Origin of the sequence: Streptomyces tibetensis (genome assembly GCF_007655005.1) — a bacterium.
GTDB lineage: Bacteria > Actinomycetota > Actinomycetes > Streptomycetales > Streptomycetaceae > Streptomyces > Streptomyces tibetensis.
This window is the reverse complement of record NZ_SZVW01000008.1, coordinates 226,367-341,709: the sequence shown is the minus strand read 5'-3', so window position 1 is coordinate 341,709 and position 115,343 is coordinate 226,367. Positions and strand designations below refer to the sequence as shown.

At 70.6% G+C, this 115,343-nt stretch carries 85 protein-coding genes and 4 pseudogenes (2 of these 89 running past the window's edge); 37 read left to right on the top strand and 52 right to left on the bottom strand.

The window, feature by feature from the left end; translation table 11 throughout:
- Positions 1-717, bottom strand: partial view of a DUF11 domain-containing protein gene (locus FDO69_RS16430; RefSeq protein ID WP_159030620.1) — the 5' portion only. The gene continues 102 nt to the left of window position 1, outside the view; only the first 717 of its 819 coding nucleotides appear in the window; its start codon is at positions 715-717; its stop codon lies beyond the left edge, outside the window.
- Between FDO69_RS16430 and ltrA the strand changes: the two genes are divergently transcribed.
- On the top strand, positions 707-1,840 hold the full coding sequence (gene ltrA, locus FDO69_RS16425; RefSeq protein ID WP_104780554.1) for a group II intron reverse transcriptase/maturase: 1,134 nt from the start codon (positions 707-709) through the stop codon (positions 1,838-1,840). The two genes, FDO69_RS16430 and ltrA, sit on opposite strands and share 11 nt — an antisense overlap.
- A 20-nt stretch (positions 1,841-1,860) precedes the next feature.
- A complete protein-coding gene (locus FDO69_RS16420) occupies positions 1,861-2,979 on the top strand; it encodes an IS701 family transposase (RefSeq protein WP_420878510.1) in 1,119 nt (372 codons plus the stop codon).
- A 192-nt stretch (positions 2,980-3,171) separates the two neighbouring features.
- Here FDO69_RS16420 and FDO69_RS16410 read toward each other — a convergent pair.
- The 4 genes and pseudogenes from FDO69_RS16410 to FDO69_RS16395 all read right to left on the bottom strand — a co-directional run.
- Positions 3,172-3,959, bottom strand: a pseudogene (locus FDO69_RS16410) (IS5 family transposase); the annotation flags it as partial.
- A gap of 12 nt (positions 3,960-3,971) precedes the next feature.
- On the bottom strand, positions 3,972-4,499 hold the full coding sequence (locus tag FDO69_RS16405) for a hypothetical protein (protein WP_234387962.1): 528 nt from the start codon (positions 4,497-4,499) through the stop codon (positions 3,972-3,974).
- Between the two features lie 17 nt (positions 4,500-4,516).
- Positions 4,517-9,289, bottom strand: coding sequence for a DEAD/DEAH box helicase (locus tag FDO69_RS16400; protein WP_138430110.1), 4,773 nt, complete (start codon positions 9,287-9,289; stop codon positions 4,517-4,519).
- Positions 9,290-9,395: 106 nt separating this feature from the next.
- The gene (locus FDO69_RS16395; RefSeq protein ID WP_138430108.1) at positions 9,396-12,434 is read right to left on the bottom strand and encodes a hypothetical protein; all 3,039 of its coding nucleotides are present in this window, start codon (positions 12,432-12,434) and stop codon (positions 9,396-9,398) included.
- 205 nt (positions 12,435-12,639) lie between these two features.
- Between FDO69_RS16395 and FDO69_RS16390 the strand changes: the two genes are divergently transcribed.
- The gene (locus FDO69_RS16390) at positions 12,640-14,274 is read left to right on the top strand and encodes a sigma-70 family RNA polymerase sigma factor (protein ID WP_104780552.1); all 1,635 of its coding nucleotides are present in this window, start codon (positions 12,640-12,642) and stop codon (positions 14,272-14,274) included.
- A gap of 14 nt (positions 14,275-14,288) precedes the next feature.
- Here the strand turns inward: FDO69_RS16390 and FDO69_RS16385 are convergent.
- From FDO69_RS16385 to FDO69_RS16320, 14 genes and pseudogenes are all read right to left on the bottom strand, one after another.
- Positions 14,289-14,663: pseudogene (locus tag FDO69_RS16385) on the bottom strand (3'-5' exonuclease); the annotation flags it as partial.
- A 383-nt stretch (positions 14,664-15,046) separates the two neighbouring features.
- Positions 15,047-15,394, bottom strand: a complete 348-nt coding sequence (locus FDO69_RS16380) for a hypothetical protein (RefSeq protein ID WP_104780551.1) — start codon at positions 15,392-15,394, stop codon at positions 15,047-15,049.
- Between the two features lie 275 nt (positions 15,395-15,669).
- Positions 15,670-16,329: a nucleotidyl transferase AbiEii/AbiGii toxin family protein gene (locus FDO69_RS16375; RefSeq protein WP_104780550.1), complete on the bottom strand. Its 660-nt coding sequence runs from the start codon at positions 16,327-16,329 to the stop codon at positions 15,670-15,672.
- Positions 16,326-16,688, bottom strand: a complete 363-nt coding sequence (locus FDO69_RS16370) for a hypothetical protein (RefSeq protein ID WP_104780549.1) — start codon at positions 16,686-16,688, stop codon at positions 16,326-16,328. Before FDO69_RS16370 ends, FDO69_RS16375 begins: the two co-directional genes overlap by 4 nt.
- A 98-nt stretch (positions 16,689-16,786) precedes the next feature.
- Complete coding sequence (locus FDO69_RS16365) at positions 16,787-16,996, bottom strand: hypothetical protein (protein ID WP_104780548.1); 210 nt, start codon at positions 16,994-16,996, stop codon at positions 16,787-16,789.
- A gap of 799 nt (positions 16,997-17,795) precedes the next feature.
- Positions 17,796-18,839 carry an RICIN domain-containing protein gene (locus FDO69_RS16360; RefSeq protein ID WP_324826459.1) on the bottom strand — a complete coding sequence of 348 codons (1,044 nt, stop codon included), beginning with the start codon at positions 18,837-18,839 and terminating at the stop codon, positions 17,796-17,798.
- A gap of 272 nt (positions 18,840-19,111) precedes the next feature.
- Complete coding sequence (locus tag FDO69_RS16355) at positions 19,112-22,033, bottom strand: glycosyl hydrolase family 95 catalytic domain-containing protein (protein ID WP_104780546.1); 2,922 nt, start codon at positions 22,031-22,033, stop codon at positions 19,112-19,114.
- A 131-nt stretch (positions 22,034-22,164) separates the two neighbouring features.
- The gene (locus tag FDO69_RS16350) at positions 22,165-23,664 is read right to left on the bottom strand and encodes a ricin-type beta-trefoil lectin domain protein (RefSeq protein ID WP_104780545.1); all 1,500 of its coding nucleotides are present in this window, start codon (positions 23,662-23,664) and stop codon (positions 22,165-22,167) included.
- Between the two features lie 691 nt (positions 23,665-24,355).
- Positions 24,356-25,201: an RNA polymerase sigma factor gene (locus FDO69_RS16345; protein WP_234387959.1), complete on the bottom strand. Its 846-nt coding sequence runs from the start codon at positions 25,199-25,201 to the stop codon at positions 24,356-24,358.
- A 104-nt stretch (positions 25,202-25,305) separates the two neighbouring features.
- On the bottom strand, positions 25,306-25,623 hold the full coding sequence (locus FDO69_RS16340) for an SDR family oxidoreductase (RefSeq protein WP_104780543.1): 318 nt from the start codon (positions 25,621-25,623) through the stop codon (positions 25,306-25,308).
- Positions 25,620-26,822, bottom strand: coding sequence for a mandelate racemase/muconate lactonizing enzyme family protein (locus tag FDO69_RS16335; RefSeq protein ID WP_104780542.1), 1,203 nt, complete (start codon positions 26,820-26,822; stop codon positions 25,620-25,622). Before FDO69_RS16335 ends, FDO69_RS16340 begins: the two co-directional genes overlap by 4 nt.
- Before the next feature lie 3 nt (positions 26,823-26,825).
- On the bottom strand, positions 26,826-27,653 hold the full coding sequence (locus FDO69_RS16330) for a carbohydrate ABC transporter permease (protein WP_104780541.1): 828 nt from the start codon (positions 27,651-27,653) through the stop codon (positions 26,826-26,828).
- Positions 27,653-28,453 (bottom strand): carbohydrate ABC transporter permease, encoded by an 801-nt coding sequence (locus FDO69_RS16325; protein ID WP_234387966.1) that lies wholly within the window; start codon positions 28,451-28,453, stop codon positions 27,653-27,655. The genes FDO69_RS16330 and FDO69_RS16325 overlap by 1 nt, the downstream gene beginning before the upstream one ends.
- A 184-nt stretch (positions 28,454-28,637) precedes the next feature.
- Positions 28,638-29,909, bottom strand: a complete 1,272-nt coding sequence (locus FDO69_RS16320; RefSeq protein ID WP_104780539.1) for an ABC transporter substrate-binding protein — start codon at positions 29,907-29,909, stop codon at positions 28,638-28,640.
- A gap of 158 nt (positions 29,910-30,067) precedes the next feature.
- On the opposite strand from FDO69_RS16320, the gene FDO69_RS16315 reads away from it, so the two are divergent.
- Positions 30,068-30,838 carry a FadR/GntR family transcriptional regulator gene (locus FDO69_RS16315; protein ID WP_104780538.1) on the top strand — a complete coding sequence of 257 codons (771 nt, stop codon included), beginning with the start codon at positions 30,068-30,070 and terminating at the stop codon, positions 30,836-30,838.
- Between the two features lie 57 nt (positions 30,839-30,895).
- Here the strand turns inward: FDO69_RS16315 and FDO69_RS16310 are convergent, their stop codons facing one another.
- The 6 genes from FDO69_RS16310 to FDO69_RS16285 all read right to left on the bottom strand — a co-directional run bounded on the left by FDO69_RS16310 (position 30,896) and on the right by FDO69_RS16285 (position 38,858).
- Positions 30,896-33,190 carry a ricin-type beta-trefoil lectin domain protein gene (locus FDO69_RS16310; protein ID WP_104780581.1) on the bottom strand — a complete coding sequence of 765 codons (2,295 nt, stop codon included), beginning with the start codon at positions 33,188-33,190 and terminating at the stop codon, positions 30,896-30,898.
- A gap of 137 nt (positions 33,191-33,327) precedes the next feature.
- Positions 33,328-34,206, bottom strand: a complete 879-nt coding sequence (locus FDO69_RS16305; protein WP_104780537.1) for a sugar phosphate isomerase/epimerase family protein — start codon at positions 34,204-34,206, stop codon at positions 33,328-33,330.
- Positions 34,207-34,210: 4 nt separating this feature from the next.
- Entirely contained in the window at positions 34,211-35,383 is a 1,173-nt protein-coding gene (locus tag FDO69_RS16300) for a substrate-binding domain-containing protein (RefSeq protein WP_104780536.1), read from the bottom strand.
- Between the two features lie 22 nt (positions 35,384-35,405).
- A complete protein-coding gene (locus FDO69_RS16295; protein ID WP_104780535.1) occupies positions 35,406-36,377 on the bottom strand; it encodes an ABC transporter permease in 972 nt (323 codons plus the stop codon).
- 1 nt (position 36,378) lies between these two features.
- Complete coding sequence (locus FDO69_RS16290; RefSeq protein WP_104780534.1) at positions 36,379-37,350, bottom strand: ABC transporter permease; 972 nt, start codon at positions 37,348-37,350, stop codon at positions 36,379-36,381.
- The gene (locus FDO69_RS16285; protein ID WP_104780533.1) at positions 37,347-38,858 is read right to left on the bottom strand and encodes a sugar ABC transporter ATP-binding protein; all 1,512 of its coding nucleotides are present in this window, start codon (positions 38,856-38,858) and stop codon (positions 37,347-37,349) included. Before FDO69_RS16285 ends, FDO69_RS16290 begins: the two co-directional genes overlap by 4 nt.
- 531 nt (positions 38,859-39,389) lie before the next feature.
- Here FDO69_RS16285 and FDO69_RS16280 point away from each other — a divergent pair.
- From FDO69_RS16280 to FDO69_RS16270, 3 genes are all read left to right on the top strand, one after another.
- The gene (locus FDO69_RS16280; protein WP_104780532.1) at positions 39,390-42,944 is read left to right on the top strand and encodes a ThuA domain-containing protein; all 3,555 of its coding nucleotides are present in this window, start codon (positions 39,390-39,392) and stop codon (positions 42,942-42,944) included.
- A gap of 71 nt (positions 42,945-43,015) precedes the next feature.
- The gene (locus FDO69_RS16275; protein WP_234387958.1) at positions 43,016-44,647 is read left to right on the top strand and encodes an arabinofuranosidase catalytic domain-containing protein; all 1,632 of its coding nucleotides are present in this window, start codon (positions 43,016-43,018) and stop codon (positions 44,645-44,647) included.
- Positions 44,648-44,677: 30 nt separating this feature from the next.
- Positions 44,678-46,009 (top strand): ricin-type beta-trefoil lectin domain protein, encoded by a 1,332-nt coding sequence (locus FDO69_RS16270; protein ID WP_199838288.1) that lies wholly within the window; start codon positions 44,678-44,680, stop codon positions 46,007-46,009.
- A 57-nt stretch (positions 46,010-46,066) separates the two neighbouring features.
- On the opposite strand, the gene FDO69_RS16265 is transcribed toward FDO69_RS16270, so the two are convergent.
- The 3 genes and pseudogenes from FDO69_RS16265 to FDO69_RS43045 all read right to left on the bottom strand — a co-directional run bounded on the left by FDO69_RS16265 (position 46,067) and on the right by FDO69_RS43045 (position 51,667).
- Entirely contained in the window at positions 46,067-47,779 is a 1,713-nt protein-coding gene (locus FDO69_RS16265; protein ID WP_104780579.1) for a ThuA domain-containing protein, read from the bottom strand.
- 29 nt (positions 47,780-47,808) lie between these two features.
- Positions 47,809-50,655, bottom strand: coding sequence for a carbohydrate-binding protein (locus FDO69_RS16260; RefSeq protein ID WP_104780531.1), 2,847 nt, complete (start codon positions 50,653-50,655; stop codon positions 47,809-47,811).
- 632 nt (positions 50,656-51,287) lie between these two features.
- Positions 51,288-51,667 (bottom strand): annotated as a pseudogene (locus tag FDO69_RS43045) (GrpB family protein).
- On the opposite strand from FDO69_RS43045, the gene FDO69_RS41185 reads away from it, so the two are divergent.
- Entirely contained in the window at positions 51,623-51,856 is a 234-nt protein-coding gene (locus FDO69_RS41185; protein ID WP_167526597.1) for a hypothetical protein, read from the top strand. The pseudogene FDO69_RS43045 and the gene FDO69_RS41185 sit on opposite strands and share 45 nt — an antisense overlap.
- Positions 51,857-52,183: 327 nt before the next feature.
- Here the strand turns inward: FDO69_RS41185 and FDO69_RS16250 are convergent, their stop codons facing one another.
- From FDO69_RS16250 to FDO69_RS16205, 10 genes are all read right to left on the bottom strand, one after another.
- Positions 52,184-53,803, bottom strand: a complete 1,620-nt coding sequence (locus tag FDO69_RS16250; protein WP_107502210.1) for an ABC transporter substrate-binding protein — start codon at positions 53,801-53,803, stop codon at positions 52,184-52,186.
- A 5-nt stretch (positions 53,804-53,808) separates the two neighbouring features.
- Entirely contained in the window at positions 53,809-55,965 is a 2,157-nt protein-coding gene (locus FDO69_RS16245) for a hypothetical protein (protein ID WP_104780576.1), read from the bottom strand.
- Between the two features lie 833 nt (positions 55,966-56,798).
- Entirely contained in the window at positions 56,799-58,481 is a 1,683-nt protein-coding gene (locus FDO69_RS16240) for a class I adenylate-forming enzyme family protein (RefSeq protein ID WP_104780528.1), read from the bottom strand.
- On the bottom strand, positions 58,478-60,298 hold the full coding sequence (locus FDO69_RS16235; protein ID WP_199838287.1) for a CoA transferase: 1,821 nt from the start codon (positions 60,296-60,298) through the stop codon (positions 58,478-58,480). The genes FDO69_RS16240 and FDO69_RS16235 overlap by 4 nt, the downstream gene beginning before the upstream one ends.
- A complete protein-coding gene (locus FDO69_RS16230; protein WP_234387957.1) occupies positions 60,295-61,116 on the bottom strand; it encodes a class I SAM-dependent methyltransferase in 822 nt (273 codons plus the stop codon). The genes FDO69_RS16235 and FDO69_RS16230 overlap by 4 nt, the downstream gene beginning before the upstream one ends.
- A gap of 469 nt (positions 61,117-61,585) precedes the next feature.
- The gene (locus FDO69_RS16225; protein ID WP_234387956.1) at positions 61,586-63,169 is read right to left on the bottom strand and encodes a class I adenylate-forming enzyme family protein; all 1,584 of its coding nucleotides are present in this window, start codon (positions 63,167-63,169) and stop codon (positions 61,586-61,588) included.
- A complete protein-coding gene (locus FDO69_RS16220) occupies positions 63,156-64,526 on the bottom strand; it encodes an FAD-dependent oxidoreductase (protein ID WP_104780525.1) in 1,371 nt (456 codons plus the stop codon). The genes FDO69_RS16225 and FDO69_RS16220 overlap by 14 nt, the downstream gene beginning before the upstream one ends.
- The gene (locus FDO69_RS16215) at positions 64,523-65,497 is read right to left on the bottom strand and encodes a UbiA family prenyltransferase (protein WP_104780524.1); all 975 of its coding nucleotides are present in this window, start codon (positions 65,495-65,497) and stop codon (positions 64,523-64,525) included. Before FDO69_RS16215 ends, FDO69_RS16220 begins: the two co-directional genes overlap by 4 nt.
- Before the next feature lie 142 nt (positions 65,498-65,639).
- A complete protein-coding gene (locus FDO69_RS16210) occupies positions 65,640-66,782 on the bottom strand; it encodes a DegT/DnrJ/EryC1/StrS family aminotransferase (RefSeq protein ID WP_104780523.1) in 1,143 nt (380 codons plus the stop codon).
- Positions 66,779-67,921 carry a DegT/DnrJ/EryC1/StrS family aminotransferase gene (locus FDO69_RS16205; RefSeq protein WP_234387955.1) on the bottom strand — a complete coding sequence of 381 codons (1,143 nt, stop codon included), beginning with the start codon at positions 67,919-67,921 and terminating at the stop codon, positions 66,779-66,781. The genes FDO69_RS16210 and FDO69_RS16205 overlap by 4 nt, the downstream gene beginning before the upstream one ends.
- Before the next feature lie 354 nt (positions 67,922-68,275).
- On the opposite strand from FDO69_RS16205, the gene FDO69_RS16200 reads away from it, so the two are divergent.
- From FDO69_RS16200 to FDO69_RS16175, 6 genes are all read left to right on the top strand, one after another.
- On the top strand, positions 68,276-69,433 hold the full coding sequence (locus tag FDO69_RS16200) for a Gfo/Idh/MocA family oxidoreductase (protein ID WP_159030618.1): 1,158 nt from the start codon (positions 68,276-68,278) through the stop codon (positions 69,431-69,433).
- A 1-nt stretch (position 69,434) separates the two neighbouring features.
- Positions 69,435-70,340 (top strand): sugar phosphate isomerase/epimerase family protein, encoded by a 906-nt coding sequence (locus FDO69_RS16195; protein WP_104780521.1) that lies wholly within the window; start codon positions 69,435-69,437, stop codon positions 70,338-70,340.
- Positions 70,337-71,629 (top strand): M20/M25/M40 family metallo-hydrolase, encoded by a 1,293-nt coding sequence (locus tag FDO69_RS16190; RefSeq protein WP_104780520.1) that lies wholly within the window; start codon positions 70,337-70,339, stop codon positions 71,627-71,629. The genes FDO69_RS16195 and FDO69_RS16190 overlap by 4 nt, the downstream gene beginning before the upstream one ends.
- Before the next feature lie 62 nt (positions 71,630-71,691).
- On the top strand, positions 71,692-72,819 hold the full coding sequence (locus tag FDO69_RS16185; RefSeq protein ID WP_104780519.1) for an Ldh family oxidoreductase: 1,128 nt from the start codon (positions 71,692-71,694) through the stop codon (positions 72,817-72,819).
- Positions 72,816-73,766 carry a Gfo/Idh/MocA family protein gene (locus tag FDO69_RS16180; RefSeq protein WP_104780518.1) on the top strand — a complete coding sequence of 317 codons (951 nt, stop codon included), beginning with the start codon at positions 72,816-72,818 and terminating at the stop codon, positions 73,764-73,766. The genes FDO69_RS16185 and FDO69_RS16180 overlap by 4 nt, the downstream gene beginning before the upstream one ends.
- A gap of 29 nt (positions 73,767-73,795) precedes the next feature.
- Positions 73,796-74,209 (top strand): DUF6917 domain-containing protein, encoded by a 414-nt coding sequence (locus tag FDO69_RS16175; protein ID WP_234387954.1) that lies wholly within the window; start codon positions 73,796-73,798, stop codon positions 74,207-74,209.
- A 350-nt stretch (positions 74,210-74,559) separates the two neighbouring features.
- Here the strand turns inward: FDO69_RS16175 and FDO69_RS16165 are convergent, their stop codons facing one another.
- From FDO69_RS16165 to FDO69_RS16150, 4 genes are all read right to left on the bottom strand, one after another.
- Positions 74,560-75,093, bottom strand: coding sequence for an EF-hand domain-containing protein (locus tag FDO69_RS16165; RefSeq protein ID WP_104780515.1), 534 nt, complete (start codon positions 75,091-75,093; stop codon positions 74,560-74,562).
- A 221-nt stretch (positions 75,094-75,314) separates the two neighbouring features.
- Entirely contained in the window at positions 75,315-76,574 is a 1,260-nt protein-coding gene (locus FDO69_RS16160) for a nucleotide sugar dehydrogenase (RefSeq protein ID WP_104780514.1), read from the bottom strand.
- A 48-nt stretch (positions 76,575-76,622) separates the two neighbouring features.
- Positions 76,623-76,931 carry a hypothetical protein gene (locus FDO69_RS16155; RefSeq protein WP_104780513.1) on the bottom strand — a complete coding sequence of 103 codons (309 nt, stop codon included), beginning with the start codon at positions 76,929-76,931 and terminating at the stop codon, positions 76,623-76,625.
- 100 nt (positions 76,932-77,031) lie between these two features.
- Positions 77,032-77,265 carry a hypothetical protein gene (locus tag FDO69_RS16150; RefSeq protein WP_138430104.1) on the bottom strand — a complete coding sequence of 78 codons (234 nt, stop codon included), beginning with the start codon at positions 77,263-77,265 and terminating at the stop codon, positions 77,032-77,034.
- A gap of 444 nt (positions 77,266-77,709) precedes the next feature.
- Between FDO69_RS16150 and FDO69_RS16140 the strand changes: the two genes are divergently transcribed.
- From FDO69_RS16140 to FDO69_RS16095, 10 genes are all read left to right on the top strand, one after another.
- The gene (locus FDO69_RS16140; RefSeq protein WP_104780512.1) at positions 77,710-78,255 is read left to right on the top strand and encodes a MarR family winged helix-turn-helix transcriptional regulator; all 546 of its coding nucleotides are present in this window, start codon (positions 77,710-77,712) and stop codon (positions 78,253-78,255) included.
- A complete protein-coding gene (locus FDO69_RS16135; protein WP_104780511.1) occupies positions 78,248-79,096 on the top strand; it encodes an EamA family transporter in 849 nt (282 codons plus the stop codon). Before FDO69_RS16140 ends, FDO69_RS16135 begins: the two co-directional genes overlap by 8 nt.
- A 305-nt stretch (positions 79,097-79,401) precedes the next feature.
- Positions 79,402-80,625: an ATP-grasp domain-containing protein gene (locus tag FDO69_RS16130; RefSeq protein WP_104780510.1), complete on the top strand. Its 1,224-nt coding sequence runs from the start codon at positions 79,402-79,404 to the stop codon at positions 80,623-80,625.
- 16 nt (positions 80,626-80,641) lie between these two features.
- Entirely contained in the window at positions 80,642-81,871 is a 1,230-nt protein-coding gene (locus FDO69_RS16125; protein WP_159030617.1) for a lysine N(6)-hydroxylase/L-ornithine N(5)-oxygenase family protein, read from the top strand.
- Positions 81,868-82,245, top strand: a complete 378-nt coding sequence (locus FDO69_RS16120) for a cupin domain-containing protein (protein WP_104780508.1) — start codon at positions 81,868-81,870, stop codon at positions 82,243-82,245. Before FDO69_RS16125 ends, FDO69_RS16120 begins: the two co-directional genes overlap by 4 nt.
- On the top strand, positions 82,238-83,341 hold the full coding sequence (locus FDO69_RS16115; RefSeq protein WP_104780507.1) for an NAD(P)/FAD-dependent oxidoreductase: 1,104 nt from the start codon (positions 82,238-82,240) through the stop codon (positions 83,339-83,341). The genes FDO69_RS16120 and FDO69_RS16115 overlap by 8 nt, the downstream gene beginning before the upstream one ends.
- Positions 83,338-84,969: a class I tRNA ligase family protein gene (locus tag FDO69_RS16110; protein ID WP_104780506.1), complete on the top strand. Its 1,632-nt coding sequence runs from the start codon at positions 83,338-83,340 to the stop codon at positions 84,967-84,969. Before FDO69_RS16115 ends, FDO69_RS16110 begins: the two co-directional genes overlap by 4 nt.
- The gene (locus tag FDO69_RS16105) at positions 84,966-86,222 is read left to right on the top strand and encodes an ATP-grasp domain-containing protein (RefSeq protein ID WP_104780505.1); all 1,257 of its coding nucleotides are present in this window, start codon (positions 84,966-84,968) and stop codon (positions 86,220-86,222) included. The genes FDO69_RS16110 and FDO69_RS16105 overlap by 4 nt, the downstream gene beginning before the upstream one ends.
- A complete protein-coding gene (locus tag FDO69_RS16100) occupies positions 86,215-87,552 on the top strand; it encodes an MFS transporter (RefSeq protein ID WP_159030616.1) in 1,338 nt (445 codons plus the stop codon). The genes FDO69_RS16105 and FDO69_RS16100 overlap by 8 nt, the downstream gene beginning before the upstream one ends.
- A 9-nt stretch (positions 87,553-87,561) precedes the next feature.
- Positions 87,562-88,761, top strand: a complete 1,200-nt coding sequence (locus FDO69_RS16095) for a threonine aldolase family protein (protein WP_104780503.1) — start codon at positions 87,562-87,564, stop codon at positions 88,759-88,761.
- 603 nt (positions 88,762-89,364) lie between these two features.
- On the opposite strand, the gene FDO69_RS16085 is transcribed toward FDO69_RS16095, so the two are convergent.
- From FDO69_RS16085 to FDO69_RS16075, 3 genes are all read right to left on the bottom strand, one after another.
- Positions 89,365-89,934, bottom strand: coding sequence for a TetR/AcrR family transcriptional regulator (locus tag FDO69_RS16085; protein ID WP_104780502.1), 570 nt, complete (start codon positions 89,932-89,934; stop codon positions 89,365-89,367).
- Positions 89,935-90,138: 204 nt separating this feature from the next.
- Positions 90,139-91,425 carry a DUF3533 domain-containing protein gene (locus tag FDO69_RS16080; RefSeq protein WP_104780501.1) on the bottom strand — a complete coding sequence of 429 codons (1,287 nt, stop codon included), beginning with the start codon at positions 91,423-91,425 and terminating at the stop codon, positions 90,139-90,141.
- A complete protein-coding gene (locus tag FDO69_RS16075; RefSeq protein ID WP_104780500.1) occupies positions 91,422-92,546 on the bottom strand; it encodes a 4Fe-4S binding protein in 1,125 nt (374 codons plus the stop codon). Before FDO69_RS16075 ends, FDO69_RS16080 begins: the two co-directional genes overlap by 4 nt.
- Before the next feature lie 401 nt (positions 92,547-92,947).
- Here FDO69_RS16075 and FDO69_RS16070 point away from each other — a divergent pair, with 401 nt between their 5' ends.
- From FDO69_RS16070 to FDO69_RS16040, 8 genes are all read left to right on the top strand, one after another.
- Positions 92,948-93,649, top strand: a complete 702-nt coding sequence (locus FDO69_RS16070; protein WP_104780499.1) for an SDR family oxidoreductase — start codon at positions 92,948-92,950, stop codon at positions 93,647-93,649.
- A gap of 23 nt (positions 93,650-93,672) precedes the next feature.
- Positions 93,673-94,551 carry an alpha/beta fold hydrolase gene (locus tag FDO69_RS16065; protein ID WP_104780498.1) on the top strand — a complete coding sequence of 293 codons (879 nt, stop codon included), beginning with the start codon at positions 93,673-93,675 and terminating at the stop codon, positions 94,549-94,551.
- Positions 94,552-94,590: 39 nt separating this feature from the next.
- Positions 94,591-94,971 carry a hypothetical protein gene (locus FDO69_RS41180; RefSeq protein WP_159030615.1) on the top strand — a complete coding sequence of 127 codons (381 nt, stop codon included), beginning with the start codon at positions 94,591-94,593 and terminating at the stop codon, positions 94,969-94,971.
- Positions 94,962-95,315: a glycoside hydrolase family 97 catalytic domain-containing protein gene (locus FDO69_RS41970; protein ID WP_234387965.1), complete on the top strand. Its 354-nt coding sequence runs from the start codon at positions 94,962-94,964 to the stop codon at positions 95,313-95,315. The genes FDO69_RS41180 and FDO69_RS41970 overlap by 10 nt, the downstream gene beginning before the upstream one ends.
- Complete coding sequence (locus FDO69_RS41965; RefSeq protein WP_324826440.1) at positions 95,255-95,671, top strand: MmyB family transcriptional regulator; 417 nt, start codon at positions 95,255-95,257, stop codon at positions 95,669-95,671. Before FDO69_RS41970 ends, FDO69_RS41965 begins: the two co-directional genes overlap by 61 nt.
- A gap of 10 nt (positions 95,672-95,681) precedes the next feature.
- On the top strand, positions 95,682-97,397 hold the full coding sequence (locus FDO69_RS16050; protein WP_234387953.1) for an McrB family protein: 1,716 nt from the start codon (positions 95,682-95,684) through the stop codon (positions 97,395-97,397).
- On the top strand, positions 97,390-98,652 hold the full coding sequence (locus FDO69_RS16045) for an McrC family protein (protein WP_104780497.1): 1,263 nt from the start codon (positions 97,390-97,392) through the stop codon (positions 98,650-98,652). The genes FDO69_RS16050 and FDO69_RS16045 overlap by 8 nt, the downstream gene beginning before the upstream one ends.
- A gap of 210 nt (positions 98,653-98,862) precedes the next feature.
- The gene (locus FDO69_RS16040; RefSeq protein WP_104780496.1) at positions 98,863-99,279 is read left to right on the top strand and encodes a tautomerase family protein; all 417 of its coding nucleotides are present in this window, start codon (positions 98,863-98,865) and stop codon (positions 99,277-99,279) included.
- A 151-nt stretch (positions 99,280-99,430) separates the two neighbouring features.
- Here the strand turns inward: FDO69_RS16040 and FDO69_RS16035 are convergent, their stop codons facing one another.
- Positions 99,431-100,018 carry a TetR/AcrR family transcriptional regulator gene (locus tag FDO69_RS16035; protein WP_104780495.1) on the bottom strand — a complete coding sequence of 196 codons (588 nt, stop codon included), beginning with the start codon at positions 100,016-100,018 and terminating at the stop codon, positions 99,431-99,433.
- 58 nt (positions 100,019-100,076) lie between these two features.
- Between FDO69_RS16035 and FDO69_RS16030 the strand changes: the two genes are divergently transcribed.
- Complete coding sequence (locus tag FDO69_RS16030) at positions 100,077-101,021, top strand: patatin-like phospholipase family protein (RefSeq protein ID WP_170320891.1); 945 nt, start codon at positions 100,077-100,079, stop codon at positions 101,019-101,021.
- On the top strand, positions 101,018-102,490 hold the full coding sequence (locus FDO69_RS16025) for a flavin-containing monooxygenase (RefSeq protein WP_104780494.1): 1,473 nt from the start codon (positions 101,018-101,020) through the stop codon (positions 102,488-102,490). Before FDO69_RS16030 ends, FDO69_RS16025 begins: the two co-directional genes overlap by 4 nt.
- Before the next feature lie 48 nt (positions 102,491-102,538).
- On the opposite strand, the gene FDO69_RS42700 is transcribed toward FDO69_RS16025, so the two are convergent.
- Both FDO69_RS42700 and FDO69_RS16020 read right to left on the bottom strand, forming a co-directional pair.
- Positions 102,539-102,670, bottom strand: a complete 132-nt coding sequence (locus FDO69_RS42700) for a DUF1569 domain-containing protein (RefSeq protein WP_267896243.1) — start codon at positions 102,668-102,670, stop codon at positions 102,539-102,541.
- Complete coding sequence (locus tag FDO69_RS16020; RefSeq protein ID WP_267896242.1) at positions 102,667-102,990, bottom strand: DUF1569 domain-containing protein; 324 nt, start codon at positions 102,988-102,990, stop codon at positions 102,667-102,669. The genes FDO69_RS42700 and FDO69_RS16020 overlap by 4 nt, the downstream gene beginning before the upstream one ends.
- Positions 102,991-103,273: 283 nt before the next feature.
- Here FDO69_RS16020 and argB point away from each other — a divergent pair, with 283 nt between their 5' ends.
- Positions 103,274-104,155 carry an acetylglutamate kinase gene (argB, locus tag FDO69_RS16015; protein WP_104780572.1) on the top strand — a complete coding sequence of 294 codons (882 nt, stop codon included), beginning with the start codon at positions 103,274-103,276 and terminating at the stop codon, positions 104,153-104,155.
- Positions 104,156-104,377: 222 nt separating this feature from the next.
- Here the strand turns inward: argB and FDO69_RS16005 are convergent.
- Both FDO69_RS16005 and FDO69_RS16000 read right to left on the bottom strand, forming a co-directional pair.
- Positions 104,378-105,073 (bottom strand): annotated as a pseudogene (locus FDO69_RS16005) (amidohydrolase family protein); the annotation flags it as partial.
- A gap of 8 nt (positions 105,074-105,081) precedes the next feature.
- Positions 105,082-105,294, bottom strand: coding sequence for an MbtH family protein (locus FDO69_RS16000; RefSeq protein ID WP_104780493.1), 213 nt, complete (start codon positions 105,292-105,294; stop codon positions 105,082-105,084).
- A 93-nt stretch (positions 105,295-105,387) separates the two neighbouring features.
- Here FDO69_RS16000 and FDO69_RS15995 point away from each other — a divergent pair, with 93 nt between their 5' ends.
- On the top strand, positions 105,388-106,494 hold the full coding sequence (locus FDO69_RS15995) for an alpha/beta hydrolase-fold protein (protein WP_104780492.1): 1,107 nt from the start codon (positions 105,388-105,390) through the stop codon (positions 106,492-106,494).
- A gap of 158 nt (positions 106,495-106,652) precedes the next feature.
- Complete coding sequence (locus FDO69_RS15990) at positions 106,653-107,426, top strand: hypothetical protein (RefSeq protein WP_138430102.1); 774 nt, start codon at positions 106,653-106,655, stop codon at positions 107,424-107,426.
- Between the two features lie 282 nt (positions 107,427-107,708).
- On the opposite strand, the gene FDO69_RS15985 is transcribed toward FDO69_RS15990, so the two are convergent.
- Positions 107,709-109,409, bottom strand: a complete 1,701-nt coding sequence (locus FDO69_RS15985) for an ABC transporter ATP-binding protein (protein ID WP_104780490.1) — start codon at positions 109,407-109,409, stop codon at positions 107,709-107,711.
- Positions 109,399-115,343: the 3' portion of a non-ribosomal peptide synthetase gene (locus FDO69_RS15980; protein ID WP_104780489.1), read on the bottom strand. 4,990 nt of this gene lie beyond the right edge of the window; the window shows 5,945 of its 10,935 coding nt (coding positions 4,991-10,935); the start codon falls outside the window, past its right edge; its stop codon occupies positions 109,399-109,401. The genes FDO69_RS15985 and FDO69_RS15980 overlap by 11 nt, the downstream gene beginning before the upstream one ends.

Genomic DNA, 115,343 nt, shown 5'->3' with positions numbered 1-115,343 from the left:
GTCCTGCGCGTAGATGGCGGCCTCACGCACGTTGTCGAGACTCAGCGACTGGGCCGTCCTCGACCTGATCTCGGTGCCGGCGTTGATGCGCCTGGTGGCGAGGTTGAAGTAGACGGCCAGTAGCTGCTTGCCCAGAGTGCTCTTCGGCGCGTTGCTGCCGTTGAACGCTGCCGCGGCCTCGTCGACTGACAGGGCCCCGTTCCGGTCGGTGTCGTAGCGCTGGTCGGTTGCCTGGATCCGTGCCAGGAACTCGGCCGTCCACAGTTGTTCGTGGTTCTTCCAGAACCCTTGAGACAGCGGGTCGCGAGTGGGCGGCACGGCGGTGATGGCGGTGGCGGCCGAGTCGGTGACCGGTGCGAAGGCGCAGGCGCCGCCGGCGTTCCGGTAGCTCACGGACACGGTGTCGGTGTACGTCGTCCCCGGCAGGGCCAGGAGCGTCGGTCGCGCCGTGAAGACGATCCGTTGATCGCCTGAGTCGGCCGGCAGGTCGCCCACGTTCCAGACGAGGGTGCGGGTGCCGTCGGCGTTGAGCGTCACCGAACCGGGCCTGGGGCCGGTGCCGGAATCGAGCGCCTGACTGTAGTAGACCCCGGCCGGCAGGGTGTCGGTGACCGTGACGCCGGAGGCGCCGCCGCTGCCCGTGTTCGCGTAGGTGACGGTGTACGTGAGGGGCCGAACCTTCCGACCGCTTCCCGTGCGCGAACGGATGATCCCCAAACCGGGGACGGCCAAGCGCCGTCGGTTGGGGATTCCTACCGTGCGGGACCGGGTGGTCCAGGCGTCCCTGAAGCTGGTACTGGAGCCGATCTTCGAGGCGGATTTCCTCCCGTGTTCCTACGGGTTCCGCCCGAAGCGCCGGGCTCACGACGCGCTCGCCGAGGCACACCACTTCGCCAAGAACTCCTATGAGTGGATGGTGGAGGGGGACATCGAGGCGTGCTTCGACTCGATCGACCACACGGCCCTGATGGGCCGGGTGCGTCGTCGAGTGGGAGACCGGCGCGTCCTTGACCTGGTGAAGGCGTTCTTGAAGTCGGGCATCCTCAGCGAGGGTGGCCAGTCCAAGAACACCGATTCCGGCACTCCGCAGGGTGGAATTCTCTCGCCGCTGCTGGCCAACATCGCCCTGTCGGTCCTCGATGAGTTCATCGCGGCCGGGCCGGGCGGGCCGAACTCCACGCAAGGCCAGCGGGCCCGGCGACGTCGCCAGAACCTCCCCAACTACCGGCTGTTCCGGTATGCGGACGACTTTCTGATCGCCGTGACCGGGACCCGCGAGCAGGCCGAGGACATGCGCACCCAGGTGGCGGAAGTACTCGCCCCGATGGGGCTGCGTCTGTCAATGGAGAAGACGGCTATCACTCATATTGACGAGGGGCTGGACTTCCTCGGGTGGCGCCTCCAGCGTCACCGCAAACGCGGGACCCAGAAGCACTACGTCTACCTCTACCCCTCCAAGAAGGCACTCCAGGCCGTCAAGGAGAAGGTCAAGACGGTGTGCCGACAGGACACGAACCTGCCGCTGGCAGTCGTGCTGCACCAGCTCAACCCGGTGCTGCGGGGCTGGACGGCGTACTTCCGGCACGGGGTGTCGTCCGCGACCTTCCAGTACCTGTCGGCCTTCACCTGGCGCCAGGTCTTCGGATGGCTTCGGCGCAAACACCGCCGATCCAACTGGAAGAGTCTGCGCCGTCGCTACTGCGCGGGCCGATGGTGGCCCGCCGACGACGAGGTCATCTTGTTCAGGTGCGCCAAGGTGCGGACCAACCGCTATCTGTATCGCGGGAACAAGATCCCCTCGCCTTGGCCGAACGGGACCACGATGGCAGCGGCCGTCTGAGAGGGCTTGTGGAGAGCCGGATGCCTGGAGATCGGGCACGTCCGGTTCGGGAGGCGGCTCGGGGAAACCCACTGGTGGAAACACCAGCAGGGCGCGTGAGTCGACCTCACACGTTGGCGGAGGAGGCAGGCCATACGGGTCCGGACCGGATCCACCGTCTGCTGAACAAGACCGACTGGAACGCTGACGACGTCCTGGACGACGTGCGCGGCTACGTGGTCGAGCACCTCGGTGACCCGGAAGCGGTCCTGATCGTGGACGACACCGGCTTCCTGAAGAAGGGGATACGGTCGGCGGGGGTTCAGCGGCAGTACTCAGGCACCGCGGGCAGGACAGAGAACTGCCAGGTCGGCGTGTTTCTCGCCTATGCCGGCCCGCGCGGCCGCACGCTGATCGACCGCCGTCTGTATCTGCCCACGTCGTGGACCGATGACCGCGAGCGGTGCCGCCGGGCCGGCATCGAGGAGTCGACCGGGTTCGAGACGAAGGTCGCCATGGCGAAGGCCATGGTCCGCCGCGCGATCGCGGAGCGGATCCCGTTCGGCTGGGTGACCGCCGATGCCGCCTACGGGTTCTCCAAGGGCTGGCGCTACGAGCTCGAGCAGGCGGACGTCTTCCACGTCCTGGCCACCACCCGGCACGACACCGTGGTCACCCGCCACGCCCTCAACCACCCCGTGCACGACCTGTTCCATGGTCTGCCCCGGCAGAAGTGGAAGCGTCGCTCGTGCGGAAACGGCGCCCACGGGCCGCGGGTGTTCGACTGGACCAGGGTCGAGGTCCGGCCCTGGCACCGCCAGGACCGCCGGCACTGGGTGATCGCCCGCCGCAGCGTCAGCCGGCCCGACCAGGTCTCCTACTACATCGCCTACTGCCCCGCGTCGACCACGCTGGACCAGCTGATCCGCATCGCCGGCTCCCGCTGGGCGCTCGAGGAATGCTTCCAGACCGCGAAACAGGAATGCGGCCTGGACGACTACCAGGTCCGACGCTACGACGGCTGGCACCGCCACATCACCCTCGCCATGGCCGCCCACGAGAGCCTCACCGTGCTGCGGGCCCGCGAACTCGAAGCCGGCAAAGCAGAAACGGATCCTCCCAGCTCATACCCCTCACACTCCCCGAACTCCGCCGCCTGATCCACCGACTCACCCACCGCCAACCAGCACCCGTCGAGCACGTCCTGCACTGGTCCCACTGGCGCCGCCGCAGACAACACCAAGCCCGCACCAGCCACTACAAACGACGCGGCCACACACCACCAGAAACCGAACCACCATCACACAAAACGCCGTTGCAGTACTAGACGTCATCTCATTTGGTGAGTCTGCGTAGCAGATGAGAGTGCAGGCGATGCTGGTGAAAGCGAGGAAGTGGTCGGCCTTACGTTCGTAGCGTCGGTGGAGTCGTCGGCAGCCGGCGAGCCAGGACATGGTGCGCTCAACGGTCCAGCGGTGGCGGCCCAGCCGCTGTGAGGACTCGATCCCTTTGCGGGCGATGCGGTGGGTGATGCCGCGTCCGCGTAACCATCGCCGCAGGTGAGGGTAGTTGTAGCCCTTGTCGGCGTGAAGCTTGCCCGGCTTACGTCGCCTGCGTCCACGACGGGAGCGGATCGGCGGTATGCCCTTGACCAAGGGGCCCAGGGCCTGGCTGTCGTGCAGGTTCGCGCCCGAGATTCCGACGGATATGGGCAGGTCGGTTCGCTCGGTGATCAGATGGATCTTCGAGTCGTACCTGCCCCGGTCCACAGGATTCGGACCTGTCAGGTCCCCCTTTTCAAAGCCCGCATGTTCACCGAGTCGATCGCGCAGCGGGTCCAGTCCAGCTCGCCGCGGGCGCCGAGCTCGTCGAGCACCACGCGGTGGAGATTGGCCCACACCCGGGCCTTCGACCATTCGCTGAATCGCCGATGGGCTGTTACCCCTGACAGCCCGAACGACGCTGTCGGCAGCTGCTGCCACGTGCAGCCCGACGTCGCCACGAACACGATCGCCGCCAGCACCTCCCGGTCATCATGCCGGCGCCGACCACCCCCCTGAGGTCGCAGCGGTGCCTCCGGCACCACCCGCTGAAACAGCTCCCACAACTCATCCGGCACCAGCCGCTCAACAATCCCCATGACCTGTCCCGCCTACGCCTTGCTTGAGCAAGTGGCTTCAGTCCAGGTCGCCTGGAGGTCACGGCAGACAAGGGTGAGGGTGCCGTCCCAGCAGGCAATCTCGTGGCTGCAGCCGTCCCCATGAGGCAGGATCTCGTCCAGAATCACTGGCCCGAGGTCCGTTCCCCGGTCCTCGTCGACGGGATCGATGACGAAGCTGGACACCCCTGCGTAGCGGATCAGCAGGTCCTGGTCGTGCTTCCAACAGTTGTGCTGGAACTCGACCTCCATCTCCTCACCGCCGGCACCCCGGACAGCCCGGAGCATCAGGTCCCTCACACATCGCCTGCTGCTGAAGTCGTAGTGGTCCGTGTCCGTGGCGAAAGCCCAGGCGCCTGGCGGCAGGTCACCGGAGATCGTGGGCAAGTGGCTCAGGTAGCGTGCCGGGTCCAAGATCCCTGACAGGTCGCCGACCTGCGCATCGAGATTGACGTACTCCATCTGCCTTCGCCCCCCGCTCACGACTTCCCACTGGTCGACGAATCGTCGGACAAGCTTCACTTACTGCTCCGCCCCATTCAAAGGACTCTCTTGCCTGCCAAGGCATCGAGTAGCTCGATGGCCTCACAGCGACTCAACACTTCATGAAATCGCTCATTGCGGAAGCTTCGCAGGCATGCATAGCAGCTGCTCTCCGGGCCACACTCGCAGGCGCTCACGCGGGAGAGTGCGGCCTCGACAACCCGGTCGAGATGATCTCCGATCCTGACCACGTTCCCCGCGCCGCCCGGCGTGGTGTCGAAGAGCAGCAGCAACGGCATCCCGTCGGTTCCCGTGTGGACCGTGCCGTCGATGTCGTCACGGCTGATCTCCAGATGGGCGGCCGCGCCTTCCAGCAAGGCGTAGACGCCGGAACGGAGGCGCTCCTGCGGTGCTGAGAGGGCGGTGAACGGGTCGAGGTGGATCTGGAGGAAGTCGGTCTGGTAACGGTGCGCGAGGGAGACGACCCGCAGTGGGCCGCTGCACTGGGCCTCCTTCAGCAGATGCGGATGGCCCGCACGCCGGTTTCCCGCCCGGGCGTGCGGACGGCCCCAGCCGCACCAGTCACAGATCTCGTAGCCGGCGCCGCCCGGCCCCTCCGAAACGACGACCATCTCGCCCCGAGCTCCCGCCGACCAGGCCGTGGTGTGACCGGAGGGGAACGCCGTCACCCCGTCCCGCACGTCGGCAGTGGCGGTGGACATGTGGACATCGCCGTACCAGGACCTACGCGGCGGGGTCTGTCCCGGCCGGCGCTGGGGTCCACGTGCGGCCACGAAGCCGTAGACGGGCTCGATGTACCGGCGCGGCGCGGCGGTGGACACGGCGCCGCAGGCGGTACACGTGGGATCCACGGCCTCGGTGGCCTCCCTGTAGCGCCCACAGGTGCCGCACACCGTGTAATGACGGCTCACCAGTTCGCGGTCGGGCAGGCGGTAGACGCCCGCCGAGGACCACAGCCGACCGCCGGCCACGATCTCGGCACCCGGCGCGTACTCGTGGACAGCGGCACTCAGGTCGCGGGTGAGTTCGAGCTGGCCGGCGACGGCGCCGCCGTCCTGCGGGATGCGCAGTTCGACGGTGTCCACGGGGAATCCGTACTTGGGCAGCACGTTGCGGTTGGCGAGGACTCCGAGCAGGTCGCGCTTCGTCAGGTTGTGAATGACCTTCTGGTACACATCCGCCAGCCGGTACTTGCGAGCGGCGGCCGCTTGGTCACGCCGTTCGCTGTAGGCGGTGACGTCCTGATCGAGAATCTGCTGCGCGGCCCTCAGGAGACGGTCCAGTTCGCCGACCCAGGCGTCCGACGCCACGCCGATCTCGTCCTGGACGGTGACAGGAAGAACCCGACGCAGAGAAGCGGTGACGCTTCCGGGAACGGGCGTCAGCCAGTCGTGCACTGCGTGGGCGGCGATCTCACCGGTGGTGTCGTCGGGCAGGAAGAACTCGCCTGCCGTACGCCAGACACGGCCCCTTTCCTCCTTCATGGCGCGGAGGAAGGCGGCGAGGGCGATGGAGTGGGCGTGACGGCGGTCGATGCGGACGTTGTCGACGGGGACGATCGGGGCCCGGACCTCCCCGGCGATCATCCGCTGGGGTTCCGCGTACCGCGAGAGGTCGTGGGGGCGTCGCTGGGCGTAGGTGAGGACAAGGGCGGCGGCGTCAGCGCGCCGCCCGGCTCGTCCGGCCCGCTGCACGTAGTTGGCCGTGGAGGGTGGCATGTTGCGCAGGACAACAGCCTGCAGCTCGCCGACGTCGACTCCGAGTTCGAAAGTCGTTGAGCAGGAGAGGGCATTGATCTGCCCGCGGACGAACTCGCCCTGGATCTCAGCGGCCTTCTCGCCGGTCCACTGCGCGGTGTGTTCCTGGGCCCGCAGCGGTACGGGGTCAAAGGAAAGGTAGAGGCGGCGGAGGTGACCGTCCGACTCGTCGGTGGGCTTGTACTCCTCGAGACGGCCGGTGCAGCGCAGTGTGGGGCAGACGCCCCTGACGGATACGGCAACCACGCGGCGGCAGCGGTCACAGGCGTGGAGCGGTTCGCTGTCCGCGGTGACGGGCCGCAGCCGGAGCCAGGCGTGGTCGAGTCGGCGGACCGCGCCGATCCCGGGCTGGCTCTCCCCCGGCAGCCATTCGGCGAGGTGCCCGGTGGTCAGGTCGGTCCACAGGCGGTTCAGTGTCTCCAGTGCGGCGGCTCGCCGGTCACCCGGGTGACCGAGTGCGTCCAGCACGCGCTCCAGGTAGTCGACACGACGGTTGGAGACGCCCGCAGCGCTGGGCAGCCAGCTGATCACCTTGCGTGCCGCGTCGGACCCTTTGGAGCGGACCCACACGGGTCCGCGGCGGGGGGCGAACGCCTCGTCGCCCGCGTCCACGTCCTCGGGCATGGTGAGGGCTCCCTGGTTGCGCACGGTGCGCAGCAGTTCCTGCACCAGCCACCAGGCGTCGTCGTCCGTCAGACCGAGGGAGGTCAGGGCGGAGGGTGGCTGCCAGAAGGGCTCGCGGTCGAGGTCGACACGGAGCAGGCCGACGCCTTCGAGTGACTGGCGGTCGTCGAGGCTGAGTACTTCCTGCATGGCCCACAGGGCGACCTCGCGCTGCTTGGCCTGCCGGGAGTCGGTGCGGCGGAAGACTCCGGCGCGGTCGGCGGCGCGCACCGTGTGGGCCACGAGATCGTCGATGTGCAGCGGCTCGTCGGGATCGGGGCAACCCTTCAGAGCGGCCTGTGTCATCAGGCGCCGGTGCTGGATGCGCGTATAGGAGTCTTCGAGGTGGGGGGCGAAGTACGCGGCGGCCTGCCGGCTGTCGCTGAAGAACAGGAGCTTGCGGCCCTGCCCGGGCAGCACGGAGGCGGGGCCTTCGGTCGCCGGGGGCAGCGCCTGGTAGAGGGCGGTGCCCAGGACCGAGGCCGCGGCCTCGTTGCCTGTTTCGAAAAGGCGGATCATGCCGTGGCCACGGGCGCCACACGCCAGGCAGGAGGCCGGGGTCCCCTCATGGGTGTCGAGCTGGTGGACGCGGCGCAGCTCGGTTCCCTGGCACGCGTGCGTCGTGCAGGCCGCCGTTCCGGCGGGGTGCACGGCCGCGCAGCGGGTGCACAGTCGGCGCTCGCTGAGACCGCCCTTGGTGCTCTCGCCGAGGGTTTCGTCGTCCTCGTCGACGCCGGCGCCCGCATCGTGCCCGTCCAAGAGCAGCCAGGTGTGGGGCTTGTCGGGAGACTTGCGGTGCACGAGGCGGGACCGTCCCCCCGGCCCGTCAAGGCTGCCGTGCAGGTGAACGGCACCGCAGCGGCGACAGGCGCCCAGTTCGAAGGAGGGGCGGGCGCAGTGCGGGCAGGTCTCGTGGCGGGCCAGGTCGAGGTGGGGGCCGGCCGGGTCGAGGCAGGTGAAGGCTCCTTCGGTGGCGCGTGCGAAGAAATGGTACCGGGCAGAGAGGACGGGGGCGCCGGCCGGGTCGAGGCAGGTGAAGGCTCCTTCGGTGGCGCGTGCGAAGAAATGGTACCGGGCAGAGAGGACGGGGGCGCCGTCGGTGTCGGTCGTCTGACTGGCGAGCTGGATGAGCGCGGTGACGGCGGCCGGTCCCACCGGGTCGCCGGGGAAGACGGTGTGGGCAATGTCGCGCACGGGCCGGGGTCCTTCGGCGAGGGCTCGGCGCAGGGCTGCGGTTCCGGCTTCGGCGGCGAGGGCCGCCGCCGGGGTGGTGGTGGCCAGTCCGTGCATGCGTGCGGCCGTCACGATTTCGGGGCCGGGGTCGGCCGCGGTGGCCAGGCGCAGGTATTCGGTGGGCGGCAGAGGCCCCCAGTGCGGGCCGTCGGGTGTGCCCACCCGGGTCGCGGTGACGAGGTCCTGTGCGGCCAGGTCGTCGGCGTCCCAGTGGAAGGGGACGTCGAAGAGTGCCTGGGCGAAGGCGGTGACGGCGGCCGGGTTCTCCTCCGCGCCGACGGTGGCGCTGGTGGCGATGGCCTGGATGTCGCGTCCCTGGCCAACCCGGTCCTTCAGCCGGCGGAGCAGCATGGCGAGTTCGGCGCCGCGCGCCCCGTCGTAGACGTGGGCCTCGTCGACGACGATGAACCTCCAGCCGCCCGCGTGCCCCCCTTCGAAGAGGTTCATGTCCAGGGGACGGAGCAGCAGGTATTCCAGCATGGCGTAGTTGGTGAGCAGGATGTGAGGTGGCGTGGCACGCATCTCGCGGCGACTGAGCAGTTCGTTGGGCAGGCGTGGCTCGCCGGGGTTGAGCTGTTCGAAGGTGTCGGCGGCGCGACGCGGGTCGTCCTTCGTGTCGCCGGTGTAGCGGCCGAACGTGATGTGGGGTGCTGCGGCCAGCAGTCGGCGCAGTCGCTTCATCTGGTCGTTGGCCAGTGCGTTCATCGGGTACAGCAGCAGGGCACGGATGCCGGGGCCGATGGTGCCGTGGGCGTGTTCGGCGGCGAGTGTGTTGAGGATGGGCAGCAGGAAGCTTTCCGTCTTGCCCGAACCCGTGCCTGTGGCGACTACCAGGTTGCGTCCGGCCACGGCCTTGCGTAGTGCCTGCTCCTGGTGGCGGTACAGGGGGCGGTCGCCGGGCAGGGCGGAGCCCGTCAGCTGCCGGAACGCCGGATGCAGCACGCCCTCGCCGATGAGCTCGTTCAGGGTGGCGCCCGGCGCGTACGCCGGGGTGGCTTCCAGCAGGGGGCCCTTGGTGAGCAGTGGGCTGGTGTCGATGGCATGGGCGAGTGCCTCGGCGAGACGGGGTTCACGCAGGGGCAGCAGCGAGCGCAGATATCGGCGGTAGGTGTCGCTGATCAGCGCGGATGTGGCGAGTGGGTCGAGGCTGTGCAACGGACTGGCTCCGAAAGGCGCGGCGGGCGGGGCATGGGCGAAAGAACGGCGGCTGCGGCTGGTGCGGCCGGTCCGCATCGGCCGGGACGGTTGTCTCCGGCGGGGCTCAGCCGGTGGCCTGTACGGCCTCGGCGGTGACCAAGCATTCCGCGAGGGCGAGGTCGACGGCGGTGAGGTCGGGCGCGTGGGCGGCGACGGACGTCCACAACGGCCGTACTCCCCGCTCCAGCTTGGCTGCCCGCACGTCTCCGGCCGCGGCCAACCGGGCGATCAGCGCACACCCGAGGGAGAACTGGGGCACCCGCATCCATGCCTCTCCAGGGCCGTGCAGCGGGCCGGGTTCGCGGTCGCGGAACGCCCGCGCCAGCAGTAGGTGCCCGTCGTCGAGGAAGATCGTGACCGCGTCAAGCCAGTCGCCGCACTCCTCGCGCACGGCGAAGTACTGGAGGGTGCGCCGGTCACGGAACGCCTGCCAGGCGGCTTCGGCCCGGGTGTCGGTGTCCAGGAGGCCGCGCGGCACGACCCGTGCGGTGCGCCACACGGCCTGCTGCTGCATCTCGGGGAGCTCGTCCAGGGCCCGGGCGTGGGCGTCGAACCGGCCGACGGTTCGGCTCGGGTCCTCCTGGCCGGCCAGGAGGACCGGGCCGACATCACCCAGGAACTGCCCGACCTCGTTGAGGAGTTCTGCCTCCTCCGGATACAACTCGTCGATTTCGTAAGCCGGGTTGTCGGACAGGTACGGCAACAGCGGTGCGGTGAGCAGCAGCGCGCACAGCGGGGCCCGCCGCCAGACGGGGCGTACGGCGGCCGGGTCAGTGACCTCCAGGATGCGCAGGGCGGCCAGGCCGCTGCCCACCAGCCCGGCGGCGAGCTCACCGGAGCGCAGGGCAGAGTCGGCCGCTCCCACGAGGGCGTCGGGGCCGGCGTCGCCCAGGGCGTGCAGGCACTCGGCCGGTGCGGTCTCCTTCGCTCCGCACGCCTGCAGGTCCCTGCCGCGGGCGGCCACGATCCACTGGTACGGGATGGCCTCGGCGCCCAGGGGCAGCGTGCCTCGGCCTGCCAGGTACTCGGTGGTCCTGGCCGCAGCGGCGCCGTCGGTGATCTCGGATGTCCGGGGGGACCGGCGCAGCACCAGGGTGTCGCGGTCGCGCAAGCGGGGCCAGGCGGGTGCGGCGCCGGACGTGGCGTTTCCCGCGCGCAGGGTCACGACGAGCGGGCCGGCTGACCGCCAGGCGGCGGGCAGCGGGATGCGGCCGCTCTCGTCGACCGGCAGGGTCAGCGGTTGCTGCCACGGGGCGAGAACCGTGTGGAGCTGGGCGGTCAGCTCCCCTGGGTGACGCAGCCCTCGCAACAACAGTCCGGTGCCGTCCGGTACGACGTCTTCCGCGATGGGCTGCGTGCGGACGGTTGCCACATGGACGCTCTGCCCCGCGACCAGCAGCTGCAGTTCGGCCTTGGCGCAGTCGTGGACGGTGTCCGTCAACGCGGCCAGTGCATAGCGCAGGTCGCCCTTGCGGGTCCGGGTACGTCGTTCCGGCCGCAGGGTGTGCAGGCTCGCCCCCTCGACGATCAGCGCTAGTTCGGGAGTCACTGCCACCGCCTGCTCCGGCAGACGCACGGTCAGGGCGCTGTCCCGCACCAGGTCGGCCGCGTCGATGTCGAGCGGCCGGACGGACCAGGAGAGGGGCCGGCCGTCGAGCTCCAGGCGGACTTCGGAGTGCGGGACGAGGGCCTGGACCTGGTACTCGTTTGTTCCGTTGCTCAGTACGAGCCCTTTGGTGATCTCGTACGGGGCCAACCGGACCGCGCTGTCGGAGGCGGTGACGCGTCGGTTGGTGCGCAGGTCGAGCCGCGCCGGCGCGAGTCCGCCGTTCGGGGCGAGCAGGCGCCATTCGGCAGAGGGCTTGGCCTCGACGCCCTCGGCGAGGAAAGCGGTGAGCCGGCGCCTGCCCCGCTGCCGGCCGGGGCGGTGGACGAGGAGTTCGTACGGGCCGAGCAGCGGGCCGGGTACGTGCTGCCAGGGGTCCAGAAGGGCGCCGGGGGTGCCGGTGAGGCGGGCCAGGGGTTCCTCGTGGCCGGGGCGTCGAACCTCGACCTGCCAGTGGTCTGTCTCGGCCTCACCCGGGCGGCGTCGGAGTCGGAGCGCGGGCGGTCGGTGCCACACCGGTGCTCCGTCCTCGCCGGTGAGCCAGGGAAGTGTCGCGCCGCCCTCCCATCCGAACGACCGGCCGACGGCCACGTCCAGCCAGCTGTCAGGGGCGGCCTGGGAGGTACGGATGCGCGTCACACCTGCCAAGGACACCTTGCTCAGGGTCCAGCCGCTCCAGCCGTACGGGGTCGGCAGTTCGACGGCAGCGGCCCCACCGCCCTCCGTCTCCACAGCACCCACATGCAGCAGGTGGATCTCGGCCGCGGGCAACGGCTCGTCCAGGGGAATCCGGTGGCCGTCGGAGGCGAAGGCCAGCAGAGCGGTGTGCGGGTCGACGACGTCCGACACATGGGTGGCTCCCGCCGGGTCGGTGGCCTCGATGCGCCGGACGGGGCCGGGCAGGACCCAGTGCGGTGGCGACACGGTGAACGAAGTTCCGTCGGCGGCCAGTTGCCAGGTCGCTGCCTCTCGACGGCTGGACAGCGTCAGCAGAACGCTGCCCCCGCCGGGCCCGAGCCGCAGCTCCGGAGGAGTTGACGCGACCCGGGGTCCAGGATCACCCGGAGGAATGTGCACCGGATCCGCGGCGGTCGACGGGTGCCAGGTCCAGCCCAGCGAGCGCGCCGCCTCCTGTGCGGCCGCGATCCACCGGGCGTCCGCCGTAGGCGACGCATCCGGGACGCCCCGAGGTCGGCCGAGTTCGGGACGCGCCGCGACCACACGCGCCCGCGCGTCGAACAGCAGTTGCACGAGACCGGGCGCATCACCCTGCTCGCCGTGGGCTACGGCGTGGACGGTGCAGGCGGGCCAGCGTGCGAACACGGTGTCCTGCGGCAGATCCGACCGGTCGGCGAGCAGCACGTAGGCCACCAGTGCTTCCATGACGAGACTGATCCGCCGGACGACGGACTCCGGCCCGCCGACGGCCGCCGGCTCCCCCGCCTCGCGCCACGCCCGCTCACAGTCGTCCAGCAACCGCGCGGGATCCACCAGCATGCTTTCCTCCCCCACCGGTCCGCACTTCCTTGCAGTAGCGACCGGCTGATGTTTACCTTTTTACCATTCCTTCACGCCGGAACCACAGAGATCCCACGGACGAAAGAGGATGCGGCCGACAGACGTGACGCGTTGTCAGTGCCGCGTGGTTGCATACGTACGGGCTGGTTGTTGCACAAATCTTCAGTACATCGGGGGCACGTCCATGACGACGGATGTCGAGGCCGGAACACCGGCCGCGTTGCACGCGGAACTTCTGGCGGCGGCAGGCCCGGAGCGCGTCCTTACTCTGATGGCCCTGCGGCGACTGCTGGTCGGCGCGGACAGGACCGTGCTCGTCGAGGCACTGGGCCGGGTCGTACGGGAGGGCGTCACGCTTCCCGCCAAGGTGGCAGCCTCGTTCGGCGTGCCGGTCGGCGCTTCTGTGACGTCGTCCGATCCTGACCGCCCTACGCCCGCACGCTCTCCGAACGAAGCGCCCGTCACCACCTGGCTCCCCGCCATACCGGCCCAGAAGGCGCCCGGGCCACGCTTCACGATCGAGTTGGGCCCGGACAGCCGGCTGGATCTGACCGCGCTGATGATACGAACCCTGCGCCCGGACGCGCCCCCGCCCGCATCGGTGCCGAAGCCCCCGCCGCGCGCTGCCGCCGATGCGGCCGACGCGGCCTTCGAGGACTCCCCCGCAGGCCGGCCCGTGTTCAACTCGTTGAAGTACTACCGCAAGGTGATCGGCAAGTACCCGCTGCTCTCCCGAGAACAGGAGGCGGAAGCGGCCCAGGCCATCGAGGCGGGGCTTCTGGCGCGCGAGCGACTGGACGAGGCCGGCAGGAAGATCGCCCCCAAGCTCCGCCGCGAGCTCGAGCAGCTCGTCCTGCTCGGCGAACAGGCCCTCACGGAGTTCGTCCACGCGAACCTCCGGCTGGTGGTGAGCGTCGCCGTCAGATACACCGGTCGCGGGCTGGACCTCATGGACCTGATCCAGGAGGGCAACGCCGGCATGGTGCACGCGATCGAGATGTTCGACCATCGCAAGGGCTTCAAGTTCTCGACGTATGCGGTGCAGTGGATCCAGCAGGCGATCCGGCGAGCCATCGCCGACCAGAGCCGAACGATCCGGCTTCCGGTGTATGCGCACGACGTGGTGGCAGCCCTACACAAGGCCGCGCGGGAGCTGGGACACGAGGCTCCGGCCGGCGCCCTCCCGGCGGTGGCCGCGCGTGCGGGGGTGGCGCCGGACAAGGCGGCCGCCCTCCTGTCACAGGTGCGCCGCACCGTCCCGCTCGAGGAGCTGACCGAGGCGATTGGTGACGACGCGCTGCACGAGGAGGCGGACCGTGGCATCCGGGGACCGCACTGGGCCGAACCCGACACGCACTACAGGGACATGTCACCGGAAGAGGTTCATGCGCTACTCAACTGCCTCACTGAACGGGAACACCGGGTGATGACCCTTCGGTACGGGCTCGACGGCGGGGTCGAACTTACCCTCGACGCCATCGGATGGGACATGGGTGTCAGCCGGGAACGGATACGCCAACTCGAATCCAAGGCCTTGGCGAAGTTGGAGGGACAGATCCACAGGAACCGAATCCGCACCACCCGCCCGGTCGGCGCGCCGCCGTCTGCTGCCCGACGCGTGAACAGGAAGGTATACCCACCGGGAATCATCGTGGTCGGCCACCAGACGATCCACATCAACGCACAGTGGTGCAGGAAGACTGTCACCGTCCTGATCGAGGACGACTGGTTCCGGGTCGTCGACGGAGGGCACCAGATCGCGGCCGTTCCCCGGCTTCACCTCACGGGGTCCGGCCCGATCCACGGCAGCAGCGACTGACCCACGTCGCCGCCTCACCCCGGCAGGAACTCGCTGCCCCGTCCGCTGTACGACACATACAGCGCTTCCCGGGCCCGGGTGCAGGCCACGAAGAGCAGGCAGCGTTCGGCCGCCAGGTCGGTGGCATGCTGGATGCCGTCCACGTCGGCCGTCGTGACGGCCGGAGGGAAGGGGAAGGCGCTCGCCGTGGCCCCGGTGACGGCCACGCACCGGTACTCCAGTCCTTTCATGCTGTGCAGGGTCGACACCCGCACCCCGACCGCGCTGTCCGGTTCGCCGTCCCGTACCCGGACCACGGGGACGCCGGCCGCTGCGATCCGGTCGGCAAGCTTGCCCGTCAGGGTGTTGAAGCGGGCGCGGACCGCGATGTCCGAGGGGGCGATCCCCGCGCCGTGACCGGCCAGCGCAACCTGGCTCTCGCCCCCTGACTCGACGGCTGGACGAACATCGCCCGCAGGACTCCACCACCACAACCGCAGCCCCGCTTCCTGGCCTGACTGTCCGCGCACTTCCTACCCGGCGGCTGGCTCGGACCTCGCCTTGCGGCGTGGGATGAATCGACGCCATCCGCGCTTAGCGAGCCTCTCCGCCTCCCACGCGGCCCGCTCTTCGCTGAGTGCGGTGACTCCGGGGAGGCTACAGAGGCGCACAGCCACTTCTTGCATAGCGGGGGCAAGCTTGCTCCCTGCGCGGTCAAGGTAGAAGAGCTGAGTGTCGTACTTGCTGCTGGGCTTGGGTAGTCGCTCCCCCCGAGCTATAGCCGCGAGGGCGTCTAAGGCGTCCTGAATCCACACGTTCTGCCTGTCACGTGGTGAGCCCCCTGCGTCAACATCCAGAGATCTTCAGTACACGCCAGGTTCTCGATGACCCTCTTCCTGAGCTTGGCATGCCTCAACAGGACCGCCTCGCTCTCAAGTAGCAAGCAAGCCCTCGCGACCTCCTGCGGCCTGGCCCGGCTCTCCCGCTGCTCGACGAGCTTCCGATGAAGTTCCTTCATGAGCGCTATGTCGTCGGCCTGGTGCTGATGCTTGCGGCCATAGCTCTCCTGAGCGACGTGCGCGAAGTAGCCGACTGGTCCGATAGCGAAAGCAGTCACGACCGCCACCAGAATCTCGTTCATGAGACCGCAGTATCACGTAGACGCCACCTCGAAGGAGGGCGTGACCGATGGGTAACCACGGACCCGTACCGAACCGAGAAAGAGACCTCGCGCGCCCTCGGTCACGCAACGGCACCGACTATCAGGCAGTAATCAAGGGCGAGATGCGCCCGGTCAAGGTGCCAAACGCTGACCGTGAGTGGCTCCCAATCGCTCGCCGGCCGTGTGAACCTGCTGGCTACACCGCATCCTCTCGTTGCAACGACGGTAGAAGGGATGGACGCGATGACCGCCTCTCAGGCGTTCTCGTCATGGATCCGTGCACCCAGATCCTCCGCCCACGCCAGCGCCCACGCCTTGAGTTCTTCGATCTGCCGGGAGGTGAGCCCGTACGCGGTGTAGTCCTCATCCTCGTACCAGTCCGCGCCGACGAGCCGGTCCCGGAGGTCTTCGAGGCTGAACTCGTCGTGGGCGCGACGGCGGCCCAGGGATTCGAGGTCGGCGGTGGAGCGGTGGCGGGAGGCAGCCTGGACATCGATGAGGTCGCGGACGGTGCCGCGGTCGGCGAGGGCACGGACCTTCGTGCCGATCACGTCGTCAAGGGAGAGAACGGGGCCGTAGGGGGTCTGGGCGGGCGGAGCCCAGAACGCCTCCTTGAGGACGTCGACCTCGCACTCCTCGCCGGTGTCCGGATCGGTGACGAGGAACCGGCCGCTGAGCGGATCGGTCTGGACGTGCGTGGTCCGCCATCCGCGCGCGCTGAGACCTGCTGTGAGTGAAGCGATGATCTCCTGCATCGGGGCGGGATTCTCAGTGGCGACGTCGAGGTCACGGCTGAAGCGTTCTACCAGGCCGTGGGCCTGCACCGCGTATCCGCCGGTGAGGACCAGAGGGTAGGGGGAGCCGAGATCGAGGATGTCGGCGAGGAGACGCTCGTGGAGCGGAGTGAGCTTCACGCGGCGGTTGTGTCGGCCGGAGCGGTGCGGAGCAGCTCGGGGAAGGCGTCCTCCCAGACCTCGCGGATGTAGGGACTGATCAAACGCCGCAGCACGGGCCACTGCTCGATGAGCAGCCGGTGGTGCAGGAGGGCCACCAGGTCCTCACTCAGTCCTTCGGCGAGGACGGTCCGGTAGAGCGTCATGCGGGACTTCGGACGGTCCAGGCTGTAGCTCGTCCGCCCGGACCAGACGATGTGGAGCGGCAGGTCCACGTTGCCCTCGACGGGGCCGGCCAGCTCCTGCAAGCGCTCGGGCAGTCGGCTGCGGTAGCGGTCCCGCAGCACCTCGGCACGGGGGGCGGTGATCGTCGTGTCCATGCATCTAGTATCGCTGCCGGGCAGCGGCGGCGTGGCGGATACGGGGCTCCCCTGTCGTATGTACGGGTCGGGCGCCGCCCGCCCTTCCCTCGGACATCTCACCCAGTGGGTGCTTGGCGCATCATCGCCTGCCCGTGCAGCCCCCAGGCGGCGCGGCAACCGGCTGGCCTGCCGACCCGGGACCAGCCCCGCTCGCGGGCGCCGGTGATCATGACGCAGCAGGTCACGCGGAGGGCCGCCGCAGTGGAGTCGGCTGCGGCTTCGGTCTCGGTGTCGGAAATGACGACGGTGTCGAAGCCGAGGCCCATGGCGCCAGCGCAGTGGACGAGAAGGACACCGGGCCGGCTAGTTCCCGGTAGCGGCCGGAGGGGGCAGGCGGCATCCCCAAGGCACGCCGCTTCGGCCCCGAACGCAGCCCACTCGCTCCGGACCCATGCCGCGGACGAGCTGTCGAGGCACGCAGCCCACGTCTCAAACGGGAGTAAGGCACCTGTGTCCCGGTCCCCGTCATGGCAGCCACCAGGTCAGCAAGCTGGCACACTCCCGCGCCCGATGCTGACCGTTTGCTGACCCGAGTGGAGCCATCAAGCCTCTGACCTGCAACAACACCTAAGTGCTAGATCTTGGACTTGAACATGGTGCGCAGCATGTTGAACTCCTGAAGGCGGCTCCCTGCCTGCTTTTTGCAGGTCAAGGGCGGTCTTCACTGTACACCGGCAGGCGTCGGAGTCGATGGCTGTGAGGAACATCGCTTCCGTATGGGGAGAAGGCTCACTGCGTACTTCCACGCGAACCGGGCTGTCGTGACGCCGCCGCCGAGACGTCTGCTCGGACATCCGTCTCGGAATGTGAGGGGACTGATGCTGATCAGATGCTGACTTACCTGACGGCACATCAGGTAAGCGAGGGACATAGGAAGAGTGATCGCTGCACAGAACACGCCGGGCAGGGCATGGGCCGCGTCGGCGTTGCAGATGTCCGAGTTCGGGTTGTGGTGGACGAGCCGCTGGGGTCAGGGTGCGGTCAGGCCGGGACAGACTTCCGAAGGGCTGGGCCGGCCGGAGATGAAGGCGGCCGCGACTGCTGCGGCCGCCTTCACAGCTCTGCTTACCCTCGGGCCCAGCGTTGGTTGACGCCGGTGTGGCAGCTCCACACGATCACCGCAGCGCCGTTGGCGGTGCTGCCGCCGTCGACGTCCAGGCAGAGGCCGGTCTGGACGTTGCTGACGGTTCCGTCGGTGTTCACATTCCATTGCTGGTTCGCGCCGCCGGTGCAGTCCCAGATCCGTGCTCGGGCACCGGAGGTGGCGTTGCTCGGCACGTCCAGGCATCTGCCCATCACCCGCAGGGTCTGTCCGGTCTGAGTGAATTGCTGGTTGGCGCCGGTGTGGCAGGCCCAGATGACCATCGGGGCGCCGTTGGACGAGTTGGCACCGCTGGCGTCCAGGCATCGGCCGGCGGACTGGCTCCGCAGCCGGAAGGTGGTCGGGTCCGGGGGATTCGGGTTCGGCTCAGCACCCGTGAAGAAGCTCCAGACCTCTTGCTTGACCCAGCTCCTGGCGCCGCTCTCACAGCCGGCGCACCCGTCCACGGGGCCTTGCTGGTGACCTCCGTCGAACGCCGCCCACACGACCGGATACCCCTCTCGGCAGCCCGAGTAGGCGGTGGTGATGTGGGTGCGGCTGCCCGACGCGGGCTCCGGCGGGTTCTGAGGAGTACAGCCGTTGTTCCGGACGAACCTGTCCCGCAGTCCGCGACCGGCGCCGATGTTGTCGTTGATGCCGTGGATTCCCATGTACGCGAAGGGCTGGGTGCCCCCGCTGCACCCGCTGATCCCCCCGGGTGCGGCTATCGCGGCGACCGCACGGAAGACGTTCGGCCTGGCACACGCGAGTGCGTAGCTCATGGCTCCGCCGTAGCTGAAGCCGAGGGCGAAGCGCTGCGTGGTGTCGACACAGAGGTCGTTGTCGATACGCCTGATCATGTCGTCGACGAAGGTCACGTCCTCGCCGCCGGAGTTGCCCCAGCCGTTGTTGAGGCCCTGCGGGGCTACGAAGATCGCGCTGTTGTTCGCCAGTCGCCGGAGTCCGTAGTGGGCATAGACATCGCCGTCGCTTCCGCCCCCGGCGACCTGCCCGGCGGTGCCACCCAACCAGTGGAATCCGAAGACCAGTCGATGTTGGCGGGTGTTGTCGTAGTTCTCAGGGATGCTCAGGATGAAGGAGCGATTCTTACCGCTGCTTTGAATCGTGTGCGTACCGCTCGTCAGTGTGGGGGCACGTCCGCATCCGGCGGTCCCCGCAGGGGTGGCCGCGGCGGTGGGCGACGTGTCGGCCGCAACGCTGACTCCTGCCCCGCCGGCCATGGCCAGAACGAGCAATGCCGCTAACACGGCTCGCCCGAACAACCATCTGTGGATCGACATCATGCGACTCCCTTGCTGCTCGGTGACATGGCTCTGACTGGTCGGTCGGGCCGCGGTTCGCCCTGGGGCTGGATGCGGTCGAGTCGGAATCGCTGGTTGGCGCTCCCCGTGGCTGTCCACTGGGAGATACGGGCTCCGTCGGCGGTGGAGGCCTCCCACACGTCCAGGGCGAGGCCGCTCTGCCGGTTGACCAGACTGATCACGCCACCGCCGTGGTCGACTGTCCGCCACTGCTGGCCGGTGGTGTCGGTGTCCGGCTGCTGGGTGATGTCGGCGCCGCTGCCGCTACTGGCGACGTGCAGGAACAGACCACTGTGCCCAAGCCGGATCTTGTAGTGCCCTCCGTCGGAGGGCAGGAACTCGAAGTGCTGGTTGGGACCGGCGGTGATCTGCCACTGGATCAGCCGCGCACCGGCGGCCGTGGACGCGCCGTTGATGTCGGCGGCCTTGCCGCTGTGCTGGGCCACCAGCCGATAGGCCACGCCGGCCTCCACCGGCCCCGACCTGAGTGCGGACGCGCGGTAGGTGTGGCCGGCCTGGCCGGTGAACTCGATGAGATCGGCCTCGAGCTGCTTCGGCTGGACCGGCTCGCCGCTCGAATCGTCCTTCAGGGTGAAGTCGCCGGCGAGGATCCGACTGCGCACCCGGACGGCACCGGTTCGGTCGGGTGTGACGACGAACTCGATCCGGTCGCTGCTCCATTCGGCGCCGACGGTGTGTCCGCCGCGGCCGCGCAGTCCGCTCACGCGCCCGGTCAGCCAGGCGGGCGGCAGCGCCGGCAGCACGTGCAGTTCGCCGTTGTGGCTCTGCAACAGCATCTCCGCGATGCCCGAGGTGGCGCCGAAGTTGCCGTCGATCTGGAAGGGTGGGTGCAGGTCGAACATGTTGGGCGCGAGCCGGTCCGTCCGCACGAGGTCCCGGATCAGCTTGTGGGCCCGGGCGCCGTCCTCCAACCGTGCCCAGAAGTTGATCTTCCACGCGAGCGACCATCCCGTCCCGTCGTCGCCGCGCAGCTCCAGCGTCCGCCGCGCGGCCTCGTGCAACTGGGGTGTCCCGCGCTTGGTGATCTGGTTGCTCGGATGCAGACCGTACAGGTGGGAGACGTGCCGGTGAGTTCGCTCGGTCTCCACCCAGTCGGCCAGCCACTCCTGGATGTTGCCCCGGGAGCCGACCCGCGTCGGCGCCAGCCGGTTCCGGGCCGCCAGTGCCTGAGCGCGGAAGGCGGGGTCCACGCCGAGGATCTCGCCGGCTCGGGCGACGCAGTTGAAGAGGTCTCGCAGGATCTGGTTGTCCATGGTGGGCCCCGCGCAGACGGTGGCGTTCGCATGGTGAGCGAGCTCCGGAGAGTTCGACGGGTTGGTGACCAGGTGTCCGAGCGTCGGGTGGGCGACCAGGGTGTCGAGGAAGAACTGGGCGGCGCCCTTCAGGGCCGGATAGTTCGAGCGGAGGAAGTCGATGTCACCGGTGAACAGGTAGTGGTCCCAGATCAGGGTGGCCAGCCACGCGCCACCGGTCTGCCACATCCCCCACTGTGCTCCGTCGACGACCGATGCGCCCCGCCACGCGTCGGTGTTGTGGTGCGTCACCCAGCCGCCGGCGCCGTACTGCGCCTGGGCCACCCGGGCGCCGGTCACGGTCAGGTCGTCGATCATGTCGAAGACCGGGCGGAAGCACTCGGACAGGTTCGTCGTGTCGGCGGGCCAGTAGTTCATCGGCAGGTTGGCGTTGATGGTGAACTTCGAGTCCCAGGACGGAGCCATCTGGTCGTTCCAGATGCCCTGCAGGTTCGCCGGCTGGGTGCCCGGCCGCGAGGACGAGATGAGCAGATACCGGCCGAACTGGAACAACAGGGCGGAGAACTGCGGGTCGTTCACCTGCGCGTGCTGTGCGATCCGTACATCGGTCGGCTGGTCGGCCGCCGCCGTACGTCCCAGATCGACCGACACTCGGTTGAACAGCGCCTGATAGTCGGCGCGATGCCGGCTGCGCAGCTGGTCGACGCCGACGTTGCGGGCAGCGCTGAGGTGGCTCCGCGCGATCCCCTGGTAGTCGCCGTCGACCTTACGGAAGTCGACGTAACTGGAGCCGATCGACACCAGCACCGTCACGCTGGTGGCGCCGGAGACCCGCAGCGTGCCGCCCGAGCTGCTGACCGTGCCGCCGGTCACGGCGGCGTTGGCCAGAGCGAGGAACCGGACCCGCCCGGCGATGCCCTCCATGGTGCCGGAGGTGCCGTCGAGGGCGATCGAGGCCCCGTCCGGGCTGGACACCGTGGTCCGTTGGGGACTGTCGAATGTGGCGGTGAAGGCGATGGAGTTGGCCCGGTCGGCCGTCAGCCGGACCACGATCACCTGGTCGGGTGCGCTGGCGAACACCTCACGCTGGTACCGCACGCCGTTCAGCACGTAGGTCGTGATGGCCGTGGCGGTGGTGAGGTCGAGGGTCCGGTTGTACTGCGACGCACCGGTGGCGCTGCCGAAGGAGAGCCGAAGGTTTCCGACCGGCTGGTAGGCCAGCTGTCCGGCCGGGCTGCCCAGCATCGTCTGATTGATCAGGTCCTGCGCCGGCCCCCACTGATCCGCGAAGACCCGCCGTCGGATCTCCGCGATGTTGGCCGCGCCGCGGGGGTTGGCGGAGTCGTACGGACCGCCGGCCCAGACGGTGTCCTCGTTGAGCTGCAGCCGTTCGGTGTCGACGTTGCCGAACACCATCGCGCCCAGACGTCCGTTGCCGATCGGCAGTGCCCGGAGCCAGTCCGCGCCGGCCGGCTTGTCGTACCACAGGGCGAGGTCGTCGGCGGCCCGCACCTCCGGCGGCGCGGCCGAGCCGGCCCTGGCCACGGCCGTCCACCCACCCGGCACGATCCCTGCTCCAGCCGCCGCCCCGGCGGCGAGAAACCGTCTGCGTGTCACCTCGGACATGTCGTACTCCCTTCACGGACTGGAGCAGGTCGCTGACTTCGGTGATGCCGACCGCCGTGAGAAGGCGACGGCCGTACGGTGCCTCTCCGACGAGCCCCAGGCCGTCGCCATCGATTCGGCCGCGGCGGCGGTCACCGGCCGCCGTATCCGCCGTATCCGCCGTATCCGCCGAGTCGGGCCTCGCGTCGCGAGTCAGCGTTCTGGATCTGCCATTTCTGGTTGTCGCCGCCCCAGCAAGCCCACAGCTGCACCTTGAAGGTGGCGGTGTTCACATCGAGGCAGAGGCCGGAGTGAGCACTGCGGACGGTGCCGTCAGTGCCCGCCGTCCAACGCTGGTTGTCGCCGCCGTTACACGCCCACGTGCCGACCACGGCGCCGTTCGTCGTCCCGCTGCTGTACGCATCCAGGCACTTCCGGCCCCCGAGTGCGGTGATCTGTCCGCCGGCCGTCAACGTCCACTGCTGGCCCACCGAGTTGGCGCAGGTGTCCGCCTGGACCTGGAGGTTCGCCGTGGTCCCGCCGGGGATGTCCAGACAGCGCCCGGTGCCGAGGTTGCGCAGGAGGCTCGTCGGAGCCGGGGCGTCGCCGTCCAGGCCCCAGCCGTACCGGAGGCGCTCGCGGCCGCTGGCGCTGGGGGTGCTGAGCGTGAGGTTGGTACCGGTGCCGTGCAGCTTCTGCATGGCATACCAGTCGTCACCCTGGCCGGCGCGTATCTTGCCGCCCAGCCCGGGCCAGTAGATGGAGCCGATCCGCAGTTCCCGGAGTACCGTGGTGGTGGCCCGGAAGTAGCGCACGAAGTTGTCGGTGCTGCCGGCGTCGTGGTAGTTCAGCCCGGTATCCATCGGCGCGCCGAACTCGTCGACGACAGTGCGGTCGGCGCACGAGCCGATCGCGTTCCGCAGGTACGCCACCCACTGGTCGTAGGTCTTCGCGCCGCTGAAGAACGTGTAGTGGTGCAGCGACAGGAACGTCCCGTCGAGGCGGCGGTCGGCGCACATGGATTTGATGTCGGTGTTCAGTCCGGCGCCGCTGACGAAGACGCGGTCACGCGGAATCGACGGGCGGCCGTTGATCCAGTTGCTCACCACGTTCGCCCACTCGCCGGCGCTGTGCCCCGCCGGTTCGTTCATCGGCTCGAAGTAGACGAGGCTGTTGGTGCCGTACCGGGCAAGCACGGTGTTCCACATGGTGTCGAAGGCGCTCGCGTCGACGATGCGACCGCCGCGGGCGGCCACCCCGTCCTCCCAGTAGGAGAGGACGACCTTGAATCCCTTCGCGGTGGCCGCGTCTATCGCGCCCGTGTACGCGCTCCACCAGCTCGTCCCGACGGTGTAGGTGTTGATCGGGAGCCGAACGGTGTTGGCGCCGAGGTTGTTCTCGAAGCCGGTGTAGACGGCGTTGGCTTTCGCCACGACCGTCTGGTAGCTGTCGGAGCCGCTCAACCCGTGCAGGACCAGCGGTCCACCGTGGAAGTTGTCACCGAGTCGGGCCCAGTTGACGCCGCGGAACTGGGCGGTGTCGGCGGCGGCCGACGAGGCGCTCTGGGGCTCGACGACCGCGAGCGCGCCGAGAGCGGTCAGGATGCAGGCGAGGGCCCGGGCGAGGTAGCGCCGGCGATGGGGGTGGGGCATGGTCGTGCCTTCCCGGTTGGCGGTGTGGTCACGTCTGCGCTGTGCAGGATCTGTTGACGCCGGCCGCCTGCCGGCAGCCGGGCAAGCCGGCGCGGAGCTTGCCCTCTCCGCGCCGACCCCCTCCCAGATCGCTCGCGCAGCGAGCATGTCAGCGTCATGCCGCTGCCGTGGCGCCTGGAAAGCCTCTCTCCCCGGCTTCGCCCGGACCTCCGGTCAGCAGGTGGAGTCGGTCTGGGTGAGTAACCCCGTCCGCCACGGCAGGGGGATGGGAAACTCTCGGTCGGGAACCGACATGTAGCCGGCCGCGACCAACCCGGCTGACAGGTCTGGCAGCAGGGGCGGGATCGCTCGGGCCCGGGGCCGCCGCGGCGGATCGGCCGAGCGCACGAATTCATTCATTGTCGGCACCTTTCGCAGTCGGAGCCACATCACTGTGTGGGCGCCGGAAATCCGTAGATCGCTTTTGACTTCCCCCGGTCACAGGTCATGACATGAATGGGGAACGTTACGGGTCAACGACTGAAAGATTGACAGATTGACATGGTCCATTCAAGAGGGAACCGTCGATATTTGCGGGCTTGAGCCGTCGTGCAACCAACCGGGGAAGCGGGACTATTGCCGGCCACCCCCCATAACCTATTCAGACCGGCGAATTGGAGTGACGGACGTGTGTAAACCGCGGCAGTTTCCGTTATCGGCGACCGGCTTGAACAGTCGCATTCGCATTCGCCGTAGCGCCGAAACACCATGGCCGACCGCGTCGGCGGGACGGGAGCAGCGCCAAGGCGACGATCAGCCTCTCAAGGGGTACCAGTTCGCCGGCGGCCCGGCCGCAGTCCGCACAGGATCGGGTGTGCCGGACGATGCGCTTACGCCACAGCGTGCTCGGTACGCCGTCCCAGCCAGCCAGCGCGGCGGTCAGCTGTGGGCATCGGGGGCTGGCTTCCAGCGCGACGACGAGTGACCGGCTCAGCTCCAGCTGGTTGCGCATCCGCTGGACGCGCACACCCGCGTGAGCCACGCTTGTTCCCAGCGCCGCCGCGAGCTCCGCCCTCGTCAGCCGGCCCGCGGTCTCCAGCGACCACAGCGACAGCAGCGCGCGGGCGTCCGGGTCGAGCCATCGACTGGCGCGTACGGTCTTTCGGCGATGACCGGACAGCTCGACGTGGATCAGGGCCAGGTTCTCGGCGTCGGCGTCCGGCGGGTCGGTCATCTCCTCGAGGGGGGCCGTCCGTTCGGCGTCCGCCTGCCGCCGGTGCAGATGAGTGCTGATCTGTCGTGTCGCGATCGTGGCCAGCCAGGGCCGGAAGCACTCCGGGGCGCGCAATGTGCGCAGCTCGGGAAGTACCCGCAGCATCGTCTCCTGCACCACGTCGTCGACGTCCGCAAGCTCACCCAGTGCCCTGCGCACGATCGCGTACACCAGCGGCAGGTACGTCGCGGCCAGGTCGTCGAGCGCTCGTGGATCGCCGGCCTGTGCGGCGACGACCAGGTTCGGCTCGTCGGCTCGGCCGGCCGCCTTCACGAGCCCGTACACGTGGCCTCGGGCAAGACCACCCCAGGCGCCGCGCACATCGCCCCCGTCGGGTTCGCGCCCACGATCGACTCGGGCGTGGCCGGCTGACAATAGTTGGCGGCCCATCATCGCCCCAGCCATCCGCCATCAGCGGGAAGCACGACGCCTTTGACACAGTCCGACGCCGCGGAGGCGCGGAACACCGCGGCCCCGGCGAGATCGTCCGGGCGTCTCCGGCGGCCGGCCGGGACCTGGGCGAGGATCGCCCGGGTGCGCCGAGGGTCCGCGCATAACGCCTCGGTGTTGTCGATGGCGATGCAGCCCGATGCGATGGCGTCGACGTCGCGTCCGCGCCACTCCTTCCCCAGGGCCGGTGCTTCGGCGACCCGGCTCTCGATCTCGATCTCGAGGGTGCGGGCTCCGCGGTGGACAACCGCCTTCATCGATCCTCCATCTCCATGGTGTCTGACGTCCCTTCCGCGGTGGATCGGCATGGTCCGGGGGTGACCGCGAGCAGCCGCCGGCCGGCCTGCTCCGGCCGTATGTGCGGTCCGTCGGCTGCGTGTGCCGTGCCCTGAGGTGCCGCGGTCATCACCGTTTCGTCGATCCGGATGCCCAGGCCCGGCGTGTCGCCGAGCACGAAGGCGCCGTCCTCGACGTGCAGGTCCATCGCGACGCCGATCGGCGGCTGCAGGCCCTGCAGTTCGCTGACGAGGTGGTTGGGCACCGACGTCGCGGCGTGCAGCAGCGCGACAGGCGTGTTGCCGATCGGGCTGACCGGCAGGTCGTAGGCGTGCGCCAGCGCGGCGACACGCAGGAAGTGGGTGACTCCCCAGACCGCGGCCGTCTGGACGACGTCGACGCCTTCGGCCGCGATCAGCGGGCGGAACTGCTCGAGGCCGGTGAGGTTCTCCCCACTGGCGACCGCCGTCCGTACGCCACGGCTGACAGCGGCCAGGCCGTTGGCGTCCCAGCGCCGGACCGGCTCCTCGACCCAGGTCAGGTCGAGTGTGCGTTCCAGTTCACCGACGTGGCGTACCGCCTGCTTGCGGCTCCAGGACTCGTTCACATCCAGCATGAGCCCTGGCCGGGTGCCGTGCGCAGCCTCGGTCAGTACCTCGCGTACGAGCAACAGCCGGTGCCGGTCACGCTCGATGTCCAGGCCGCCCTTGAGCTTCGCCGCCCTCAGCCCGCGTTCGGCATAGACCTGGTAGGTGGCCACGAGCTCGTCGTCGGTGAGGCCGATGTCCAGGCCGGAGGCGTAGGCGCGGACCATGCGGTCGTTGCCGCCGAGCAACCGCCACAGCGGCTCACCCACGGCCTGTGCCTTGATATCCCACAACGCCGTGTCGAACGCGCCGATCGTGCCGAACACCACGCCGGCATGCCCGGCTTTGAAGGTGTGCCGCAGCATGCGGTCGTAGAGGGCGGTCACCGCGCGCGGGTCCTGGCCGTCGATGGCGGCGAAGATCACCTCGGCTTCCACGTGCGGTCCCAGGCCGACTCCGGTGACCCCCTCATCGGTCTCGACGATGACGACCGGTACGGGCATGACGCCGTCGGCGTAGACGCCGTTGGCGTCACCGACAGGTCGCCCCCATCGCTGTGCCGTCGTCAGGGTTCTGTACCCGGTGATGCGCATGCGTCAGCCCTTCGTCGCGCCGGCCGTCACGCCGTCGGCGATCTGGCGCTGCAGGAACAGGTAGGTCACCAACACGGGGAGCCCGGCGATCAGGACGCCGGCTGCGAAGGTGGGGATGTCGGCGGAGTACTGGCCGCGCAGGGCGGTGATGCCCACCATCAGGGTGCGATGGTCGGCCGACGGCATCATCAGCAGCGAGATGAGCACGTCGTTCCAGCAGAACAGCGCGTCGAGGATGCCCACCGACAGCAGTGCCGGAGCACCCATCGGCAGCATGATGCGCCGGTAGACGCCGTACAGGGTGTTCCCGTCGATCCGTGCGGCGTCGACGAGCTCGGTGGGCACCGCTCGGTAGTAGCTCGTCAGCAAGAAAACGGTGAACGGCAGGAACTGCGCGACGTAGGCGAGGACCAGTCCCGGATAGGTGTCGATGAGACCGCCGTCGGCCATGATCCTGGCCAGCGGCACCATGATCACCTGGAACGGGACGAACAGTGCCGCGAGGCAGACCAGAGTCAGCGCGGACGAGCCCCGGAACCGCACCTGGGCCAGCGCGAACCCGGCCATGGACCCGATGAGCAGGAGCAGCCCCACGGCGCAGGTCACCACGATCACGGAGTTGAGGAAGTACCGCCCCATGCCGTCGCTGTTCCACGCGGTGCTGAGGTTGTCCCATCTGAGAGTGCCGGCCAGGGAGAACCGGTCGAGGATGTACTCCCGGCGGGTCTTCATCGCGACGTTGGCGGTGAACAGCAGCGGGTAGATCGTCGCCAGGGCGAGGAGCCCCATCGGCACGGCGACCAGCCATCTGCTCGGTCCCAGGCGGGACATCAGTCCTCCCTCCCCGCCCGGCGCAGCAGGCCGACCTGCAGCAGGCCCACGGCCAGCATGATGAGGAAGAGGACCGTGGACGCGGCCGACGCCAGCGCCGGGCGGCTCATCTGCCCCTGCTGGACCCAGATGTAGTACTCGGGCAGGTAGGTCGACCCTTCCGGGCCACCACTGGTCATGACGTAGAGCAGCCCGAACATCGAGGTCAGCATCCCGATCATCGTGGTGACGACGACGAACTGGAGGGTGCGGGACAGGCCCGGGATGATGACGTGCCAGATCATCCGCGCGAGCGAGGCGCCGTCGACCCGGGCGGCGTCCAGCAGTGCGGAGTCCAGGGTCGCGAACCCGGCCAGGAACACCACCAGCGCCATCCCCGACGTCGCCCAGATGTACACGCCGACGACGGTGAACATGGCTACGTCGGGATCGCCGAGCCAGTCCACCGGGCCGAGCCCCGAGCCGCCGAGCACGGCGTTCACGGGACCGTCGAAGGCCAGGAGCAGGTTGAAGATCGCTCCGACGATCACCGGTGAGAGCACGGCCGGGAAGAAGTAGACGCTCCGGAAGACCGGGTGACCTGGGACCCGCAGATAGATGAAGGTGGCGAGCAGTCCCGGGATCGCGACCGCGACCGGCAGCAGCAGCACCAGCAGTCCGACGTTGCGCAGCGCGGTGCGGAACAGCGGGTCGTCGATGAGCTGCGCATAGTTGTCGAACCCCACCGTGGCGCCGTTGTGTTCGCCGTCACCGGTGAAGGAGAAGTTGACACCCAGTCCCAGTGGCCAGAGCCGGAGCACCACGATGATCAGGACAGCGGGAGCGACCAGGACGTAGGGGGCGAGGCGGTCTGCGCGCCGGCCGTTCCGGGCTCGCGGAGACTTCGACGCAGGGCCGCGGCCATCTACCGCCTCACCTGCTCGCACCCCGGCGGTCCGCCCTGCTTGCGCAGTGCGGGCCGATGAACCAATGGGTGACATGGCCTCAGCCCGCCTGGTCGGACGCCGCCAGCTGCTTGACCGCGGCGTCGACCGTGACCGATCCGCTCAGCAGTTGCTGGGACAGCCGCCCCATCAGGTCCACTGTCTTGGACGACAGGGCCACATGCAGGGCGGACTTGCCACGGTCGATCTCGGACACGATCGTGGCGACGGCCGGGCCGGCGCTCGAGACGTCCACGGTGCGGTCGGCCGCGATGGCGCCCGCGTCGGCGTAGAACGACTTTAGTGCGTCGGTCGAAGTCAGGGAGCGCACCAGGTCGGCGGCGGCCTTGGGGTCCTTGGTCCACTTCGCGACGGCGTAGCCGATGCCGCCGTCGTAGGGAAGGCTCGGCGTGGCACCGGCCGTGACGACCGGCGCCTTCATGACGCCGACATCGCCGGCGTCGAGGAATTCGCCGAAGTCCTTCCAGTGCCCGACGTCCGACATCAACCCGATGACGTGGGCGGCCTTGTTCGACTCGAACACCGCGAACGCGTCGTTGAACATCGCCGTCGAGTTGGCCCCGTCGTTGTTCAGGCCTTTGTCGTCGGCCTCTTTCCAGAGCGAGAAGAGCCGCTTGACCGCCGGCGAGGACCAGTCTCGTCTGCCGGCGATCCAGTCGTCGTACTCTCTGGGCGACAGGACGCCCGAGCCGAGCCCGGACAGGAAGAACTGGATACCGATGCCTTCCTTGTTGCCCTGCGCGAAGCACCTGGCACCGGTCGCCTTGATGATGGTCCGGCAGTCGGCGACGAACTCGTCCCAGCTGGTGGCCGGCTGCTCCGGGTCCAGCCCTGCCTTCCGGTAGAGCGACTTGTTGTAGTAGATCGGGTGACCTTGCAAGGTCACCGGAGCGGCGTAGGTCTTGCTGTCCTTGGCGAAGGCCTCCCACCCGGCCAGCCGCTTCTTGTCCTCACGGACGTACTCGTCCAAGGGCAGAAGGGAGTCCGCCCGGTCGCGGATCTGCCCGCCGCCGTTGAAGAGCATGACGTCCGGCCCTTTGCCGGCTTGGACGGCGGCCCCGAGCAGGGTGTAGTACTGCTCGAAGGGCTGCGCGACGAACTCGACCGTCACGCCGGGATGCCGCTGGGCGAAGTCCGCCTTGGCCTTTTTGATGTAGGAGGAGGCCGCGGCGTCGCCGGACTTCCAGTCCCAGACGACGAGTTTGCCCTTCGAACCGCCGGGCGCCGCATCCGGGTCGGAGGCGCTGCCGCAGCCGGCTAAGACGACGAGACCGGCAACCAGGGTCGCCGACCACGGTGTTCGCTGCTTCATTGCTGCCCCGCTCTCCTGAGGTGGCCGGCTGTCCGGCGGTTGAGGTTGAGGAGGAACGCAACTCGTATGACGTATGTAACTCGTATGACGTATGACGTCAACCGGATGGCGTATAGTTGGCGAGCATCCGTGGTACGGCACGGGTCCCGGGGGGTGTCATGACGGCAGTACCGCAGTCATCCGCAGAGGCCTCCGAGGCCCCCGCCTGGAGCCGGCGCCCGGCGAACCTTGCCGCCGCGGTCACGGCTGAGCTGGTGGAGCGGATCGTCCGTGGAATCCACCCGTCCGGTTCGTCGCTCCCCCCTGAGCCCGTGCTCTGCGAGACCTTCTCGGTCAGCCGCACCGTGGTCCGCGAGGCGGTGAAGATCCTTCAGGAGAAGGGGCTGGTGCAGGTCCGCCAGGGCGCCGGCACGATGGTCACCCCGCCGGCGATGTGGAACATGCTTGACGAACTGGTCCTCGGCGCGACGATCGCCGAGGACGAGAGCCTGGCCATCCTCGATCACCTGGTCGCGACCCGCCGCGTGCTGGAGTCCGACATGGCCAACGTCGCCGCCCGTGTGGCGAACGCCGAGGTGATCGACCAGCTACGCGGTCTGGTGGAGCGGATGGACGAGCTCGTCGACGACCCCGCTTCGTACCACGAAGAGGACCGGGCGTTCCACGACACCGTCATGCAGGCGTCGGAGAACCGCATCGGCCGTGCCGTGGTCCGTTCGCTGGAGCGCCAGGTCATCAACTCTGCCCGTTACATGGGCCGAACCGGCCGCGCCTTCTGCGTCGCGTCCAACCACGGCCATCGGCGCATCTACGAGCGGATCGCCGCGCACGACCCCAAGGGTGCGGCCGAGGCGATGTTCACCCACATCACCGAGGCGTGGGTGGTGCGCCGCAGCGGGCCGGGCGAGCCGACCCTGCTACGGCGTTAGAGGCGAGCCCCGCTCGCGGCCTACGGGTCCTGTCGCGAGCGAGGCCGATGCATTCCGCTATCGCAGTGTCCACTGTTGGTTGGTGCCGCCGTTGCAGGACCAGAGGATGGTCCTGGTGCCGTTGGCGGTGCCTGCGGCGTTGGCGTCGAGGCACAGTCCGGACTGGACGCCGGTGATGGTGCCGTCAGGGTTGACGTTCCACTGCTGGTTGTTCTGGCCGGTGCAGTCCCAGATGATGACCGCGGTGCCGTTGGTGGTGCCGCGTCCGCTGGCGTCGAGGCACTTGTTTCCGTGGACGGTCAGCTGCTTGCCGGTGGTGTAGGTCCAGGTCTGGCCGGCCGCGCCGGTGCAGTCCCACAGTTGGGTCTGGGTGCCGTTGGTGGTGCCGGGGACGGCCAGGCAGCGGCCCGACTGCGCGCCCACGATCTGCTGGCCCGTCGGCGGTGGGGTGGTGCCCTGCGGTCCGGCGGACGCCATCACGTCCTGGGCACCGGAAGGCCAGTTGCCGTTGGTGACCGTCACATTGCCGGAGACCACGTTGCCTCGGTCCCCGTTGGTCACGTTCGTGCTGCCGTTGGTCGACCAGTTGTCGGTGACGGTCCAGTTCCCCATGTTCTCGCCGCCCCAGTAGTTGGCCGTCGCCCACGTACCGGTGTTCGAGAAGACATTGTTGGTGACCTTGTAGTACTTCGAGCCCTCGTCGAAGTACACCCCGAAGTATCCGTTGGTCCGCAGGCAGTGGTTCCGGCTGATCTGCGCGCTCGGGTTCCATCCGAGGGTGTAGATGCAGCCACCGTCGTTCATCTGCTGCATGACGTCGTGGATGTAGTTGCCGATGAGCCGGTTGTTGGACGCGGTGGTCGGCGTCGTGTAGCGCGGCTGGTAGTTGTACAGGCCGCGGTTGGCGTAGTGGTTGCTGCCACCCGCGTCGTTGGCGCCCCAGCCGTACCCGATCGACATGCCGGAGTACGGCATGTTGTAGACCTCGTTCTGCGCGACGGTGCTGTTGGTGACGTACGTGGTCAGGACGGAGACGATGCCCCGGTAGTCCGCCCCGAGGTCGTGGATGCGGTTGTTGCTGATCGTGATGTCCCTGTTGACCATGCGCTGGTCGCTGGGGTGGTGGGCGTCGGCGCGCACGCCGCCCACGAGGATGCCACCGGCTGAGCTCCGGGCGATCTCCGACCGGGTCACCGTGATGTCGCGGGCGCCCAGGCCGACGCCGCCGGCGTGCGCGTTGGCATCGTTGCCGATACCGATGGCCGTCTGGCCCAGGTTGACGAACCGGGAGTCGCTGAAGGTGATGGTGTTGGCGGCGGAGACCTGCACGGCGGCCGGCATCTGCTGCCAGTGCGGCCGGGCGGCCTCGAACTGCGTGCAGCCGTTGTGGCAGGAGTCGAAGCCCGGCCAGCTCCAGTTGCCGGAGATGTAGGCGCCGGTCTGCTGGTCTGCGTAACCCTGGTTGCTGCTGGGGCCCAGCCAGCTCGTACCGGTGAAGGTGATCCCGCTGAAGGTGATGTGGTGCGCCGGCTCGCCGTACGTGCCTCCGACGTTCACCAGCGACTGCAGCCTCGGCAGTTCCACGCCGGCGGTGCTCATGTTCTGCCCGGCCCGGGGGATGTAGTACAGGGTTCCGGCCGTGGGGTTGAGGTACCACTCGCCGGGGGAGTCCAGGAACTCGTACGCGTTGGTCAGGTAGAACGGGCCGGCCCGGTGTGGCTTCATGAGGGTGTCGTAGCCGAAGTTGTTGTTGTTCCACGCCGGCTGCTGCATCGTGATGAAGTTCGAGCTGATGCTCTGCACCGGGGAGTACCGGTCGGTGAAGGAGTTGACGCTCTCCACCTCGATCCGGCTCTGGCCGGCCAGGTTGTTCAGATAGCTCAGCGCACCGTTCGAGAACCTCATTCCGGCGCTGGAGGCCGTGAAGTCGGACCTGTTCACCTGTGTGCGTGCCCGGGTGGCGACGGCGCCGTCGACATAGAGCTGCCGGGCATCGAGACCGGCGGGCACGTCGGCCTTCCAGATGTTCTTGGCCGCGTCGGCCACCGACCAGCCGGTGACCGCCCGGGCACCGGTGATCACCGGGCGCGCCGACGGGGCGGCCCGCCACACGACCGTGTGGCCGCCTGAGCCGGAGTCCTCCGCCGTCAGCCGTAAGGGTTGGGCCAGCCGGTACACACCGTCGGCCAACTGCACCACGATGTCGTCCGACATGGAGTCATTGAGCGATCGCACCTCCGCCTGCGCGGCTGTCAGTGAGCACGGCTGCGCGCTGGAACAGTCGGTGCCGGTGCCGGACGGCGAGACGTGCACGGTGTGGGGAGCCGCGGCTGCGGGCGCGGGGAACGCCATCACGGCGGTCGCGGTCAGACCGACTGTGGCGGCTCCGGCCAGCAGCCGCCTTCGTATCGTGAGAGTGGTGAACACCTTTTCTCCTTGTGGGGGTTTCCGGGCGGAAGGGGACGACGGCAAAAGCGAGCCCACCCCTGTCATCCGGTCAAGGGAGCGTTTTCCAGTCCACGCAGGACAGTTCGGAGGTAGGACAGCCCGTCACGGGCGAGGGCGTCCTGCGACGGGGCGAGCGGCCGCCAGATCGAGGCCGCGGTGGCGATGGCCTCGTTCCGCGCGGTGAACGACTCGATGCACACCGCGCCGCCGTAGCCGGTCGTGGCCAGGCCGGCGAGGAAGCGCGGCCAGTCGAAGTGGTCGGCGCCCGGGGTGCCGCGGTCGGTGCCGCTGACCTGGACGTGCTTGATGTGCGGACCAGCCGTGACGAGCGCCTCGTAGGGGTCGGCCTCCTCGATGTTCATGTGATAGGTGTCGATCATGAGACCGACGTTCGCGGGCAGGCCGTCGATCAGCTCCACCGCCTGCTCGACCGTGTTGACGACGCTCGTCTCATAGCGGTTGAGGGCCTCCACGCCGATGCTCACGCCCCGCTCCCCCGCGTGGTCGGCCACTGGCCGCAGGGCGCGGCGGACGTCCGCGTAGCAGGCCGCGCGCTCAGGCGGTGACATGCGCCAGGTACGCCCTACCGCGGCGTAGACCGGTCCGCCGACGCAGGGCGCGCCGACGGCGACCGCACTGTCCACACACGTTTTCAGGTACGCCACGGTGGAGGCGACGACCTCCGGCGGGGCGTTCACGAGGTCACGTCCGGTCGAGGTGACCGCACAGACGCCGACCGCGCGCAGACCGTACGCCGCCAGCAGGTCCCGGGTGCGGGCCGGGTCCCAGTCGCCGGGTCGCTCGATCGGCAGTTCGACCGCGTCGAACCCGAACGCGGCGATCCGCGGCACCAGCTCGGCCATGGCCTCGTCGTCGACCGGCGAGGCCCAGACCCACGGGTTGACACCGATGGTGTACACCGGACTACTTCCAGCGCCGCGGGTAGCCGGGCAGATCGGTGCAGCCGCACATCGCGTAGTGCAGTGGCGGCATGGTGGGGTCGACGTACTCGTCCAGGTTGTCCCGGGTGATGGTCGGCTGTGGCAGCTTCCACGGGTTCGGCACCTGCTCGCCGTCGAGGATCTTCAGCGCGGCGATGATCGGGGTGCGCCACTGGTAGGTCGGGTAGGTCGGGGCGATCGCCGTGAGCTTCTTGTCCTTCCACAGCTTCAGGAAGTCGAGCTGGTCCTCGCCGTTGATCGGCGGCACGGGCTTGCCGGCGTCCTCGAACGCCTCGACCGCCGCGCCCGCGACCGCCCCGGCGTCCATCCAGACGCCGTCGATCGTGCCGTACCGCTGGATGTAGTCGTTGACGATCTTCTTCGTCCTGGCCGGGTCGCCGTCGGTGAACTCGACGCCGACGATGTCGACTCCCGCCTTGTCGAAGGCGATCTTCGCCGCGGCCCAACGGGTCTCCAGCGCATCGACACCGGGCAGAATGCGCAGTGCGAGCACCTTGCCGCCCGCCTTCATCTTCTGGCTGACGAACTCCGCCGCGACGTGGCCGAATCCGTAGCCGCCGATCGGGTTGATGAACGTCACCGGGCAGGTCGTGTCGACGCCGCGGTCGAAGACGATGACCGGCAGGCCCTTGCGGCAGGCGGCCTCAACGGCCGGGGTGAGCGTCGCGGTGGTGTTCGGCGAGACGATGAGCGCGTGGCAGCCCTTGCCGAGCAGGTCGTTGATGTCGGCGATCTGCTTCTGGTCCTTGCCTTCGGCATCGACGTGGACGAACTCGGAGATCCGGCCGCGGTGCGTGTCGACCTCGGCGCGCATGGTCTTGAAACCGACCTGGCGCCAGGGGTTGTTCAGCCCCGCGTTGGAGAAGCAGATCTTGTACGGTCCGGGCTTCTTGAACTTCGCGGTTTCCACCATCTCCGGGTTGAGCGCCTGCTCCCAGGGCTTGCCGGCCGGCCCGGTGGGCGTGGCGTCCAGGAGCGCGAGCTGCTTGTCGTAGTCGGCCCGCACGAAGAACTTCGACTGCTCCCCGGTACCCGACCCGGTGCCCGCGGAGGGCGAACCCGATGCGCCGGTGGTGGGCTCGTCGGTGGCGCAGCCGGACAGCACCAGTAAGGCGCTCACGGCCAGTACCGTCATGGAATGCCGCACGGAATCCCCTTTATCTGGACGGGAGACGGAAGGACGCCGCCGCCACGGCGAGCAGGATGATCGCGCCCTGGACGGTCGGTCTGAGGGCGCCGGAGACGCCGTAGAAGTTCATGAGCGTGAAGAGCGTCTCGAGGGTCAGTGCGCCCAGCATCGCGCCGACGACCGAACCGCGGCCCCCGCCCAGAGCGACACCGCCGAGGACCGCCGCGGTGATCGCGCCGAACTCGAGGCCGGCACCGGCCTGGAACGACACTCCGCTGTACCCGCCGATGAGGACCGCCGCGAGCGTGGCGGCGACTGAGCTGAGGACGAACGCCATGGTCTTGGCGCGCCACACGCGCACGCCGCTCAGCTCGGCGGTCCGCGGGTTGCCGCCGACGGCGACCAGGGTGCGGCCGAAGTCCGAACGCGTAAGCACCAGCGCCGCGGCGGCCGCCGCCAGCAGGACGACCAGGGCGTACGGTATCCGGCCCAGCACGGGCAGGTCCTCGAACGCCGACCGGCCGAGCCGGCGGAATTCCTCGGAGAGGCCGCCCTTCGGGGCACCGTCGGACCACAGGTACACGGCACCGACGAGGATCAGGAACATCCCGAGGGTCGTGATGAACGACGGCACCCGCAGCAGCGTGGTGACGAGGCCGTTGACGAGGCCTACGGCGATGCCGAACGCGAGCAGGAGCACGGCGACAGGCCGGCCGGCCGACGGATCTCCGTCGATCAGCCGGGCGGCGATGACCACTTGCGCGGTGACCAGAGAGCCGACGGACAGGTCCAACTCGCCGGAGACGATCACGAAGTACTGGCCGGCGGCGAGCAGGACGACCGGCGCGGAGCGGCCGAGGAACGACATCAGCGACGGCGGCGAGAGGAAGTCCGGTTGGCGGGCGGTCAGCAGAATCAGCAACACCGCCAGGATCACGAGGATCGGTGCGAGACCGCCGGAGCGGAAGGTGAGGAGCCGCGGTGGGCGTGCGATCCGCATGCTATGACGCCTTTCGCATGGCTCGGCGGGCGTAGACGGCGACCGCCGCGATGATGATCACGCCACGGATCGCCTGCTTGAAGAACACGTCGACCTCGAGTTGGTTGAAGATGGCGTCCATGCTCGCGAGCAGCAGCACGCCGCCGACCGTGCCGACGACGCTGCCGCGCCCGCCGGCCAGGGCGGTGCCGCCGAGCACCACCGCGGCGATCGACTCCAGGTCGTACAGTCCCTCGGTGCCCACCCTCGGTGCGCCGGCGCCGAGGCGGCCGGCGAGGTAGACCCCGGCGAGGCCGGCGCACAGGGCGCACAGCACATGGGCGGTGACGAGGACCCGGCTGCCCCGCACGCCGGAGAGCCGGGCGACCTCCGGGTCACCGCCCACGGCGATCAGGTGGTGGCCGAAGCGGGTGCGCGCCAGCACGAACCAGGCCGCGGCGGCGACGGCGAGCAGCAGCAGGAACGACAGCGGCACCGGGCCGATGCGTTGGTACCCCAGGCCCTGCACCAGGGCGGGTGCGGTCTTGCCGGCCGGACCGTCGTATCCGTTGTCGAGGTATCCCTTCAGCAGCAGTCCGACGCCGACGGTCGCGATGAAGGGGTTGATCCGCGCTGCGGTGACGAGCAGGCCGTTGACGAGGCCGATCGTGGCGCTGACGGCGAGCGTCAGGCCGATCGCCGGCAGCAGCGCACCATCGTCGCCGGCCATGGTCTCGGCGGCGACGAGGGTGCTCAGACTCACCACGAACGCCACGGACAGGTCCAGCGAGCCCCCGACGATGACCAGCGTCTGGCCGACCGCGACGAGGCCCAGACCGGCGGCGACGTGGAGCAGGCTCACCGTCGTCGGCACGCTGAACAGCCGGCCGCCATCGAGAGTGACGACGATCCAGCCGATCGCCAGGGTGAGGACCAGGGCGACGAACACGCCGGGCGGGGTCCGCCGGGTCGGCAGGGACAGCGCGCCGCTCATCCGGCCGCCTCCCCCACGGTGCCGACCGCCAGGGCGACGACATCCTCCTCACTCGCGCCGGTGGGTAGCTCGCCGGCGATCCGGCCGTCGCGCATGACGACGATCCGGTCGCTCATGCCGAGCAGTTCGGGCAGCTCGGACGAGACCATCAGCACGGCGGCGCCGTCGCAGGCCAGCCGGCGGACGAGATCGTGGATCGCCGACTTGGCGCCCACGTCGATGCCCCGGGTCGGCTCGTCGAAGAGCAGGATCCTCGGGGCGAGCGCGAGCCACCTGGCCAGCACGACCTTCTGCTGGTTGCCCCCGGACAGGAAACGGATCTCCTGCTCCTCCCCCGCGGCGCGAAGCTCGACGGCCGCGAGCAGCTCCCGGACCCGCGCGGTCCGGGCACCGCGGCCGCCCCGGCCCAGGCGGACGGCGCGGCCGGCCAGCAGCGCGTTGTCGAGCACCGACTGCCCGGCGACGATGCCCTCGCCCTTGCGGTCCTCGGAGACGTAGGCGATACCGGCACGTATCGCGGCGCGGGGCGAGCGCAGCCGGACCGGCGCTCCGTCGACGGTCACCCGGCCGGTGCTGAACGGTGCGGCGCCGAACAGTGCGCGGGCCAACGCGGACCGGCCGGAGCCCTGCAGGCCGCCGACGCCGAGCACCTCGCCGGCGCGCAGCCGCAGGTCGATGCCGCGCAGCTTCCGGTTGCCTCCGCCCCGGACGGTCAGCCGCACCGGGCCCAGCTCCTGCGGCTCGGCCGGGGCGGGGTAGTAGCTCGACAGCTCGCGGCCGACCATGTGGCGCACCAGCCGATCGGCGCTGGTGTCCACGGTGTCCAAGGTGGCCACGGCCCGGCCGTCCTTGAGCACGGTGATCCGGCTGGACAGGTCGAAGACCTCCTTGAGCCGGTGCGAGACGTACAGGACGCCGATCCCGTGCTCCTGCAGTCGCCGTACGAGCGCGTAGAGCTGGTCGACTTCGTGGTCGGCGAGAGCCGCGGTGGGCTCGTCCATGATGAGCAGCCGCGCGTCGAGGGCGAGCGCCTTGACGATCTCGACCACCTGTTGTTGCGCCACACCGAGTCGTCCCACGCGCGTGTCGGGCGGCAACGAGCCCTCCCCGACCGAGGCGAGGAGCTCCGCGGTGTGGCTGAGCATCGCCCTGCGGTCGACGAGCCCGCGGCGCAGGGGCTCGCGGCCCAGACAGACGTTCTCCGCGACGGTGCGCTCGGGCAGCAGGGTCAGTTCCTGGTAGACGATGCCGATACCGGCCTGCCGGGCCTCGCGCGGGTTGCGGAACGTCCGCGGTGCGCCGGCGAACTCGACCGTTCCCTCGTCGGGCTGGTGGACGCCGGACACCACCTTCATGAGCGTGGACTTGCCGGCGCCGTTCTCGCCGACGACCGCGTGCACCTCGCCCGGCCGGACCTGGAGGTCGACGCCGTCGAGCACCCGCACGCCGAGGAACGACTTGCCGATGCCTCGCAGAGCGAGCAGCGGCGACGGCAGCAGGCCAGACATCGTGGGAACCTCTGCATTCGCGTCGTCAGGTCGAATAGCCGAGAACTTTCGCCGGACGCGATGGCGACATCGCGCCCCGAGGGTAAATGCCTGGATGAGTGCCTGGCAATACCAGCAGACATCAGCGATTGATATGCCAAAATCTGTTATCGAATCGGCCCGTCCACAGTCGCGCGCCAAGTCACGACGACTGATGCGCAAAATGTGTTATGGAATCGGCCCGACGACAGTCGCGCGCCGAACCACAACGGTTGATGCGCAAAAAGTGTTATGGAAGCGGCCGCACCCGATTCATATTGACTGTTGCGATACCCCGCTGCATGCTGGCCGGCAGACCACGGGAGACGGTCGCATCTGGTGTGAATCCCCTTGCTTCCGTAGGGACTTGACTGCCCGTCACGGCGGACGGGACGACGAACTGACGGCAGACGCGTGCCTACGACGCGCTCGGGCACTCCGGCGCATCTTCAGGTGCGGCCGACGCGTGCCCGTGGTCATGCCATCGTTGCTCCGCCGAAATAGGAGACGGCATTGCGTCGCATCATCGTTATCTTCGGGGCGATCGCGAGCGTGCTCCTGTCGCTCGTCGTCGCCCAACCGGCGTCAGCGGCGCCGGCCTTTCGAGCCCTGGTCTTCACGAAGACGGCCGGTTACCGGCACGATTCGATCCCGGCCGGCCTGTCGATGTTCCGGGAGCAGGCGGCGGCCAACGACTTCGAGTTGGTCCACAGCGAGGACTCGAGCGTTTTCACCCCGGCAAACCTCGCCACCTTCGACGTGCTCATCATGTTCCAGACCTCGGGAATGGTGTGGACCACGGCGGCCCAGCGTCAGGCGGTGGAGGGCTACCTCGCCAGCGGCAAGGGCATCGTCGCGATCCACAACGCCACAGACATGGGCATCGAGAACGAGTACCCGTGGTGGGACCAGACCATCAACGGCGGCGCGCACATGCCGGAGCACTCCCCCGGCGTGCTGGGCGGCACCGCCATCGTCGCGGACAAGAAGCACCCGTCGACGGCCGGCCTGCCGGACCGTTGGAACCGCAGCGAGGAGTGGTACAACTTCGACCGCAACCCCCGCGGCGACGTCCATGTCCTGGTCACCGCGGACGAGCGCACGTACAACCCGGGCCCCCGCGCCATGGGGCCGGACCACCCCATCTCCTGGTGCCGCAACACCGGCGGCGGCCGCGTGTGGGCCACCGGCATGGGGCACACCAGCGCGGCCTACGGCGAGACCCATTTCCGCAACCACGTCCTCGGGGGCGTCAAGTGGGCGGCCGGCAAGGAGCCCGGCGACTGCGGCGGCACCGTGTGGAGCAACTTCGAGAAGCGCACCCTCGACGACAACACAGCGGACCCGATGGCCCTCGCGGTCGCCCCGGACGGGCGGGTGCTCTACGTCCAGCGGGCCGGGCAGCTGAAGATCTTCAAACCGACCACGAACAGAACGGTGACAGCCGGCACGCTCAGCGTCTACACCGGCGGCGAGGACGGCCTCACCGGACTGGCGCTCGACCCGGACTTCGCCGACAACGGCTACGTGTACCTGTATCACTCCCCCGCCGGAGTCCCGAACGACATCAACCGGGTCTCCCGGTTCACGCTCACCGGCGACACCCTGAACATGTCGAGCCAGGTGACGATCATCGACATCCCCGCGACCCGGGACCGCACGTTCGCCGAGCCCGGGCACACGGGCGGGTACATCGAGTTCGGCCCCGACAAGAACCTCTACATCGGCACGGGGGACGACGTCCCACCGAACCTCGACTCCAACTGGCAGGGCTACGCCCCGCTGGACTGGCGGCCGGGCAAGGCCAACCTCGACGCCGCCCGCACCGCCGGCAACACCAACGACCTGCGGGGCAAGCTCCTGCGCATCCGTCCTTCGGCGGGCGGCGGCTACACCGTCCCGGCCGGCAACCTCTACCCGCAAGGCACAGAGAAGACCCGGCCCGAGATCTACGCGATGGGCTTCCGCAACCCGTTCCGCTTCTCGATCGACCCGGAGAACGGGTGGGTCTACCTCGCCGACTACGGCCCGGACCGGAACCCGCCCACGACCAACCGCGGCCCCGAAGGGCTCGTCGAGCTCAACGTCATCAAGTCCCCGGGCAACTACGGCTGGCCCTTCTGCCACGGCGACAACCAGGCCTACGCGCCCTACAACCCGGACACCCGCGTCGTCGGAGCCAAGTTCAACTGCAACGCGCCGGTCAACAACTCGCCGAACAACACCGGCCTGACCAGCCTCAAGCCGATTGTCGCGCCGAACATGTGGTACGGCTACGGCGTCTCGCCGAACTTCCCCGAACTCGGCTCCGGCGGCTCGGGGCCGATGGGCGGACCGGTCTACCGCTACAACGCCGCGAACCCGTCCGATACGAAGTTCCCGCCCTACTACGACGGGGTCCACTTCTTCTACGAGTGGTCGCGCCACACCGTCAAGGAGGTCCACTTCGACTCCGCGACCGCGGTCACCCGGACCAACCCCTTCATGCCCGCCGCCAAGTTCCTCAAGCCGATGGACATGGAGTTCGGGCCCGACGGCTCGCTGTACCTGCTCGAATGGGGCAACAACTTCGGCGGTGGCAACAACGACTCGGGTCTCTACCGCATCGACTACAACCACGGCGGACGGTCGCCGATCGCCAAAGCCACCGGAGCACCCACCAACGGGGACGCGCCACTGAACGTGCAGTTCAGCAGCGCGGGGACCACGGACCCGGATCCCGGCAGCACGCTCGGCTACCACTGGACGTTCGGCGACGGCACCACGTCCACGGCGGCCAACCCGTCACACACCTACACCGCCAACGGCAACTACACCGCCCAGCTCAAGGTCACCGACAACACCGGTAAAACAGCCTTCGCCAATGTGCCGATCACCGTGGGTAACACCGCACCGACCGTCACCATCACCATTCCGTCCAACGGCGGCATGCTGGACTTCGGCGACCGCGTCCCGTACAAGGTGTCCGTCACGGACCCCGGCGGCGCGCCCATCGACTGCGACAAGGTGTTCGTCAACCCCGCCCTCGGCCACGACGACCACCAGCATGAGACCACGGACCATCCGGGGTGCTCGGGCACCATCGACACGACGCTGCTGGGCGGGCACCCCGAGGGCGCCAACCTGTACTACGTCCTCAACGCCCGCTACACCGACGACGGCGGCCCCGGCGGTGCGAACCCGCTCACCGGCTACGCCCAGGCGATCCTCCAGCCCAAGCACAAGCAGGCCGAGTTCTACACGGACCAGTCGGGTGTGCAGATCGTCGAGCAGTCCGGCGCGGAGAGCGGCAAGCGGGTCGGCGACATCTCCGACGGTGACTGGATCGCGTTCAAACCGATGAGCCTGTCGGGCATCACGAGCGTGCGCTACCGCCTGTCGTCGCCGAGCGGCGGCGGATCGATCGAACTGCGCGCCGACTCCCCGACCGGCACACTCCTGGCCACGACACCGGTGCCCAGCACCGGTGGCTGGAACACCTACCAGTCCACGCCGGCGGTGAACACCGCCGATCTCGCCGGCTCACACCCGCTCTACCTGGTGTTCAAGGGCACTTCGAACAACTGGTTCGACCTCGACTCACTGACCTTCGGCGGCAACGGGGTCGGCGAACCCGGCAGCGGCGGCGGTGGTGGCGTCGCCGGTCGGACCTGGACGGTCGCAGCGCAGCACAGCGGCAAATTCGTGGACGTCGATGGCGCCTCGACCGCTGACGGCGCCCAGGTCGTCCAGTGGGCGGCCACCGGCGGCAACAACCAGAAGTGGCAGGCCGTCGACGCCGGTGGCGGCGCCGTGCACCTGAAAGCGGTGCACAGCGGCAAGTGCCTCGCCGTCACGGGCGGGTCCACCGCCCAGGGCGCGTTCCTTCAGCAGTCCACCTGCGACAACGGCAACCCGCAGAAGTTCCTCGTCACACCGACCACCACGGCAGGCGTGTACACGGTGAAAAGCCTCCCCAGCGGACTGTGCGTCGACGTCAACGGCGGCTCGACGGCCGACGGCGCACGGCTCCTGCAGTGGAGCTGCCACGGCGGCACCAACCAACAGTGGCGGTTCACCGCCGTATAGCCCGTCCGCACGGGATGCCCGGCGCGGTCGCGCGCCGGGCATCCCTCCCTACGAACAGGTGAGGAACCGTCATGGTGTTCCGACTACCCCGGCCCCGCCGGTACGGACGGCTGTCCGCCCTGGGCACCGCATTGGGGCTGGTTGCCGTCGGCGCCAGCGCGGTGGCGGCACCGATCGAGCCCGGGCAGAGCGCCGCCGTCGTGGGCGCGCAGTCCGGCCGCTGCCTGACCGTGCCCGGCTCAAGCACCACCAACGGCACCCAGACCCAGCTCTGGGACTGCACCGGCGCGGCCGGCCAGACCTGGACCTACACCGCGGACAAACAACTGACCGTCCCCGGCGACAAGTGCCTCGACGCCAGCGGACGCGGCACCACCAACGGCACCGCGGTCATCATCTGGGACTGCACCGGCCAGAACAACCAGCAGTGGAACGTCAACCGCGACGGCACCGTCACCGGAGTCCAGTCCGGACTGTGCCTCGACGCCAACGCCGCAGGCACCGCCAACGGCACCAGGATCACCCTCTGGTCCTGTCACGGCGGTACCAACCAGCAGTGGAACGTCACCCGCGACGGCACCGTCACCGGCGTCCAGTCCGGACTGTGCCTCGACGCCAACGCCGCAGGCACCGCCAACGGCACCAGGATCACCCTCTGGTCCTGCCACGGCGGTACCAACCAGCAGTGGAACTCGCCGACCCCGCCACCGGACCCGCCGGACCCGCCGGTCCCGGGCGGCGCGGGCACGTGCGACATCTACGCCTCGGGCGGCACCCCCTGCATCGCCGCCCACAGCACCGTACGAGCGCTCTACGGCACCTACAACGGCAACCTCTACCAGGTCCGGCGCTCGTCCGACAGCACGACCCGGAACATCGACGTCCTGAGCGCGGGGGGCACCGCCGACGCGAGCACGCAGGACTCGTTCTGCGCGGGGACCACCTGTGTCATCACCGTCGTCTACGACCAGTCCGGCCGCGGAAACGACCTGTGGTACCAGGGATCGAGTGTGGTCCCCGGCTCCCCCCAGAGCCGCCCGGCGATCGCGACCTCCGAGTCGCTGGCGGTCGGCGGAAGCAAGGCCTACTCGCTCTACATCAACCCCGGCAACAGCTACTGGCGGGACGGCCACCTGACCGGCGTGCCGACCGGCAGCGCCCCCGAAGGCATGTACATGGTGACCAGCGGCACCCATGTCAACGGCGGCTGCTGCTTCGACTACGGCAACAGTGAGACGACCCGAGCGGCTGACGCGGCCGGGGCGATGGACGCGATCAACTTCAGCACCCAGTGCTGGTTCGGCGGGTGCGCCGGCAGGGGCCCCTGGGTCCAGGCCGACCTCGAATGGGGGCTCTACTCCGGTGGCAGTCAGACCTGGAACCCGAACCAGCGGGCCTTCACCAGCAAGTTCGTGACGGCGATGCTGAAGAACAACGGGACGAGCCGTTTCGCGCTCAAGGGTGGGAACGCCCAGGCCGCAGGCCTGACCACGCTCTGGGACGGGGCGCTTCCGCCCGGCTACAGCCCCATGAAGAAGCAGGGCGCCATCATCCTCGGCAGCGGTGGTGACTGCTGCAAGCCCGGCGGCGGCGCGAACCTCAGCGCAGGCACCTTCTACGAGGGCGCGATGGTGTCCGGATACCCGTCCGACGCGACCGAGAACGCGGTACAAGCCAACATCATCGCCGCCGGCTACCGCTGAGTCCGCTACATCCATGAATGGAGAAACGTGATGCGACAAGGCAGCAATCGTCACCGATGGCGCACGCTGATCGCCGTGGCCACCACGTTCTTACTCGCCGTGGCCGGCATCAGCGGCATCACGCTGACATCCGCCGCCGCCGAGGCCCCCTCCCTCGCCGCGAGCGCCGGATGTGGCAAGCCCCCCACGCTGTCGAGTGGTCCGCGCTCGATCCAGAGCAGCGGCAGGACGCGGAACTACATCCTGAGGGTGCCCGCCAACTACGACAACAACCGCCCCTACCGAGTGGTCTTCGGTTTCCACTGGAACGGCGGCACCGCAGGCGACGTCGACTCGGGCGGAACCAGCGGATACCCCTGGTCGTACTACGGCCTGCGGGCGATCTCGAACGACAGCACGATCTTCGTCGCGCCCCAGGGCCTCGGGAATGGCTGGGCCAACTCCAATGGCCAGGATCTGACCTTCGTGGACGACATGATCAGGCAGATCGACGCGGGCCTGTGTGTCGACACGAACCAGCGCTTCGCCGGGGGTTTCAGCTACGGAGGCGGCATGAGTTTCGCACTCGCGTGCGCCCGGCCGACAGTGTTCCGCGCGGTCGCCGTCTACGCGGGCGGGCAGTTGAGCGGGTGCGACGGCGGCACCCAGCCGGTCGCCTACATCGGACTGCACGGCTTGCGGGACCCGGTGCTCCCGATCTCGACAGGCCGCTCGCTGCGTGACAGGTTCGTGCGGAACAACGGCTGCACTCCCCAGAACCCGCCGGAGCCGGCACGTGGCAGCCTCACGCATGTCGTCACGACCTACTCGGGGTGCCGCGCCGGGTACCCCGTGGCATGGGCCGCGTTCGACGCGGGCCATACGCCGGGTCCTGTCGATGGATCACCCGGCGACTACGAGCCGGGTGAGAGGTCGTGGACGCGGGCGGTGGTGTGGAACTTCTTCACGCAGTTCGACGACACGACGCCCACCCCGCCGAACCCGACCACGTTCCGGCTGCGCAACGAGGGTTCGAGCCGGTGCCTGGACGTCAACGGCGCCAACGCGGCCAACGGCACACCGATGATCATCTGGGACTGCCATGGCAACGCCAACCAGCAGTTCACCCAGAACGGTCAGGCGCTGCAGGTGTTGGGCAAGTGCCTGAACGTTCCCACCGACGCCGCCGCCGGCACGCGGGTGCAGATCCAGGACTGCAACGGTGGCGCCAACCAGCAGTGGGCCCTCAACAGCAACGGCACGATCCGCAACGCTCAGAGCGGGTTGTGCCTGGACGTCAACGGAGCGAGCACCGCCAACGGCTCCGCGGTCGTCGTGTGGAGCTGCCACGACGGCGCCAACCAGCGCTGGGCGCGCGCCTAGACGCACGAGAGGGCCACCTCCCGTGGGGAGGTGGCCCTTTCGGCGTGCCGCGTCAGCTCAGGGCAGGGTCCATTTCTGGTTGGCCCCGCCGTGGCAGGACCACAGGTTCACGAGGGTGCCGTCCGAGGAGTTGGCGCCCGACACGTCCAGGCACTTGCCCGAGCGCGGATTCCGCAGCGACCCGTCCGGGGACGCCTGCCAGTTCTGGTTGGCACCATCGTTGCAGGACCACAGGACGACTCTCGCCCCGTCCGCCGTACTGCCACCGCTGACGTCCAGGCACTTGCCCAACGCCTTGACCGTCGACCCCGGCGTCACCGTCCACCGCTGCCCCGCCGAGCCCCTGCACGACGAGATCTGCACCGACGTCCCGTCCGCCGAACTGCCGTTACGGGCATCCAGGCACTTGTTCGCGAGCCCCACGACCGGGCCCACGCCGGGGGTGGGTGGCGGGCTGCCGCCCAGCTCCTTGATCCGGACGTTGCGGAACGACACGTCGTCCCCCGTGCCGTGGTTCTGGATGCCGACGTGGCCTGCGAGCGAGCGGGCGGGGTCGGTGTTGGTGAAGTCATTGATCTTCACGCCGTTGAGCCAGACCTGAAGCCGCTCCCCCTCCACCAGCAGCTCGAAGGTGTTCCACTCGCCCGGCGGATTGAGCGCCGCGTCCCGTGCCGCCGTGTCCGGGGCCTTGACGGCGTAGATCGAGCCGGTCGTGCGGTCGGGCGCGTCGGTGGCGTCGATCTGGACCTCGTAGCCGTTGTCCAGTGCCGACGACGGGTCGTTCGTGGGTGGGAAGCCCACGATCACACCGGAGTTGTCGTCGCCGGGCATCTTCCAGTCCAGCTTCAGCGAGTAGTCGGTGAACTGCCGGGCGCTGTACCAGAGCATGCCCATGCCGCCGTACGAGGCGAGGGTGGCGTCCGAGTTGGTGAAGCCGCCCGGGCCGGCCTGCGACCAGCCGGTGGCCGAGCCGTTGTAGAGGGGCGTATAGCCGGTCTCGGGCCGGCAGTCGGCCTTGGTCCGGCCCGCCGCGTACCGGATGCCACCGAGCAGGTGCGCCCGTAACGCCGGCTCCGCGTACGACGCCTGGCTGTGCCCGCCGCCGGTGTAGAAGGACCGGCCACCCGCGTGGGTCTTGCACCAGCTGTGCGGGTGGTCGGCTCCCATCGAGCCACCCGAGTACGACGACTCGTCCAGCGTGGTGAGCACGCGCGCGGTGGTGCGGGGGTTGGTCCGGAAGTTGTACCACTCGTCGGTGCGGGTCCAGGTCTGCGGCAGGTGGGCGGTCGCCGCGTGCGCCCGCTCCTCCACCTTGACGTTGGCCTGCTGGACAGCGGGGTGCGAGGCGAAGTAGGCCCCGACCAGGTCGCCGTAGAACGGCCAGTTGTACTCCGTGTCCGCGGCCGAGTGGACGCCGACGAAGCCGCCGCCCGAGCCGATGTACGACTGGAACGCCGACTGCTGGGCGTCATTCAGGACGTCGCCGGTGGTGTTGAGGAAGATCACCGCCTCGTAGCGGCTCAGATTGCCGGTCGTGAAGTGGTTGCCGTCCTCCGTGGCCGTCACCGTGAAGCTGTTCGCGGCTCCGAGGTCGCGGATGGCCTGGATTCCTGCCGGGATCGAGTCGTGCCGGAAACCGGCCGTCCTGGAGAACACGAGGACGTCGTACGACGTGTCCGCGGCATGGACGGGGTGGGGCTGTCCGAGGAGGACCAGGGTGGCGAGTGCCGTGGCCGCCCCACCGAGCAGGGTTCGGGGCCGTCTGCGCATGTGCGTCGCTCCCTTCTTGGTGACCGGCATCAGGGCAGGGTCCATTTCTGGTTGGTGCCGCCGTGACAGGACCACAGGTGCACGAGGATGCCGTCCGAGGAGTTGGCGCCCGACACATCCAGGCACTTGCCCGACTGCGGATTCCGCAGCGACCCGTCCGGGGACGCCTGCCAGTTCTGGTTGGCACCACCGTTGCAGGACCACAGCTGGACCTTCGCCCCGTCCGCCGTGCTGTTGCCGCTGACGTCCAGGCACTTGCCCAACGCCTTGACCGTCGACCCCGGCGTCACCGTCCACCGCTGCCCCGCCGAACTCGTGCACGACGAGATCTGCACCGCCGTCCCGTCCGCCGAACTGCCGTCACGGACATCCAGACACTTACCCGCGAGCCCCACGACCGGACCCGCGCCGGGGGTCGGTCCGCCGCCGGGATTGAAGGTGAACGCGTCGACGTCGAAGAGGAATCCGGAGCCGCCGGCAAAGGTCAGGTAGAGGGTGGTGGTGCCGGCCGGTGCGCCGGAGACCGAGCCGCTCACGGTGGTGAAGTTCGTCCACGAGCCGGTGACCGGGACGGTGGCGGAGCCGAGGACGGTGCCGGTCGGCGAGCCGGCCCGGACCTGCACCGTGCCGCCCGCGCCGGCTGACGACACCCGGGCGCTGAACGACGTGGCGTTGCTCAGCTTGTACGGCTCGAAGGCGATCCAGTCGCCGTTCTCGATGTCACCGACGGACTTGCCGCCCTCGGCGGTCGACTTGTCGTAGGTGGTGATGCCGGACGATGTCTTGTAGTGCTCGGCCTGCCGGTGCTTCGGCTGCAGGGTGTGCTGCGTGTGCGTGGTGAGCCCGTCGTTGTCGGTGTACTCGGCGTCGAAGACCCCGAAGATGTTCGCCGCGTCGTCGTGTTCACCGTCGACCGGGATGGTGATGGTGCCGGAGCAACCGGTCTTCGAGGTGACCGGGTGGCCATGACTGTCGTGCCCGACGATGTACGTCATCTTGACCTTGGCGCAGTCGACCGTGCCGTCCTCCGGATCCGTCACGGTGACACTGAACGGCACGGTGTCGCCGAAGGCGAAGATCTCCCCCGCGGCGGGGCTGTTGATGGTCACGGTCGGCGAGGTGTTGCCGACCGTGATCCGCACGTCGGCGGTGCCGGTGGCACCCTGTGGGTCGCGCACGGTCAGCGTGGCCGTGTATTCGCCGTTCGTGCTGTACGTCTTCGTCGGGTTGGCGGCGGTGGAGCTGGTGCCGTCACCGAAGCTCCACGTATAGGTCAGTGCCCCGCCCTCGGGGTCGGACGAGCCTGCCGAGGAGAACGTCACGGTCAGCGGTGCCGTGCCGGAGGTCCGGTTGGCGCCGGCCACCGCCGTGGGCGCGCGGTTGCCGGCGCCGACGTAGTCGAAGCGGTACAGGGCGGAGTACTGGTCGCCCTGGTAGAACCCGGAGCCGTAGTCCAGCACGTAGTAGGAGCCGTCCGGTCCGAACGCGGAGTCGATCACCTGCTTGCCGGTCCAGGGGAAGCTGTCGATGGTCCCCGGGGAGCCGTCGGCGTCGAGGTGGATCGGCTTGATCCAGCCGCGGCCGAACTCCGTGGCGAAGAACTGCCCGTCGAACGACTGGGGGAACTTCGTGGGCGCGGTGACGGCGGGGTCGTAGCGGTACACCGGGCCCGCCATCGGCGACTCCGAGCCGCCGCCGAACGCCGGCGGGCTGCCGGCGTCTCCGCCGTAACGGATCCAGGCGGCCTTGGCGGGGGGCAGGGTGCTCAAGCCGGTGTTGTGGGGCGAGTTGTTCGTCGGCCCGCCCGTGCAGTTGTACTTCGCGCCTGCCGTGTTGGTGGCGAAGTCCCACTCGGCGTACGTCTCGGAGCTCGTGTTCGTGCCGGTGCAGTAGGGCCAGCCGTAGTTGCCCGGGCCCGTGACGCGGTTGAACTCGACCTGGCCCTGCGGCCCGCGCGTCGAGGTGTTGCCGGCATCGGGGCCGTAGTCGCCGACGTAGACGACGCCGGTGGCCTTGTCGACGCTCATCCGGAACGGGTTGCGCAGGCCCATCGCGTAGATCTCCGCCCGGGTCCTGGCCGTGCCGGGCGGGAACAGGTTGCCTGCCGGGATCGAGTACGACCCGTTCTCGTTCACCTTGATCCGGAGGATCTTGCCGCGCAGGTCGTTGGTGTTGGCGGCGGTGCGCTGCGCGTCGAAGGCCGGGTTGCGGTTGGTCCGTTCGTCGAGTGGGGAATATCCGGCGGACTCGAACGGGTTGGTGTCGTCGCCGGTGGACAGGTACAGGTTGCCCGCCGCGTCGAAGTCGATGTCTCCGCCGGCGTGGCAGCAGGTACCTCGGTCGGCCGCCACATCGAGGATGTCCACTTTGCTGGACTGGTTGATCGTGAAATCGGCGTTGAGCGTGAACCGGGAAAGCCGGTTGACGCCCTGCCACGCCGACCAGTTGCTGCCGGTGGTCGGTGCGTCGCCGCCTGGTGTGGACAGCGGCGGGGCGTAGTAGAGGTAGATGTGCCGGTTGGTGGCGAACCCCGGGTCGATGCCGATGCCCTGCAGGCCGTCCTCGTCGTGCGCGTACACGGGGATGTTGCCGATCACCTTGGTGTTGCCGCCCGCATCCGTGCGGCGCACGGTCCCGTTGCGAGCGGTGTGCAGCACCGACCGGTCGGCGAGGACGGCCAGCGACATCGGCTCACCGACCTCCGCGACCCCGCGGGCGAGTTGAACCTGCTGGAAGTCGGCGGCGTTGATCGGGTGCGCCGAGGCCGGGGGCGCACTGGATAAGGACGCGACGATAGCGGCCGCGATCAGGAGCAGAGCCGAACCGATGGCCTGCCAACGCGCGACCGCAGCCCTCTTCTTGATTTTCATGAACATGACAATGCAATCCCCTTCCTGAACAGGTGGCTGCCAGGCTTGGGGCGCGCGCTGCCGCGCCGATGCCGTAGCGGGATGTCGCCGCCTCGGCCCGCAGGGTGTGCTTCAGCAGGCCACTACGCCGAGCGGGGGCAACAGCTCGGAAACAGGAGAAGTCGATGGTTGCCGCGCTGTCGGGTCACATCGACGACCGTGACGGTACACCGACAAGGCTAGAGGACTTCGGCCCACCATGTCCACGCTTCCCTCCGGACCAGCCAGGCTTTTGGTCTGGTGTGGAGCAGGTTTCGAAGGGTCCGAGCCGTGTCAGGACTCGGCGCCCTCTCCCACCCGGATCGGCGGGGCGCAGACGGGTGCGTGACCGCCGCCGCCCGCGCGACAACCCGGCCGAGCCCGGCCACGCCTTCGAACGAGTTGGAGGCCGACGAGCGGCCGTCGACAATGGAGGCCGAGGAAGCGTCGCGGCGCTTTCACACAGGTCTCGCCAACTGTGCGGACTCCCCCGGACCGTGAAGGCCTGACCTGGCATGACACGCCCGTCCCTGGATCGTCGACTGGACGCCGCTGGACGGTCGTTACGGCCTGCGCCATGCGGTACCGCGCACCCACGCGACTTCCCTGCCCGGCGCGCGCTACCTGGACTGGACCCTGGTCGACCCCGCAGGCAAGGCCGTCGACGCACCGGCGGCGCTCGCCGCGTAGGACGGCGCGAGCAGCTCCTCCACCGAAGCGCTCTTCGCCGCCGAGCAGGCCGCCCCACCCTCGCTGTCGGCAGGGAACGACCGGGCCAGGGTCAGCTTCAACGCGCTGTAGCGCTGGACTTCATCGGGCCGCCGGCGAAGGTGATTACGGAGTAGGACGTGATCAAGGTACGGCTCCGAGCCCGCGACCACGCCGTACAGATGATGTTCGGGAACCGCAGGAGGGACCTGCCAAGCCTGCCGTCCCGAATCCCCGGATCGCCTTCGTGTCGGTAGCCCTCTCCAGCGAGACGGGAGATCACCTCGGGCATGACAGCCTCCTCGGACACCACGAGGTCGAGGTCGAGGACCGGCTTCGCGGGGCACCCGGCACGGCTGTCGTCCAGCTGCGCGAGGCCGGCCTCGGCGCGGTCGGCGATCTCGGGTTCATCGGCCTGGACACCATCCCTGACGACCCGGTGGTGTCACCGGCTTCAAGGCCGCCCGGAACAAGCCCTTGACCAGGGCGAACAAGAAGGCGAGCGATCTGGTCGCCGCCGAGCGGGCGGCGTGCGAGCAGGCCTTCGCCCACCTGAAGAACTGTCGTGTCCTCCCCCAGCTGCGCATGTCAGCTCGTTACGCGACACGCTCTGAGTCCTGGTCGTGCTGACCAACAGATCGCCCGCTGACAGACGATTGTGCCGGCGGACAAGCACCCACGAGCAGCGCGAGTACACGACCAAGGGTTCACACCAACCCTGCGACCGGCAACCTCACGTGAGAAGAGGCCCAGTGGTCGGGGCCTTCGCCGTGCCGTTCACGCAGGACCAGCAGTTGCGGAACACCTGTCAGGGAGTGCTGCTGGGGATCACGCAGTTCTTCGGCTGTTCCCTGCCGGTGGGCCAGCCCAGGCCGACGAACTTCAGCTTGCCGGGGCCCTCCCGGCCCGGGTCCAGCTTTACGACCGCGGCCGGCTTGTCGTATGCGTTTCCGCCGCTGGTCAGGCATATCAGGCCGCTTGTGCCCTGCACACGGTGGCGGGACTGGAGCAGCGACCACTGCCGGCCGACGTCCTCAAGGGCGGGCACCGCCTCGGCGCCGCCGCTCTGCACCTGGTGCAGTGCCTTGCCGATGGTGATGAGGCCGTCGTACACGAGCATCGTCCGGGAGTCCTCCAGGTTCGGGGCGGAGCCGAGGCTCGTCCCCTCGCTGCGCGTGGTCTCGATCCGCTTCTTCAGCGTGTCCAGGGCCGCCTTGGGCTCGGTGAGGTACTGGGGGAGCTCCTGCGCGGTGGGTGCGCGGTCGTGGGCCGCGTCCCACTGCTTGTTCCAGCGGGCCAGCTCGGCACTCCAGGCGTCCGGGTGCGCGGGGGCGGCGTACTGCACCGTCACCTTGGCCCGGCCGTCCTCGCCGCGCAGCTGTGCCCAGTCCTTCTCCGACATGTCCTGCCGCAGCGAGGCGGCGTCGGAACCGCTGACGATGGTGTAGTGCCGGTCCTCGCAACCGACCTGGGCGAGCTTGAGCGCGAAGATCCGCAGGTGCAGCGTGCGTCCCGCGAAGTAGACGATGTCGGCCTGGGAGTCGCAGATGTTGTTGGCCAGCTGGGTGAACTGGTTGCCGGTCGAGCCCGGCTCGTCGATCGCCGGGGACTCGAAGGGCATCGGGGCGGGACCGGCCGGGCCCTTCTCCCTGATCCCGCTGAACGCCTTCGCCAGCGACTCGTTGTAGCTGTCGGCGCGCTTGTCGTAAACCAGTACCGTCTTGAGGTTCTCCCGGCCTCGTTCGCCGTTGAAGTTGGCCAGCGCCTGGGCCGCGTCGTGGTTGGTGGGAATGATTCGGGCCAGGCCGGGGAACCGCGCCTTCTCCATCCCGTCCGCCGTGTCCTCGTTGGCGATACGGTCCCCGCTGATCCGGGAGGCGAGCACCGGGATCCTGTGCTCTGCGAGGCGTTTGACGGCTGCCTCTGTCGTGTCGAGGCTGAGGTTGAAGCCCGTCACGGCGCGCAGCCGGTCCTCCGGCGAGTCGGCCATCCGCACCAGGGTGTCCACGACCTTCTTCTGCTGCTCGTAGTTGCGCCCGGGGTTGGCCAGTACCAGCCGGATCTTCGGCGGTTCCCCCTCTCCCTCGTTGGCCTGCCGCTGCCCCAGATACGCGCCTTGGAGGTCGCTGCGCATCTGCCGGCGCAGCGCCGCTTTGTCCGACTGGAGCGGCAGCATCATCGCCACCGTGACGTGGGGCTGGCCGTCGATCCTCTTGTTTTCCTGGGCGATGGCCCGGGCCACGTCCTTGATCTCGGGAGTGCCGAAGTCGTAGCCCCCGCTGTTGACGCCTACGCACTCGCCGCCGGTCCGTACGACGCCGTCGGCGCAGGTGTCCTCCCGTTGGGAGAGTTCGCAGGCGGTGAAGCCGAGCACCACGATCAGTACCAGGCCCAGCACCGCGATGAGGATCTTCTTCCATCTGGGCATCCCCGTTACCTCCCTTGCCCGAGCCGTGGGGTACACGTGCAGCGCAGCAGCGGTTGCTCGTTCGCCGCCAGGGCTTTCCACTCCGTGGCGGTCGGGTCGAGTTGTCCGGCACCGTCGAAGTCCATGCCCACGAGGCGTGTCAGCAGCGTGGACAGGGTTTCGGCCGTCTCGCCGGTCGATCTGGTCCGCTCCTCACACAGCCACACCGTGTGCAGCAGCTGGTCGACGGTGCGGCGCAGCGCGGGTCCGTCCACCGGCACCAGGCCCTGGGCGCGTTTCCGCCGGGTGTCCGCCCCCCGCGGATACGGCGCCTGGGCGATCTCCAGCAGCTCCGCGGACCACTCCTGGGGGCGGCCGGGCAGGGTGGCGGTCAGATGGCGGACCACGTCGTCCACGCCGCCGGAGACCAGGTGGTGGTTCATCCGGTGCGCCGTGACCGAGCGGAACGCCCCGCCGTCCGGCGCATCCTCGGCCGTACGGCTTGTGTAGTAGTCGCGCAGCAGGTGGTGATCGGCGTACCAGGCGGCGCCGTCGGGGCTGAGGCCGTACAGCCGGTGCAACAGCAGCTGGCGCAGTCCGAAGTCCCCGATGAAGTGCCGTTCGCAGCTTGGCCATCCGGTGTCAGTGAGATGCCGCAGGACCTGATGTGCCGTCAAGTAATGGACGCGGCCCTCCTGATGGTGGCGGAGCAGGACGTCCGCGCACTCCTCGTCGTGTGCCACCGCCAGGTGGGTGAGCAGATCGAGCCACTGGTCGTGGTGTACGTCCGGCAGCCGCACCGGCAACTGGTCCAGGACCAGTTCCTTCAGCAGTACGTCCGCCACCGGCCGCTCGGGGGCGCCTCCGGGGAACTGGAACGGGGCGTCCAGGAGGTCCCGGTCGTTGGCGTCGGCCGGCATGCGGAAGGCGGCGGCAGCGGTGGCCAGCCGGATCACCGTGTGCGGCCGTCCGCCGCTGAGCCGGGCCACGGCGGCATCGATACGACGGCGGTTGGCGCCGCCCTCCGGTTCCCCGCGTTGCTGTCTTCGCTGGGTCTCTCTGGTGAGTTGGTCGTCGGTGAGCAGGGGCATGCGCAGCAGGAGCACCCCCTCGGCCAGCGGTGCCCCGTCCCTTCCCGGCGGCGTGGAGCGGGACCACGCAGGAGGGCCGCCGTCGGCGGGCCGGAACTCCGCCGGGGGAACCCGGGCAGGCAGGCCACCGTGCAGGAAGGCGCCGCCGTCCTCCCGGCGCGCCGTGCCCACGATCACCACGCGGTCGTATTGGCCGTTCCGGCGGTCGATGAGTACGGCGCTCAGCAGCCGCTCCCCCAGTGGCGTCTCGGCGTGGTCCAGCAGCAGCCCGGGACGGCCGACCCGGCTCAGCCAGCCGAACGCCCCGGTGTACGACGCCTCGAGGTCCTCGCGCAGGGCCCGGAAAAGGAAGTTCTCCGCGAGCTTGCGGTCCTCGCCGCCCTGCTTGAAGTCGATGGCGAGATCGAGCAGCCCGTGCTCGCGCTGACCACCCGCACTGGGATACGCGCCGTAGATCCGTTCCAGTTCCGCTCTGCCCCGGGGCGCCAGGTTCTCGAAGAGGGCGTCCAGCAGCGCGGTGCCCGCGGCCGCCGGGTAGGGGCTGAGCATCTGCCCGGTCAGGGTCGTCAGCAGGTTGCGGATGGTGCCGCGGAGCACGCCCCGCCAGAAGTCGCCCGTGCCCAGGCTGTGGAGGCGCCCCCGCTGGGGCAGTTCCTCGTACCGCTGGACCTCCGTCGCGATCGCCGCAGGGGTGCCCGCCGTGACGTTGGTGGCGATCATCGCGAGGCCCGCGAAGAGCCGCGGGAAGGCGAACGAGCCGCCTGTTCCGCGCCAGGTGCACAGCCGCCGGGCGATCTCGAAGAGAGCCTCGGTGACGTCCGAGCGGGCGCCCTGCTCCGGCCGGGCCCGGTCCGCGTGTATCGGGGAGGCGCAGTCCAGATGGATCACCGGCACCTTGGGGGCGAAACGGTCCCGCACCACGCGCAGCAGCCGCCCCTTGCCCATCCCGGGGCCGCCGGTGACCAGCACCACGGGAAGGTCGGGGCCGTACAGGGGATCCCGGCCGGCTCCCTTCGGCGACCGCGCGAACAGGTGCGCGAAGAACCCCTCCTCGTCGTCCAGGAGTTCCTCGAACCCCAGGTCTTCACCCACGGAACCCCCCATGGAAGAGCTCTCCCGCCCCAGGAGCGGATGACCGGTGACCGTTGCGCCAGAAAACAATCAGTGGAACACGAGTCTTTCTGTCGGGCAACGGTGCCTACAGGGAAGGGAAGTTGAGGAGTAGTGAAGCGCGCGAAGCCCCAGTGGTGACGCCGGAAGGGGCTCGGTCAGGCTGGTGTCGCCGTGGGTATGTCGCGGTAAATGGTGAGGAGTTCGCATTTCGGATCCTCTCCGCCGCTACGATCGCCCGTTATGGACCGGCTCGGGCGCACCGCGAAGCTGAGGCAGTGGACCAGAAGGGGAACTCGCGCTCTGCACCAGCCCCGCTGCGGTCCGAGCGCGGACGGCACCGCCCGACCAGCTCGAACAGCGCCTCGCCGCCCGCCTGTTCGGCCAGCAAGCGCGCGATCAGACCGGCCTGGTAGGCCGAGAAGCCGACCGGCGCCTGGTACCCCCGCCCCGCCAAGCCGTACTCGTCGTACGGGCCCCCCTGCGGGGCCCATTGCAGCGTGGCGCCGGTCAGATCATCCAAAAGCACGCGGACCGGCTCTATCTCCCTCAGCTGTCCCACGCAGTGGATGCCGACGTCCCACTCCCAGCCGCGCCGCCGGTAAGCGTGGGTGCAGCCGCCCGCGGTGTGAAAGCGAGCTGTTCGCTTCCCGGTCACGCAGCCGCATCGCCGGGGGCGACGACCTGTGGCCGGCTCAGGGGACCGCAGTGGCAGAGAAGGTTGGGAGCGTAAGCCAGTCCCCGTTACGAGCAGGTCGTTGCTGAGCTGCGGATGTGGTCGAACAGCTCTCCTCGGCCTCGCGAGCTCCCTGTGGTCATGGCCGAGCGGGGCCCCTGGTCGCTCGGGACATCAGGGTGCGGTAGCAGACCTTTCCCATGGGGCCGAGGGGCATCTCGTGCAGGATCAGGAGACGTTCAGGGTGTTTCCGGCGGGCCAGGCCGCGGTCCCCCAGGTGGGTCGTGAGGTCGGACAGCGTGGGAAAGGGTGTGCCCGGGACCGGGCGGATGCAGGCGCACAGTCGTTCCCCGAGGTCCGGGTCGGGCACCGGGACGCAGACCGCCTCGGCCACCGCTGGGTGGGTGCCCAGTTCGCGTTCGACCTCGGCGAGGCTGATGTTGAGACCGCCGCGCACGGCGATGCGTTTGAGCCGGCCCAGGACCTGCAGCCTTCCGCGTTCGTCCAGTCGGCCTAGGTCGCCCGTGCGCACCCAGCCGTCGGGGGTGCGGTAGCGGGCGTCCAGTTCGGGCGCGTTGACGTAGCACAGGGGTGTCATGGGGCCCAGGGCCTCGATCTGACCGGTCCGCCCGGTGGGGAGCGGCGTGCCGTCGGGTCCGGTGATCCGGATGCGGGCCACCGCGGGGTCCGGGGTGCCGACGCTGTCGCCCGGCGAGTGGTCTTCTCCGGCCGTGTGGCAGTTCACGCCGTCCGACGAGCCGTAGACGGTCACCACCGGTCGGCCGAACCGTTCGCGGCATGCCTGTGCGGTGGCCGCCGGCAGAGTGGCGCCACTGGAGACGACGGCACGCAACGACGAGGTGTCCTCCTCCGGCCGCGCCGGGAGGTCGGCGATGCGCCGGAGCATGGTGGGCACCGCGAAGAGGTGGGTGGGACGATGCTCGGCGACCATCCGCAGCGCTCCGGCCGGGTCGAAGTCCGACTGCACGATGAGTGTGCCGCCGAGGGTGGCGAGGGTGACCGGCGTGCCGAGGGATCCGTATGAGGAGGCCAGCGGGACGAGGACGAGGTGGCGGGGCGGCACCGTGGCGTCGGGGTGCAGGCTCCGGACGTACCGCGCACGGCCGCCTGCCAGGGCGTGATGGCTGTAGGCGACCATCTTCGGCTCGGCTTCGGAACCGGACGACACCAGGATGCGGGCGGGTCCGTACGGTTCGCCCCGCCGTGGCCGCCAGGAGTGCCGGGCCGGGGTGCGCGGAGCGTGCAGCCCGTGTGTGCGTCCGTCGCCCGGGCCGGGGGCGAACACGGTACGCAGGTGCGGGAGATCCGCGACGGCCTGTGCGCGGCGGGCCGATACGAAGACGGCGCCGCGGGCACGCGAGCGGGTGAGCAGCGCACGGACGTCCCGGTCATCGCCGCCCGGAGGGATCGGGAGGGCCACCGAGCCGATCGCGTAGACGGCGAGTTCCGCGGCCACGGCGTCGCGGCCGTTGGGCAGCAGGAGTGCCACCACGTCCCCGTCACCCAGTCCCGCCTGGACGAACAGGGCGGCGATCCGGCGCACTTCGGCGTCCAGCGCCGCGTAGGGCAGCACTCCGGCGTCGTCCACCAGCGCCTCGCGGTCCGGGTGTTCGCGGACCCGGGCGGCGAACAGTGCGTAGAGGTCGGTGTCCGGGCACAGGCCCGCCGTCACCCAGGCACGTCGCTGGACGCGGGGCACCAGATCCGGGAAGGACACTCCGGCACGTGAGATCCACACCGGTTGCCCGCCCCGGCCCGCGAGCGGGACGGTACCGTGCCGGGTCGCGGGGGCGGCTGTCATGCGAACTCCCAGGGCGCGTACGGGCGGGCGTGGCCGGTGACCGGATCAGGTGGTGCGACGGCCCGCCGGAAGGCCGGGTCACGAGCCAGAGCCGTCAGGTCGGTGAGAACAGGGGTCGCGGTCAGACCGGCCTCGGCCAGCCGTGCCGTCCACTCCTCGGTGGTGTGGCGGACGAAGCGGGCCGCGAGGTCTTCGGTGGCCGTGGGACCGGCGCTGTCCAGCAGGCGGAGCACCGCCTGGGGGTGCGCCCGGGCCGCGGAACCGAGGCACAGATGGCCGTCCGCCGTGCGCACCGGCCGGTCCAGCGCAGTCCAGCGGGCCCGGTGCGCGGGGCGGGGGACGAGGGCGGCCGCGGAGACCAGGGAGGAGTCGACACGGCTGCCCCGGCCGGTCGTCTCCCGGGCCGCCAGCGCGGCCAGCACCCCCTGGGCGCACACCAGCCCGCCGAGCACGTCGGTGAGGGTCATCAGGGAGGGGGCCGGGGGCTGGTCGGCCGGCCGTACCGCAGCGGCGAGGCCGCCGTGCACCTGGGCGAGGTAGTCGGTGCCCAGAGGTGGCCGGTCGCCGAAGGCGTCCCCGAAGCCGGACGCCCAGGCGTACACCAGGGCGGGGTGGCCGGGCAGCAGTTCGCACGCGTCCAGGCCGAGCCGCGCGGCCTTTCCGGGGGCCCAGTTGTGCAGGAAGACGTCGGCCTCGGCGATCAGCGCGCGGACCGTGTCCCGGCCCTGCGCGGTGGTGAGGTCGGCCTCTACCACCGGCTTGCCCGCGTTGAGAGCGGAGAACCGGGCCGAGCAGTCCCCCGCCAGCGGAGGGAGCCAGCGCATCGGGTCGCCGCCGGGCGGTTCGATCCGGACCACCTCGGCACCCAGCATCCGCAGGACGTGCCCGGCGAGCGGACCCTGCACCCTGCGGGTCGACTCCACCACCCGCAGACCCGCAAGCGGCAGGACGGCGCCCAGGACCGGCACAGCAGGGCGTGGGCCGGGCACGGCGGTGTCCGGGTGCGCCCGGGCTTCGGGGACCGGTGCCGGTCCTGGAGTGAGACTCCAGGGGGCCGGGCGGGCGGCGGGGGCCGGGTCGGAGCCGACGGCGAGGAGGCTGACGCCGGTGTCGTTCGCGGCGGCCCTCAGCTCCGCCATCGTGCGGCGGAGGGCGGCCTGGCGCAGTTCCTCGGGCAGCGGGCAGACGGCGGTTGCGAACCGCTGCTCGAAGGGCAGCCAGCCGCGGCCGGCGAGTGCGGGAGCCACACCGAGCCGTGCCCAGAAGTCCCGCCATGCCAGGGGGTCGAGGGTCTCGACCTCGACACGGGCGTCGTCGGCCGTCTCCAGGGTCGCCAGGCCACCTGGCTGCGGCACGTCGGGGGGCGCCACCGGCGCGTGTGGCGAACCCGGCTCGGGCGAACAGGAGTCGTCGCGGGCCGTCGCGGCGGCGAGGTACTGGCCGACCGCCAGGAGCGCCCCCTGAGCCACCGAGGTCCGGACCTCGCGCAGGTCCAGGCCGCGGGCCCGCGCGACGTGGAGAGCGGTCGCCCCCTGGGCGGCGAGCACCCCCGCCACCACCGAGGCGTAGTCGACGGCCAGCGGGAGCGGGCCGCCCGTCGCCCGGCCGTGGACCTGCATGAGGCCGCAGGCGGCCTGTACGGCGTGCTCGTCCGGCAGGTCCGCGCCGACCGGCCCCGACCAGTCGACGGTGCACCGCACCGCTTCCCGGCCTGGACCGCTCGTGTCCGGCAGGCCCGGCGCGGCGTGCCGCAGCAGCCGGCCGGCGATCGTGGCGGCGACGGCGGTCCGGGCCGTGGCGCGCAGGCGCGGTGTCACGGTCGCTCCCGGCCGGGCCGCCGGCCCTGCACCGAGTACAGGATGCTGGAGGCGGCGCGGAAGGACGGGTGCCGCATCAGCCGTCCCACCCGGTCCAGCTCCTCCTCGGTCATCCCCTGTTCCGCCAGCCGGGAGCGGAGGTTGCGGGTGTGGTTCAACTGGAGTCCGAGGCCGGGGTCCTGGGCGTGCCGTACGCCGATGTGGAGGTGGACGTCGATGGCGGTCAGTCCCGCCGCCCGCAAGGCCGCCGGCACCTTCCGTCCCCAGTGGGGATCGCCGCCCGCGGCGCGCAGCGCGGCCTTCTTGGCCCGCAGGAACCGGACGTACAGCGCCTCGGCCTCCGCGTCCGGAGTCAGCAGGGGCGGCTCGTAGGAGGCGTCGATCTCGTCGATCTGCAGCAGACCGCCGGGTTTGAGGGCGCGCACCAGTTTGTGCAGGACGGCGTCGCGGGCGGGCACGTGCTGCAGGACCAGGCGGGCCACCACGAGGTCATAAGCCGCCTCCGGAAGCGGGTCGCGGGCCACGTCGAGGACCGCGACCTCCAGGCCCGGGCCGGGTGCCATGTCGCGCGCGTCGAGGTCGGTGGCGAGCACCGACCCGCCCGGTGCCACCCGTTCGGCCAGCCAGCGCGCGATGCTGCCGCCGCCGGCGCCGACCTCCAGGCAGTGCCAGCCCGGACCGACACCGGCGGCGGCCAGGCGGGGCAGGGTCACCGGGTCGTAGGCGGCGGCCAGGCAGCGGTGCTGGTCACGGCTGTGCGCGGTGCCGTTGCGGAAGACCGCGTGGGTGCCCTCCCGGGCGGGAGCGGGCTGGGACACGGTGTGGCTCCTCTCGTCAGAACGCGGCTCGGACAGGCCAGGCGTCGTCATGTACGGCGGGCCGTGACAGGCCCGGCCCCGTCATGTACGGCCTGGCAGGACCCATCGGGCGACGGCGGGCTCGCCGCCGGCATGAGCCCTGCAGGGGTGGGCTGCCACCCAACCGGTTCCCGGTGTGGCAGGGGGGAAGGCCGGCTGTGCCACGGTGAGCCTCCTCTCGCCGAGCAGCGCCCGGACAGCCCAGCCTCGTAGAACGGCGGCCCGGACAGGCACGGAGCCGACACCGGCCGGCTCGATGCCTCCCGCCACGCACCCGGCGGGAGGGGCGTACCCGGCGGAAGGCTGACGGTGCCCCGGCGGGACTCCCCTCCGCGCACCGCCCCGGACAACCCGACGCCGACGAACACCCCGGACACGCCGGCGTCATCGAACACGCCGGACAGCCCGACCTCGTCGGACAGCGCCCCGGTCACGTCCACCGGCCGCTGCCCGCCTGTGCGGCACCGGTGAGCTGCCGTGCCAGGGCCGCTCGGCGGACCTTGCCGGTGCCTGTGCGGGGCACCTCGTCCCAGGTGAGGACGGCCGGGTCGCGCAGCGCCGGCAGGCCGTGCGTGGCCTGCTTCCAGGCATCCGGGTCCAGGCGGCCGTCAGCGGTGACCACGACGGGCAGCGGATCGCCGTCAGGGGCGCCGAGAACCACGCATTCCAGGACCTGCGGCAGCCGCTGCTCCAGTACGTCCTCGGTCCGCAGGCAGCTCATACCGGGCAGGGTGTCGGCGGCGCGGTCCAGGATGCTGACGCTGCCGTCACGGTGGTGGACGCCCATGTCGCCGGTGGACCACCAGTCGCCGACGCGTTTGGCGTCCCAGCGGTCCTCTTCGCCGACGTAGCCCAGGGCGAGGGCAGGGGTGCGGACGAGGAGCAGGCCGGGTCGGCCGCGTGGCACCGGGCGCAGCGTGTCCGGGTCCACCGCGCGCAGCCGGGTCCGGCCCGGCACGGGCCGGCCGAGCCGGCGCGCCATGGTCTCCGCGTCCGGTGCGAGCGCGGAGCGCCGCGTGTGGAAGCGGAAGGTCAGCGGTCCGGTCTCGGTCTGGCCCCAGCCCTGCATCCACAGCGGGCGGGCGCGGCGGCTGGCGGTCAGATACGCGCGCAGGGCGGGCGGGTGCACGGCGTCGTAGGTACTGATGTACAAGCGGACGTTCCGGAAGGGGTTGTCCAGCCGGCTGGCGAGCGGACGCAGCCGGATGTAGGAGGCGGGCAGGGCCTCGACGACGGTGGGTGGGTGGGCCCGCAGCAGCGGGTCGGCGGCCTCCGGGTCGTCGCCGGTGAGGATCACGATCCCGGCGGGCGCAAGCGACACCACCACGGCCGTCCAGCAGAAGGTGCGTCCGTGTCCGTACGCGCTGGCGTTGGCCAGGACGTCATCCGGGCGGATGCCGATCCCTGGATAGCGCACCGCTTCGAAGCGGGCCAGCTTGTGCACGAGTGTCCGCGTGGAGTGGACCACCAGCTTGGGGACGCCGGTCGTCCCCGAGGTGTGATGGATGACCAGCGGTTCGTCGTCGTGGCGCCGCACCGGTACGCCGCAACGGGACGCGTCCAGCGCGGCCAGGTGGACCGCGCCGGGCACCGCGGAGTCGACGGTGACGAGGATCCGGGCCGGTTCGCCGGCGGCGGTGTCCCGGCAGCGGGCCAGCACCGCGGAGGTGGTGACCAGCGCGGCAGGGCGCAGCCGCTCCAGCAGGGTGACGAGATCCGCGATGTCGAGCCGGGCGGACAGCAGCGCGGGTACGGCGCCGAGGCGGACCGTGGCGCAGGCGAGCAGGTCGTAGTCCCAGTGGTTGTCCTTCACGATCGCCACGCGGTCCCCGGGCCTGACCCCGGCGTCGGCGAGGCGGGCCGCGGTGGCGCGGACCAGGTGGGCGAGTTCGGTGACGGTCCACCGGGTGCCGGCCCTCGGCGCGATGTCGAGGGGCCGGTCCAGGTGCACAACAGTCCGGGCGCCGCCTGCCGCCGCCTCGTCGAACAGGGTGCCCATGTCATGCGGTCGCACGGATTTCCTCCGTTCGGTCGAGGCCGGCCGGAGTGTTCCGTCCGAGCCTGCTCAGGACGCGGGACGCGGCCAGCGCGCCCGCCCGGACGGCTCCTTCGGAGGCGGGCCGCAGCATGAGCCAGTCGCCGGCGTACTCCACGGCGCGCGCCGGCCGGGACAGGAAGCCGGCGCGTTCCCGCAGTGCCTGGGGGGTGGCTTCCGGCAGGCCGTGGCGGAAGGCGTGCACGAGACGGTGGCGGCAGGCGCCGCCGATGCCCGGGACGTAGCGTTCCGCCGCGCGGACGAGGACGTCGGCGGCCTCGTCAGGAGGGGCGTCCAGCAGCTCGGGGACCCGGCGCGGACCGGCCACGAGGGTGACCAGGCCCCGGCCGGCGGGGGCCCGGCCGGGGTCCTTGGCGTGGTCGACGACGACACCGGAGAGCACGTCCTCCTCGGCGGCCGGGGTGAGCAGGATGTGCACCGGATGCCGGGCGGCCGGGGCGAGGGGGCGGTCCAGAAGGCAACTGATCTTCATCATGCGCGTGAAGGTGCAGGAGGTGAGGAACGGCTGCTCGTCCGCGGGGGCGTCCGGGCGGAGCGCCGCCGCGACGGGAGCCGGTACGGCGAGCACGGCGGCCCGCGCGGTGACCTGCCCGTCGTCGAACCGCAGTACGGCGTGCGAGCCGGCGTCGGTGACCTCGCGTACGGCCCGGCCGGTGACGACATCGGTGCCGGCGGCGAGCCGGCGGGCCAGGAAGTCCATGCCGTCGCGATAGGTGCGCCAGGAGGCGGTGGAACCGGCCTCCAGCAGCAGGCTGACCATGGGGGCGGCCGTGGACCGGGCGGTGTCCCAGCCGAAGAAGCAGCCGGCGACCGGCTGGAAGAGGTAGTCGTGCAGGTCGCGGTGGTAGCGGGCGGCCACCTCCCGCACGGTGGCGGCGCCCAGCGGACTGTGCTCGGGCCGGTCGCCGTCGAATCCGGCGCGGCGGCGTCCGGTCCAGGCGGTGAAGGCGGCCAGGTCGAGCCGCGCCCGGGGGGACAGGCCCGCTCCGGTGACCACGGCCGTGCTCTCGCCGACGCCCAGGTGGGCGCGTCCGTCGCGCCAGACTGCCACCGCGCCGCCGACCCGGGGCACGTCCGCGGGTGTGACCCGCAGCCGGCGCAGCAGCTCCCAGGTCGCCCGGTAACCGCGGGACGGGACCTGCTCGGCGCCGGTGTCCACCGTCCAGCCCTCCTGGCGGATGCTGCGCATCCGGCCGCCGACGTCCGGCAGTTGCTCGTACACCCGGACGGCCAGCCCGGCGCGGCGCAGTTCGTGGGCGGCGGTCAGGCCGGCGATGCCCGCGCCGACGACGGCGACGTCGAGCTCGGGCTTCATCGGGCGGCTCCCGTTGCGACGACGACGTTGGCGACGGTCATCAGCACCACGCTCAGCCGGTGCACCGTGAAGCCCGTCCGGCGGGCGGTCATGATGTCTCCGCGGACGAACCCGGTCAGGTACTGGCGGGCCCGCAGCGCGGTCGCCGGCAGCATCAGCAGCGCGAACCACCAGGGGGCCGCCCCGGTGGCCGAGGCGACCGCGCCGATGAGGAACTCTGCGACGGACAGGGCTGCGATGAAGACGGCGTTGCCCCGCTCGGAGACCAGGGCGGCCACGGTCGGACGGCCCACGGCCCGGTCGCCGGCCACGTCGTTGGTGTTGGAGTAGACGCCGAACATCAGCGGCCCGAACCCGAACAGCACCGCCTGCACCATCAGGAAACCGGAGAAGCCCCCCGTCACCAGGCCGTAGGGAACGATCACCAGTACGGCGCCGAGGGCGACCAGGAACACCTCCTGGAAGCCGTGATAACTGATCTTGAGGCCGTACGAGTACTGCAACGACACCGCGAACAGCGCTCCCGCCGTCACCAGGGCCCAGAGCGGGCGGTGCGGCGCGAGGGCGGCGGCGCCCGCCCACAGCACCGCCCCGGCCGCAGCGCAGGCCCAGGCGAAGCGCAGCGCCTGGGGCACCGTCAGCGCCCCGGCGACCAGAGGTTTGCGTGCCTTGCTGCGCAGCGGGTTGTCGGGGCCGTAGTTGGCGAGGTCGCTGCCGTCCCGGAAGCCGGTGACGTCGTCCAGGGCGACCATCGCCATGAGGACCGCGACTTCGCCGACCAGGAACAGCGCCAGCACCAAGGCCTGCCGGGCGGTGAAGGCGCCGACCGGGAACAGCGCGGCGGTCAGGGCGAGGAAGATGCCGAGGTAGTAGTCGTACACGTCCAGCTTGCCGAGCCGCGCGTAGGCGCGCAGTCGGCTGTTGCCGTGGAGGGTGGTGGCCGGACGGCCGGCCGCGATGCTGTCCGTCATGGGTGACCTCTTGTGGGGGGTGTCTGCGTCCGAAGGGGGTGCCGCTCGCCCGGGCAGCGCGGTGTCCGGGCGGGCGGCCGCGCGTCAGTGGTGTCCGGGCGGGCGGCCGCGCGTCAGTGGTGTCCGGGCGGGCGGCCGCGCGTCAGTGGTGCTCGGTGGCGAAGGCGCACACGAGGTCGGCGACGTGCTGGACCTGTGCGTCGGTCAGCAGGTGGTGCACCGGCAGGGCGAGATGGCGGCGGGCGGCCTGTTCGGCGCGCGGCCAGCGGGCGCCGGGCGACACGTAGGGAGCGAAGGCACGGTGGGCGGGCAGGGGCTGCGGATAGTAGACGTGCGTGGCCACCCCCCACTCGGCCAGGTGGGCGCCGAGGGCCTCCCGGTCGTCGGCGAGGACCGTGTACACGTAGAAGCACCGGCCGTCCCGGTCGTGCGGCGGTGGTACCACACCGTGGCCGGCCAGCGGCGTGAAGCGCTCGGTGTAGTACGCGGCGATCTCCGCCCGCCGCGCCAGCCGCGCCGGGAAGCCGGCGTAGCGGTGCGTCTGGAAGGCGGCCTGGATCTCGTCGAAGCGGCTGTTGAGTCCGACGGCGTGGTGGACGAACCGGCGCCCGGCGTGCTGGCCGTGGTTGCGCAGCATCCGCACCTTCTCGCCCAGTGCCGGGTCCCGGGTGACGACCACGCCGCCCTCGCCGGGCATGCCGCAGGTCTTGACCTGCACGAAGGAGTAAAGCCCCGCCTCGCCCCACAGCCCGGCCGGGACGCCCCGCAGCACACCGCCCTGGGCGACCGCCGAGTCCTCCAGCAGGCGCAGTCCGTGCCGCCGGGCAAGTTCGGCGAAGCGTGGCATGTCGGCCATGACGGAGAACATGTGGGCCGGCATCACCGCCTTGGTCCGCTCGGTGACGAGCCGCTCCGCCTCGTCCGGGTCCATGGTCATGGTGTCCGGCCGGATGTCGGCGAAGACCGGTGTGGCCCCGACGTCGACCACCGAGGCGGCCAGGGGCGCGCAGCCGAACGCGGGCACGATCACCTCGTCGCCCGGACCGACGTCCATGGCCCGCAGCACCAGCGAGAGCGCCGAGGTGCCGCTGGAGCAGGCGACCACGTCGGCGGCCTCCAGGTCCTCGCGCAGCAGGTCCTCGAAGGCGGCGGTGCGCCTGCCCAGGATGAACCGCTGCTCCGGGTCGAGGCCCACCTCGCGGACCAGCCCGATCAGTGCGGGGCGGTCGGCTTCGAAGAGGGCGGGAGGGAAGAACGGGACGGCGGGAGGGATCGACGCGGTCATGCGGTCGTCCTCGTTCCGGCGAGGAAGGAGCGGATGGTGTCGCAGACGCGGTCCAGGTCGCCTGGCCCCAGGTCGGGGTGGAAGGGCAGGGCCACGGCGTGCCGGGCCGCCGCCTCGGCACGGGGGAACTCGCCCTGCCGGTGACCCAGGTGCGCGAAGGCGGGCTGGTGGGGCAGGGGCACCGGGTAGTAGACCTCGGTGCCGATGCCGTTCCGGTCGAGGTGGTCGACCAGGGCGTCCCGGTGCTGGGTCTCGATCAGGTAGACGTAGTACACGTCGCGGTCGTCCGGTTTCCCGGCGGTGGTCCGCGGCGGCTTCCCGGCGGTGGTCCGCGGCGGCTTCCTGACGGTGGTCCGCGGCAGGCGGACGATCCCCGGTGTGTCCCGCAGGCGGGCGGTGTAGGCGTCCGCCAGTTCGGCCCGGCGCGCGATGTGCTCCTCCAGGAGAGACAGCTTGGCCAGCAGGACGGCCGCCTGGATGTCGTCCATCTTGCTGTTCGCGCCGGGCAGGGCGCTCTCGGTGGAGATGGCCGGGAAGTTGTTCAGCGTGCGGCCCGTCCTGCCGTGGTGGCGCAGGGCCGCGACGGTGGCCGCCACCTCCGGGTCGTCGGTGAGCACGGCTCCCGCGTCACCGAGCGCGCCGAGCGTCTTGGAGGGGAAGAAGGACAGGACGCCGCCGACCCCGTGCAGACCCGCGTGCGCTCCGTGCCGGCGCATGCCGATCGCCTCGGCGCTGTCCTCGACGACCGTCAGGCCGTGCTGCCGGGCGACGGCGGTGACGGCCGTCATGTCGGCCATCGTGTGGAACAGGTGCACCGGCATCACGAACCGGCTCCGCGCAGTGACGGCCGCCTCCAGCGCCGCCGGGTCCATCGCGTACGTCTCCGGGTCGATGTCGACGAACTGCGGTGTCCCGCCCGCCAGTACGACGGCCGAGGCGGTGGCGAAGAACGAGTACGCCGGCACCAGGACACCGTCGCCGGGACGGACTCCGCAGGCGCGCAGCAGCAACACCAGCGCGTCGGTGCCGCTGTTGACGCCGATCACATGCCGGGCGCCGGTGTAGTCCGCGAGCGCCGACTCGAGCTGCCCGACCTGTTTCCCGTGGGAGAACTTGCCGCTGTGGAAAACCTCGTCCAACGCCGCTTCGATGGAAGGCCACAGCCGTTCGAAAGTCGCAGCTTGAGAGAAGAAGGGAATTCGATCTGGCGTTCCCGGCGCAGTCGATAACACGCCTCCGGAGCGCGCCGGAATTCGTCCACTGGAAGGCAATCTCTCACCCGTCTCCGTCGTGTCTGCGGAATGCCCACGCTAATCGGATTTCCGGTCGACGGAGAAAGGAAAGGATCATCTTCACACGTTCTGGGTAATCGCGTTCCGGACGTCTTGACCGTTTCCGCATGGGGTCGCAACAGTGGTGCGGCGCACCGGAGTTGTGCGGTGAGCAGCGAAATGAGCGCGCTCCTTTCCTTCCGTTTCCTCTCAGGAGGCCCTGTGCTGCAGCCCCTCGTGGTCGGGCTCGGCCGGTCCGGATCAGGACTGCATCTGAACACGCTCGTCCGGTTGGCCCGGCGGACCGCGGCCTCGGGTGATCCGCTCGTCGCCCTGCCCGCGGTCGGCTGCGACCCGCGTGCCGGCGGTCTGCGCCCCCTGGGCATGTCCGGCGAGGTCACGGCCGTCACCACGCTGGAACAGGCCCTGCAACGCGTCGACCCCGCCACCGCGGTGGTCCACCTGTGCACACCGCCCCGGCTGCGCCACGACCTCCTCGCGGAACTGGCCGGACACGGCTTCCGCCGGATGATCGTGGAGAAACCCCTCGCCGCATCGGCGGACGAACTCGAGAGCCTGATCCGGCTGCGCCAGGAGGCCGGCCTCGATCTCGTGACCGTCGCCCATTGGACCACCTCCCGGCTCGCCGGCCGGTTGCGCCGGCTGGTGGGCGGCGGACGGCTCGGCTCCCTGCGCCGTATCACAGTCGACCAGCACAAGCCCCGTTTCCTGCGGTCCCTGGCGACCGACGGGCATCCGTCCGCCCTGGACGTGGAGATTCCCCACTCCCTGGCGCTCGCGCTCGATCTGGCCGGTCCGGCCGAACTCCTCGCCGCGCGCTGCTGGGACCTGCGCTGCGAGGACCGCGGCCTGCCCCGCCTGGGCGGCGCGCACGTCGAACTGGAGCACCGTTCGGGGGTGGTGACGCTGCTGCGCTCCGACCTCGGCGCACCCGTCCGGCAACGCAGCGTCGTCTGCGAGTTCGAGGGCGGGACGGCCACGGCCCACTTCCCGCTCAGCGAGGACGACGACCACGCGCAGTTGGTCATCGCCCCCTTCGACGGTGGTACGGCGGCCCCGCCGGCCGGAGTCCTCGACGCGGACGACGGCGACCACGCGCAGCTCGTCGTCGCCCCCTTCGACGGCGGCAGGGCGCTCCCGTCGGTCGGAGCCCTCGACGCGGGCGGAGTGCCCGGGGTCGGACACCACGTCTTCCGGGACGACGCCCTGACCGACTTCCTGGACGGCGCCTACCGCGGCTTCGCCTCCAAAGCGGCAGGCGTCGGGAACTTCCCGCTCGCCTGCGCGACCGCCCGGCTGCTGTGCGCGGCCCGGGAGCACTGCACCGTCACACCGCGCGCCCGTGCCGGGAGCCGCTGACATGTCCCGGAACAGCGCCACCGAGCCCCGCGTCCAGGGGTTCGGGCCGTTCGCCGGCATCGGCGACGAGGCGGCGCCCGGCACCGACGGGCAGGTGGCCGCCCTGCGGCGCCTGGGCTGGAACGCCGTCGAACTACGCACGGTCGACGGCACGGCCCTCGCCGACCTCTCCCCGGCCGCCTTCGGCGCGCTGGCCCGGCGGCTCGCCGAGGCCGGCGTCACCGTGACCGCCGTCGCCTCCCGGATCGGCAACTGGTCCCGTCCCATCACCGGCGGCTTCGGCCAGGACCTCGCCGAACTCGACATCCTGGCCGAGCGCTGCGCCACCCTCGGCTGCCGTCTGGTGCGGATCATGTCGTACCCCAACGACGGTCTGACGCAGACCGAGTGGGCCGATCGCGTCCTGGCCCGCACGGCCGTCCTTGCGGACCGCGCCGAGCGCGCGGGCCTGGTGCTGGTGCACGAGAACTGCGCGGGATGGGCGGGGGACCGGGCCGACCGCGCGCTGCGACTGCTGCGCGCCGTGGACAACCCGGCATTGCGGCTGCTGTTCGACACCGGAAACGGCGTCCCGTACGGCTACCGCGCCCCGGAGATGCTGCGCGACCTCGCCCCTTACGTCGCCCACGTCCATATCAAGGACGCCGTCCGCACACCGGACGGCGGCACCGCCTACACCCTGCCCGGCGAGGGTGAGGCCGGGGTGGTGGAATGCCTGGAGTTGCTGGCCGCCCACGGCTACACCGGAGCGCTGTCCCTCGAACCCCATCTCGCGGTGCGCCCCCACGAGGGGCTGGTCCGCGCCGGTGAGGACGCCGCCGACCTGTTCGTCCGGGCAGGAAAGGCCCTCGCTGGGCTGCTGGGCGCCGCACAGCCGGTCACCGGCCCGCTGGACGGCCCGTTGTGAGCGCCCTGTTCACCGATCGGCACCGGGACGTGCTTCTGGACCTTCTGCGCCTGCCGAGCGTCAACCCCCTGGAGGCCGGCCCGGGCGATCCACCGTCCCGGCTGCCCGAGATCCTCCAGCGGTACGCGACGGCCGCCGCCGAAGCGGGATTGCGCACCGTCCGCCTCGCCAGTCCGCCCGCCGCCTGCCTGGACCGTCCCGGCGTACCGTCCACGGTCCGCACCGCCGCCCGCGATCCGCGCTTCCTCGCGGACCAGCCCAGCCTGCTGCTGCGGCTGGGGCCCGAGCGTTCCCGAGCGCACACAGTGATGTTCAACGTCCACCTGGACACCGTCGCCGGACACACCCCGCCCGCCTTCGACGGCGTGCGGTTCACCGGCCGGGGCGCGGTCGACGCCAAGGGACCCGCCGTGGCCCTGCTCGCCGGGCTGCGGGCCGCCGCGTCCCACCCCGCCGTCGGACGGGACGTCACCGTCCTGCTCCAGGCCGTGGCCGGGGAGGAGGGCGGCGCCCTGGGCACCTACGGCACCCGCCCGCTGCTGGAGGCCGGGCACCACGGCCGCCTCAACGTGTTCTGCGAGCCGACCGGCCTGCGCGCGCTGCCCCGGGCCACCGCGGCGATGACCGCGCGGATCACCGTCGCGGGCGAGGACGCGGTGGACGACCACCCGGACGCCGGACACAACGCCACCGTACTGCTGGGATTCCTGGCCCAGCACCTCGCCGCCCGCCTGGACAGCGCCGTACCCGGTACGCGGGTGTGCGTCGCGGGGCTGCACACCGGCCGCACGCACAACCGTGTCCACGGCACCGGCACCCTGCTGATGAACCTGTCGTACCGCCGCACCTCCGACGGCGACCACCTGAAGACCGAGGTCACCCGGCACGTCGCGGAAGGTCTGCGCCGCTTCACCGAACTCTTCGCTCCCACAAGGGAGTTCGCCCACACGGCGCGGGACGCGGAGCGGATCACCCGGCTCGGCTGGGACAAGCGGGGCCTGCCCGCGCTGGACGACTGCGACCCGTGGGCCGAGGAACTCCTGGCCCGCGCCGGAGCCCGGCCGGCGGCCGACGACCCCGGGTTCACCTGCGACGCCATCTGGGCAGCCGGCCTGGACGGCGCCTTCACCACCGTGCTCGGACCCGGCTGTCTCGCCGCGAACCGCGCCCACGCGCCCGGTGAGTTCGTCGACCTCGCCGACCTGGAGGAGTTCGCCGGCCTGGTCCGCCGACTCGTCACGTCCTTCGCGGAAGCAGTGCCGACGGCGTCAGCGCACCGACCTCCGTAAAGCACCACATGCAGAAGCGAACGACCTACGAAACAACTGCCCCACCCCGTAAGGAATCCCGTATGACGGCACCCACCGCCCCACGAGCGGCGGTCGAGCCCCCACCCGCCCTCGTCGACCACGCGGAGCTGCATGCCTCGCTCACCAACCTGTTCACCGGCCACGGCATCCCCGACGCGCGGGCCCGGCTCGCCGCGGACGCGCTGTGCCACGGCGACCTGACCGGGCTCGACTCGCACGGCGTGTTCAACCTCACCCGGCTCTACCTGCCGTTGCTGGAGTCCGGCGGCTGCGACCCCCGCGCCGAACCACGGGCCCTCACCGACCTGGGCGCCTGCGCGGTCTTCGACGCCCGCCGCGCCCTGGGACTGTGGGCCGCGGCCGAGGCCATGGACGACGCCGTGGCACGGGCCGGCCGGCACGGGGTCGGGCTGGTGTCGGTGCGCGGCGCGACCCACTTCGGGTGCGCCGGCTTCCACGCGGTGCGTGCCGCGCACGCCGGGATGATCGGCGTGGTCGCGAGCAACTGCGGCGGCCAGCGCATCGCACGACCCCCGGGCGGCGCGGTGGCGATGCTCGGCACCAACCCGCTGAGCGTCGCCGCGCCGGCCCTCGACGGACACCCGTTCCTGCTGGACATGAGCACCACCGTCGCGCCCACCGGACGGGTCCGCGTCGCCGCCCGCCGCGGCACCCCGGTGCCCGTCGGCTGGCTGGAGGACGTGGCGGGCGACCCGGTGACCGACCCGTCCGCCTTCGACCGCGGCGAGGCCTTCCTGCGCTGGCTGGGCGGCACGGCCGAGACCGGCGTCCACAAGGGCTACGGGCTCGGCATCGCCGTGGAACTGCTGGCCGCCGTGGTGTCCGGCGCGGCCGTGGGACCCGCGCCCGCCGCACTGAAAGGGGACGGCCGGCCGCACGGCAGCGACGACGACATCGGCTTCTTCCTCCTCGCGATCGCCCCGGAGGTGCTGCGACCCGGCGCGGACGTGGCCGCCGCGACCCGGTCCCTGTTCGGTGCGCTCGCCGACTGCCCGCCGGTGCCCGGCGGCGAGCCGGTGCGCTACCCGGGCTGGCGGGAGGCGGAACTCGCCGCCGAGCGTCGCCGCCACGGCATCCCCCTGCCCCCGCATCTCCACGCGGAGCTGACCACCCTCGGTCTCCTCGGCGGTCCCCGGAGCCCGCGATGACCCGGCCCCTGCGACTCGGCGTCGTCGGTCTCGGTGGCATCTCCCCCTACTATCTGGCCGCCGCGGAACGGCTGCCCGAGTGGCAGCTGACCGCCGTGTGCGACGCCCGGGCCGAAACTCTGGAGCAGTTCCCCGGCCGGGCGGCACGCTTCAGTGACCACCGCGCGCTGCTGGACCGGGCGCGACCGGACGCCCTCGTCGTGGCCGTGCCCAACGACGTTCACCTGCCCCTGTGCCGGGACGCCCTGGCCGCCGGCGTGCCGGTCTGCGTCGAGAAGCCCCTCGCCCTGACCGCGGCCGAGGGGTCCGTGCTGGTGGATCTGGCGCGGCACCGCGGGGTCCCACTGATGACGGCGTTCCACCGCCGCTACAACGCCGCCGTCCGCGCACTGGCTCGCCGGACGTCGGGCCGGGAGATCCGTGCCGTCCGGGTGCGCTATCTGGAACGCATCGAGGAGCATCTCGGCGGCGAGGACTGGTACCTGGACGCGGCCCGCTGCGGCGGCGGCTGCGTGGCCGACAACGGTCCCAACGCCCTCGACCTGGTGCGGCTGCTGCTCGGTGACCTGACCGTCACCGGCTGCGAGATCCACCGCGACGGCTCCGGCGTCGACCGTCAGGCGACGATCCGCCTGCGTGGCCGTACGGGAACCACGGCCTCGGTCAAGCTGGACTGGTCGTACCCGGGGGAACGCAAGGACCTCGAGGTGGAGCTGACCGGCGGAGAGGTGCTGCACGCCGACATGCTGGCCGGACACGCCGGCTTCAAGGCGTCGCTGTGGCACGAGTACGAGGCGATCCTCACCGAGTTCGCCGCGCTCGTCCGCACCGGCGCCCCGGCCGGCCCAGGGGCACACAGCGGCCTGGCCGCGCTGGAACTGGTGGAGGCGGCCTATCGCTGTGCCCGGCCCGCACCGAAGGCGACGGCGACGGAGGCGAGCCGGTGAATCCGGCGGAGGACGGCCCGAAGCGCGTCGTGAGCGCATCACTGGTCAAGGTGCTCGTGCACCACCGCACGGACCGCGGCATGCGGCTGGAGGAGCACGCGGCACGGTGCGTACGCCGGGGCGAGGTGCACGAACTGGTCACCACCGACCAGTGGGATCCGCGCTCCGGCGCCCGGATCGACCGGGTGGGTTTCCTGGGCTTCGCCGAGCTGTTGTGCGGCGGTGTGATCGACCGGGGTGACCTGGTGCGGATCGGGGACACGACAGTCGGCACGGTGCTCGGCTTCGACGCCTGTCACCTTCCGAACCACTACAACATCCTGATCCACGCGGCGCGTCCGGTCAGCGGCCGGGACCTGGGCCTGCGGCCGGAGACCGTCGTCACGTTCGTCCATGGCCGGGCCGGGGACCATGGCACGGTCCCCGCACCGCCCGGCGCCTGACAATCCCACGCCGAAGCGGTCTCCGGCAGGGCACCCCCAGACGCGGGTTCAGCGAGGGCATCACGCGAGACGGTTCCGGACAGCGCTTGCGCTGAAGGGGACGGGTACCCCTGCTCCAGACAGCGCCACCGCACCGCAGACGGGCATGAGCAGACGGCCCTCCGCGAACAAACGGTCGCGCGCAGTCCTCGGCCGCCGTGCGGTGACGCAGGAAGGTGATGACGACCACCACGGCGCAGGCGGCCGGCATAGCGAGGGGATGGCGCCGGCCCGCTGAACGGGCGGCGCCATCCGGTGGCTCCGGAACCCGGGTGGTCGCCCACCCGGGTCAGAGCTGCCGCTCCGGCAGGTCAGCCGAGCAGCTCGACCTCCAGCCGGCCGAAGTGGAAGTCACGGACGGTCTGCAGCAGTTCGTCCTCGGACAGCCTTCCGTCGCCGTTCCTGTCCACCTTCTGGAAGATTTCCCCAGCCTGGGAGACCGGCACGCCGACGGCGGACAGCCAGGCCTGGAACTCACGGGCGTCGATCTCGCCGTCGTGATTGTCGTCGCACAGGCGGACCAGCGCCTTCACGATGGGAGAGAGCGCGCGGTTGAAGCTCGCCTCACCCTCCTTGAACAGCAACTCCCCCGTTGCCTCGAGGAACTGCTCCCGGCTGATGGCGCCACCGGCCGGGACGCCGGCCTTCTGGGCCAGGTGCTCGTACAGCCCCTGGAAGGCGCTGCGGAGCTCCCGCACTTCCGGGGACTCGGCGCTCTTGCCGAGGTTCTGGGCGATCCGCGCGGCCTCGCCCTGGAAGTCGCTCGCCTCCAGGACGCCGTTGCCGTCGGTGTCCCACTTCTCGAAGCGCTTCACCAGGCGGTCGTTGGCGACAGCTGTGCTCATGTGTCTCTCCTTGTCTCGGACGGAGTCCGATGGTGTCGAGTGGTGGGTGGTGTCGAGTGGTGGGTGGTGTCGGATGGATGACGGACCGCGGCACCTGGGCAGGGCCGCGACCGCGCAGGGCGATACCGCTGCGCGGGCTCTGGAGCCGGCGACGGCCGGCAGGAGGAGACGCCGGCTGAGGCCGGCGTGAGGAGGCACCGGCTGAGGCCGGCGCGCGGGGATCAGAGAAGGGTGACCCGACTGCCCACGGCCTTGCCGCGGGTGTCGAGCAGGGCGCAGCGGGCCTGGCCCAGTGCTTCCCTCGCGTAACAGGCGTGGTCCTGCAACAGGATCGCCACATCGGCCTGGGCCATGGCTTCCTGGAGGTTCTCGGCGCGTGACAATGACCGGCCGCCGACAGTGAATTCGGCTATGTACGGGTCGTGGTAGTACACCTCGGCACCGGCGGCGAGCAGTCCAGCCGCCACCGGGTACGCCGGTGTCTCCCGGACGTCGGCCACATCCGCTTTGTAGGTGACTCCGAGCAGCAGGGCTCGTGCGCCCTCAGGGCGGCCCCGGACCTCGGTGAGCAGGGCCAGCGCTCGGTCCACGACATGGTTCGGCATACGGCCGAGGACCTCGTGCGCGGCTGCCAGCGTACGGAAGGCGAAGCCCTGGGATTCGGCCCGCGCGGCGAGATAGCGGGGGTCGACGGGAACGCAGTGCCCGCCGACGCCGGGTCCGGGCCTGAACGGTGCGAAGCCGAACGGCTTCGACGCGGCGCAGTGCAGCACGTCCCAGATGTCGATGCCGGTCTCGTGGCAAAACAGTGCCACTTCGTCGACCAGGGCCATGTTGACGTACCGATAGGTGTTTTCGAGGAGTTTGGCCATCTCCGCCTCCCGCGTACCGCGGGCGACGACGAGATGGTCCACTAATCGGGCGTAGAACGCGACGGCGTACTTGGCACACAGAGCGCTGCAACCGCTCACGACCTTCGGTGTGTTGCGGATGGTCCACGTCTCGTTGCCGGGGTCGATGCGTTGCGGCGAGTACGCCAGGTGGAAGTCCTCGCCCGCCCGCAGCCCGCTGCCGTGCTCCAGCAGCGGCCGCACGACGTCTTCAGTGGTGCCGGGATAGCTGGTGGACTCCAGGACGACGAGCATGTTGGGGCGCAGTCGGGCGGCGACGGCCCGGGTCGCGTCCTCGACCGCGGACAGGTCGGGCAAGCCCTCCGGTGTGAGGCCGGTCGGCACACAGATCACCACGGTCTGCGCGCCGTCCAGGACCTCCGGGTCGGTCGTGGCGTGAAAGCCCGCGTCCAGCATGACCGCGACCTCGGCGTCGAGGACGCCGCCGACGTGGGAGCGGCCTGCGGCGAGTCCGGACACCACCGTGCCGGACACGTCGTACCCGACGGTCGCCAGACCGGCCGAGACCGCGGCTCTGGACAGCGGCAGCCCGACATGCCCCAGTCCGATGACGACGAGATCGGCGGCCATGTGCGTACGTTCTCCTGTGTGGGGGGGAGGAACGGGAACAGGGGTGGCTCAGGCGGAGAAACTGCCGCTGCCGGGCGCCACATGCGAGCCGTATCCCGGCTGCACGGTGAGGCCGGGGGTCAGACAGAACGGGTCGGCGTAGATGGTGACCGGACGATCGGTGTGGTTCGTCAGCACATGCGCGTCGGGCGGAAGCTTCTGGCACCCGTGCGGATCGGGATAAGCAGTCAGCGGCGTCAATTCCGTACCGAACACCACGACGTCGCCCTGCTCCGCCGCTGCAGCAGTGCCGGTGGCGGCACTTGCCGCGAGCAGCGCACCGGCGGCGGCGAGCATGAAGACACGGGTGCAGCGCATGAATTGGTCCTTTCGGCAGCGTGTTGTCGAATTGATTCTTTTCGGGAGATGCACTCGCTAAGCACGAGCCCACCCTGATGCGCCCGTATCAGGGACGCCGTCAAATCAAGTTGACGCATCGGTCGGTGATCCGCGCCCCGTCGGTTTCGGACGCGCACGGGGCCGGGCACGGGTTCACCGTCGCGGCGAAAAACCGGTTCCGGCTCAGGCGATCACTCGTCAACTGCCGCAGTGGCCACCCGGGGAAGGATGTGCCGCCGGCGGCAGCATTGCCGGTGAACGCGGGTCCGCCGAAATGGCTTTCCTCGGTGCGGCAGCGCTCGCCGGTGTCCACGTCTGCGTAGCGGGCGGAGGGCCGGCAAGCGGAGACTCTACTGCGACGCCCGTTGACCTCGTGCTGACCTCTTGCTGACCAGGACGCGGCGATCACGACTCTGATCTGCGGAAACACCCAAACGCTGGATCTTGGACTTGACCATGGTGCGCAGCATGTTGAACTCCTGAAAGACGGCTCCCTGCCGCCTTCTGCAGGTCAGGGGCGGGCCACGTTGTACATCGGCCTGCCTTCGACTCGAAGACCTTCAGAAAAAAATGTGCGCTGCTGTGACCAGGCTTCCCGCCTGCGCATTTCTGCGCCAGTCAGGCGTCTTGTGGACCTGCTCCAGGCTGCCGGCGCGGCGGCCGCTGTCCTGGAAGTGCACCTCCTTGAACGCTTCAGCCGCGATCCGCTACCCCGGGCGTCACTTGTACAGCACGTCATTGTGGGTATGCATGACTCATGCATGAGGAATGTCATACGGCGAATCTTCTGGGGGCGGCCGCGCTTGCCCTCAGCGACGTGGTGGTCGCCGAGGCGACACGGGCAGTCGGCACCAGTTCGAGCGGAGCCGCCGCGCTGGTGGTGTTGTCCACACATCCCGGCTTGAGCGTCACCGAATTGGGCCGGCGGGTAGGACTGAGCCAGTCCGCTGCGGCCCGCATGGTCGATGGCCTGGAAAAACAGGGACTGGTACGCAAAGAAGCCAGCTGGGGAGCGTGGGTCAGCCTCCAGCTCAGCGATGGGGGCGCCCAGGCAGCCCGCACTCTCCTCGCCTGCCGGAGCGACGTACTGCGACAGGCGCTGAACCGCCTCGACGACGGAGAGCGGGAGCAGCTCGGCCAGTTGCTGAGCAAAGTTCTGACGGATTTGTACCGGCAGGCTGGTGACGCCGAACGCATCTGCCGGCTGTGCGACCGGCGTGCCTGCGTCCGGAACGGTGCGACCTGCCCGGTGGGCCAGGCGGACCGTGACCACCGGGCAAGCCACGAGAGCGACCATGGGTGAACTGCTCGCTCTGCTGTCCGCTCTGTGTTTCGGCATCACGCACTTCGTCAACGGCCTGGTCTCACGCAGACGCAACGGGCTGACCGTCGCACTCCACGCCCAAGTGGGCGGCACCGTACTCGGGCTGCTCCTGGCCCTGGTTCTGGACGGTGGAACCGCCTCACTCGCAGACTACGGCTGGGGTGCGCTGTCGGGGGTGGGGACAGGAGTCGGGGTCGCCTTCCTGTACCGGGCGATGTCGCAGGGGGCGATGAGCGTGGTCGTCCCGGTCAGCGATGTCGGAGCCGTGGCCCTACCGGTCCTGGTCGGAGTATGCCTGCTCGGAGAGCGCCCGGCCCTGCCTGCATGGGTGGGGATCGCCGCCGTCCTGCCGGCGCTTTGGCTGGTCTCGCAGGACTCTTCGAGTCTCGGCGACAAGCAGCGCGGAACGCCGGCCGCAGGGGTCCCCAGTGCCTTGATCGCCGGCGTCGGGTTCGGGGTGCAGTTCCTCGCCATGGCGCAGGTGGGCATGGACAGCGACTTGTGGCCGGTGGTGCTGAGCCGGGTGGTCTCGGTCGTAGTCATCGCCGCAGTCCTGGGGTCCTACAGTGCCCCCTGGAGGCCGGCGGGCGAGCCATGGGCGGCAACGGTGGCGGCCGGCGCCCTGGGCACACTTGCGATCGTGCTGTATCTGGAAGCCACTGGACAACAGCTCATGGCTGTCGCCACCGTGCTCTCCGCCCTCTACCCCGCCATTCCCGTCCTCCTCGCCCTGGTGATGCTGAAGGAGCGCCTGAACCGCGGACAGGCGGTCGGTCTCGTCTTCACGGCACTTGCGATCGGGCTCATCGCGCTGCGCTGAACCCGCCGGCCCGCTGCCGCCAAGGGCCGGCGGGCGCGTTCGGACGTCTCGCCGCTGAGAACCTTCACGAAGGCGTTCGGCCGCTTCCGGAAGTCGAACAAGCGCTCATGGGGCTCTCGTTCCGGAAAATGTGCGGCCCAGGTCCGTTGTCGCAGACAATCTTGCGGTGATCCATTGACCGGGACCAAGACACCCGGATAGAAAGATCACGACCTGGATCGCGATCGCGAGTCCGGTCCATACAGCTGCGCCCGGGGGATTTCGCTTTGCCGCACACCGATGTACTTCGTCCTGCCCGTGTCCTCGTGGTCGAACCCGCCTCCTCCGGAGGCGCCACCCTGATCGGTGTCGCGGCCGAGATGGGACTGCGGGTCGTCGTCGCCACCGCCGACTCCGGCGACCGCCGGCTCTCCGACGCCGTGCGCGCGGCGGCCGACTCGGTGCTGACGGTGGAGACCAACGACCAGGCCGCCCTCGAAGCGGCCGTGCTCGAACTGCACCGGGCCGAGCCGTTCGAGGCGGTGCTGCCGGGCTCCGACATCTATGTGACGGCGACCGCGCGCGTCGCCGCGGCACTGGACCTGCCCGGCCTGCCCGTGGCGACCGTCGACCGGGTCCGGGACAAGAGCGTCATGCGGGCCGCCGTGGCGGAGGCCGGGCTGCGCACCCCGCGCTTCGCCCAGGCGACCACCGACGCCGAACTGCGCGCCGCGGCCGAACGGGTCGGCTTCCCCTGCGTGCTGAAGCCGGTCGCCTGCTCCGGCAGCATCCACGTCAGCCGCGCCGACGACCTCGACCAGCTCACTGCCGCGTTCCAGCGGCTCGTGACCGACCCGGAGCCCGACATGGGCAAGCTGCACGAGCACCGGGTGCTCGTCGAAGAGTACGTCCAGGGCCCCGAGTTCAGCGCCGACGGCTATGTCCTGGAGAGCGGCGAGATCACCGTCGTCGCCCTCAGCCGCACGCTGCTCGGCCCCGAGCCCGACTTCGTGGAGCTGGGCCACCTCACCCCGGCGCTCGTCGACGACGCCACCCTGAAGAGCGTCGAGGCGTACGTCGGCGACGTCGTCCGCGCCGTCGGCATCACCGGCGGTCCCTTCCACTGCGAACTGCGCCTGGCCGCCGACGGTCCGGTGCTCATCGAGATCGGGGCCCGGCTGCCGGGCGACCGGATCGTGGAGCTGCTGCGGCTCGTGACCGGCGTCAGCCTGCCCAGGGTGGCCGTCGCCACCGCGCTCGGCATCGGCCTGGAGGCGGCCGGCGCCTTCGCGCGGCCGCAGGCCGAGAGCGCCGGCATCCGCTTCTTCTCCGCCGCCGGCCGCTCCTCGTACCGGGAGCTCACCGGGTGGCCGGAGCTGGAGGCACTGCCGGAAGTCACCGAGACCGCGGTGTACTTCGCGCCGGGCGAGACCATTCCGGGCGTCGAGGACTGCCGCTCGCGCCTCGGCCATGCCCTGTTCACCGCCGACTCGCCGCAGGGCGCCCTGGACCGCTGGCGGGCGCTCGGCGATCTCGTCGTCCCGGCCTGACCCGGCGGTTCCCACCATGAACGCACACATACTCGACTACGCGGCCGTCGGCATCGGCCCCGCGAACATGAGCCTCGCCGCGCTCGCGCATCCGGTCGAAGGGCTGCGCGGCGCGCACCTGGAACGCCGTGAGAGCTTCTCCTGGCACCCCGGACTGCTGCTGCCCGAGGCCACCCTCCAGGTCTCGCTGCTCAAGGACCTGGTGACGCTGGTCGATCCGACCAGTCCCTTCTCGTTCCTGTCGTTCCTGGCGAGTGAGGGCCGGCTCTACCGGTTCCTGGCCGCGGACTTCCCGGCCGTCCTGCGCGCCGAGTTCAACCAGTACCTCCAGTGGGTCGCCGGGCGGCTGCCGAGCCTGACGTTCGGGGCGGACGTACACAGCGTGGACTTCCACGACGGCGCCTTCCATCTGCGCACCGGCGAGCAGGAGGTGACGGCACGTCATCTCGTGCTCGGCACCGGGCTCACCCCGTCCGTGCCCGCGCCGTTCCGCCCCTTCCTCGGCACCACCGTCTTCCATTCCGGGGAGTTCCTGCTGCGGGCCCCCGAGGTCACCGGGCGGCGGGTCGTCGTGGTCGGCGGCGGCCAGAGCGGCGCGGAGATCGTGCGCCATCTGGCGGCCGGCGCGGCACCCGAGAGCATCACCTGGGTCAGCCGGCGCTCGTCGTTCGTGCCGATGGACGACTCGCCGTTCGCCAACGACCTCTACACGCCCGACTACGTACGCCGCTTCCACTCGCTGCCCGCCGACCGCAAAGCCCGGCTCCTGGAGCAGCAGAGGTACACCAGCGACGGCATCGACCTCCAAGTCCTCCAGGACATCTACCGGTTGAGCTACCGCGACGAGTTCATCGAGAACAACCCCGGCAGGCTGCGCTTCCTGGCGGACTGCGCGGTCACCTCGATCGGGGGTGGCCCCGACGAATGGAAGCTCGTCGTCGAGTCCTCGGGCCCGGACGCACCCGCCGTGCTCGCCGCCGATGTCGTGATCCTGAGCACCGGATATGCCTACGCGCTACCGGAGTTCATGGCTCCGCTGGACGCTCGGCTGCGGCGGGACGGCGGGATGCTCGTCGTCGGCGACGACTTCTCGGTCGCCTGGGACGGGCCCGCGGAGAACCGGATCTACCTCCAGAACGGCGCCCGGCACTCCTGGGGCGTCGCCGACCCCAATCTCAGCCTGCTCCCCTGGCGCAGCGCCGTCATCCTCAACAGCATGCTGGGTGAGTCGAGGTATCCGGTATGACCGCTCGTCAGGTCCCGCAGTTCCAGGCCGAGGCGGTCGGCGTCCTGGTTCCCTTCGGTCCGACCGAGGTGGAACCCGACGGAGTGACCGTCGCCGAGGCCGACTTCGCCCGTTCGGTCTTCCCCGGCGTGCCGTTCGAGGCGGCCCGCTTCACCGTGCCGCCGGGCGGGACCAGCTCGCCCGACCAGCACGCGGTCCAGGAGATCTGGGTGGTCCACGCCGGATCCGGCACCCTGGAGGTGGACGGCGCACGGTCGCTCGTCGGGCCGGGCTCCATGGTGGGCTTCGCCTCGCGGGCCGTCCACGAGATCTTCGCCGATCAGGGCGAGGAACTGGTCATCTACTCCTTCTGGTGGCCGGCGACCGATGAGTGAGCGCATCATCGGGGCCGAGGAAGCGTCCCACTACGACCTCGCGGTCGTCGGCGCGGGCGCGGTCGGCGCCCTCGCCGGGTTCTACGCCGTGCGCCGGGACCCGGGCCGCCGCGTCGCCGTGATCACGCACGCCGGACGGGGGACGGGCGCGACCCGTCTCTCGGCCGGGTTCGACACGCCCACGGGGCACAACCCGGCCCAGCGCGCCCTGGCCGCCCGCAGCACCACGCTCTTCGACGAGCTCGCCGCCCAACTCGGCGACGCCGGACGCGCGCCGGTCGACGTCCGCTGGCTGGTGGCGCGCGAGAACACGGCCGCCCTCGACGCGACCATGGCCGACGGCGGCCGCACCCGGCCGGTCACCGGGGAGCAGCGGGCCCTGCTCGTCCGGACGTTCCCCGGGCTCGCGCACAGCGGCGACGAAGTCCTGCTGGCCACCGCCCCCATGACGGCGGGTCAGCCGCAGTGGCTCACCGACCGGCTTCTCGACGAGGTCCTCGGCCGCCCCGGCAACATCCTTCTGGAGGGCTTCCGGGTCACCGAAGTACGCCGTACGGGCGGGCGCGTCGAACTGGTCGCCGCCGACGGCAGCCGGATCACCGCCACCAAGGCGGTCCTCGCACCGGGCCCCTGGGCCCTCGACGGGCCGGTGGCGGCGGCGGCCCGCGAGCGCGGGGCCCGGGTCAAGAAGGTGGTGGCGTTCCACATCATGACGCCGCCCCCGCCGGGCGCCCCGGCACTCCTCCTGGAGGACGCCGACGCCTTCCTGCTGCCCCACCGCCCCGGCGGCCACTGGATCTTCAGCATCACCTCGCCCGACTGGGACCGCGGCCCCGACGAGCCACTCGCCATCGACGCCCGCGACCGGGAACTCGCCCGGGCCCTGCTCGCCCGGCACGTACCGGGATTCCTGCCGCACCTGCTCGGCGGCCGGGTCTTCAGCGACTGCTTCACCCCCGGCCATCTGCCGGTCGTGGACACGGTCGGCGGCGACGACGTGGTCATGGCCATCGGCGGCTCCGGCTCCGGTTATCGACTCGCCCCGGCCATGGCCGAGGACGCACTGAACCTGCTCGACGGGAGATCGCGGACATGAGCCTGCTGACCGGGGACACGCACACCCCCCGGCACTACCTCCTGGTGCCGCCCGAGGCCACGCCCAACGGCCCCCTCCACCTCGGCCACGTCGGCGGCCCCTTCCTGTGGTCGGACATGATCGCGCGGCATCTGCGGGTCCGGGGCGACCTGCCGTTGGTGATCACCGGCAGCGATGTGTACGAGTCGTACGTGGCACTCAAGGCGCACGCCGAGGACTCCACGCCCGGTGAGGTCGCCGCCCGCTACGGACAGCGCATCCAGGACGACTTGGCGGCCATGCGCATCGGCGTCGACGCGTTCATCCTCCCCGATCAGCAACCCTGGCGCGAGCAGTTCGAGCGGGAGGTCGCCGCCTCGATCGAGCGGCTGACGGCCCGGGGCGCGGTGCTGACGCGCACCGAGCGCGTGCCCCACTGCGCGGCGTCGGACCGCTGGGTGGTGGGCGGCTGGCTCCAGGGCCGCTGCCCCGAGTGCGGGGCGGGCATCGCCAGTTACTTCTGCGAGGAGTGCAGTGCGCACTTCCTGCCCGAGTCGGTCGTCGAGCCGCGCCCTCTGCTCGACGAGGGGCCGCTGACCTGGCGGGAGATCTCCAGCCTCTTCCTGCGGCTGCCGGACCGCGACCTCCTGGACGCCACGCTCGTGGACCTGGGCGTCGCCGACCGCTACCGGGCGACCGTGGCGCGCTTCCTGGAGCGCGACGGCCTGACCGTGCGGCTGAGCGCCCCGCAGACGTGGGGGCTTTCGCTGCCCGCGGCCGAGCCGGACGTGCCGCGCGCCCTCTTCCCGTATGCCGGGATCTTCATGTTCGCCCGCCTCGCCGGCGCCGTCCACGGCCGGCTCTCCGGCACCGGCGTGAACGCCTTCGACCCGGACTCCGGGGTCACGACCATCACCACCCTGGGGGTGGACAACGTGATCCCCACCCTGGTCTCGATCGTCGGCACCAGCCTGCTGCACGGCGACATGAAGCCGTACGACCGGTGCCTGATCAACAACTTCTACCGGCTGGCCGGGCGGAAGTTCTCCACCAGCGCCCGGCACGCCATCTGGGCGGCGGACATCGCCGCGTCGCCCGCCATCGGTGTGGACACCGTCCGGTACTACCTCGCCGGGGCCGATCTGGAGTCCGGGGCCGCGAGTTTCGAGACGGCGGACTTCCTTCGGACCGCGAACGCCACGCTCGCCGACGGCCTCGGCAAGCGGATCGACGCCGCCTGGAGCCGGCTGCCCGAGGGGCCGCCGCAGGCGCCCGCCCCGGCCGCCGCCGATCTCCTGGAATCCCTGCTCGCCGAGCAGTCCGCGGCGCTCGACGCCGCCCGTGTCTCGACCCGGCGCGCGGTCGCGGCACTCGACCGCTGGTGCGCCGACGACGCGGCCGCCCACGCGGCCGAGGACGGCGCCTACTGGTGGCTCAAGGGCCTGTCCCTACTGGCGTTCCCCGTGATGCCGGACCTCGCCGAGCTCCTCTGGCAGCGCCTCGGCGGCCCCGGAGAGCCCCGCGCGGCGGCCTTCCTCGCCAGGACCCCGGCCCACCGGGACCGGCCCGCGCCCGGCTTCGGCCGGGTGAGCGCCGCCGATCTGGACGCCTGCCTGCCCGACACCCTGCGACCGGGAGCGGACGCGTGAGAGACCGGACCACACCGCTGTACGTCGTCCTCAACCGCTCCGGCGACGAGTTCGGCGAGTACCACCGTTTCCTCGACGGCCACCCCTGCCGGACGGTGTATGTCACCACGCCCGGCGGGCTGCCCGCGCTCGACCAGGACGGGGCGAGGGAGGTCCATGTGCGCGACAGCCTCGCCTACGACGACCTGCTGCCCCTCGTCCGGGAGATCGCGGACCGGCACGGCACGCCCGAGGCCGTCTTCGGCCAGTCCGAGTACGACATCCTGACGGCCGCCCGGCTCTCGGCCGCACTCGGCGTGCCCGGCGGCTACGGTCTCGACCTCGTCGAGCGGTTCAAGGACAAGCCCGCCATGAAGAGCGCGGTGGGCGCGGCCGGACTGCGGGTTCCCCGGTTCCTGCGCCTCGACGACGCACCCTCGGCAAAGGCGGTCGTCGACGCCCTCGGCAGTCTGCCCCTGGTCCTCAAGCCGCGCGCCGCGGCGGGCTCCCAGGGAGTCACGGTCGTCCACAGCGCCGACGAACTGCGCGACGCGCTGGGGGACGTCGACCCCGAGGCGTACGAGTGCGAGGAGTACGTCGAGGGGGACATCTTCCACGTCGACGGAGTCCGCCGCTCCGGCCGCCTCCACTTCGTCACCGCCTCCCAGTACGTCCACACCTGCCTGGACTACGCACACGGCCGCCCGCTCGGCTCGGTCCTGCTCGACCCGGGCCCCGAGCGCGACGAGCTCACCACGTTCGCCGACCGCTGTCTGGGGGCGCTCGGGCTGCGCGACGGCGCGTTCCACCTGGAGGCGATCCGGCGTCCGGGGGGTGAGCTGGTGTTCCTGGAGGTCGGGCTGCGGCCGGGCGGCGCGCAGGTGCCGTTCCTGCACGTCGACCTGTACGGCATCGACCTGTTCGCCGAGGCGTTCCGGGCGGCCCTGGGCCTGCCCCCGCTGTGGCAGCCGTCCGAACCGGTCGGGCCCCGGGCCGGCGGCTGGCTCATCTACCCCGCTCCGCGCGAGCTGCCCGGACGGGTCCTCGCGCGCACCTCGCCCCGGTCGGCCGTCCCCGAGGTCTACCACGAGGAACTGCCCGCGATCGGCCAGATCATGACCGGGCCCGGCAGTTACGACGAGGGCTGCGGGATCTTCCGGTTCCGGGGGCGGAGCGCCGACGGGGTGCGGGCCGCCGTGCACACCGCGATGGAGGTGTACGGGCTGCGGACCGAGCGGGCCGAACGGGCCGAGGGAGCTGAGCCGCGTGGCTGAGGCAGGCCGGTACGGCGCTGTACTGCGCGCGTGGTTCCGGGAGACCCTTCCGGCCGCCGGGAACGCGCGCAGACTCGGCGTCCTCACGCTCATCCAGTCCCTGGGGCTCGGGGTGTTCCTCACCTCCAGCGCCGTGTTCTTCACCCGGACCATCGGCATCCCCGCCCAGCGCGTGGGCCTCGCCCTGTCGGTCGCCGGGCTGTGCGGTCTGGTCTGCACCGTGCCCATCGGCCGGCTCGCGGACCGGCTCGGCGCGGGCCGGGTGCTCACCGTCAACTTCCTGCTCGCGGCCGCCGGCTTCACCGCGTACTGCCTGGTGGACGGTTTCGCCGCGTTCCTCGCGGTCGCCTGTGTCATCGCGGTCCTGGAGACCTCGGCGGGCGCGCTCCAGGCGTCGCTCACCGACGCGCTGGTGGGCGAGGCGGAGCGGGTCAGGGTGAGCGCGCAGATGCGCAGCCTGTTCAACCTGGGCTTCCTCGGCGGCGCCGCGCTGGCCGGAGCCGCCATCGCGGCCGGCACCTCGACCGCCCTCTACGCCACGGTCCTCGCCAACGCCGCCCTCCAGCTGGTCTCCGTCGCCGTGCTGCTCGGGATGCGGCTGCCCGCGGGCGCCCGGCCCCGGGCCACCGCCGAGGCGCCGGGCGGGGTGCTGCGCAGCGCCGCGCTGCGGGACGTGCGCTACGTGGCCGTCGCGCTGGTGTGCGGCGCTCTGGAGCTGTACCACCCGCTGCTGACGGTCGGTCTGCCGCTGTGGATCGTCACCGGCACCGACGCGCCCGCGCTGCTGGTGTCGGGGCTGCTGATCCTGGACACCGTCCTGGTGCTGCTGTTCCAGGTCGCGGTCAGCAGGGGCGCGGGTACCCCGGCGGGAGCGGCACGTATGCTGCGCTGGGCGGGGTGGGCGCTGGGGGCGTCCTGCCTGGTGTTCGCGCTGAGCGGGGGGCACGGCGCGCTCCTGGACAGCACGGCCCTGCTGGGCGGCGCGCTGGTGCTCGTCCTCGGCGAGCTGTACCAGGCGTCGGCGAGCTGGGGCCTGTCCTTCGGGCTCGCCCCGGCGGGCCGGCAGGGGGAGTATCAGGCGGTGTTCTCCCTGGGGCGCGGGCTCCAGCAGTTCGCCGGGCCGTGGCTGATGACCTCCCTGGTCGTCGGTGCGGCGGGGACCGGCTGGCTGGTCCTCGCGGCGCTCTTCGCCCTGCTCGGGCTCGCCGCGCCGCCGTTGGTGCGCAACCTGGAGAAGGCCCGCGCGCGGACGGAGCCGGCGTCGGCCCGAGCGGCCGGCCGGCGCCCGTCCGGACCCCCTGTGTCACACCCGTCCGACCGAGACAAGTAGGCGAGCACCATGACCGTACAGCGACGACACGACCCGGACGAGCGCGGCTTCGCCAGCGACAACTACGCGGGTGCGCACCCCGAGATCCTTGCGGCGATCGCCCTGGCCAACGGCGGCCACCAGGTCAGCTACGGCGCCGACGTCTACACCGAGCGCCTGCAGGAAGTGGTGCGCGGCCATTTCGGCCCCACCGCACACACGTACCCGGTCTTCAACGGCACCGGCGCGAACGTGGTCGCGCTGCAGACCATGCTCGACCGCTGGGAGGCCGTGGTCTGCGCCGAGTCGGCCCACATCAACGTCGACGAGGGCGGGGCGCCCGAGAAGGTCGCCGGGATCAAGCTCCTGACGGTGCCCGCATGGGACGGCAAGCTCACCCCTGAGCTGATCGACCGTCAGGCATGGGGCTTCGAGGACGAGCACCGGGCCCGGCCCAAGGTCGTCTCGATCGCCCAGTCCACCGAGCTCGGCACCTGCTACACGCCGGACGAGATCCGTGCGATCTGCGACCACGCGCACGACCTCGGCATGCTCGTCTACCTGGACGGCGCCCGGCTCGCCAACGCCGCCGCCACCCTCGGCGTCTCCCTGCGCGAGATGACCACCGACGCAGGCGTGGACGTCCTCTCGCTCGGCGGCACCAAGAACGGGCTGCTCTTCGGTGAGGCGGTGATCGTGCTCAACGAGGACGCGGTGCGCGGCATGGCTCATCTGCGCAAGACGAGCATGCAGCTGGGTTCCAAGATGCGTTTCGTGTCGGTGCAGTTCGAGGCGCTGCTGGGCGGCGACCTCTGGCTGCGCTCGGCGGCCCGCTCCAACGCGATGACCCAGCGGCTGTACGAGGCGGTGCGCGACCTGCCGGGCCTGGAGATCCCCCGCCCGGTGCAGGCCAACCAGATCTTCGCCGTCCTGCCTCCGGCCGTCACCGAGCGTCTCCAGAAGCGTTTCCGCTTCTACACCTGGGACGAGCAGGCCGGCGAGGTCCGCTGGATGACCTCCTTCGACACCACCGAGGGCGACGTGGACGCGTTCGCGGCGGCGATCGCGGAGGAGCTGGCGGCGGAGCGAGGCCAAGGGCGGGCGGGCGCGCTGACCGTGGCCGAGCGCGAGGAACTGGTGCGACTGCGCCGCACGGTTCGCGAAATGGAAGAGGCAATCGCAGTGCTGGGGAAAGAGCCTGACTTCTCCGCGAACCGCAAGACGAAGTAGCCGGCGGCGGAAGCCCGGGAGGTCGGGCGAGCGTCCTGGCCCCCGGGCGGGCGAAGCGTGAAGAGGTCCTCCTCCCGGATCGCTCGGCCGCGCAGCGTGGTGAGGGCCATGCAAAACGAACCCCGGCCGCTGGGCCTGACCACGCCCGGTCCGCACACGCCGGAGTCCTCAGGACGAGTACTCCGGCGTGGCGTCCTGTTCTGCTCCGGACCGCTCAGCGACTCAGGCAGCCGCCGGTTTCGGATGTGCGGGTGGTTCTCCAGCGCCCACCGCACGGTCTTCGCCGGACGGCCGAGCAGGGTTTCCAGCTCGTCGGTGATGCCGCCGTATGCTCCGCGGCCGATGATCCGGGTCAGAGTCTTCAGATGCTCGGCGATGTGCGGGTACGCGGCCATGTTGGTGTCCACGTAGGTCTTGTTCCAGGTTTCGATGTCTTCGGGAACATACGTGACCGGGCGTCCCAGCACGGCCGCGAAGTCCTCGGCGATCCCGTGCATGTCCTTCAGCTCCGGGCCGGTGAGCGCGTAGGACTTGGAGATGTGCGGCGCCGGATCCGCGAAGATCTTCGCGGGCGGTGCGGAAGCGTTCGGGAGGGGCGATGCGTCAGCGCACGCCTGCCGCATCGAGCAGGGTGATCACCGTGGGGGCGATGAGGCCCGTCAGCTTGTCCGCCCCGATGCCCGCACGGGCGCTGGCGCCGTCGAAGACCAAGCTGAGCTGCCGGCCCAGCAGACCGGGATCGCTCGCGCCGCCCTGCTCGGCCTCGGCGCGGAAGAAGGCGGTCAGGTTCTCCTTGACCCCATGGGCGACCCGGCTCGCCGGGTGGCTCTGGTCCTTGAGCTCGATCTGCGCCGCCAGGAAGGGGCAGCCGTAGAACTCGGGCGCGCCCGACATCGATTCCACCTGCTCGAAGACATGCAGGATCCGCTCCCGGGATGAACGGCCGTCGTCCGCCGCGGGCAGGAGTGCTGCCACATAGGCGAAAGTACGCCTCTCCAGGCTCGCCGCGAGCAGTTCGTCCTTGCTCTCGAACAGCTGGTACATGGAGCGCTTCGACACTCCCGCCGCCTTGCACAGCGCCTCGACGCCGATGCCGACACCGTCTCGGTAGGTGAGCGTCGCCGCCGCCTCCAGCAGCCGCTCCCTGGGACTTCGTTTCACTTCGGTGGTCATGCTGCGAGGTTAACTCGATTCCGACGGAATAAAAACCGATCGGTTTCCGAAAGGGTGTCCGCGTGGAGGCTCGGCTACGGCCCGGGGAAAGACCATCGCCGAGTCCTGGTGGTGTGCGCACCCGTCGCCCCCGGCAGGGCGGCACACGCCGAGGAGTCTCCGAGTGATGGGCCCGTCCTCGGGTGAGGCGGGGAGCGCCTGCCGCTACGCCGGAACCGCGCTTTCCTCGGGCGTCGTCTCCACCGGGATGCGGTGCAGCCCCTTGCGGTCGTACCACCCCAGTACGCCGAAGCCGAACAGTGCGGCCGCCACGAGACCGGCCGCCATCATGACCCAGCCCCGGGTCAGTCCCGCGTCGCCCTGGGCGTCGTAATAGAGGATCGAGCGGATACCACCGGTGATCTGCCGCAGCGGCTCGAACTCCGCGAGGAAGCGGTAGAAGCCGGGCAGCGCCTCGATGGGGGTGGTGGCCCCGGCTGTCGGCACCGCCATTCCGATGAAGACCAGCGTGACCACCAGCATGCCGGGCGTGCCGAAGACCGCGAGGAGGGTGAGCGCGCCGATCCCGGAGGCCGCGATGGCGGACACCGAGTACAGCCACAGCAGCGGCAGGTGGGAGGCGTCCATGCCCATGAAGCCGACCGCGCCCGCCATGACCAGGGTGCCCAGCAGCAGGGACAGCCCGGCCATGAGGGTGCCGCTCATGGCGAGGGTCTGCACCCGGGTCGCCCGGATCAGCGGGCGGTGCCGGCGCAGTGGGCCCAGGTCGTTGTGGGTGTAGCCGAGGGCGTGGTCGACCTGGCCGCTGATGACGTTGGCGGAGAGCATGCCCACGACCACGAGGGTGAGCGCGTAGTAGAACGCCGTCAGGCCCAGGCCGCTGTGGGAGTCGAGCGGATGGCCGTCCTTCACCGTGACGGCGGCCGGGTCGGCGAGCAGGACGCGTGCCGCGGCGGGCAGCTTCGCCTGCTCGGCTTCGGTCTGCGCGGTCAGCTCCTCGCCCACCTGGAGCGAGGCGCTCTCGGCCGCCTGCGTCGTCGCCGTCCGGGCCAGGCCGGAGCCCACGCTGCCGGCGGACTGGTTGGTGAGCACCGTCAGCGTCGGGCGGGCCGGGGTTCCGGTGGTCGTGGCGCCGGTCAGTGCGGTGATGGAGGAGGTGAAGTCGGCGGGGACGACGAGCGCGCCGTACAGCTTGCCCTCGCCGAGTTCCTCCTTCATCTCCTTCTCGTCCATCACCTTCCAGTCGATCTTGTCCTCGCTCTCGGTGGACTTCTCGATCGACTCGGTGATCCGCGCCCCCAGGTTGGCCTGGCCCACTCCTTCGTCCGCGTTGACCAGACCGACGGGCAGCTTGGTCATGTGACCAGCCGGATCGACGTTGGCGCCGACGTAGAACACGGCGAACAGGAGCGCGAGTACGCCCGTGATGACGCCGTTGGCGATCCACAGGGGCCTGGCGCGCAGGACGCGGAAGGGGTGACTGCCACTCATGACGTACGTTTCTCTCGCTCGGTGGACGCGGAACGTGGCGCCGGGGGCTGCCAGCCGCCGGTGACTTCCTTGACGGGCTTGTGGGGAAAACGGCGCTGGGCGTACTCCTGCGCATGTGAGCCCGGCAGGACGTAGAGCGTTTCCTTCTTCTCCCGCAGCGGTCGCAGCACGGTGTCCATGAACGTCTTGCGGTCATCCAGGCAGGGGCCCAGGACGTCCTCACCGGCGGGGCACACGGCCACGCAGTAGCCGGACTTGTAGCCGGGGGGCGAGCTCAGGCTCTGCCACATGGAGGCGCTCTCGGAATCGCTGACCCGGGAACGGTAGTCGGCGGCGTCCTCGCTGTCGGCCACGGTCTGCGCCCAGTCGGTGAACCCGCTCATGAACTCGCGGTAGTTGTGCGTGGTGCAGGCCAGCGCGTCGAAGGCGCCGTCCTTGGCGATGGCCCCGACCGGGCAGGCGGCGACGCACAACTTGCAGTCGATGCAGGGGTTGTAGTCCAGCGCCTGCCCGTACTCGCTCACCTCCGCGTCCACCAGGACGGTGACCAGCAGGATGAAGCTGCCGAACTTGGGGTGGATGACGTTGCGGTGCAGACCCATCACGCCGAGCCCGGCGGCCACCGCGACCGTCTTGTGCGCCACCACCCAGATCCGCTCACCGGGGAAGCGGTCCATCTCCTGGGGGAAGCCGACGGAGGGATTGAGCGCTCGGTAGCCGGCGTCCTGGAGCGCCTGAGTGACGCCGCGCGCGGCATGGTTGGCCTGTTCGTCGGCCTGGTGGAACTCCTGGTTGGCCACGCTGCGGGCCGGGGAGCGGCAGTTGTCGCGGTTCATCCGGACCGCCATCGCGATCAGGGTGCGGGTGCCGGGCAGCGCGGACTGCGCGTACTCGCGCTCGCCGGTCAGGTCGGGGTGGTCCAGGCTGACCGCGGCCGCGTCGTCCGCACCGGCCGCCAGGCACAGTTCGCGCAGCCAGGCCGCGTCGATCACCGCGGGCGGGCGCACCGTGCCACCGGCCCTTCGCCGGGCCAGTACGGCCTGTACCGAGGGGTGGGCGGCCAGCTTCGCCGGAAGCCGGGGACCTGACGGTTGCCCCTCGGCGTCTCGCGCGGCAGTCATCCGTGCTCCTGGTGACTCGGGTTCGGAACCCGCCCGCACGGCGAGAAACCGATCAGTTTCAACACCGTAAACTGATCGGTTTCCGAGTGCAAGCCTGCACTGTGAGCCTCCCCCGCCCCGCCCGCCCCCCCGCCTCCACGCCACCCGCGACACCGTTCCGGAGTGACTCCACGACACGGTCGGGAAACTCGCCCCATGGCTCCAACGCGTCCTGGACGAAGCCGACATCGACCAGGCCGGACAGGCAGGTGGAGAGATCACCGCCCCGGAGTCCACAGATACGGAACGCCGCGCCGAGGTCGGCCCACGCGTCGCCTCCACGCATGAAGCTTGCGCCCGGAAACCGATCGGTTTACTGTGATGGAAACCGACCGGTTTCTTATTCTGCAGTGGAGGCAGTCATGACCGCTTTGAAGGGTGCGAACGTCTTCGTCACCGGCGGCAGCCGGGGCATCGGCAAGGCGCTGGTGGAGGAGCTGTACGCGCGCGGAGCCGCCAAGGTCTACGCCACGGCCCGCGACCCGCGCAGCGTGACGCACCCCGACGCGGTCCCGGTGGAGCTGGAGGTCACCGACCCGGCCTCCGTGGCGGCGGCCGCCGCCCGGGCGGACGACGTCACCGTACTGATCAACAACGCCGGTGCCGCGGTCGGTGCCTCCTTCCTCGACTCCCCGGTCGACGACGTACGCCGGGAGTTCGAGACCAACTTCTACGGCCCGCTGCTGGTCGCCCGGGCCTTCGTGCCGGTCATCGAGCGCAACGGCGGCGGCCACATGCTCAATGTGCACTCCGTGCTCTCCTGGCTGGCCCTCGGCGGCTCCTACAGCGCCTCCAAGGCCGCCCTGTGGTCGCAGACCAACTCCCTGCGCCTGGAGCTGCAGCCGCGCGGCATCTCCGTCACCGGACTGCACGTCGGATACGTCGACACGGACCTGGCGGCGGACGTCGACGCACCCAAGTCCGACCCTCGTGACGTCGCCGCCCTCGCCCTCGACGGCGTCGAGACGGGCGCGTACGAGGTGCTCGCCGACGACATCACGCGCCAGGTCAAGGCGGGCCTGGCCGGCGATCCGGCCGGGTTGTACGCCCAACTGGCGAAGTAAGAAGAGGACGGGGAGACGGCGAGATGCCCAACCACGAGTCACGTCCCACGATTCACATCCCGGGGACCACCAGCCACACCCTCGCCCCTCGCGCAGGACGTGACGGCCGAGAGGGAACGCTGCGCTACCTCAAGGCGGGCAGCGGTGCCCCGCTGGTACTGCTGCACACCGTGCGAACCCAGGCCGAGCACTTCCGTCTCCTCATCCCGTCGATCGCGGAGCAGTACACCGTGTACGCCCTCGATCTGCCGGGGATGGGCTACTCCGAGATCGTGCCCGGGGCGTCGTACGACGAGCCGGCCATGCGCGCGGGCGTCGTGCGGCTCCTGACCGAACTCGACATCCACGACGTGACGTTGGTCGGGGAGTCCATGGGAGCGGTGCTCGCCCTGACCACCGCGGCCGATCTGCCGGAGCGGGTCCGACGCGTCGTCGCGGTGAACACCTACGACTTCCGCGGTGGGATCGCCCGGTCCAGCCTCCTCGCCCGGGTGGTGGTCAGCGGTGTCCTCACGCCCGGAGTGGGCCCGGTGATCGCCGGCGTGGAGCCCAAGCCCGCCCTGCGCAAGATCCTTCAGGGTGGCCTCGGCGACAAGAGCGCGTTGCGCGAGGACTACGTGGACGAGTTGCTCAAGGTGGGCGGCCGGACCGGCTACCCGGCCGTCGCCCGGGCCGTCTACCAGAACCTGCCCAGCCTCATCGCGGCCCGCTCCCGCTACCCCGAGGTCAAGGCCCCCGTCCACCTCGTATACGGGGAGAAGGACTGGTCCCGGCCCTCGGACCGGGAGGCCGACAGGCGGCTGCTGCCGGCCGCCGACTTCACGCAGGTGCCGAAGGCCGGCCACTTCATCGCCCTGGAACGGCCCGACGTACTGGCCGACTTGCTGAACGCGGTGGCATGACCTCCCCATACCACTGCGGCCACACCTGAGCAGCGGTGCATGACGGAGATCCGCATCCAGGGTCTCGACGGCCCGGCGAGCGGCGGTTACGGAGAGCTGTCCGCCGGGCGGTATCAGGCCTTCGCCCGGAGGCGGGGCCGGCGAGGGGAGGCCCCGGCCGGCGCCCTGACCGACACGACGTGGATCCGGCCGGGCAAGGTGTTCCGCTGCAACCTGACCACCGCCGCGGGAATCGCCGGCGTGGACTGCGCCGTCGCCCGCAGCCTGGACCACATCGAGTACGACGCGGGATGGTACGGCCCGGAGTTCACCACCACCGACGCGACCGCGGCGATCCTGGACATCGACCTGCCCACGGTGATCGACCACGCCACGACGAACGGCATCGGCTCTTCCTCTACGTCAACCGTCTGGCCCTGACCGACCCCGACACCCTGTTCGCCCGCTACAAGAGCTGGAGCGTCGCCGGCGTCAAGCTCGGCTTCATCAACGACGGCACCCAGACCATGACCAACCAGATCACCACCTGGGCCAAGACGGCGGCCAGGTACAACCTGCTGATCGACATGCACGACGACGTGCGGCCCTTCGGCTACGAGCGCACCTACCCCAACTGGATCAGCCTGGAGGGCGTCCGGGGCAACGAGAACTTCCCCACCGCCACCCACAACGTGAGATACTGGCTCGCCTCGGGGAGTTCCCGGTGGGCGTGTTCAGTGCCGACTGGACCTTGCTGTCCTGCACCCCCTCATGGTCCGTACTGATGGGCGACCCCAGCGCACGGACACACGTCGAGCGGAACCTGGTGCGGGCGGTCTTCACCCCGGGGCCGAGCACCCTGGCGGCCTGGCCCGTGCTCCAGGAAGGCGACGCCCTGAAACCCGCCCTCGTCGCCGATCTGCGCACGGCTCTCGTCGACTACCCCGGCGACCGTGCACTGGTCGGTCTTGTCGAGGAGCTGCGCTCCACCAGTGCGGAGTTCACCCGGCTGTGGGACGAGGGCGCCGTCGGTCCACACGTCTCGGCCCGCAAGACCATCGTGCACCCCCAGGTCGGCGAGCGCCTGGGCGGAACTGCGCGGACAGTTCGTCCGGGCCTTCGACGCGGTCGGTGCAGGTGACTTCGACGCCTTGGACGACCTCGACGTGCTCCGCTTTGGACCGGCGCTGGTGACGAAGACCCTGGCGACCTATTTCCCCGAGCACTTTCTGCCGATCTACGCGGGGGAACACCTGCGCCGATTCGTCGCCCCGTTGCAGGGCGACATGGAGCAGGGCGACGCCTCGGCATGGCGCACCAATCGCCGACTGCTCGAACTCGTCCGCGTGCAGCCCGAGTTCGAGGGCTGGACCAGGCACGAAGTGATGCGTTTCCTGTATGAGCACTTCGACCCTCGCCCCCGGCAACGCACCATCTGGAAGATCGCCCCGGGCGAGCGCGGCCGTCTGTGGGAGGAATGCCGGGACGGCGGGTTCATCTGCGTCGGGTGGGACGAACCCGGCGATCTCGGCCAGTACCAGAGCGACACCGAACTGAAGCAGGCCCTGGACGCGCACTGGCCGCGCGGCAGTGGCGGCAGCCTGACCCTCGCCCGGCGGCTGCTGGCCTTCCGGGACCTGGAAGCGGGAGACCGGGTGGTCGCCAACCGCGGGACGGACGAGATCCTGGCCACCGGCAGGGTCGACGGGAGCTACCGCTACGACCCCGACCGGCCGGAGTTCCATCATGTCGTCCCGGTCGTCTGGGATCTCTCCCACGCGCAGAAGCTGTCGAAGCCCCAGCACGGGTGGCGGTCCACCTTCGCCAAGGTCGACCCGTCCCTCTTCGCCAAGTTCACAGCACACGACGCCGGCTCCGTCCCGGGCACGGACCAGGCGCAGGCCGGCTTCAGCGAGCCGGTCGCGCCGCCCGAGGACGTACAGGCGGTACTTGATGCCCTGGACCGCAAAGGCCAGGTGATCCTTCACGGACCGCCCGGTACGGGCAAGACCCGGCTCGCACTCGGCGCCGCCCTGGCCCTGGACGGCCGCGCGGACGTGCTCGGTTCCGGCGCCCGCCAACGGGCCCGGGCGGAGGCCGAGATGCTGCACGGTGACCGTATCCGCATGGTCACCTTCCATCCCTCCTACGGGTACGAGGACTTCGTCGAGGGCTTCAAGCCGGACCTGAGCGCCACCGGCCCGGGGCTCACCCTCGCCCTCACCGACGGCCTGTTCCACCTCGTGTGCAGCCGGGCCGCGGCCCATCCCGACCAGACGTTCCTGCTCGTCATCGACGAGATCAACCGCGGTGACCTGCCGCGGATCTTCGGCGAGTTGATCACCCTCCTCGAACTCGACAAGCGGAACCTGCCGGTCGCCCTGCCCGTCAGCAAGCGAAGCTTCTCCGTCCCGCCGAACGTCCGGATCATCGGCACGATGAACACGGCCGACCGGAGCATCAGCCACCTGGACGCCGCGGTCCGCCGCCGCTTCGCCTTCCTGCCCGTGGTCCCGGACCCGGACGCGGTGTCCGGGACGGTCGGCCCCCTGGACCTGGCCGCTTTCTTCGAGTCCCTCAACTCCCGCATCGCCCGCCACCTCGACGCCGACCACCAGATCGGGCACGCCTACCTGCTGCGCGACAGCGAGCCCATCGCCACCGAGGAGGATCTGGCCGCGGCCTTCCACCACGAGGTGCTCCCCCTCCTTGAGGACTACTGCCTCGGCCGGGCGGACCTGTTGCACCGCATCCTCGGCGGCCTGGTCGACGCCGAGAGCGGGCGCCCGCTCCTCATGCCCCCGCAGGATCTGGCGGACGCGCTGGCGACCGAGTTCACCAGCGGCGTCCCCGGCCCGGATGCCTGACCGCACCCCGGTCCAGCTCGGCGAGTACGAGTCCGCCCAGCTGGAGCCCGGTCAGCTCACTCCCCGGGACGTCGGCCGTCTGCACGCCCTCCAGGCCCGGGGCTGCCTCACCTTGACCAGGGAGCGCACCGGGTGGCGGCTCAAGGCCGACGCGACCGTCGGAGTCCTGGTCCTGGACCGTGTCCGCGTGGTCATCTCCCCCAAGTTCGCCATTCCGGGAGAGCGGCTCATGAGCTGGCTCGCCTACGCCCTCGGCACACCCGTGCCGGTGGCGGCGAGGCGGTGGGCCACCGGCCCCGACGGTTACGCCGACCTGGTCGCCGCCGCCCTGCTCGAAGAGTGCGAGCGGCTGGTGCGGGAGGGACTGCGCCGGGACTACGTACGCCGCCGAAGCGTCGAACCGGTGCTGCGGGGTCGCCTGGACGTGGCCGCCCAGGTCACCCACCGCTTCGGGCAACTGGAGCAGCTGCACGTGCGCACCTTCGACCGGGAGGCGGACATCTGGGACAACCGCGTTCTCGGGAGCGCGCTGAAGGCGGCGCTCGGCCTGACCGCCAGTCCTCACCTGGCGCGCGCCCTGCACGGCGCCGCCGGCGCCTTCCCGCAGGCCCCGACCCCGGCCGCGGCGCTCCGCGCCCTGGACCGCACCCACTACACACGCCTCAACGCCCGCTACCGTCCCGCCCACACCTGGGCCCGCCTGCTGTTGCGCGGTGGCGGTGTGACCGACCTGCTCACCGACCACGGCACCACGGCGGACGGTCTCCTGCTCGCCATGCCCGCGCTCTGGGAAGCCGTCGTCCGCCGCCTCGGCACCGAAGCCGTCCGCCCGCACGGCGGCCACGCCGTACCCGGCGGAAGCGGCGTCGGCATCACCGTGCGCGGAGACCTGGGCAACGCCTCGGCCTTTCGACCCGATCTCCTGCTGAGCCTTCCAGGACTTCCCGGACACGACACGGAACAACGCACACTGCTGCCCGTGGACGCCAAGTACAAGCGCTACGACCGCCACGGCGTGAACGCGGCCGACGTCCACCAGCTCCTCACGTACAGCAGCGGCTACGCGCCCGCCGACGCCCCGACGGCCGTCATCGTCCATCCCCGGCCGGGCAGTCACGCCCGTCGGACGCTGCAAGTGCGCGGCCCCAGTGGCCTGTTGGGCGACATCCACGTCCTCGGCGTCGACACCCGCACCGCGCCCGAGCAGGCGACGGCGTGGATCGGCTCAGTACTGCGCCGCCCATCACACACTTGACGGGCCCCGCCGAGCTCAAGTACGCCCCGGGTCCAGGCGCTGTCACGGAACCCGACTCGGAGCGTGCGTGCCGTGCTTGAGCCTCCTTCTCCCCTCGCGGTCACGCGGTGACCCCGCCGTCGTCGGTGTGCGGATGCGTGCGCCACGATGTGATGTCACGGAAAGCGGCCGGTCGTCGCCGCCCGGCTGGTGAAAGAGAGAGGAAGGGCCATGTCCCAGATCGAGCTCACTGTGCCCGAGGGTGCGTTGACCGAGGCAGGCGCAGCGAGCATCCAGCAGGACCTGGCGCGAGCGCTGCTCACCTGGGAGGGCGCACCCGACCGGGAGATATTCCGTTCCCTGCTGTGGTCCTACCTGCATGTGCTGCCTGCCGGGGCGCTGGTCACCGCGGCCGACGACGCTCCGCGCTTCCGGGTCGACGTCACCGTGCCGTTCGGTGTCCTCGATGACGAGCGGCGCGCGGGTCTGGTCCGAGAGGCGACGGACCTGGTGCTGGCTGCCGCGGGGCTCGGCCCCGATCAGGCGCTCCGGGTATGGGTGCTCATCCATGAGCAGCCGGACGGGACGTGGGGAGCCGGGGGCAAGATCATGCGCTACACCGAGGTTGCGGGGCTCTCCACGGACTGAGGACGTCATACCGCTGTGCCGTCATGGACGTCGGGAGACGCGGGACCGGTGCCCTCGGCGCCGTCCGCGTCGCTCGACGTCCGCTGTCTCGGCACACGCCCGCACCCGGCACCCGGAACGCACCCATTGCCCGCTGTGAGCCGTGTCGGGGTCAGTCGGTCATGACCTGACGGAGCAGGTCGACGAGCGGCTGCACGGGGACGGTGGGATCGAACGCGCGCTGGACACCGATGCCGATGCCGAGGCTGAGAAGGATCAAGGCGGCGGTGTCCTCGGGCATGTGGGGCGTGACGCCCAGTTCTTGCATCTGAGCCAGGATGAGGTCCGCGAGGGTCTTGGTGACGGCGCGCCGTCGGTGGGCGAGCTGTTCGCAGACCTGTGCGTCGCGGCGGTTGGCGGTGGCGAACTCGACTTCCAGTGCGGTCCACGAGCTGTCGCCGATGTGCTGCTCGGCCCACCGCGCGAAACCCGCGATCCGGTCCTCCAAGCGGGGCGCGTCGCCCATCTCGGCGGCGATGTACGCCACTTGCTGCAGGGCGATGCGGTCCAGGACGGCAAGGCAGAGCTCGTTCTTGGTCGCGAAGTTGGAGTACACCGCACCCTTCGAGTAGCCGGCGGCCTCCGCGACCCGCTCGATGGAGGTCGCCGTGAAGCCGTCACGCAGGAAGAGCTCGTGAGCGGTGTCGAGGACGTGTTCGCGGGTGCGGGCCTGGCTCTCGGCCCGGGTGAGTCTTGCCACGCCTGCAGATTACCGCTAGCTTCCGGATTCCATTGATATCTGAATTCCGGGAGAATCCATGGCGTTACGGCGTGCGCTGGTGGTCGGGTGCGGCGGCACGCTCGGCTTCGCCTGGACGGTCGCCGCGCTCACCGCAGTGGAAGAGCGGCTGGGCTGGGACGCGCGGGCCGCCGAGGTGTTGGTCGGGACGTCCGCCGGAGCAGAAGTCGTGTCCGCTCTCGGCTCCGGGCGGTCCGTGTCCGATCTGCTCGCGGCGGTACGGGGAGAGACGGGCGCGGACCCGGTGCTGCTCCGACACCTCCACGCCACCCCGGGTGCGCTGCCTCCCGTGCCGTGGCCCGGGCTGCCGGGGGCCGGGCTGGTGGCGGCTGCCGTACGCGGCCGGGTCTCGCCGGGGTCGGGGCTGGTGGGGCTGCTGCCGCGCGGCCGGGGTGATGCGCGTCGGCTGCACCGGTTCGGAGCCGCGCTGGCGGAGGGCCGCCCGTGGCTGGACTCCACGCGCACCTGGCTGGTCGCGGCCGACACTCGCTCGGGCCGGCGGGTCGCGTTCGGCGCGCCGGGCGCGCCGGCCACGGACCTGGGCAGCGCGATCGCCGCGTCCTGGGCTGTCCCGGGCTGGTTCCCGCCGGTGCGGATCGACGGGCGGGCCTACCTCGACGGCGGGGCGGTGTCCCCGACCTCGGCGGACCTCCTCGTGCCCCTCGGGCTGGACGAGGTGGTGATCGTCGCTCCCATGTCGACCTCCGGGGGCGCACCCGCCACCGGCCTGAGCCGTCTCGAACGGGTCCTGCGCCGCTGGATGACCCGGACCGTCGACGCGGAGGAACGCCTGTTGCGCGCGGCGGGCTGCCGCGTCGTCCGGATCGAGCCCGGTGTGGAGGAACTGGCCGTGATGGGGGCGAACTTCATGGACCCGCGGCGGCGTGCGGCCACCCTCGACGTCTCCCTGCGCACCGCACCCGACCGTGTCGAGCGAGCCATCGACAGGAGCGTCGCGGCATGAGCACCCACTTCGAGGTCATCGTCATCGGCGCCGGCATCTCCGGGGTCGGCGCCGGGGCCAGGCTCCGCGGCGCCGGCATCCGGGACTTCCTGATCATCGAGGCGGCCGACGACTTCGGCGGCACGTGGCGGGCGAACACCTATCCCGGCTGCCAGTGCGACGTACCGTCCCGCCTCTACAGCTACTCCTTCGCACCGAACCCGGACTGGACGCGGGTGTACGCGCACCAGCCGGAGATCCTCTCGTACGTGAGACGGGTCGCCGACACGTACCGGCTGCGCGAACACACCCGGTTCGGCGTGCGGATGACCGAGGCGCGATGGCAGCCCGGCCCGGCCCGCTGGCTCGTCCGTTCCGACGCCGGTGAGTTCACCGCCCGGTTCCTGATCGCCGGCGCCGGCCCGTGGAACGAGCCTCTCGTCCCGGACGTCCCCGGCCTCGACGGTTTCCCCGGCGAGGTGTTCCACTCCGCGCGCTGGAACCACGACCACGACCTGCGTGGCAAGCGGGTCGCGGTGCTCGGCACCGGCGCCTCGGCCGTGCAGTTCGTCCCGGCGATCGCCCCCGACGTCGCCCGGCTCCACCTGTTCCAGCGCACCGCGCAGTGGGTGCTGCCCAAGCTGGACCATCACATACCGAAGGCCGAACGGTGGGCGATGCGCCACCTGCCGGGCGTGCGAGCCGCGGTGGCAGGGCTGGAGTACCGCGCCATGGAGACGCTCGGGCGCGGATTCCGGCGCCCCGAGCTGATGCGCGGCGTCCAGGCCCTCGCACGGGGCCACCTGCGGGCCACCGTGCGCGACGCCGAACTGCGCCGCAAGCTGACCCCCGACTACACCATCGGCTGCAAGCGCATCCTGTTCTCCAACCACTACTACCCCGCGCTGAACCGACCGAATGTCGCCGTGCACGCCACCGCGGTGGACGCCGTCGAAGGCAATACCGTGCGCGGTGCCGACGGCAGCGCCGCCGAGGTGGACGCGGTCATCCTCGGCACCGGCTTCCGTATTCTCGACACGCCGCTCGCCGGCCTGGTCCGCGACGGGGACGGCCGCTCGCTCGCCGACCACTGGCAGGGCTCCCCCGAGGCGTACCTGGGCACCGTCGTGACGGGCTTCCCCAATGCCTTCATGCTCCTCGGCCCCGGCCTGGGAACCGGGCACTCGTCGGCGTTCGCCATCCTGGAGGCACAGCTCGAACTCGTCCTGGGCGCCGTCAAGACCGCACGGGAGGGGAAGTGGGCGGCGCTGGAGGTACGCGCCGACGTGCAGGCCGCGTACAACGCCCGGCTGCAGACCGCGCTGGCCGGCACCGTCTACAACTCCGGTGGATGCAGGAGCTATTACCTCGACACCAACGGCCGCAACAGCTTCAGCTGGCCCTGGTCCACCGGTCGGCTCCGCACCGAGGTCGGTCGTTTTGAAGCGAAGGACTTCACCGCATCCTCCTCGGAGGGCCTGCGGCGGTGAGAGCGGGCCGCCGGACGTGACACGGGCGTGGGGCGGCCCAGCGCCGCGTCAGCCCTCGGTCAGTCCGGGAAGGTGCTCGGCGAGATGCATGGCATGGAGCTGTGCGAACTCATCGCGCGAACAGCGTCCGTATGCGGGATGGGGAGCGTGCTCTGCGGTGTGGCCGGTGAACAGGGTCACAGCCTCGGCGAGGCCGCCCGCGGCCCGGGCACCGGCAGATCCGGGTCCAAAGGGGGCGCTCCGTCGATCTCCGCACCGAGCGGGTGCTTCATCGCCCCGCGGCGCAGGAAGACCCGTCTGGCCAGAGAGCCTGCCGTCACCCGGAACAGGGCGGGCTTGAGCACGGGATATCCGGTCACGGAGTAGCGGACGGTCTGGGCACAGTGCTGCACCGTCTGGGAAAGGTTCCAGGTGCTGCCCGGTGCCAGCAGGTCACGCTCGGGGCGGTCGAGGTTCTGGTGGAGCCGCTCGACGAGCCGGGCGAGGTCGGGTGAGGACATGCCGCGAGCCTCTCAATACGGAATTCAATCATTCGGTCGGCGGTCCGCGAATCCACCCCGTGCCGTGGGACAGGGGCTGACCGGTGGCCTCGTCGACGCGGGAGATGATCTGCGCGACTGCCGCGTCCCGTGAACCGACGAGGACGGAGCCACCACTCCCTGGCCCTGCCCGTGTTCCACGAAAACAGCGCCTCACTTAGGTTAGGCTAAGCTAAAATTCAAAGCGTGCTCCCCTGGCCCGGGTCTGCCCGGCCCCGCCGTGAAACGGAGTGACCGCGTGACCGTGACAGCCTCCCGAGAAGAGGATCCGTCCGCCCCGGCACTTCTTGAGCCCGAGGGATCGCGGGGCAGTGTCGTCGTTGTCAAGTTCGGCGGCAACGCCATGGTGGACCCGCATCTGCAACTGACCTTCGCCCGGGACGTCGTGGAGCTGTGGCACGCGGGGCTGCGGCCGGTCGTCGTGCACGGTGGCGGGCCGCAGATCAGCGCGATGCTGGACCGGCTCGGTCTGGAGAGCCGCTTCGAGGCAGGGCTGCGAGTGACCACACCCGAGACCATGGACGTGGTGCGCATGGTGCTGACGGGTCGCGTTCAGCGGGAGCTGGTCGGTCACATCAACGCCCACGGTCCCTTCGCCGTGGGTCTGACCGGGGAGGACGCCCACACGATGACCGCCGAGCGGCGTCCGGCCCGGGTGGACGGCCGGGCAGTGGACATCGGTCTGGTCGGCGACGTGGTGGACGTCAACCCCGCCATGGTGCGCGCCCTGTTGGAGCAGGACCACATCCCCGTCGTCTCCCCCGTCGCACGCGGCGCGGACGGACAGATCTACAACGTGAACGCCGATCTCGCGGCCGCGGCCCTCGCCGTGGCTCTCGATGCCGAAAGGCTGGTGATGCTCACCGACGTGGAGGGGCTGTACGCGGACTGGCCGCACAACACCGAGGTGATCGACCGTCTGACGGCCCGTGCCCTGGACGAGCTGCTGCCCGGACTGGCCAGTGGGATGCTGCCGAAGATGGAGGGCTGCCTGCGGGCCGTCCGCGGTGGGGTGCGCGCGGCGCACGTGATGGACGGGCGCGTGCCGCACGCGGTGCTGCGCAGTGTGCTCACCGGGTCGGGCCCGGGCACCACGGTGGTGCCCGACGTGGTCACCACCTCCTGACCAAAACCTGCGCGTCGCGCCGCGGGTCCAGGGAATCCGCCCAGGAGCGCGGCGCCCGACGGGCCGTCGTCCGCGTGAATCCGTAGCGGAGGAACAGTCCGGCGCCCCCGGTGGTCGCCGTGAACACGGCGTCCAGCGACTAGGCACGTGCCGTGGCGAGCACGGCGCGCAGGAGACCCGCTCCCGCTCCGCTGCCCTGCCGGTGTGCGGCCACGCAGAAGGCGGCAACAGATCGTTGTCGCGGGCGAGTTGGTATGCGCCGAGTTCGACCGGACTGTGACCGAAGAGGGTGCCGCCGATGCCTGCTTCGGCGCAGGCGGTGACGCCCTCGGCGAGGCAGGTGCGGGCCGCGCGGCCGATCGCCTCGGCCAGGTCCTCCTGGGAGTGCGGCAGGCACAGGGCGCGGGCGGCGCCCATGTCCTGTTCGGCGAGGAAGCCGTTCTCGTGCGGGACACCGGCGGGGAGCAGGTCCAGGACGGCGGTGTTGACGACACAGCCGTGTCCGGAGTCGTGCAGCAGGTAGAGCTTGCGTCCGTCGCTGACCTGGTCGAGGTCGGCGGCGGTCAGATGACGTCCCAGGGCCCGCTGGTCGTAGCCGGCGATGCTCACCCAGTCGCCGGGCGCGCTGGTGCGGGCGACGGCCTCGGTCACGACGGCGAGCACGTCGTCGACGCGGGTGAGGCCGGCGATGCTCGGGGTGTTCTGCTTGAACCCGGTCCAGGCGAGGTGGACATGGGCGTCGATGAACCCCGGCAGCACGGTGGCGCCCTGCAGGTCGACGACCTCGCGGGCGGGCAGGGAGGTCACCGCCTCGTCGAGGCCCACGATCCGGCCCTGCCAGATGCCCAGGTCATGCGCGACCGGACGGTCCGGATCCATCGTGAGGAAACGGGCGTTGGTCAGCCTGGTGCAGAGCATCGGCGGGATCAGGCGTCCTGGGACGCAGCGAGGGACGTGGGACGCAGGTCCGTCCAGTGGGTCTCCACGTACTCCAGGCAGGCCTCGCGGGTGTTCTCGGCGAAGGCGATCGTCCATCCCCCGGGCACCTCGGCGAAGGACGGCCAGAGGGAGTGCTGCCCCTCGTCGTTCACCAGGACCAGGAATCGGCCTTCGTTGTCGTCGAAGGGGTTGGTGCTCATGCGCGCTGCCTCCTCGGAGGGCCAAGATTAGGTTAGGCTCGCCTAATTGACGGAGCTTAGCCTTTGGCCCTTCCCTCTCACAAGGAGACGTTCATGCGCGTGGCCGCGGCCGGCAGGGAGGACGCGTTCGCCGGGTACGGGTGGCCCGGGGCGCCCGGCACGGACGGGTTCTGGGCCGGGGTGGGAGCGCCGCCGGTCGTACCGGACGGTGACGGCGGATGGACGGCGCTGTTCCTGTGGCGCGGGTCGTCGCCGGTCGTGATCGAGTTCGAGAGCTGGTCGGACCCTGTGCCCATGCGGCGCTGGGCAGACTCGGACTGCTGGTACGCGGAGGTGCGCATGCCCGCGCGGCTGCGGGTGACGTATCGGTTCGCGGTGTCGGACGCCTTCCATGCCGATCCGTTCAACCCGGCCGGGGCCGGCGGGGACCGGTCCATCATCGCCACGCCGGATGCGCCGGAGCAGCCGCACTGGCCGGTCGTCGGGGCCGATGCGGTGCTGCCGGTGCCGCGGGCACGGATTCGCTGGGCGAGCGAACGGCTGGGCGGGCGGCGTACGGTGCGGGTTCATCCGGCGGGGGGCGGCGGGCCGGTGGTGCTGCTGCTCGACGGGGACGACTGGCTGTATCTGCATCCGGCCGTGACCGCGTTCGATTCGGCCGTGGCGGCGGGTGAGGTGCCGCCGGTCACTCTTGTCTTCCTGCCGGCCAAGGACCGGGTGGCCGAGTTCGCCTGCCGGCCCGAGTTGTGGGAGGCGGTACGGGACGAACTGCTGCCGCTGGTGGCGGAGTCCGGCGTACCCGCCGACCTGGGGCGGCTGGTGGTCGCCGGGCAGAGTCTCGGGGGGCTGAGTGCGGTGTACGCGGCGCTGGAGTTTCCGGAGCTGGTGTCGCGGGTGGCGTGTCAGTCGGGGTCGTTCTGGTGGACGCCGGACGCGTTGGGGTCAGCCGACCCTTTGGGCGGGCCGGTCGGGGGCGCGATGGCCGAGCGGCTGCGGGAGGGTGCCGATCTGTCGGGGCTGCGGGTGGCGTTCGACGTCGGGGAGCACGAGGACCGGATGCTGCCTCACTGTGAGGTGACCGAGAGGTTGGTGGAGCGGGCCGGGGCGACCGTGCGAGTCTCCCGGTCCGCGTCCGGGCATGACCGCGCCGGGTGGCGTCATTCCCTGCTCAGGGACGTGGGCTGGGCCCTCGGTGAGTAGATGTCAGCCGGCCGGTCGGGGCTGGTCGCGCGATTCCCCGCGCCCTTGAAGTCATGTCCCTTGGATCGGGTCAGCAGTGGTGATCACTGGCCGCTGCGCCCAGGACGGACGATGCACCTCCTTGTCCTGCCCGACCCCGCGTGGGCACGATGGTCGCCATGCAGGAAGAAGCCGGAACCCCCGCTGTCGCTTTACCGCCTCGCCACGCGCGTCTCAGGGAAGGCATGCTCGCCAGACTGACGGCCCAGGACCTGGCCGGTCAGATCAGTGCGGGCAGAGCCCTGGAAGCGTCGGTGGCGACCAACGCCAGGGAGGGAGAGGCCATCGCGGCGTGGTGCAGCAAGTCAGTGGAACAACTGCGCGCCGCACTCGTGGGCGTCGGCAATGACGCGCCGCCCGGTTACACGGGCCTCTGGATCCCGGGCGAAGGCGTCTGGCGGGGTTTCGAATACGCGATCCACCATGCAAGCGATCACGCGACTCGCCTGTCCCTCGGGCTGGGCTACCTGGAAGAGGTGCTCCAGAGGATGCCGGACTACGCGGAAGCGTCAGGACAGACTGCACCGGAGCCGGGGCTCTCGGTCTCGATCAGCGGAGGGACCGTCAACATCCCTCAACTCGCCGCCAGGATCAACAACATCAATTCCACGATCACCGGCGTCGTCCATCAGAGCGGGACGAACGTGGCAGAGGCTCTGAGAGAGCTTCAACGAGCTGTCGTGGCGCAGGAGGGGCTGGAAGACACGGAACGACAAACTCTGTTGGACAATGTCGAGTACCTCGCCACCGCGGCGAACACCCCGCCCGAAGGGCGAAATCGCGGACTCGTCACGTCCGTACTCCTCGCCCTGACGACAGCGGCGGCGGGTGCCGAGCAACTGCAGAGAGTCATGGACACCTGGGGCGGGGTCCTGCAAGGGCTCATCCCGTGAAGCGGTTTGTGCCGGCGGCCGTTCGTGCTTGTGATCACGAGTGGGCGGATCCGGCCACGCCCTGCTCCCTGGCCCAGGTGTACTGATCACGAGCATGGCCGACACCGGCGGGTCTTGCACATGCGCGAAGACCTCCCCTGGGGTGGAGCTGTCCAGGAACACACCGCACGGAGGTCTTCGTGGCCCACCGTCATGCCCGCCTGACCACTCACGGCAGGCGGCTACTCGTCGAACGTGCCGGTCCTCGCGTCCCTGTCGGGCGTCCGCAACCCCCTGAAACACTCACCGTGCGACCGCCAGGCAGTACGCCTCGTCCTTGGCCAGCAGGTTGCGGTGGGTGTCCTCCGCCGTGATGACGCCGTCGTCGAGGACCAGGACCCGGTCCGCGGCGTCCAGGAACGCCGGGCTGCTGGTGATCACGATCGTCGTGCGGCCGCGGCGCAGCTTCGCCACGTTGCGGGCGATGAGCTGTTCGGTGACCGCGTCCACCGCCGTCGTCGGATCGTGCAGGACGAGCACGTCCGTGTCGGCGGCCAGGGCGCGGGCCAGGGAGAGGCGTTGGCGCTGGCCGCCGGAGAGGTTGGCGCCCCGGTCGCGGACGCCGTAGTCGAGGCCCTCGCGGTGCAGGGCGACGACGTCGGTCAGCATGGAGGCCTCGACGGCGTCGGGGACGGTCCGGCTGGTGCCCGACGGGTCGATGTTGGTGCGGAGCGTGCCCGCGAAGATCTCCCCGTCGTAGGGGTTGACCAGCAGGTGCTCACGGACCGCCTCGACGGAGAGGTCCGCCAGTTCCCGGCCCCCGATCCGTACCGTTCCCCTGTACGCCGTGGGCGGGACCCGTACCGCCAGGACGGCCGCCAGGTCGGCCGCCGCGCGGGGCTGGTAAGGGGCGATGGCGACGAACTCGCCCGCCTTCACCCGGAACTTCAGGTCGGTCAAGGCCCCGTGGCGGACGCAGTCGACGTCGAGGTCGCCGCCCGGTGACGGGCGTCCGGAGCCCGGCGTCATGACCGGCGGGGCCGACAGCACCAGCGCCATCCGCTCGGCCGACGCGCGCGCGATCATCACGTACTTGGGCATCTCCGAGAACAGCTTGAGCGGCTCCATGATGAACTGCGCCAGGCCCACCGCCATGACGAGTTCACCGATGGTGATGCGGCCATCGAACGCCAGCCGGCCCGCCGTCAGGGTCACGGCCCCGGCAAGGACCGCGTTGAGGGCCAGTGCTGTGCCCGCGTAGGCGCCGTTGACCTTGGCGACGGTGATCGACTGGTGCTTCGCCTCCGTGCTGACCTTCCGGTAGGACCGGAACGCCGCCTGGTTGCCCCCGAAGCCGTGCAGCGGGCGCAGGCCGGTGATCAGGTCGGCGACCTTCGCACCCGCCCGCGCCACGCTCGCCTGCTGCTCCTGGGTGCTGCTGCCGATCCGCTTCGACATCACGCTGAGGACCGACAGGATGGCGACAGTGCCCACGATAACCAGCAGGCCGAGCCGGATGTCGGCCAGGCCCAGCGCCACCGCCGCGACCAGCACCGCCACGAGTGAGCTGATCAGCAGCGGCACCACCTCGATGATGTCGGCGGTCTGGTCGGCGTCCTCGGTGGCGATGGTCAGCACCTCGCCGGACTTGAGGTCGACGTCCCGGGCCACGGGCTGCAGGCCGCAGGCCGCGACCTTCACCCGCCAGCGGTGCGCCTCGGTCGTGTTGGCCTTCTGCAGGATCCGCATGCCGAACCGCCACGACAGCGAGACCGTCGTGATGATCACGGCCAGCGCGCCGATCGACAGGGCGAGCGCCTGGAGGCTGCGGCCCTCCCGCATCGTGTGCTCGACGATCAGGCCGAGGGCGATGGGGAAGGCCGTCTCCCCGGCCTGGTAGAGGCCCATGAGGAGGGTGCCCCAGACCATGGCGCCGATGTTGCGGCGCAGGGCGGTGCGGAGGATGGCGGCCCCGTGGCGGGGCCGCTGGGTGTCAGTTGTCATCGAGGTGGCGGGCAATCGCTTCCGGGGTTCGCAGGGTGAACAGATCGCGGATGGTGATCACGGGACCGTACTCGCGGCGGAGCAGCCCGATGAGCCGAACCGCCAGCATGGAGTGTCCTCCCAGGGACACGAAGTCGCTCACCGCGCTCACCTCGTCGTCGTCCAGGTCCAGTGCCTCGGCGAAGTACTCGCACACCACGGTCTCGGTCTCGGTCTGCGGGGCCCGCTCCCCCGCCGTGGTCAGCGCGCCCAGTGGCTTGGCCTCGGGCAGTGCCCTGGTGTCGGCCTTCCCGTTCACCGTCAGCGGGATGCCGTCGACCTGCGCGTAGTGGGTGGGCCGCAGGAAGTCCGGCAGTCCGGCGCCCACTTCGGCGGCGACGGTCGCGAGCTCCGCCCCCTCCAGCACCAGGTAGGCGGCAAGCCGGTGGGCGCCGTCGACCTGGGGGTCGGGCTGGGCGACCGCGGCGACGAACCGCACCGCCGGGTGCGCCGCGAACACGGCCTCGACCTCGCCGAGTTCGACCCGGTGACCGCGGATCTTGACCTGCTGGTCGGTGCGGCCCAGGTACATGAGGTTGCCGTCCGGCCGGCGGACCACCAGGTCGCCGGTGCGGTACATGCGCTCGCCGGGCTCGCCGAACGGGCAGGCGACGAAGCGGTGCGCCGTCTGGGCCGGCTGTCCGAGGTAGCCGCGTGCGATGCCGATGCCCGACACGTACAGCTCGCCGGGCACCCCGTCCGGCAGCGGCCGCAGCCAGGGGTCCAGTACGTACACGTCCGTGTTGTCGATGGCGACGCCCACTACCGGGTCCTGGCAGTCGAAGGTGCCGACGCCGAGGGTGTTGATGGTGTACTCGGTGGGCCCGTACAGGTTGTAGCCGACCGTGCCCTCGGTCTCGGCGAGCCGCTGCCACAGGGTCGGGGTGACGGCCTCGCCGCCCAGCAGCACCAGCGCGGGCCGCCGTCCGGGCTGGTCGAGCAGGCCCTCGGCCACCAGTTGCTGCGCGTAGGTCGGGGTCACGTTGACGACGTCGATCCCGTGCTCCAGGCAGTACTCCACCAGCCGGGGCGCGTCCCGCCGCAACTCCTCGTCGCAGATGTGCACTTCGTGGCCGTCGGCGAGCCACAGCAGCTCCTCCCACGACATGTCGAACGCGAACGAGACGGTGTGGGCGATCTTGAAGACCCGGTGGCCGTGCTCGGCCAGCACCGGCTCGAAGATCCGGCGCTGATGGTTGATCAGCATGTTGGTGAGACCGGCGTACTCGGTCACCACACCCTTGGGCTTCCCGGTGGAGCCGGAGGTGTAGATCGTGTACGCGGGATGGCGCAGGCGGCCGGGGTCGTCCGGCGCGAACGTCACGAACGGCTCGGCCTCGGGAAGCGGCCGGTCCAGTTCGATCAGGTCGCCGGACAGCCGGGGCGAGACCGCACTCACGGTGAGGATCACGTCCGGGCGGGCGTCGTCGACGATGGCCGCGATCCGCTCGTCCGGGTGGTCCAGCTCCAGCGGCACGTATGCGGCACCGACCCGCAGGACGGCGAACAGCGCCGCGATCCAGTCGAGGGAGCGCGGGATCGCGAGGCCCACGGTCGTCTCCGGCCCGATGCCGCGCGCGGCGAGCACGCCCGCCACGGCCCTGCTGCGGTCGCGGAGTTCGGCGAACGTCATGGTCGAGCCGTGGGCGACGAGCGCCACACGCCGCGGGTCGCGGTCCGCCGCCTGGTCGAACCGGTCGACGACGGTGTCCGTGCCGACGTCGGTGCGTACGGCCGGCTCGGGCACCGTGCCCAGCCCTCGCAACGCGCCGACCGGTCCGGTCGCCCGGGACAGGTCCCCGAGCACGCTCAGGTAGTCGTCGAGGAGACGGCTGGCGTTGGCGGTGTCCCCGTCGCGGTACTCGAGCTTGACCGTGAGCCGCTCCCCCGGCGTGACGACCCAGGTGAACGGATAGTGGGTGGAGTCGTCGGCCTTGACCGAGGTGATGCCGTGCCGGGCGTTCATCTCGGCGAACGCGTCCATGTCCAGGAAGTTCTGCAGCACGAAGAGGTTGTCGAACAGGGTGTCGTGCCCGCTGGCCCGCTGGATCTCGCCGAGCCCCAGGTGCTCGTGCTCCATCGCCTCGACCCGGGCCGCCTGGACGGCCGACAGGTAGGCGCCCACCGACTGCTCAGGGCGGGCCCGGGTCCACATCGGCACGGTGTTGAGCAGCACGCCCACGATGTCGGAGCGCCCCTCGCCCTCGCGGCCGGAGACGGTCACGCCGAACACGGCGTCGGCGCGGCCGGTGTGCGCGCCGAGCAGCAGGCCGAACGCGCCGGTCAGCACCGAGTTCAGGGTGACGCCGTGCACCCGGGCCGCCTCCCGCACCAGGTCGGACTGTTCGGCGGACAGCGTGTGCACGAGAGCCTTCGGCAGGTCGTCCGAGAAGTCCGGTGCCGGCCCGGCGAGCAGGGTGGGGCCGGGCAGGGCGGCCAGCCGGTCCGCCCAGAAGCGTTCCGCTGCGGCGGAGCCCCGGGCGGCGAGCGCCCGGGCGTACTCCTCGAAGCTCGGTGTGGCGGGGGCCGGGTCGAGCGGCTCGCCGGCGAGAACGGCGCGGTAGGCGTCGAAGAGGTCCCGCAGGACGATCTCGCGGGACCAGCCGTCCCACAGCAGCAGGTGGTAGCTGAGCAGCAGGCCGTCCCGGCCGCCGGGCAGGCGCACGACCGTCAGCCGGATCAGCGGCGGCTCCCCCGGGTCGAACCCGGTGTCGCGGTCGCGGGCGCGCAGGGCGTCGGCCTCCGCGTCCGTCGCCAGGTCGACCGTACGGACGTCGACGCGCCGGCCTGTCTTGAAAACCTGCACCGGGTTGCCGTCGTCGTCGGTGCTGAAACCGGCGCCTACGACCGGGTGCCGCGCGATCACGTGGGCCATCGCCTCCGCCAGAGCGCCGGTGTCCAGGCGCCGCTCGAAGGTGAACCAGTTCTGCGCGACGTAGTGTCCGGCCGGGCCCGCCAGCTGGGCCTGGAAGAACAGGCCACGCTGGAGCGGGGTGACCGGGGCGGTGCGCTCGGCCGTCGTCGCGGCGTCCGCGAGGTGCTTCAGCGCGCCGCGCCAGTGCTCGGTGATCTCGTCGGGGACGCCCTCGGCGAGGACGAACTCGGCGAGCAGGCTTCCGGTGGCCTCGTCGGTCCACGCGTTGACCTCGACGGCGTACGGGCTGCCCTGGTCACCGCGCGTGAGGTGCAGGCTCTGGGACTCGCTGCCCCGGCCGAGGTAGTTGAACAGCACCTGCGGGCGGGCCGTGAGCAGCGGGGCCGTCTGCGGGTTGAGGTACCGGAGTCGGCCGTAGGCGACGTGCCCGTCCTCGTCCGGCTGACGCTCGACGACCTCGCGCGCGGCGGCGACGGGGTCGGTGTGCGGGGTGAGCCGTACGGGGGCGATGGAGGTGAACCAGCCGACGGTACGGGTGTAGTCGTGCCGTTCGAGGGCGGGGACCCTGCCGTGCCGCTCCAGGTCGATCGCGAGGTCGGTGGGCGACGGCTGGATCCTGGTCAGCGCGGTGCGCAGGGCTCCGCAGAGCAGCTCGGTGAGACCGACGCCGAGTGCGGCGGGCGCGGTGCGGGTGAGGCGGTCGCTCACGTCGGGGGCGAGTACGACCGTCGTCTCACGCAAGTCGCTCGGGGAGGGCAGCGGTTGGGGCGCCTGGAGTGTGGTGACCCAGCGGCCGAGGTCATGCGTGTCGTGGGCCGACCGGAGGGTCAGGGCTTCCGCGTACTCGGCGTACGAGGTGGTCGGCGGGGCGAGGGGCTCGCCGCGCAGCGCCGTGGCCAGGTCGTCCAGCAGGATCAGCCAGGAGACCGCGTCGACGGCGAGGTGGTGGACGGTGACGACGAGGGTCCTGCTCGACTCCAGCCACGCGAACGCCATCACTTCACCCGACTCGGGGTCGAGTTGTCCGGCGGCCTCGTTCGCGACGGCTGTCGCGTCGGTGGTGTCCGGGCGTACGACGGTGATGTCGCGGGCGGGTTCGGTGCGCAGGGTCCACACGCCGTGTGCGGCGTCGAGGCGCAGCCGGAGGGCCGGGTGCGCGGCGACCACGGCGCTCGCGGCGCGTACGGCGTCGGCGTATCCGGTGCCGTCGGGTGCCTGGAGTGTCCTGGCCTGGGCGAAACGGGTGAGGGAGCCGCCGAGTTCGCGTTGGCGGAGGATGATCGGGGTGGGGGTGAGGGGGCCGTCCTCGCGGTGGGTGGGGGTGAGGGGGCCGTCCTCGCGGTGGGTGGGGGCCTGGGGGGTCTCGGGTGTGTTGGTGCCGAGGTGTTCGGCCAGTGCGCGGGGGGTCTTGAGCAGAAAGACGTCCCTGGGTGTGATGGGCAGGCCGAGGGTGCGGGCCCTGTTCACGACGGTGATGGCGATGATGCTGTCGCCTCCGGCGCGGAAGAAGTCGGTGTCGGCGTCTACGGAGGCGCCGGGCAGCGTCTCGGTGAAGATCTTGGTGAGTGCGGCTACCGCGGTGGTTTCGTCTGCGGGTGCGTTGGGGCTGGTCGCGCCGTTCCCCGCGCCCCTGAAGGGGCGCTCCGCCAAGGCCTTTCGATCCAGCTTGCCGTTGATCGTCAGCGGTAGGGCCTCGATCGTCAGGATCTGACCCGGAACCATGTGGGCGGGCAACCTGGACGACAGCCGGTCCGTCAGGTCGGGCGGCACGTCGCCCACCACGTGCGCCACCAGATGGTCACCGGTGTCCGCCACCGTCACCGCCACGTCCGTCACGCCGTCGAAGGCCCGGATCGCGGACTCGACTTCGCCCAGCTCGATACGGAACCCCTTGAGTTGCACCTGGTCGTCCGCGCGGCCGGTGAAGACCAGCTCGCCGTCGAGGGTGCGGATCGCGAGGTCGCCCGTGTGGTACATGCGGGAGCCGTCGGCCGCGAACGGGTCGGCCACGAAGCGGGCCGCGGTGAGGCCGGGCCTGCCCAGGTAGCCGAGGGACACCTGGTCGCCGGCGACGTAGATGGCGCCCTCGCGGCCCGGCGGCACCGGCCGGAGCCGGTCGTCGAGGAGGTAGGTGACCAGGCCGGGGACGGGACCGCCGATGGGGCTGGCCTCGTCTCCGGGGGCGAAGTCCTCGTCGGTGAGCACCCGGTGGGTGACGTGGACGGTGGTCTCGGTGATGCCGTACATGTTGACCAGCTCGGGCGCGGTCGTGCCGTGCCGCTCGACCCAGCCGCGCAGCCGCCCGAGGTCCAGTGCCTCGCCTCCGAAGACGATGCGGCGCAGTGCGGGCAGCGGTTCGCCGGTGAGCCGGTCGGCCTCGATGAACTGGTAGAAGGCCGACGGGGTCTGGTTGAGGACGGTGACGCCGCGCTCGCGGACCAGCCGGTGGAAGTCGACCGGGGAGCGCGTCAGGCCGTACTCGGGCACCAGCAGCTCAGCGCCGTGGGCCAGCGCGCCCCACAGCTCCCAGACCGCGAAGTCGAAGGAGAAGGAGTGGAACTGGACCCAGACGTCGTCGGGGCCGAAGTCCATGGCGGGTCGGGTGTTGGCGAGCAGGGTCACCACGCTGGAGTGCGGGACGACGACGCCCTTGGGGCGGCCGGTGGAGCCGGATGTGTAGATCACGTAGGCGGGGGTGTGCCAGTCGGGCTCGGGGCCGGGCCCGGTCAGGGCGGCCGGGGCCTCTTCGCCCTGCACCAGCACACGGGCGGCCACTCCTGCCCGGGCCGGCAGTCGTGTGAAGCGGTCGCGTTGGTCGCGGTCCACGAGGACGACCTGGGGGGCCGCGTCGGCGAGGATGTACTCCAGCCGCTCGTCCGGGTACGCCAGGTCGAGTGGGACGTACGCGCCGCCCGCGGCGACGATCGCGACCAGGGCGACGACCTGCTCCAGGGAGCGCGGGACGGCCACGGCGACCCGCTTTCCCGGGCCGACGCCTGCCGCGCGCAGGGCGGAGGCCA

Coding starts and splice junctions, on each gene's coding strand:
- FDO69_RS16065 (WP_104780498.1), top strand. CDS start 93,673: ATGCCCAACCACGAGTCACGTCCCACGATTCACATCCCGGGGACCACC.
- FDO69_RS16075 (WP_104780500.1), bottom strand. CDS start 92,546: ATGACTGCCGCGCGAGACGCCGAGGGGCAACCGTCAGGTCCCCGGCTT.
- FDO69_RS16275 (WP_234387958.1), top strand. CDS start 43,016: ATGGTGTTCCGACTACCCCGGCCCCGCCGGTACGGACGGCTGTCCGCC.
- FDO69_RS16080 (WP_104780501.1), bottom strand. CDS start 91,425: ATGAGTGGCAGTCACCCCTTCCGCGTCCTGCGCGCCAGGCCCCTGTGG.
- FDO69_RS15990 (WP_138430102.1), top strand. CDS start 106,653: ATGCAGGAAGAAGCCGGAACCCCCGCTGTCGCTTTACCGCCTCGCCAC.
- FDO69_RS16250 (WP_107502210.1), bottom strand. CDS start 53,803: ATGCCCAGATGGAAGAAGATCCTCATCGCGGTGCTGGGCCTGGTACTG.
- FDO69_RS16125 (WP_159030617.1), top strand. CDS start 80,642: ATGAACGCACACATACTCGACTACGCGGCCGTCGGCATCGGCCCCGCG.
- FDO69_RS16270 (WP_199838288.1), top strand. CDS start 44,678: ATGCGACAAGGCAGCAATCGTCACCGATGGCGCACGCTGATCGCCGTG.
- FDO69_RS15995 (WP_104780492.1), top strand. CDS start 105,388: ATGCGCGTGGCCGCGGCCGGCAGGGAGGACGCGTTCGCCGGGTACGGG.
- FDO69_RS16420 (WP_420878510.1), top strand. CDS start 1,861: ATGCCTGGAGATCGGGCACGTCCGGTTCGGGAGGCGGCTCGGGGAAAC.
- FDO69_RS16155 (WP_104780513.1), bottom strand. CDS start 76,931: ATGCGCTGCACCCGTGTCTTCATGCTCGCCGCCGCCGGTGCGCTGCTC.
- FDO69_RS16000 (WP_104780493.1), bottom strand. CDS start 105,294: ATGAGCACCAACCCCTTCGACGACAACGAAGGCCGATTCCTGGTCCTG.
- FDO69_RS16040 (WP_104780496.1), top strand. CDS start 98,863: ATGTCCCAGATCGAGCTCACTGTGCCCGAGGGTGCGTTGACCGAGGCA.
- FDO69_RS16045 (WP_104780497.1), top strand. CDS start 97,390: ATGCCTGACCGCACCCCGGTCCAGCTCGGCGAGTACGAGTCCGCCCAG.
- FDO69_RS16160 (WP_104780514.1), bottom strand. CDS start 76,574: ATGGCCGCCGATCTCGTCGTCATCGGACTGGGGCATGTCGGGCTGCCG.
- FDO69_RS16310 (WP_104780581.1), bottom strand. CDS start 33,190: ATGGCGTTCCCCGCGCCCGCAGCCGCGGCTCCCCACACCGTGCACGTC.
- FDO69_RS16355 (WP_104780546.1), bottom strand. CDS start 22,033: ATGTCCGAGGTGACACGCAGACGGTTTCTCGCCGCCGGGGCGGCGGCT.
- FDO69_RS16260 (WP_104780531.1), bottom strand. CDS start 50,655: ATGTTCATGAAAATCAAGAAGAGGGCTGCGGTCGCGCGTTGGCAGGCC.
- FDO69_RS16295 (WP_104780535.1), bottom strand. CDS start 36,377: ATGCGGATCGCACGCCCACCGCGGCTCCTCACCTTCCGCTCCGGCGGT.
- FDO69_RS16180 (WP_104780518.1), top strand. CDS start 72,816: ATGACCCGGCCCCTGCGACTCGGCGTCGTCGGTCTCGGTGGCATCTCC.
- FDO69_RS15985 (WP_104780490.1), bottom strand. CDS start 109,409: ATGACAACTGACACCCAGCGGCCCCGCCACGGGGCCGCCATCCTCCGC.
- FDO69_RS16095 (WP_104780503.1), top strand. CDS start 87,562: ATGACCGTACAGCGACGACACGACCCGGACGAGCGCGGCTTCGCCAGC.
- FDO69_RS16370 (WP_104780549.1), bottom strand. CDS start 16,688: ATGGACACGACGATCACCGCCCCCCGTGCCGAGGTGCTGCGGGACCGC.
- FDO69_RS16240 (WP_104780528.1), bottom strand. CDS start 58,481: ATGACAGCCGCCCCCGCGACCCGGCACGGTACCGTCCCGCTCGCGGGC.
- FDO69_RS16380 (WP_104780551.1), bottom strand. CDS start 15,394: ATGAACGAGATTCTGGTGGCGGTCGTGACTGCTTTCGCTATCGGACCA.
- FDO69_RS16320 (WP_104780539.1), bottom strand. CDS start 29,909: ATGAAGCAGCGAACACCGTGGTCGGCGACCCTGGTTGCCGGTCTCGTC.
- FDO69_RS16165 (WP_104780515.1), bottom strand. CDS start 75,093: ATGAGCACAGCTGTCGCCAACGACCGCCTGGTGAAGCGCTTCGAGAAG.
- FDO69_RS16395 (WP_138430108.1), bottom strand. CDS start 12,434: ATGCTGGTGGATCCCGCGCGGTTGCTGGACGACTGTGAGCGGGCGTGG.
- FDO69_RS16300 (WP_104780536.1), bottom strand. CDS start 35,383: ATGACGGTACTGGCCGTGAGCGCCTTACTGGTGCTGTCCGGCTGCGCC.
- FDO69_RS16025 (WP_104780494.1), top strand. CDS start 101,018: ATGAGCACCCACTTCGAGGTCATCGTCATCGGCGCCGGCATCTCCGGG.
- FDO69_RS16390 (WP_104780552.1), top strand. CDS start 12,640: ATGACGACGGATGTCGAGGCCGGAACACCGGCCGCGTTGCACGCGGAA.
- FDO69_RS16210 (WP_104780523.1), bottom strand. CDS start 66,782: ATGACCGCGTCGATCCCTCCCGCCGTCCCGTTCTTCCCTCCCGCCCTC.
- FDO69_RS16135 (WP_104780511.1), top strand. CDS start 78,248: ATGGGTGAACTGCTCGCTCTGCTGTCCGCTCTGTGTTTCGGCATCACG.
- FDO69_RS16365 (WP_104780548.1), bottom strand. CDS start 16,996: ATGGGCCTCGGCTTCGACACCGTCGTCATTTCCGACACCGAGACCGAA.
- FDO69_RS16115 (WP_104780507.1), top strand. CDS start 82,238: ATGAGTGAGCGCATCATCGGGGCCGAGGAAGCGTCCCACTACGACCTC.
- FDO69_RS16335 (WP_104780542.1), bottom strand. CDS start 26,822: ATGCGCATCACCGGGTACAGAACCCTGACGACGGCACAGCGATGGGGG.
- FDO69_RS16290 (WP_104780534.1), bottom strand. CDS start 37,350: ATGAGCGGCGCGCTGTCCCTGCCGACCCGGCGGACCCCGCCCGGCGTG.
- FDO69_RS41180 (WP_159030615.1), top strand. CDS start 94,591: ATGACGGAGATCCGCATCCAGGGTCTCGACGGCCCGGCGAGCGGCGGT.
- FDO69_RS16085 (WP_104780502.1), bottom strand. CDS start 89,934: ATGACCACCGAAGTGAAACGAAGTCCCAGGGAGCGGCTGCTGGAGGCG.
- FDO69_RS16195 (WP_104780521.1), top strand. CDS start 69,435: ATGTCCCGGAACAGCGCCACCGAGCCCCGCGTCCAGGGGTTCGGGCCG.
- FDO69_RS16315 (WP_104780538.1), top strand. CDS start 30,068: ATGACGGCAGTACCGCAGTCATCCGCAGAGGCCTCCGAGGCCCCCGCC.
- ltrA (WP_104780554.1), top strand. CDS start 707: ATGATCCCCAAACCGGGGACGGCCAAGCGCCGTCGGTTGGGGATTCCT.
- FDO69_RS16265 (WP_104780579.1), bottom strand. CDS start 47,779: ATGCGCAGACGGCCCCGAACCCTGCTCGGTGGGGCGGCCACGGCACTC.
- FDO69_RS16185 (WP_104780519.1), top strand. CDS start 71,692: ATGACGGCACCCACCGCCCCACGAGCGGCGGTCGAGCCCCCACCCGCC.
- FDO69_RS16215 (WP_104780524.1), bottom strand. CDS start 65,497: ATGACGGACAGCATCGCGGCCGGCCGTCCGGCCACCACCCTCCACGGC.
- FDO69_RS16350 (WP_104780545.1), bottom strand. CDS start 23,664: ATGCCCCACCCCCATCGCCGGCGCTACCTCGCCCGGGCCCTCGCCTGC.
- FDO69_RS16020 (WP_267896242.1), bottom strand. CDS start 102,990: ATGTCCTCACCCGACCTCGCCCGGCTCGTCGAGCGGCTCCACCAGAAC.
- FDO69_RS16140 (WP_104780512.1), top strand. CDS start 77,710: ATGCATGAGGAATGTCATACGGCGAATCTTCTGGGGGCGGCCGCGCTT.
- FDO69_RS16120 (WP_104780508.1), top strand. CDS start 81,868: ATGACCGCTCGTCAGGTCCCGCAGTTCCAGGCCGAGGCGGTCGGCGTC.
- FDO69_RS16030 (WP_170320891.1), top strand. CDS start 100,077: ATGGCGTTACGGCGTGCGCTGGTGGTCGGGTGCGGCGGCACGCTCGGC.
- FDO69_RS16070 (WP_104780499.1), top strand. CDS start 92,948: ATGACCGCTTTGAAGGGTGCGAACGTCTTCGTCACCGGCGGCAGCCGG.
- FDO69_RS16330 (WP_104780541.1), bottom strand. CDS start 27,653: ATGTCCCGCCTGGGACCGAGCAGATGGCTGGTCGCCGTGCCGATGGGG.
- FDO69_RS16220 (WP_104780525.1), bottom strand. CDS start 64,526: ATGAAGCCCGAGCTCGACGTCGCCGTCGTCGGCGCGGGCATCGCCGGC.
- FDO69_RS16110 (WP_104780506.1), top strand. CDS start 83,338: ATGAGCCTGCTGACCGGGGACACGCACACCCCCCGGCACTACCTCCTG.
- FDO69_RS16285 (WP_104780533.1), bottom strand. CDS start 38,858: ATGTCTGGCCTGCTGCCGTCGCCGCTGCTCGCTCTGCGAGGCATCGGC.
- FDO69_RS16340 (WP_104780543.1), bottom strand. CDS start 25,623: ATGAAGGCGGTTGTCCACCGCGGAGCCCGCACCCTCGAGATCGAGATC.